The organism is Oscillospiraceae bacterium, from assembly GCA_015067255.1.
Classification (GTDB): Bacteria; Bacillota; Clostridia; order Oscillospirales; family SIG519; genus SIG519.
The window spans coordinates 1-115343 of record SVMS01000002.1 but is presented as its reverse complement, the minus strand read 5'-3'; the positions used below and the strand labels follow the sequence as shown (position 1 = coordinate 115343).

104 protein-coding genes and 5 tRNA genes (1 of these 109 running past the window's edge) are annotated in these 115343 nt (G+C 36.5%); 44 read left to right on the top strand and 65 right to left on the bottom strand.

The genetic code is table 11. From position 1 onward, the window contains the following. Window positions 1-347, top strand: the final stretch of a protein-coding gene (locus E7480_01210; protein ID MBE6903210.1) for a hypothetical protein. 754 nt of this gene lie to the left of the window's left edge; 347 of the gene's 1101 nt are visible here — the last part of the coding sequence; its start codon lies beyond the left edge, outside the window; the stop codon is at window positions 345-347. A 50-nt stretch (window positions 348-397) separates the two neighbouring features. Then, entirely contained in the window at window positions 398-1510 is a 1113-nt protein-coding gene (locus E7480_01205; GenBank protein ID MBE6903209.1) for an anaerobic sulfatase maturase, read from the top strand. A 309-nt stretch (window positions 1511-1819) separates the two neighbouring features. On the opposite strand, the gene E7480_01200 is transcribed toward E7480_01205, so the two are convergent. Next, entirely contained in the window at window positions 1820-3202 is a 1383-nt protein-coding gene (locus E7480_01200; GenBank protein MBE6903208.1) for a sulfatase, read from the bottom strand. Between the two features lie 139 nt (window positions 3203-3341). Further along, complete coding sequence (locus E7480_01195; GenBank protein ID MBE6903207.1) at window positions 3342-4124, bottom strand: TIGR02206 family membrane protein; 783 nt, start codon at window positions 4122-4124, stop codon at window positions 3342-3344. A 535-nt stretch (window positions 4125-4659) separates the two neighbouring features. Here E7480_01195 and E7480_01190 point away from each other — a divergent pair. Both E7480_01190 and E7480_01185 read left to right on the top strand, forming a co-directional pair. Beyond that, window positions 4660-5430 (top strand): DUF1538 domain-containing protein, encoded by a 771-nt coding sequence (locus E7480_01190; protein MBE6903206.1) that lies wholly within the window; start codon window positions 4660-4662, stop codon window positions 5428-5430. Continuing rightward, window positions 5423-6091 (top strand): hypothetical protein, encoded by a 669-nt coding sequence (locus tag E7480_01185; protein ID MBE6903205.1) that lies wholly within the window; start codon window positions 5423-5425, stop codon window positions 6089-6091. The genes E7480_01190 and E7480_01185 overlap by 8 nt, the downstream gene beginning before the upstream one ends. A 194-nt stretch (window positions 6092-6285) precedes the next feature. Here the strand turns inward: E7480_01185 and E7480_01180 are convergent, their stop codons facing one another. The 4 genes from E7480_01180 to E7480_01165 form a co-directional block, all read right to left on the bottom strand. Beyond that, entirely contained in the window at window positions 6286-6804 is a 519-nt protein-coding gene (locus E7480_01180) for a hypothetical protein (protein MBE6903204.1), read from the bottom strand. 134 nt (window positions 6805-6938) lie between these two features. Next, the gene (locus tag E7480_01175; GenBank protein ID MBE6903203.1) at window positions 6939-8183 is read right to left on the bottom strand and encodes a hypothetical protein; all 1245 of its coding nucleotides are present in this window, start codon (window positions 8181-8183) and stop codon (window positions 6939-6941) included. Beyond that, complete coding sequence (locus E7480_01170) at window positions 8180-8944, bottom strand: TIGR00159 family protein (GenBank protein ID MBE6903202.1); 765 nt, start codon at window positions 8942-8944, stop codon at window positions 8180-8182. Before E7480_01170 ends, E7480_01175 begins: the two co-directional genes overlap by 4 nt. 198 nt (window positions 8945-9142) lie before the next feature. Further along, on the bottom strand, window positions 9143-9757 hold the full coding sequence (locus E7480_01165) for a 5'-methylthioadenosine/S-adenosylhomocysteine nucleosidase (protein ID MBE6903201.1): 615 nt from the start codon (window positions 9755-9757) through the stop codon (window positions 9143-9145). Window positions 9758-9896: 139 nt separating this feature from the next. On the opposite strand from E7480_01165, the gene E7480_01160 reads away from it, so the two are divergent. From E7480_01160 to E7480_01130, 7 genes are all read left to right on the top strand, one after another. Beyond that, window positions 9897-9982, top strand: a tRNA-Leu gene (locus tag E7480_01160). Window positions 9983-9986: 4 nt separating this feature from the next. Then, a tRNA-Arg gene (locus tag E7480_01155) sits at window positions 9987-10063 on the top strand. Between the two features lie 5 nt (window positions 10064-10068). Further along, window positions 10069-10145 (top strand) — tRNA-His (locus E7480_01150). A 624-nt stretch (window positions 10146-10769) separates the two neighbouring features. Next, complete coding sequence (locus E7480_01145; protein MBE6903200.1) at window positions 10770-11456, top strand: nicotinamide mononucleotide transporter; 687 nt, start codon at window positions 10770-10772, stop codon at window positions 11454-11456. A gap of 158 nt (window positions 11457-11614) precedes the next feature. Next, on the top strand, window positions 11615-11827 hold the full coding sequence (locus tag E7480_01140) for a ferrous iron transport protein A (GenBank protein ID MBE6903199.1): 213 nt from the start codon (window positions 11615-11617) through the stop codon (window positions 11825-11827). Window positions 11828-11945: 118 nt separating this feature from the next. After that, the gene (locus tag E7480_01135; protein ID MBE6903198.1) at window positions 11946-13970 is read left to right on the top strand and encodes a ferrous iron transporter B; all 2025 of its coding nucleotides are present in this window, start codon (window positions 11946-11948) and stop codon (window positions 13968-13970) included. A 24-nt stretch (window positions 13971-13994) separates the two neighbouring features. Beyond that, entirely contained in the window at window positions 13995-14159 is a 165-nt protein-coding gene (locus tag E7480_01130; protein ID MBE6903197.1) for a FeoB-associated Cys-rich membrane protein, read from the top strand. Window positions 14160-14213: 54 nt separating this feature from the next. On the opposite strand, the gene E7480_01125 is transcribed toward E7480_01130, so the two are convergent. Both E7480_01125 and pgeF read right to left on the bottom strand, forming a co-directional pair. Continuing rightward, a complete protein-coding gene (locus E7480_01125) occupies window positions 14214-15689 on the bottom strand; it encodes an ABC transporter substrate-binding protein (protein ID MBE6903196.1) in 1476 nt (491 codons plus the stop codon). A 12-nt stretch (window positions 15690-15701) separates the two neighbouring features. Beyond that, complete coding sequence (pgeF, locus tag E7480_01120) at window positions 15702-16499, bottom strand: peptidoglycan editing factor PgeF (GenBank protein ID MBE6903195.1); 798 nt, start codon at window positions 16497-16499, stop codon at window positions 15702-15704. A gap of 119 nt (window positions 16500-16618) precedes the next feature. Here pgeF and E7480_01115 point away from each other — a divergent pair, with 119 nt between their 5' ends. From E7480_01115 to E7480_01095, 5 genes are all read left to right on the top strand, one after another. Next, a complete protein-coding gene (locus E7480_01115) occupies window positions 16619-17488 on the top strand; it encodes a UTP--glucose-1-phosphate uridylyltransferase (protein ID MBE6903194.1) in 870 nt (289 codons plus the stop codon). Further along, complete coding sequence (locus tag E7480_01110; protein MBE6903193.1) at window positions 17485-18696, top strand: dihydroorotase; 1212 nt, start codon at window positions 17485-17487, stop codon at window positions 18694-18696. The genes E7480_01115 and E7480_01110 overlap by 4 nt, the downstream gene beginning before the upstream one ends. A 1-nt stretch (window position 18697) precedes the next feature. Next, on the top strand, window positions 18698-19609 hold the full coding sequence (gene pyrF, locus E7480_01105; GenBank protein MBE6903192.1) for an orotidine-5'-phosphate decarboxylase: 912 nt from the start codon (window positions 18698-18700) through the stop codon (window positions 19607-19609). 2 nt (window positions 19610-19611) lie between these two features. Continuing rightward, window positions 19612-20040, top strand: a complete 429-nt coding sequence (gene rimI, locus E7480_01100) for a ribosomal-protein-alanine N-acetyltransferase (protein MBE6903191.1) — start codon at window positions 19612-19614, stop codon at window positions 20038-20040. Window positions 20041-20210: 170 nt separating this feature from the next. Beyond that, entirely contained in the window at window positions 20211-20918 is a 708-nt protein-coding gene (locus E7480_01095) for a hypothetical protein (protein ID MBE6903190.1), read from the top strand. Between the two features lie 97 nt (window positions 20919-21015). Here E7480_01095 and E7480_01090 read toward each other — a convergent pair whose 3' ends face one another. From E7480_01090 to E7480_01060, 7 genes are all read right to left on the bottom strand, one after another. Further along, window positions 21016-21855, bottom strand: a complete 840-nt coding sequence (locus E7480_01090) for a helix-turn-helix domain-containing protein (protein ID MBE6903189.1) — start codon at window positions 21853-21855, stop codon at window positions 21016-21018. Window positions 21856-21881: 26 nt separating this feature from the next. Then, a complete protein-coding gene (locus tag E7480_01085; protein MBE6903188.1) occupies window positions 21882-24008 on the bottom strand; it encodes a hypothetical protein in 2127 nt (708 codons plus the stop codon). A 12-nt stretch (window positions 24009-24020) separates the two neighbouring features. Beyond that, window positions 24021-25604, bottom strand: coding sequence for a right-handed parallel beta-helix repeat-containing protein (locus E7480_01080; GenBank protein ID MBE6903187.1), 1584 nt, complete (start codon window positions 25602-25604; stop codon window positions 24021-24023). A gap of 98 nt (window positions 25605-25702) precedes the next feature. Then, window positions 25703-27271, bottom strand: a complete 1569-nt coding sequence (locus tag E7480_01075) for an extracellular solute-binding protein (protein MBE6903186.1) — start codon at window positions 27269-27271, stop codon at window positions 25703-25705. Between the two features lie 19 nt (window positions 27272-27290). Further along, on the bottom strand, window positions 27291-28814 hold the full coding sequence (locus tag E7480_01070; GenBank protein ID MBE6903185.1) for an ADP-ribosylglycohydrolase family protein: 1524 nt from the start codon (window positions 28812-28814) through the stop codon (window positions 27291-27293). 50 nt (window positions 28815-28864) lie between these two features. Then, window positions 28865-29782: a carbohydrate ABC transporter permease gene (locus tag E7480_01065; protein ID MBE6903184.1), complete on the bottom strand. Its 918-nt coding sequence runs from the start codon at window positions 29780-29782 to the stop codon at window positions 28865-28867. Then, window positions 29776-30732, bottom strand: a complete 957-nt coding sequence (locus E7480_01060) for a sugar ABC transporter permease (protein MBE6903183.1) — start codon at window positions 30730-30732, stop codon at window positions 29776-29778. The genes E7480_01065 and E7480_01060 overlap by 7 nt, the downstream gene beginning before the upstream one ends. A 328-nt stretch (window positions 30733-31060) precedes the next feature. On the opposite strand from E7480_01060, the gene E7480_01055 reads away from it, so the two are divergent. The 12 genes from E7480_01055 to E7480_01000 all read left to right on the top strand — a co-directional run bounded on the left by E7480_01055 (window position 31061) and on the right by E7480_01000 (window position 49286). Next, window positions 31061-32035, top strand: coding sequence for a hypothetical protein (locus E7480_01055; protein ID MBE6903182.1), 975 nt, complete (start codon window positions 31061-31063; stop codon window positions 32033-32035). Between the two features lie 10 nt (window positions 32036-32045). After that, window positions 32046-33554 carry a hypothetical protein gene (locus E7480_01050; protein MBE6903181.1) on the top strand — a complete coding sequence of 503 codons (1509 nt, stop codon included), beginning with the start codon at window positions 32046-32048 and terminating at the stop codon, window positions 33552-33554. A gap of 20 nt (window positions 33555-33574) precedes the next feature. Next, window positions 33575-35095: a hypothetical protein gene (locus E7480_01045; protein MBE6903180.1), complete on the top strand. Its 1521-nt coding sequence runs from the start codon at window positions 33575-33577 to the stop codon at window positions 35093-35095. A gap of 8 nt (window positions 35096-35103) precedes the next feature. Continuing rightward, the gene (locus E7480_01040; protein ID MBE6903179.1) at window positions 35104-36849 is read left to right on the top strand and encodes a DUF4185 domain-containing protein; all 1746 of its coding nucleotides are present in this window, start codon (window positions 35104-35106) and stop codon (window positions 36847-36849) included. Between the two features lie 13 nt (window positions 36850-36862). Beyond that, window positions 36863-38350, top strand: a complete 1488-nt coding sequence (locus tag E7480_01035) for a DUF4185 domain-containing protein (protein MBE6903178.1) — start codon at window positions 36863-36865, stop codon at window positions 38348-38350. A gap of 20 nt (window positions 38351-38370) precedes the next feature. Further along, complete coding sequence (locus E7480_01030; GenBank protein MBE6903177.1) at window positions 38371-42261, top strand: hypothetical protein; 3891 nt, start codon at window positions 38371-38373, stop codon at window positions 42259-42261. A gap of 119 nt (window positions 42262-42380) precedes the next feature. Then, window positions 42381-43529, top strand: a complete 1149-nt coding sequence (locus tag E7480_01025) for a hypothetical protein (GenBank protein ID MBE6903176.1) — start codon at window positions 42381-42383, stop codon at window positions 43527-43529. 81 nt (window positions 43530-43610) lie between these two features. Further along, on the top strand, window positions 43611-44954 hold the full coding sequence (locus E7480_01020) for a hypothetical protein (protein MBE6903175.1): 1344 nt from the start codon (window positions 43611-43613) through the stop codon (window positions 44952-44954). Window positions 44955-45015: 61 nt separating this feature from the next. Then, a complete protein-coding gene (locus E7480_01015; GenBank protein ID MBE6903174.1) occupies window positions 45016-46476 on the top strand; it encodes a hypothetical protein in 1461 nt (486 codons plus the stop codon). A gap of 502 nt (window positions 46477-46978) precedes the next feature. Beyond that, a complete protein-coding gene (locus E7480_01010) occupies window positions 46979-47449 on the top strand; it encodes a DUF2975 domain-containing protein (protein MBE6903173.1) in 471 nt (156 codons plus the stop codon). A gap of 14 nt (window positions 47450-47463) precedes the next feature. Further along, a complete protein-coding gene (locus tag E7480_01005) occupies window positions 47464-47691 on the top strand; it encodes a helix-turn-helix transcriptional regulator (GenBank protein ID MBE6903172.1) in 228 nt (75 codons plus the stop codon). Beyond that, entirely contained in the window at window positions 47688-49286 is a 1599-nt protein-coding gene (locus E7480_01000) for a DUF4173 domain-containing protein (GenBank protein MBE6903171.1), read from the top strand. Before E7480_01005 ends, E7480_01000 begins: the two co-directional genes overlap by 4 nt. A 299-nt stretch (window positions 49287-49585) precedes the next feature. Here E7480_01000 and E7480_00995 read toward each other — a convergent pair whose 3' ends face one another. After that, window positions 49586-50422, bottom strand: a complete 837-nt coding sequence (locus E7480_00995) for an alpha/beta hydrolase (protein MBE6903170.1) — start codon at window positions 50420-50422, stop codon at window positions 49586-49588. 321 nt (window positions 50423-50743) lie between these two features. Continuing rightward, the gene (locus tag E7480_00990) at window positions 50744-51121 is read right to left on the bottom strand and encodes a DUF2752 domain-containing protein (GenBank protein MBE6903169.1); all 378 of its coding nucleotides are present in this window, start codon (window positions 51119-51121) and stop codon (window positions 50744-50746) included. 131 nt (window positions 51122-51252) lie between these two features. Between E7480_00990 and E7480_00985 the strand changes: the two genes are divergently transcribed. Continuing rightward, window positions 51253-51597 (top strand): DUF4234 domain-containing protein, encoded by a 345-nt coding sequence (locus tag E7480_00985; protein MBE6903168.1) that lies wholly within the window; start codon window positions 51253-51255, stop codon window positions 51595-51597. 64 nt (window positions 51598-51661) lie between these two features. On the opposite strand, the gene E7480_00980 is transcribed toward E7480_00985, so the two are convergent. The 6 genes from E7480_00980 to E7480_00955 form a co-directional block, all read right to left on the bottom strand. Next, window positions 51662-53065, bottom strand: coding sequence for a YfcC family protein (locus tag E7480_00980; protein ID MBE6903167.1), 1404 nt, complete (start codon window positions 53063-53065; stop codon window positions 51662-51664). A gap of 1 nt (window position 53066) precedes the next feature. Then, window positions 53067-54386 (bottom strand): M20/M25/M40 family metallo-hydrolase, encoded by a 1320-nt coding sequence (locus E7480_00975; GenBank protein MBE6903166.1) that lies wholly within the window; start codon window positions 54384-54386, stop codon window positions 53067-53069. A gap of 452 nt (window positions 54387-54838) precedes the next feature. Further along, the gene (locus tag E7480_00970; protein MBE6903165.1) at window positions 54839-55630 is read right to left on the bottom strand and encodes a hypothetical protein; all 792 of its coding nucleotides are present in this window, start codon (window positions 55628-55630) and stop codon (window positions 54839-54841) included. Further along, window positions 55624-56322, bottom strand: a complete 699-nt coding sequence (locus tag E7480_00965) for an ABC transporter ATP-binding protein (protein ID MBE6903164.1) — start codon at window positions 56320-56322, stop codon at window positions 55624-55626. The genes E7480_00970 and E7480_00965 overlap by 7 nt, the downstream gene beginning before the upstream one ends. Continuing rightward, a complete protein-coding gene (locus E7480_00960; GenBank protein ID MBE6903163.1) occupies window positions 56319-56678 on the bottom strand; it encodes a GntR family transcriptional regulator in 360 nt (119 codons plus the stop codon). Before E7480_00960 ends, E7480_00965 begins: the two co-directional genes overlap by 4 nt. A gap of 122 nt (window positions 56679-56800) precedes the next feature. Then, complete coding sequence (locus tag E7480_00955; GenBank protein MBE6903162.1) at window positions 56801-58360, bottom strand: Na+/H+ antiporter NhaC family protein; 1560 nt, start codon at window positions 58358-58360, stop codon at window positions 56801-56803. Between the two features lie 216 nt (window positions 58361-58576). Between E7480_00955 and E7480_00950 the strand changes: the two genes are divergently transcribed. The 3 genes from E7480_00950 to E7480_00940 all read left to right on the top strand — a co-directional run bounded on the left by E7480_00950 (window position 58577) and on the right by E7480_00940 (window position 60947). Further along, the gene (locus E7480_00950; protein MBE6903161.1) at window positions 58577-59446 is read left to right on the top strand and encodes a transporter substrate-binding domain-containing protein; all 870 of its coding nucleotides are present in this window, start codon (window positions 58577-58579) and stop codon (window positions 59444-59446) included. A gap of 81 nt (window positions 59447-59527) precedes the next feature. Then, window positions 59528-60235 carry an amino acid ABC transporter permease gene (locus E7480_00945; GenBank protein MBE6903160.1) on the top strand — a complete coding sequence of 236 codons (708 nt, stop codon included), beginning with the start codon at window positions 59528-59530 and terminating at the stop codon, window positions 60233-60235. After that, on the top strand, window positions 60222-60947 hold the full coding sequence (locus E7480_00940; GenBank protein MBE6903159.1) for an amino acid ABC transporter ATP-binding protein: 726 nt from the start codon (window positions 60222-60224) through the stop codon (window positions 60945-60947). Before E7480_00945 ends, E7480_00940 begins: the two co-directional genes overlap by 14 nt. A gap of 39 nt (window positions 60948-60986) precedes the next feature. Here the strand turns inward: E7480_00940 and E7480_00935 are convergent, their stop codons facing one another. From E7480_00935 to E7480_00885, 11 genes are all read right to left on the bottom strand, one after another. Further along, window positions 60987-62120: an acyltransferase gene (locus E7480_00935; GenBank protein MBE6903158.1), complete on the bottom strand. Its 1134-nt coding sequence runs from the start codon at window positions 62118-62120 to the stop codon at window positions 60987-60989. A gap of 30 nt (window positions 62121-62150) precedes the next feature. After that, window positions 62151-62822: an isoprenylcysteine carboxylmethyltransferase family protein gene (locus E7480_00930; protein ID MBE6903157.1), complete on the bottom strand. Its 672-nt coding sequence runs from the start codon at window positions 62820-62822 to the stop codon at window positions 62151-62153. Between the two features lie 533 nt (window positions 62823-63355). After that, window positions 63356-63445 (bottom strand) — tRNA-Ser (locus E7480_00925). A 15-nt stretch (window positions 63446-63460) separates the two neighbouring features. Next, window positions 63461-63547: transfer RNA gene (locus E7480_00920), tRNA-Ser, on the bottom strand. Between the two features lie 287 nt (window positions 63548-63834). Next, on the bottom strand, window positions 63835-64851 hold the full coding sequence (galE, locus tag E7480_00915) for a UDP-glucose 4-epimerase GalE (GenBank protein ID MBE6903156.1): 1017 nt from the start codon (window positions 64849-64851) through the stop codon (window positions 63835-63837). Window positions 64852-64869: 18 nt separating this feature from the next. Next, complete coding sequence (locus tag E7480_00910; protein ID MBE6903155.1) at window positions 64870-66009, bottom strand: bifunctional chorismate mutase/prephenate dehydratase; 1140 nt, start codon at window positions 66007-66009, stop codon at window positions 64870-64872. After that, on the bottom strand, window positions 66002-67078 hold the full coding sequence (gene aroC, locus E7480_00905) for a chorismate synthase (protein ID MBE6903154.1): 1077 nt from the start codon (window positions 67076-67078) through the stop codon (window positions 66002-66004). Before aroC ends, E7480_00910 begins: the two co-directional genes overlap by 8 nt. Next, window positions 67059-68267 carry a 3-phosphoshikimate 1-carboxyvinyltransferase gene (locus tag E7480_00900; GenBank protein ID MBE6903153.1) on the bottom strand — a complete coding sequence of 403 codons (1209 nt, stop codon included), beginning with the start codon at window positions 68265-68267 and terminating at the stop codon, window positions 67059-67061. The genes aroC and E7480_00900 overlap by 20 nt, the downstream gene beginning before the upstream one ends. Next, window positions 68260-69330 carry a 3-dehydroquinate synthase gene (aroB, locus tag E7480_00895; protein ID MBE6903152.1) on the bottom strand — a complete coding sequence of 357 codons (1071 nt, stop codon included), beginning with the start codon at window positions 69328-69330 and terminating at the stop codon, window positions 68260-68262. Before aroB ends, E7480_00900 begins: the two co-directional genes overlap by 8 nt. An 8-nt stretch (window positions 69331-69338) precedes the next feature. Next, window positions 69339-70352: a 3-deoxy-7-phosphoheptulonate synthase gene (gene aroF / locus E7480_00890; GenBank protein ID MBE6903151.1), complete on the bottom strand. Its 1014-nt coding sequence runs from the start codon at window positions 70350-70352 to the stop codon at window positions 69339-69341. A gap of 13 nt (window positions 70353-70365) precedes the next feature. Then, window positions 70366-71670, bottom strand: coding sequence for a hypothetical protein (locus E7480_00885; protein MBE6903150.1), 1305 nt, complete (start codon window positions 71668-71670; stop codon window positions 70366-70368). 176 nt (window positions 71671-71846) lie between these two features. On the opposite strand from E7480_00885, the gene E7480_00880 reads away from it, so the two are divergent. From E7480_00880 to E7480_00840, 9 genes are all read left to right on the top strand, one after another. Next, entirely contained in the window at window positions 71847-73268 is a 1422-nt protein-coding gene (locus tag E7480_00880) for an MBOAT family protein (GenBank protein MBE6903149.1), read from the top strand. An 18-nt stretch (window positions 73269-73286) separates the two neighbouring features. Continuing rightward, window positions 73287-74618: a hypothetical protein gene (locus E7480_00875; protein ID MBE6903148.1), complete on the top strand. Its 1332-nt coding sequence runs from the start codon at window positions 73287-73289 to the stop codon at window positions 74616-74618. After that, a complete protein-coding gene (locus tag E7480_00870; GenBank protein MBE6903147.1) occupies window positions 74619-75830 on the top strand; it encodes a hypothetical protein in 1212 nt (403 codons plus the stop codon). It begins immediately after the preceding gene. Between the two features lie 14 nt (window positions 75831-75844). After that, window positions 75845-77623, top strand: a complete 1779-nt coding sequence (locus tag E7480_00865) for an HAD-IIIC family phosphatase (GenBank protein ID MBE6903146.1) — start codon at window positions 75845-75847, stop codon at window positions 77621-77623. Further along, on the top strand, window positions 77620-77859 hold the full coding sequence (locus tag E7480_00860; protein ID MBE6903145.1) for an acyl carrier protein: 240 nt from the start codon (window positions 77620-77622) through the stop codon (window positions 77857-77859). The genes E7480_00865 and E7480_00860 overlap by 4 nt, the downstream gene beginning before the upstream one ends. A gap of 166 nt (window positions 77860-78025) precedes the next feature. After that, window positions 78026-78715 carry a response regulator transcription factor gene (locus tag E7480_00855; GenBank protein ID MBE6903144.1) on the top strand — a complete coding sequence of 230 codons (690 nt, stop codon included), beginning with the start codon at window positions 78026-78028 and terminating at the stop codon, window positions 78713-78715. 18 nt (window positions 78716-78733) lie between these two features. Further along, the gene (locus tag E7480_00850; GenBank protein MBE6903143.1) at window positions 78734-80164 is read left to right on the top strand and encodes a HAMP domain-containing histidine kinase; all 1431 of its coding nucleotides are present in this window, start codon (window positions 78734-78736) and stop codon (window positions 80162-80164) included. 28 nt (window positions 80165-80192) lie between these two features. Beyond that, window positions 80193-81713, top strand: coding sequence for a trypsin-like serine protease (locus E7480_00845; protein MBE6903142.1), 1521 nt, complete (start codon window positions 80193-80195; stop codon window positions 81711-81713). 108 nt (window positions 81714-81821) lie between these two features. Then, complete coding sequence (locus E7480_00840) at window positions 81822-83102, top strand: phosphopyruvate hydratase (GenBank protein MBE6903141.1); 1281 nt, start codon at window positions 81822-81824, stop codon at window positions 83100-83102. A 181-nt stretch (window positions 83103-83283) separates the two neighbouring features. Here E7480_00840 and E7480_00835 read toward each other — a convergent pair whose 3' ends face one another. The 7 genes from E7480_00835 to E7480_00805 all read right to left on the bottom strand — a co-directional run bounded on the left by E7480_00835 (window position 83284) and on the right by E7480_00805 (window position 90533). After that, entirely contained in the window at window positions 83284-84207 is a 924-nt protein-coding gene (locus tag E7480_00835; GenBank protein ID MBE6903140.1) for a hypothetical protein, read from the bottom strand. Continuing rightward, window positions 84204-85118, bottom strand: a complete 915-nt coding sequence (locus E7480_00830) for a DMT family transporter (GenBank protein MBE6903139.1) — start codon at window positions 85116-85118, stop codon at window positions 84204-84206. The genes E7480_00835 and E7480_00830 overlap by 4 nt, the downstream gene beginning before the upstream one ends. Window positions 85119-85180: 62 nt before the next feature. Next, the gene (locus E7480_00825; GenBank protein ID MBE6903138.1) at window positions 85181-86356 is read right to left on the bottom strand and encodes a sodium ion-translocating decarboxylase subunit beta; all 1176 of its coding nucleotides are present in this window, start codon (window positions 86354-86356) and stop codon (window positions 85181-85183) included. A gap of 13 nt (window positions 86357-86369) precedes the next feature. After that, entirely contained in the window at window positions 86370-86747 is a 378-nt protein-coding gene (locus E7480_00820; GenBank protein MBE6903137.1) for a biotin/lipoyl-binding protein, read from the bottom strand. Window positions 86748-86759: 12 nt separating this feature from the next. Beyond that, window positions 86760-87077: a hypothetical protein gene (locus tag E7480_00815; protein MBE6903136.1), complete on the bottom strand. Its 318-nt coding sequence runs from the start codon at window positions 87075-87077 to the stop codon at window positions 86760-86762. Window positions 87078-87105: 28 nt separating this feature from the next. Continuing rightward, a complete protein-coding gene (locus tag E7480_00810) occupies window positions 87106-88488 on the bottom strand; it encodes a pyruvate carboxylase subunit B (GenBank protein ID MBE6903135.1) in 1383 nt (460 codons plus the stop codon). A gap of 722 nt (window positions 88489-89210) precedes the next feature. After that, window positions 89211-90533 carry an HD domain-containing protein gene (locus E7480_00805; GenBank protein ID MBE6903134.1) on the bottom strand — a complete coding sequence of 441 codons (1323 nt, stop codon included), beginning with the start codon at window positions 90531-90533 and terminating at the stop codon, window positions 89211-89213. 141 nt (window positions 90534-90674) lie between these two features. On the opposite strand from E7480_00805, the gene E7480_00800 reads away from it, so the two are divergent. The 3 genes from E7480_00800 to E7480_00790 are packed head-to-tail and all read left to right on the top strand — an operon-like array spanning window position 90675 to window position 93489. Next, on the top strand, window positions 90675-92030 hold the full coding sequence (locus E7480_00800) for a hypothetical protein (GenBank protein ID MBE6903133.1): 1356 nt from the start codon (window positions 90675-90677) through the stop codon (window positions 92028-92030). Window positions 92031-92070: 40 nt separating this feature from the next. Continuing rightward, window positions 92071-92520, top strand: a complete 450-nt coding sequence (locus E7480_00795; protein MBE6903132.1) for a phage holin family protein — start codon at window positions 92071-92073, stop codon at window positions 92518-92520. Window positions 92521-92523: 3 nt separating this feature from the next. After that, a complete protein-coding gene (locus tag E7480_00790) occupies window positions 92524-93489 on the top strand; it encodes a hypothetical protein (protein ID MBE6903131.1) in 966 nt (321 codons plus the stop codon). A 49-nt stretch (window positions 93490-93538) separates the two neighbouring features. Here E7480_00790 and E7480_00785 read toward each other — a convergent pair whose 3' ends face one another. The 24 genes from E7480_00785 to E7480_00670 form a co-directional block, all read right to left on the bottom strand. Beyond that, on the bottom strand, window positions 93539-94066 hold the full coding sequence (locus E7480_00785; protein ID MBE6903130.1) for a nitroreductase: 528 nt from the start codon (window positions 94064-94066) through the stop codon (window positions 93539-93541). Between the two features lie 63 nt (window positions 94067-94129). Further along, window positions 94130-95104, bottom strand: coding sequence for a choloylglycine hydrolase family protein (locus tag E7480_00780; GenBank protein ID MBE6903129.1), 975 nt, complete (start codon window positions 95102-95104; stop codon window positions 94130-94132). A gap of 354 nt (window positions 95105-95458) precedes the next feature. Then, on the bottom strand, window positions 95459-96730 hold the full coding sequence (locus E7480_00775) for a glycosyltransferase family 1 protein (protein MBE6903128.1): 1272 nt from the start codon (window positions 96728-96730) through the stop codon (window positions 95459-95461). Between the two features lie 18 nt (window positions 96731-96748). Continuing rightward, a complete protein-coding gene (locus tag E7480_00770) occupies window positions 96749-97855 on the bottom strand; it encodes a UDP-N-acetylglucosamine 2-epimerase (non-hydrolyzing) (protein MBE6903127.1) in 1107 nt (368 codons plus the stop codon). 17 nt (window positions 97856-97872) lie between these two features. Next, on the bottom strand, window positions 97873-99147 hold the full coding sequence (locus E7480_00765) for an LPS biosynthesis protein (GenBank protein ID MBE6903126.1): 1275 nt from the start codon (window positions 99145-99147) through the stop codon (window positions 97873-97875). A 30-nt stretch (window positions 99148-99177) separates the two neighbouring features. Further along, window positions 99178-101763: a glycosyltransferase gene (locus E7480_00760; GenBank protein ID MBE6903125.1), complete on the bottom strand. Its 2586-nt coding sequence runs from the start codon at window positions 101761-101763 to the stop codon at window positions 99178-99180. Window positions 101764-101777: 14 nt separating this feature from the next. Further along, window positions 101778-102509: an ABC transporter ATP-binding protein gene (locus E7480_00755; GenBank protein MBE6903124.1), complete on the bottom strand. Its 732-nt coding sequence runs from the start codon at window positions 102507-102509 to the stop codon at window positions 101778-101780. 69 nt (window positions 102510-102578) lie between these two features. Next, window positions 102579-103937, bottom strand: a complete 1359-nt coding sequence (locus tag E7480_00750; GenBank protein ID MBE6903123.1) for a hypothetical protein — start codon at window positions 103935-103937, stop codon at window positions 102579-102581. 29 nt (window positions 103938-103966) lie between these two features. Beyond that, complete coding sequence (locus E7480_00745) at window positions 103967-104755, bottom strand: ABC transporter permease (GenBank protein ID MBE6903122.1); 789 nt, start codon at window positions 104753-104755, stop codon at window positions 103967-103969. Window positions 104756-104878: 123 nt separating this feature from the next. After that, the gene (locus E7480_00740) at window positions 104879-105733 is read right to left on the bottom strand and encodes a sugar phosphate isomerase/epimerase (GenBank protein MBE6903121.1); all 855 of its coding nucleotides are present in this window, start codon (window positions 105731-105733) and stop codon (window positions 104879-104881) included. 10 nt (window positions 105734-105743) lie between these two features. Then, window positions 105744-106871, bottom strand: a complete 1128-nt coding sequence (locus tag E7480_00735) for a citrate transporter (GenBank protein MBE6903120.1) — start codon at window positions 106869-106871, stop codon at window positions 105744-105746. A 37-nt stretch (window positions 106872-106908) separates the two neighbouring features. Next, the gene (locus tag E7480_00730) at window positions 106909-107325 is read right to left on the bottom strand and encodes a hypothetical protein (protein MBE6903119.1); all 417 of its coding nucleotides are present in this window, start codon (window positions 107323-107325) and stop codon (window positions 106909-106911) included. Window positions 107326-107327: 2 nt separating this feature from the next. Then, window positions 107328-107525 (bottom strand): helix-turn-helix transcriptional regulator, encoded by a 198-nt coding sequence (locus E7480_00725; GenBank protein MBE6903118.1) that lies wholly within the window; start codon window positions 107523-107525, stop codon window positions 107328-107330. Between the two features lie 135 nt (window positions 107526-107660). Then, window positions 107661-108392 (bottom strand): DUF4886 domain-containing protein, encoded by a 732-nt coding sequence (locus tag E7480_00720; GenBank protein ID MBE6903117.1) that lies wholly within the window; start codon window positions 108390-108392, stop codon window positions 107661-107663. Further along, window positions 108389-109576 (bottom strand): MFS transporter, encoded by a 1188-nt coding sequence (locus E7480_00715; protein ID MBE6903116.1) that lies wholly within the window; start codon window positions 109574-109576, stop codon window positions 108389-108391. Before E7480_00715 ends, E7480_00720 begins: the two co-directional genes overlap by 4 nt. A gap of 169 nt (window positions 109577-109745) precedes the next feature. Further along, the gene (locus tag E7480_00710; protein ID MBE6903115.1) at window positions 109746-110513 is read right to left on the bottom strand and encodes a hypothetical protein; all 768 of its coding nucleotides are present in this window, start codon (window positions 110511-110513) and stop codon (window positions 109746-109748) included. A 190-nt stretch (window positions 110514-110703) separates the two neighbouring features. Then, window positions 110704-111348, bottom strand: a complete 645-nt coding sequence (locus tag E7480_00705; GenBank protein MBE6903114.1) for a Gfo/Idh/MocA family oxidoreductase — start codon at window positions 111346-111348, stop codon at window positions 110704-110706. An 11-nt stretch (window positions 111349-111359) separates the two neighbouring features. Beyond that, a complete protein-coding gene (locus E7480_00700; GenBank protein MBE6903113.1) occupies window positions 111360-111539 on the bottom strand; it encodes a hypothetical protein in 180 nt (59 codons plus the stop codon). 90 nt (window positions 111540-111629) lie between these two features. After that, complete coding sequence (locus E7480_00695; GenBank protein ID MBE6903112.1) at window positions 111630-111944, bottom strand: hypothetical protein; 315 nt, start codon at window positions 111942-111944, stop codon at window positions 111630-111632. A gap of 61 nt (window positions 111945-112005) precedes the next feature. Continuing rightward, window positions 112006-112413 carry a hypothetical protein gene (locus E7480_00690; protein MBE6903111.1) on the bottom strand — a complete coding sequence of 136 codons (408 nt, stop codon included), beginning with the start codon at window positions 112411-112413 and terminating at the stop codon, window positions 112006-112008. Continuing rightward, window positions 112413-112661, bottom strand: a complete 249-nt coding sequence (locus tag E7480_00685; protein ID MBE6903110.1) for a hypothetical protein — start codon at window positions 112659-112661, stop codon at window positions 112413-112415. Before E7480_00685 ends, E7480_00690 begins: the two co-directional genes overlap by 1 nt. Before the next feature lie 60 nt (window positions 112662-112721). After that, window positions 112722-113132 carry a hypothetical protein gene (locus E7480_00680; protein ID MBE6903109.1) on the bottom strand — a complete coding sequence of 137 codons (411 nt, stop codon included), beginning with the start codon at window positions 113130-113132 and terminating at the stop codon, window positions 112722-112724. A gap of 366 nt (window positions 113133-113498) precedes the next feature. Continuing rightward, a complete protein-coding gene (locus E7480_00675) occupies window positions 113499-114110 on the bottom strand; it encodes a hypothetical protein (GenBank protein MBE6903108.1) in 612 nt (203 codons plus the stop codon). 143 nt (window positions 114111-114253) lie between these two features. Continuing rightward, the gene (locus E7480_00670) at window positions 114254-114412 is read right to left on the bottom strand and encodes a valine--tRNA ligase (protein MBE6903107.1); all 159 of its coding nucleotides are present in this window, start codon (window positions 114410-114412) and stop codon (window positions 114254-114256) included. Between the last annotated feature and the right edge of the window lie 931 nt (window positions 114413-115343).

Genomic DNA, 115343 nt, shown 5'->3' with positions numbered 1-115343 from the left:
AAGAGTTTGTTCAGCCCTATGATGAAAAAATTCTGAAGGCTTTTGATAAAGGAACAATTCATTTTTGCGGCCGAGCAGACCAATGGGTATTGGAAATGGCAAAATCCGAAAGCTTAAGTGCTTTGAATTTCGGATTTGTAGAAAATCAGGATTTTTCAATTAAATATCTTGATTTCTTAATGCCGACTCTTCAAAAGCTCAAAAAGTCAATAGTAATGTATATAGTAAAACACGATGAAATTGATACTTTTGATTTTACGAAATATATTACAGGAATTACATATCACGCAACATTAGCTGATAAAGAACAGGCAATTAAGCTGTTGAAGCGTTTTGATAAAATATAAATGCCGTTCGCAGTTTGCAAACGGCATTTTCAAAATAGAGGGGTGATTTCTTGCCGCCGTTGACATTACTTATAAAGCCTGCATCGGGAAACTGCAATCTGCGATGCAAATATTGCTTTTATGAAGACGTAACAGACAACAGAAAAATGAAATCTCACGGAATGATGAGTGAGAAAACGTTGCTTGAGCTTGTGAAAAAAGCTTTGTCAGAGGCTGAATACAGCGTAAATTTCGCCTTTCAGGGCGGAGAGCCTACGTTGGCAGGAATAGAGTTTTATAAAAGCTTTATAGATTACGTTAACAAATATAATTTCAAAAAATTAAAGGTATATAAATCAATACAAACTAACGGAATAGTAATTGATGATGAGTGGGCATCCTTTTTAGCGCAAAATGATTTTTTAGTGGGACTTTCCCTTGACGGATATAAAGAAATTCACGATATGAACAGGGTAGATGCCTTAAATAAAGGGACACACAGTCAGGTTGTAAAAGCTGCAAAGCTGTTTGACAAATATAAGGTTGACTATAATATTTTATGCGTTGTAACAAGCGGCATAGCAAGACATATTGATAAGGTATACAGCTTTTTTAAAAATAACAATTTTAAGTTTTTGCAGTTTATTCCCTGTCTTGACCCGTTGGGGGAAGAAAGAGGAAAAAATAAATATTCTTTAACACCTGAAAGATACACATATTTTTTAAAAACATTGTTTGACAGATGGTATGAGGATATATTAAACAATAACTATATCAGTATCCGTCAATTTGATAATTATATCAATATGCTGAGAGGTAATGCACCTGAAAGCTGTGGAATGAACGGTATATGTACCTGTTATTTTGTAGTTGAGGCAGACGGAAAGGTATACCCCTGTGATTTTTACGTTATTGATAAATGGTACATAGGAAATATATTTGACAACAGCTTTGAAGAAATGAGAAGCACTGATACAGCAAAAGAGTTTGTAAATGTATCAAAATATGTAGATAATAAATGCAAAAATTGTAAATGGTACAGGCTTTGCAGAGGCGGCTGCCGACGGGACAGAGAGCCTTTTGCAGACGGTAAGCCAACGCTTAATTATTTTTGCCAAAGCTATAATGATTTTTTTGAATACAGTATCCAAAGAATGATGAATATTGCAGGAAATATGAAGTAAAAGGGGATGTAAAAAAAGCGCAGAGCGCATAAAACAAGCAAATAAAAGGATTATCTACTATCATCTTCTGAAAGAAAGAGCAAAATTTAACAGAAAAACATCTTTTTACTAATTATTTTAAGAAATATACGTTTTATACTATCTGCCAATTTCGCCCTCGACGTACCTCTGTACGCCGTCGGGTAACCGCCGACAAGGCATTGTCGGCGCGAAATTGACATATTCTGCACATTTTTTCCTATCCCCTTAATGTTTTAAAAAAAGCTGTAAAAAACTTTCGTTTTTACAGCTCTTTTTTACATTTCCTTTTTAAATGTCCCATTCTTTATTAACTGTTGGATATAAAGCTCCCACTTCGTTTCGCCACTCTATAAGCATATTGTGCATAGCCTTTACAATGTCGGGATTTAAAGAGGCTATGTTTTTATTTTCCTCTATATCCTCCTTTAAATTGTATAGCTCTAATCTTCCGTCCTCAAAAAATTCGATAAGCTTGTAATCGCCCATTCTGACAGAGGATCCGGGTGTTCCACCCTGATTTCCATAGTGGGGATAATGCCAGAATAAAGCTTTTCTGTCAAGGCTTTTTCCACAGAATAAGGGCATAAGACTTACGCCGTCGCAGTGTTGCTCGGGCATTAGCTCAAGCTCGGCAGCTTCTAAAAATGTAGGGTAAAAGTCAGTAGTAATTACAGGCTCAGAGGATACAGAGCCCGCCTTTATTTTACCGGGCCACTTAATAATAAGAGGCTCTCGTACACCGCCTTCATACATCCAGCCCTTTCCTTCGCATAAAGGCAGATTACAGGTAGGACTTGATTCAGAGGTAGCTAAGCCTCCGTTGTCAGAGGTGAATACAACAATAGTGTTATCCTCTTGACCGCATTCCTTTAACGCCTTTAAGAAACGGCCTATATTACAATCAAGATTTTCTATCATAGCCGCATATTCGGGGGAGGATTGAACTACTCTTCGCTGAATAAAGGAGTCTTTGGTATAGCAGGTGGGGAAGGGCTCTCCCTGTATAATTTCCTCTGTTTTATCAAGCCCCAAAGCAATTCTTTTTTTGCGGTATTTTTCAACTAAATGCTCAGGAGCCTGTATGGGAGTGTGGCAGGCATAATGGGATAAAAATAAGAAAAACGGCTTTTCATCTTTATTTTTAAGTAAATTTATGGCTTCATCGGTAATTCTGTCAGTAAGATATTCGCCCTCTTCTCCGTTTGGTAAATTGGGCAAATTGTAAGGACTGAAATATCCGTTGTAGGGGAGTCCGTAATGAGAGCCGCCTATGTTTATGTCAAAGCCGTGCTTTTCGGGATAATATTCTTCATTTCCAAGGTGCCATTTGCCCACGTGCCAGGTTGAATACCCGTTTTCTTTAAGCGTTTTGGCAAGGCTTTTTTCACAAAGAGGCAAATGGTCTATGTAAGGAGCATCTTCAAGCTTTCCTTTTAAATGAGCGCCTATCCAATCTGTTACCCCGACTCTTGCAGGATATTTTCCGCTTAAAAAGCTTGCCCTTGAGGGAGAGCAGACAGGACAGGAGGCATAAGCATCGGTAAATCGCATACCTTCCTGAGCTAAAAAGTCAATGTTAGGTGTTTCATAAAAAGAGCTTCCGTAACAGCCTAAATCCTTATAGCCCATATCGTCTATCAATATGAATACAATATTAGGTTTCTTAATCATTTTTAAACCTTCTTAAAAAGTGTTTTTTTATATATTAACATAAAAATAAAGGCTTAGCAATAAAAATCTCCGCTTACTGACATTAGCAAGCGGAGATAAATATTATATGATATCTTCGTCAACGAGCTCTATTTCTGCATTATGCTTGAAATATAGATTCTTTTACTTTTTTCGGGGCTTTCTTTCTGTCCTTTATGTACCAGGGCAGATATACTAAGAAGAATAAGAAAGTAATTGCGAAAGCCATTATTAACACTCTCAAAGCAAAATTGGGGGGCAGGATATCTAAAATAGAAGGGGTATCCTCAGGTTTAGCCATAAACAAATAGTTTGCGCCGGGTCCAATCAGGCTGTTTGCAATATAAGCAATTATTGCAAGTATAATAAGGCCTACATAGGCTTTTACAATTGACTTAATTGTAGGACGCATTTTGTGAACAAATATCATATAGAAAATTGCGACATAACCGAGAAGGTGTTCTGCCCAGAATTGATAGTAGCGGAAACGGGTAGGACCTGTAAAGGTGATTACAGTCGGAGTAATCAAAGCAAAAACAGACCCCGCCAAAGCCCAAAAATAACAAACATCAAAAAGATTTTTTGATTTTCCAACCAACATATAACTGCTGAATATAGCTACCCATCCGCATACGCTGATAGGCAGATGATCAATAGGGTTAGGACCTAAGGAGGGAATTGCAATCAGCCTCCAATAGTAAGCCATTTCACTGACAATTAAAGCAAAAGCCAGAATATAGCGCAATAAAGGCTCATATTTCATATTGCGAATTTTTTCACGATAGCGGAAAATTAAAAAAATTATTATTGCGGCAATTAAAATAGGAAGAAAATGAGCAAGAGTAAAGTTGGTAAATTCTACTTCTTCACCTTTGCCGAAAAAATATTTTAAAAAGTCAAGCATTTTGCTCCCCCTTATTGTTTTGAATAAGCTGATTTTAAAATTATTATATCACATTCGACAAAAAACGACAAGGGTTACTTTCCAAAATTTCTCAGAAAAAAAACGCCCACTTATATAGTGAACGGAGTGGTCAATATAAAATTATCAACTACAAATCCTCTGTTTTAAAGATTGTGTAATTTTCGTAATAATAGCTGCGGTCAATACCCTTCATAAATATTTTGCGGTCGTTTATGCTGTCAGTTAAAGCATTTTTTCAATATCCTTAATTGGATTGCGCTCCATAGCGAGTAATCCTCTTTATCAACCTTGTAATATACAATCAAGTCAAATTTGAGCAGAACTGCCATTACCCTTAAGAAATGGGTGGGCGATATTTATTTCAACATAAATTTCATATAACTATTATATAATATATCGGTGCATTTTACAATAAATATAGCGTTTTTTAGTCTATAATTAAAAATTTTACAGTTTGTTCAATTGAAAAAAATAATAGAATAATTTTATTAAAGAAAAATGTTGAGGTACTTTAATGAGGCATATTTTTGCATCTATCAAGGAGTCGCTGATATCGGTTTTGCCGATAGCACTAATAGTTTTACTTCTTTCGGTCACCTGCGTTGCTCTTGAAGCAGGTGTTCTTGTGCTGTTTTTATTCGGAACAATTCTGCTTATTCTCGGAATAAGCTTTTTTACGGTCGGCTCGGGAATTTCTATGGAGCCTCTCGGCGACGGTATAGGTAAAACCCTCAACAAAAAAGGTAAGCTTATTCTCCCTCTTTTAATTTGCTTTGTGCTTGGCTTTCTTATTACTGTTTCTGAGCCGGACCTTCAGGTGCTTGCAGAACAGGTTCCCACAATTCCCAATGCTTTTCTTATAGGTTGTGTAGGCATTGGCGTTGGAGCTTTTCTCACCATTACTTTTATAAGAAATAAATGGGAAATTCCTCTCAGAAGATTGCTCGTCATATTCTATGCGTTGATAATAGTGCTTGCTTTTTTTGCTCCAAAGGAATTTATTCCCACAGCCTTTGACTCGGGCGGAGTTGCAAGCGGACCTATGACCTCAACCTTTATGCTTCCCTTTGCAATGGGAGCCTGCGAAGCAATAGGCGGAAATGTAATGACCGATGCTTTCGGTATCGTAGCTATGATTGCTATGGCTCCGCTTATTACAATACAAATTTTAGGCCTCTACGAAAGAAGAAAGCACGCAAGAAAGGTTAAAAAATTGCATACTGAAATCAGTATGATTAAGGATGACATCGTATTCTTTGATACGGAGGGCGGAGTAAATGAGTAAGAAAATAATGGTCCTCTTGTCAATAGTCGAATTAGGCAAGGGTAAAAAGCTTATTAAAGAGCTTAACAATGTAAAGGTCAAAGTTAATTTTCAAATTGTAGGCTTTGGTACTGCCCCTACCGAAATGATGGATATTTTTGGACTCGGTACAAACGATAAGGATATAGTAATCAGTCTTGGCGCCGAAAGAGATATAAGAGATATGATGGCAAAGTTTGGAGAAGTGTTCCAAAGCCACTCAAAATACGGCGGCTTGATGATAATTCTTGACGTTTCAGCGGCAAGTCGAGTGTTGAGTGAGATACTGAATTTTAACAGCAACCAAAATACAGAAAAGGAAGCCTTAAATATGCAAAATGAACATCATAACAACTTGATAGTAATATCTATAAATGAAGGCTATAGTGAGGATGTAATGCACGTTGCAAGAAAAGCAGGCGCAACAGGCGGCACAGTCATAAAGGGAAGATTTGCAGACTTTGAACAGTTTGCCGAGTTCGGAGATAACAAGGCAGACGAAGAACGTGAAATGCTTTTGATTTTAGCACCTTCTAAAGTAAGCAAACAGATAATGGAAGACGTAAATTCTGAATTTGGCTTAACCTCACAGGCTAACGGAATAATCTTCGCTCTCCCCACCGAAAAAGCTTTTAAAATATAATTATAAAAAATCTGCCTTTCATTTTGGAAGGGCAGATTTTTAAATTTGTAAGATAATTAAATTCAGTCGGTTAATTTTGCGTGAGATAATATTTCCCAATAGCAGTCAGGCTCTTTATCGTGCAAATATCATTTATAAGATAAAAAGGTCTTTGCAAAAAAAATCCACCTTCATTGAAGAAAGTGGATTTCATTTTAAAGATATTTTTTAGTTACATGATAGCCGGAATCGGAAAGTGCTCTTCTGTATTCAGAAGAACTAATCATTTGATGTCTGATGACATCGGCATCATCTCTGCCGGGAAGGTCTACTGTCCAAACGTCCAAAACTCCGAAATCAATATAACGGTCTATGCGTGCATCTCCGTAAACGCCGCCTTCAACAACAACGTGATGTCTGCCTGTGGGTATGGTAATTTCAATGGGAGCATCGGTATAAAGTACAGATAAGGATTTTCCGTCAACAGATATTTTACCCATTGTATTTCCCGACGGGGCTCCGCCGTTGATGAATATTTTAGAAGTTCCGCTATAGCTTGAAGAGGTGCTTGTAGTTGTGGTAGTGGAAGTTTCTGTGTGCGACAAGGATACATAATTTGTATCGCTGCCTTTTTTCTTAGCGCCTTTAATTAAGAAAACGATTAAGAAAATAACACCGCCTATAATAGCAACAGGGAGTAAAATTCGAAATAATAAAATAAACGGATTAGACATAGTTGACCTCCTGAAAATTTATTATATACTAATCCTAACAAAACAGTATTATTTTGTCAAGTATAAGCTGAATTTTAATAGTAGCTTGTCCTGAGGTATATAAAAAGCACCGTTGAAACGGTGCTTTTATTTACCTATTTTACTCTTACAAGAGCTGTATATTTACCTTGTACGCTTACGTTAGCCTCGTTTGAAAATTCAAATGTAACAGCCTTTTGAATATTTCCTGAAGAGGTAGAGTCGGTCATATCAATTACTGCGGTTATATCGTCGTCTGTAAGGGCGGTAATATCAGCCGCAAGACCTCTGACAGTAACCTTAATAGAAGATGTTACGGGAGTTATTGTTTTACCCGAGGGCGAGTTTATAACAGAGAATTTCTTAACGGTAAAGGTTTTTGTTACAAGCTCAGGATAGGAAACTTTAACAGTTACCTTTGAAGGAGCATCGAAAGCCTTTGCGCCGTTGGGTAAAGATAAATCAAATTCCTTTTGGATACCATCTGTAGTCAATATTTCAGCCATATCAATAACGCCTAATTCAATAGAGTTAATAGCTGAAAGAATGTCCTCAGCTGCGCCGATTATAATGTTTTGAGGCTCAGTTTCTATAATTGCAAATTTACTGTCATAGCCTCCGCTGCTGTTTATAATACTTACAGAAAGCGGAACAGATTTTGAAAGAAGAACGGGACAGGTAACACTTACTACCTCAACATCGGTAGTGATGTTGGTAGTGTCAATTTCGTTGCCGTCCTTGTCAACAAGAGTAAATTCGTTTTTACGGACAACTGTTTCCTTTGCCCCGCCTATATCTACGTTTACGTTGGCAGATGCGATAGTGTCAATAATATTCTCAGGTCCTGTTACGGAAATGGCAGAGGGGTATGCTCTGGGAGTATCTGCAATATAGTTTTCGCTAACCTTTCCGTTGACTATAACTTTAACGTCAACACTTGCAGTTTTCTTAACAGCAAAGGTAAGCTCAAGGTTTGAAGGGGATACAGAGCTTACTTTGATTTTTTCGGTTGTTAAATCAATAGTTACAGGCATTGTAAAGGTTCCGCTTTTTGTAACGGAATTAAAATCAACCGAAGCCTTAATATTTGAACGGCTGTAGGTAGCTAAATCCGAACGGGAGCCCGATAAAACAACGCTTACTGTTTTGGGGGCGCCCTTCAAAAGCATAAGTCCGTTAGTTTCTGCCTCTGTTCCTGTAATTTCCACATCAAGAGGAATGTCAGAAAAGGTTTTTGTAGTATCAGGGTTTTCCACTCCCGATACATAAAGCCATACTATTATGGCGCATAAAACAGAAATGGCATAAAGAAATTTATTTGTATTAAAAAGAGAATAAACTTTTTCTATAAATCGGTTCATTTTTTACGCCTCCCGATTATATGTTTTTTCTCAGGCTTTTGTTCGCCGTAAAGACCGGTTAAAAGCTCTTCCTTTAATGTATTAAGGGGCAGACCTCTGATAAGCTTACCGCCTTTAGCCAAAGAAATTGTACCTGTTTCCTCAGAAACTACAAGAGCCAAAGCGTCAGAAGCTTCGGAAATACCTATTGCAGCACGGTGGCGGGTACCTAATTCGGTGCTTAAACGCTTGTTATCAGTAAGAGGTAAAAGACAAGCCGCAGCGGCAACTCTGCCGTTTCTTATTATAACAGCGCCGTCGTGTAAAGGAGTATTGACAAAGAAAATATTTTCTAAAAGCTGAGAAGAAATTTTGGAATCGACAGCAACACCGCTTTCGATAATTTCGGAAATTTTAATTTCACGCTCAAATACAATGAGAGCTCCGGTATTTGCGGCGGAAAGATGAGCAGCAGCGTTAATAACCTCGTTAACTGCATTCTGAGATTCAAAGTTATCACGCAGTCTTTCATCGGGATTGAAATATTTTTTCATTCCACCCTTACCGATTTGCTCCAAAACCTTTCTTAATTCAGGCTGGAACATTATAAGTACAGCCAGAATACCTACATCAAAAGCACTCTTAAGCACAAAAGAGGTGGCATTCATATTTAAGAATTGGCTCACAAGCATAATTGCAATATATAGCAAAATGCCCTTTAAAAGCTGAGCTGTGCGGGTGTTTCTGACGAATTTCAAAACCTGATAGATAATAAAAGACATAGCAATAATGTCAAAAATATCCTCAAAACGAATGGTTGATATGCAGTTTTTAATAAATTGGAAAATATCACTACCGAACAATACTGACACCAACCTTTCTCAAAAAATAACAATTTTACAATTATATTTTAACATATAATATTACTGTTTTGCAATAGTTTTTTTGAAAAAAACGCCGAAAATTTCGGCGTTTTTAAACTACTTTAGTATTGCGCAAATATGCTCTGCAAGCTTTAAAGAAACAGCTTCAACATTTTCATTGACTTCACTGCTGTCCACATTTCTTTCCGTAATGTCGGAAACAACCTTATATATTATACATTTTTTGCCGTGCATCTTAGCTGTAAAGGCAATAGAAAAGGCTTCCATTTCCACAACGATATTTCGGGGAATGTCAATATCTCTGCTTGTTATAAAGCGGTCATTTGACATACAGTCAGCAAGAGTGTAATTGCTGTTTGTTTCAAGAGTTAAGAAAACATCGTGCCCCGGAAGCTGATATTTTTCATAACCCATAGGGGTCATATCAACGTCGCCCTTGCATACTCTTTGAACGGAAACTATCTGACCAACTTTAAAAGCTGTTCCCGTAGCGCCGCAGCAACCTACATTGTAAAGAATATCGGCATTGAATTTAACAATAGCATAGTCTGCCGCTAAAGCGGAGTTTAATTCGCCCATACCCGAAATAACCGCAAGGGTATTGTCTTTTTTATAAATAGCAAAAGGCTTGTCAGCAATTTTTTCAAGCTTTAGTATATCAATAAAAGGCTGAGCCTCTTCTTCCATAGCTATAATCAGTGCTTTAATCATTTCAAAAACCCTTTCATAAAATATAGTAACAATATTCTATATTATTTTCTTTCAAAAATCAATAAAAAAATAATAATTACTTTTGCAAAAAAGGTATTGACAAAATTATGTATGTATGGTATTATATTAAGGCTGTTATGCGGATGTGGCGGAACTGGCAGACGCGCTAGACTTAGAATCTAGTGGGTTACCCCCGTGCAGGTTCAATTCCTGTCATCCGCACCAGTATGCGCCTGTAGCTCAGGTGGATAGAGCAACTGCCTTCTAAGCAGTGGGTCAGGAGTTCGAGTCTCTTCAGGCGCGCCAATATGGTGGGTGTAGTTCAGTTGGTTAGAGCGCCAGTTTGTGGCACTGGAAATCGTGGGTTCGAGTCCCATCACCCACCCCATGAAAAAAGCACTTCTTTCGAAGTGCTTTTTTCAATGATGTTTGCCTTCGGCAAATGATGTCGCTTGCGCTAATGATGTCGGCTTCGCCTAATGTTTTGGGGCAAACATCGCATCATTGCGAATGAAATGAGCAACATCATTATGCGAAGCATAACATCATATCGGCGTAGCCGATGCATCATTAAAAACCTCTTTTTCGAACTAAGTGTACCTTGCGGTACGATAAGCACACCTTTGGTGCGTGAAGTATGCCTTTGGCAAGTGAAGTGTCTGCGGGCGTGAGTGGTACACTTAACTTCATGTTGTGCGAAGTACAATACTTCACAGTGGTTTTGCCACTGCTTCACTTGGGCGTAGCCCAAGCTTCACTAAAATCATATCGCATCAGCGATATATCATTGAAAATCCTATACTCTAAACAAGTGATTTAATTGAAAGACATTACCTTTTTATGATATAAGTAAGAAAAAGGTCATAATGTAATGTTGCATTTGTTGTGATACAGTGATATAATATAAAAAAATAAAAGTTAAACTGCCACCGGGTAGTGAAATGCAAAAGCATTCGTTTGCACATCGTTAGGTCTTTGAAGATGTGTATGCGGATGCTTATTTTTCTTAGGGGTGTTTGAGTTGAAAAACTATTTTTCAAAGCTGGAAATTGTTTTGTGGACTTTTTCTGTGTTGCTGATAGTGGGCTCTTTTTGTATATTTGACAAAGAAAACTATCTGACATTAATTGCTTCATTGATTGGAGTAACATCACTTATTTTCAATGCCAAGGGAAATCCTTTTGGTCAGTTGTTAATGGTAATATTCAGTCTTTTGTATGGAATTATATCATATACATTTAATTATTACGGCGAAATGGTTACATACCTCGGTATGACAATGCCTATGGCGATTTTTGCTTTAATATCGTGGCTGAAAAATCCATATAAAAACAATAAGGCAGAGGTAAGGGTTAATGCAATAAGTAAAAAAGAAACGATGTTTATGTGGATTGGTGCAGCAGTAATCACCGTTTTGTTTTATTTCATATTAACATATTTTAATACTGCTAATACTATCCCGAGTACAATATCTGTTACAACGAGCTTTATTGCAGTATATCTTACTTTCAGAAGAAGCCCTTTGTTTGCATTGGCATATGCTTCAAATGACATTGTTTTGATTGTTTTATGGATAATGGCAAGCGTATATGACATTCGTTATATTTCTGTTGTTGTTTGCTTTGTAGCCTTTTTAGTGAATGACATATATGGCTATGTCAATTGGCAAAAAATGAAAATCAGGCAGAGTGAAAGCTAAGTACAAAACAAATATTGAAAAACTTTGAAAATTTTAGAAAAACCCCTTGACAAATTTTTAAAAATATGTATAATAATACGTGGTTAGCGGTAGCTAACTATATTTTAGGACTGATGGTTAGCATCAACTAACCAATACATAATACGGTGGTAATGGGTATGAATTTGAGAGAAGCAGAAGAGGGAAAAGAATATATTATTCAGCAGATTAACACAGATGATGAGGAACTGAATGCTTTCTTGTTTTCTCTGGGCTGCTACAGCGGGGAAAGCATCACTGTAATTGCACACCGTAAGGGTGGCTGTACTGTTTCGATTAAAGACGGTCGCTATAATATTGATACCCAGTTGGCAGAAGCCATCATTGTTTAATTAAAAAGAATAAGCTTCGGCTTATTTTTTTTGAGTTATCAGTTAGCAATAGCTAACCGACGCTTGTAGCTTTATCCGATAGGATTTATATAAAGTTAAGAAATAGGAGGAGAAAAATATGAGAATTGCTTTAACAGGAAACCCAAATTCAGGTAAGACCACAATGTATAATGCTCTGACCGGCCGTAATGAAAAGGTAGGCAACTGGGCGGGTGTTACGGTAGACAAGAAAGAGCACCCAATTAAGAAGGTGTATGCAGGCAGTGAACAAATTACTGCGGTTGACCTTCCCGGCGCATACTCTATGTCACCCTTTACAAGTGAGGAAAGTATTACAAGCTCTTATGTAAAGAATGAAAATCCCGATGTTATTATCAATATCGTAGATGCAGACAATCTTAGTCGCAGTCTTTTCTTTACCACACAGCTTTTGGAGCTTGGCATTCCTGTTGTTGTTGCGCTTAATAAGAGTGATATAGGTAAGAAGAAAGGAAACAAAATTGATGCTGATTTACTTTCAACAAAGCTTGAATGTCCCGTTATTAAGACAGTTTCCACATCGACAGAGGGACTAAAAGCTCTTATTGAAACGGCTATCGCACAGGTTGGAAAGACTCAAACTGCAACTTACATACAAGAAGATATTGACCTTACCGATAAGGCACAGGTCGAAGAAGCAGACCGTAAGCGTTTTAGCTTCGTTAATAATATTGTAAAGGACGTTGAAACCCGTAAGGTTTTAACCAAGGATAAGAATATCGGTGATAAAATCGATGCCGTTATCACAAATAAGTGGCTTGGTATTCCGATTTTTGCTGCAGTTATGTTCCTTGTGTTTTATATTTCGCAGACTACACTGGGTGCTTGGATTGCCGATGGGGTGGAGATTGGTGAAACATTTATTCCGGGACTTGTACCTCTTCTTGAAATGTTCCAAGGCTTTATTGGCGGACTCCTTGAAAATGCTAATCCTCTGATTTCCGCTATCCTTGTTGACGGCGTTATCGGCGGTGTGGTTGCCGTTGTCGGATTTTTACCTCTTGTTATGGTGATGTATTTCCTTATTGCTCTTTTAGAGGATTGCGGATATATGTCCCGTGCCGCTGTTGTGCTTGACCCTATTTTCAAAAAGGTAGGCCTTTCAGGTAAATCGGTTATTCCTTTTGTAATTACTGTAGGCTGTGCAGTTCCCGGTATTATGGCAAGCCGTACTATTCGTAACGAGCGTGAACGCAGAGCAACTGCAATGCTTGCTCCCTTTATGCCTTGCGGCGCAAAGATTCCTGTTATTTCCCTGTTTGCAGGCGCATTTTTTGAAAATGCTTGGTGGGTTAGTGCGTTGATGTACTTTGCAGGTATTGTCCTTATCTTCCTTGGTGCGTTGCTTATCAATCTTATTACAGGTTACAAAGCAAGAAAATCCTTCTTTATTATAGAGCTTCCCGAATATAAAGCTCCTTCTCTGTGGGGCGCATTTAAGTCTATGTGCAGTCGTGGTTGGGCTTATATAGTAAAAGCTGCTACAATTATTCTTTTGTGTAATATGGCGGTACAGTTGATGCAGACTTTTACCTGGAGCTTTACAGTTGCAGAAAATGCAGATACTTCTATTCTTGCTTCTATTGCATCACCCTTTGCTTATTTGCTTGTTCCGATTGTGGGCGTTTTATCCTGGCAATTGGCGGCGGCAGCTATCACAGGCTTTATCGCAAAGGAAAACGTTGTTGGTACTCTTGCTGTTTGCTTTGTCGGTCTTGAAAATCTTATTGACACCGAAGAGCTTGCTCTTATAGAAGGCGCAGGGGCAGAGGTTGCAGGCATTATGGCAATTACCAAGGTTGCGGCTTTAGCTTATTTGATGTTCAATCTCTATACACCGCCTTGCTTTGCGGCTATCGGTGCTATGAATGCTGAAATGAAGAGTGCAAAATGGCTTTGGGGCGGCATAGGACTTCAGCTTGCAGTAGGTTATACTGTAGCATATCTTGTTTATACTATCGGCACTCTTATCGTAGGCGGTGCTCTTAACATCGGTGCGGCTATCGGCGGACTTGTTGCTGTAATTGCGATGATAGCAGTTGTTGTTAGTCTTATTATGAATACTAACAAGAAGATGAAAACCGAGTATGCTCTCAAAGCATAAAATATTTTAGTTAGGATTTTGATTATGGAAAATATTATTGTTATTTTAATATTGATTGCAATTGCGACAGGAATTATATTCTATCTTATCCGTGCCAAAAGAAAGGGAGAAAAATGCGTGGGCTGTCCTTATGCCAAGAAGTGCAACGGCTGTTCAAGCAAATCGGGCAATAAAAATTTTCATAATTAAATTGACACAAATAAAAGGTCTGTCTCACTTTTTAGTAAGACAGACCTTTTTTGTCTATTCAAGCTTTGCGTTTTCAATTGAATAAAATATACTGCTGTCAGAGGGGTTTACGTCATCTGTTAAGCTTTTGGTAGCGGCAAGGGCTGCTTTTTTAAAGCAAATAGGAATAAAAGGAGAGTTTTCAAAGAAAACAGTTACTGCCGTATCATAGGAATATTCACTGCTGTTTAAAGAGCTTTGAATATTTTGAAAAACTGTATTATCCCAACCGAAAACATTTATCTGAGGGCTTGAAAAAATGCTGATATCCATATTTGCGGGAAGCCTAACCTCACCTAAAAACAAATCAAAATTTAAAGAAGAAAGACTTAAATCATAATCCTGCCCCGTTAATGCTATAACGTTTACGGGTATTCCGATGCCTGATAAATCCTCTTTAATTCTTTTTGCGCAATTCAATTTATATGAATTGTTTGAATTTACTAACAAATTAAGAGGCTGACACCTTGTTTCGCCGTTTAAAACAAGCTCTGTTTCATCTAAAGTTACAAGCGCTGTCTGCAAAGAATAGATGTCAGAGGGAATATCTGTACCTGAAAGCTCAAAATAAGAAGGATTGAAGGGATGCCATACCGGTACAGCATAGCTGAGCAGAGTTTCGGAAGCAATTTTCTGACGGTTTATTGACATTGAAATTGCCTGGCGTACTTTTGCATTTGCAAAAATCGGATTATACATATTAAAGCTCAGAAAGAACATATTGTTGGTGGTAAATGTATTTAGATTTATAGTTCCTAAATATGACTTTGAAACGTTGAGCAAATCGGCATAACAGGCAGTTATCTGTCCTGAATTGAAGCTGTGGAACATTGTATCGTAATCAGGTACCTCTACAATTTTAATCTGATTTATATAAGACTTTGTACCGTAATAAGAGGAGTTGGCATTAAGAATATAATTTCCGTCATCGTTTTGAGAAAAAGTGTATTTTCCACAGCCGATGGGAATAGCTTCGTTTTGAGTTCCTGATTTTATTATCGGAATATCCAAAAGATTCAGATTGCTCAAGGCAGAGCTTATAAAGGTTATTTCAACCTTTGAATTTTTAGCAATTGCTGAGGTTATATAATTAAATCTTTGTAAATAGGGAGAGTCTTGAGCTTTTGCAAGGTTGTAAGAAAAAACTACGTCTGCGGCGGTGACGGGGGAGTTATCCGAAAAAACAGCATCAGATTTCAAGGTTATAATGAATTTGTTGTTGTCTACAGTATAGCTTTCAGCTATTGCATTGGTAGCCTTAAAGCTTGAATTTACAGAAAAAAGGCCGTCAAAGCAAAGGCTTAAAAGATGCTTATTTGTATTTGTAGTAACCTTATAGGGATTAAGACTGTCAGAGGTGATTTTAGGAATTATAAGGCTGTCAGAAAGCTCTGATATTTCAGAAGAGGTAGTATCCAAATCCTTTTTATTACTGTTACAGCCCACTAAAAAAATGCATATACAAATTAAAAAAATAACTGTTTTTTTCATTTTTTAGCCCTTTCAATTAAGTATGACAAAGGAGGCATTAGTGCCTCTTTTTGTGCCCATAACACGATGGGAAAAATATTTGTCGCTGTTGCAGTAAGTACATTCATCACTGCACTGTATATTCTCCTGCATAACTCCTGCACGTATTAGCTGATAGTTATTTATGGCGGCTAAATCCGCTGTGAATTTTTCGCCAAAAGGATAGACAAAATCTTTGCAAAATTCATTTTCTTTAAGAACATCGGCAACATCACTGCCTATTTCAAAGTGGCATTTTTTAATGCAGGGACCTATGGCACAATGAATATCCTTTACATTACAGGAATAGTCAGTTACCATTTTTGAAATTACCTTTGAAGCAATATTCAAAACAGTACCTCTCCAGCCTGCGTGAGCAGCGGCAATTACTTTCTTTTTGGTATCGCAAAAAAGAATGGGAACACAGTCAGCCGTAACAATAACAAGAGCAATCCCTTTTTGATTTGTTATAAGAGCATCTGCGCTTTCAAAGCCCTCTTTGAAAATACCGACTCCCTTATGGCTTAAGTCGACATCTGCTATATCGTCCTTATGAATTTGAGAAGAAAGAACAAAATCTTCTATTGAGCAATTAAGCACATCTGCAATAATATTAAAATTTTGCTTGACGTTTTCAATATTATCTCCACGGTTAAAGCCTAAATTCATTGTGGCAAATTCGTTTGAGCTTACACCGCCGAGACGTGTTGAAAAAACGCCCATTGCGCCACATTCTTCAAAATCGGGAACACTTATATATACAAGATTTTTCTTTTTGTTTTCTTTAAGCAAAGGAAAATCCTCCGTTTCAACTAATTATACTAATTATATCATACGCAAAATCAATTGTAAACTTGATTTTATAAGTATAATATAGTATAATGTTAAAAAAAGCCAAAGGAGAAAAAACAATGAAGATTAAAAAAGCGGTTATTCCTGCAGCGGGCTACGGAACACGTATGCTTCCTGCTTCAAAGGCTATTCCCAAAGAGCTTTTACCTATCGTTGATAAGCCTGCAATTCAATATATTGTTGAAGAGGCAGTAAAATCGGGAATAGAAGATATAGTTATTATTTTATCCAGAGGTAAAAGTGCGGTTGAGGACCATTTTGACCGTTGCCCCGACTTAGAGGGTAAGCTTATTTCCGGAAATAAAGCAAAGGAATTAGAGGCTTGTCTTAACGTGGCAAACCTTGCAAATATTTGCTTTATACGTCAAAAGGAAATCAAGGGCTTAGGCCACGCTGTATGGTGCACAAAATCTGCAATAGGTGATAATCCTTTTGCTGTAATGTACGGCGACGATGTTATTATGGGTGATATTCCTGCTACAAAGGAGCTTTGCGATGCATACGAGGAGTATGGCTTGGGAGTTGCAGGAATTAAAGAGGTTTCCCGTGAAGCTATCGTTAAGTACAGTTCTTTGAAGGTTGAGCCTCTTAAGGATAAGATATATAAAGTTACTGATATGATAGAAAAGCCCAAGCCCGGACAAGAATACTCTCTGTTTTCAATTTTGGGAAGAGTTGTATTACCCAGTGAAATCTTTTCAATAATTGAAAATACACCCCCCGGAGCAGGTAATGAAATCCAGCTTACCGACGCTATGAAAACCCTTGCAAAAACAAAGGGAATGACAGGCGTTGACTTTTCGGGTACAAGATATGATATGGGCAATAAGCTTGGAGTTATGCAGGCTTGCGTTGAAACTGCATTAAAGCACGAGGAAATAGGCGCAGATTTCAGAAAATATTTACTTGAGTTGATGAAAACACTATGAGAATTCTCTTAAAAAACTGTCCCGATGATATACTTATTGAGGATAGAATAATTTCTAAGATAGGTAAAGATATAAATACCGATGCAGATAAGGTAATAGACTGTAAGGGACTTTATGTTTCTTCGGGCTTTGTGGATTTGCACTGTCATTTGAGAGAGCCGGGCTTTGAATATAAGGAAAAGATAAGCACAGGCACTCACGCAGCGGCGGCAGGCGGTTTTACTGCTGTTGTAGCTATGGCAAATACAAAGCCTGTATGTGACAATGTTGATACGGTAAGCTTTATTTTAAATGAGGCAAATCAAAACGGTTATTGCAAGGTTTATCCTGTTGCCGCTGTTACAAAAGGCTTTAAGGGTGAAGAGCTTACAAATTTTGAAGAGCTTAAGAGAGCAGGTGTAAGGGTATTTTCTGATGACGGAGTACCTGTTGAAAATGCTCTTATGATGAAAAATGCTATTATAGAAGCCAATAAGCAAGGCGTAATAGTAGTATCTCACTGCGAAGAGCCTGTAAGAGCTGAAAATGAATGGAAAAATCCAAAAAGCTCCGAAATAATTATGGTGGCAAGAGAGTGTATACTTGCTAAGGAAACAAACTGCCATATACATATAGCGCACGTCAGCTGTAAGGAAAGCGTGGAAATTATAAGAAGCTATAAAAAAATGGGCGCAAAGATAACTGCAGAAACCTGTCCCCATTATTTTTCACTTACTGCTAAGGATGTTGAAAAGTACGGTACAAATGCAAAAATGAATCCGCCTCTTTGTGATGAAGAGGACCGTATGGCTATTATCGAAGGGCTTGTTGACGGCACTATTGATGCTATTTCAACAGACCACGCACCTCACAGTGAAGCTGAAAAGCAAAAGGGCTTATTCGATGCTCCTAACGGAATTACAGGCTTGGAAACAGCATTGGGAGTGAGCATTACCTATCTTTATAAAACGGGATATCTTTCCCTTGAAGAAATTTGCAGGAAGCTAAGCGCTAATCCTTGCAGTATATTAGGAATTGATCACTCAATAAAAGAGGGTAATATTGCAAATATTACGGTGTTTGATGCTCATAAAAAATATACATTTGATAAAAGCAAATCCCTCTCCCTTGGAAGAAATACTCCTTATGACAGCTTTGAGCTTTACGGTAAAAATATGCTTACAATATCTGACGGCATAATAACTTATAATGAAATAATCGGAGGATAAGATGGACAGACTTATTGAAAAAATACTTGAAAAGAAAAACCCCACAGTAGCAGGACTTGACCCGTTGTTAGACTATATTCCTTCATATATAAAGGAAGCTTCTTACAAAAAGTTTGGCAAAACCTTAGAGGGTGCGGCGAATGCTGTATGGGAGTTTAACAAAAGCTTAATTGATGCTCTTGCTCCTATAGTTCCCGCAATTAAGCCTCAGTCTGCATATTATGAGCTTTACGGCTATGAGGGCGTTAAGGTTCTTGCAAAAACTATTGAATACGCTCAAAGCAAGGGAATGTATGTAATAACAGACGTTAAAAGAAACGATATAGGCTCAACAGCAGGAGCTTATGCAGATGCATATCTTGGAAAAACCAAGGTCGGCGATGTTGAGCTTTCCGCTTTTGGCTCTGACGGACTTACTGTAAACGGCTATTTGGGAAGTGACGGACTTGTTCCTTTTGTAAGCTATTGTAACGAGAGTGATAAGAGCATTTTTGTCCTTGTAAAAACCTCAAATCCTTCATCGGGCGAGCTTCAGAATTTAAAATATGAATCAGGAAAAACTCTTTTTGAAACTATGGGAGAGCTTATAGAAAAATTAGGTGCTGATTCCATAGGAAAATACGGCTACAGTAACGTGGGTGCAGTGGTTGGAGCAACATATCCTCAGGAGTTAACAGAGCTTCGCAAAAAGTTTAAAAATATGTTTTTCCTTATTCCAGGATACGGCGCACAGGGCGGCGGTGCAAAGGATATTATCGGTGCCTTTGACGAAAACGGCATAGGCGGAATAGTAAATTCATCAAGAGCAATTATGTGTGCATACAAAAAAGAGGGCTGCGACGAAAAGGATTTCGCGGCAGCAGCGGCAAGAGAAGCTATACGTATGCGTGATGAAATAACTGCGCTGTTATAAAAATGAATATAAAAAAACTTGACATATCTCATCTGGAAGAGGTTTCGCAAATTGAAAATAAATGCTTCAACGACCCGTGGAGTATAGAAATGTTAGAGGAAAGCTTTGAAAACGGATTGTTTTTCGGCTACTTTTCTCAGGATCTTCTTTGCGGTTATATTCTGATATATTTTGTATTGGACGAAGCAAATATAATGAATGTAGCAGTTTTACCCGAATTTCGTAAAAACGGCTATGGGGACGCTCTTGTAAAATACGCTTTAAAAATTGCCAAGGAAAAAGAATGTGTCAGAGCGTTTCTTGAGGTAAGGCAGAGCAACATAGCAGCACAAACGCTTTATCAAAAAAATAGCTTTGTAATTGACGGAATACGGAAAAACTACTACTCAAATCCAACAGAAAACGCAATTTTAATGCATTGTGAGATATAATAGAAAATGTTAAAAGCTGTCTTGCTCAATAAAAGTAAGACAGCTTCATTTTTGAATATAAATGCATATTTAATTAAAAAATTGTTGACAAATTTTGTTAATTATAATAATATATGAATATAAATTAGGTAGATATCAATGCTTTGCTTGATGAAAAGGAGGAAATAAAAATGAAAAAAGCAAAATTTTCTGTTTTAGCTTTTGTTTTGTTAATAGCTGTTTTGTTAAGTGCTTGCAATGGAAAAGCCGATGATGATTCAACAAGCAGGGAAGCTGTAGACAGTATGGCAGAACAAACAAATACAGAGGATATATCTAATGGGAATGACAATGCATCAACAGGCTCAACAGCAATAGTAACAGAAACAGAAGAGGATTTAAAAAGATGGATAAAGACAGGAGCAGTTGAATGGCATTTGAAGAATGAGGATCCCAACAAAAATGAAATTTACTATCCGACGCTTATTCTTGACGAAAAAGCATATTTATTTCCGTATAAGTTAATGGAGGAGAAAGAAGAAAAATTTCATATTGAGCCTATGGGAAATCATACGCTAACTTACAGTAGCAGAGTAAAAATCGGGGATGATTTGATAGGATTTTGGTTTTTAATAAACGCTTATAAAACAGATACATCTAAAGGAAGCAATGAAGGCTTAAAAGCGTTTTTGAGTATTGATTTATATAATAAGTATAATTTCAAAAAATACACTGTTAAAAATACTGATTATTATGTAGATGAAGAAAAAAAACAATTATATTTCTTTTATGAATCATATCTTTGTAAGGTTTATTATTATGATATAGAATCAAAAGGAACCTCGATTGAGAAAATTCTTGACTACTGTGTTTTAGAAAAAAGATATGTAGATAAATAATTTTATCTTATATTTTAATGCATTGTGATTTATAATATAACAGCTCTGCTTAATTTTGAAGCAGAGCTGTTGTTTTGTTATGAGAGAAACAAGTCTTTTATTTTTTCACTTGCTTATGATGCAGCTTATACAAAGCAGGAGTAACACCCATTTGTGCTTTAAATGCAGAGAAAAAGCTTTTTACATCACTAAAGCCCACCTCTTCGGAAATCTCCTGTATGGTTTTTTCGGTGGTCATAAGAACAAGTATAGCTTTGTCAACTCTTACCTTGCGCAAATATTGGATTGCGCCCATTTTCATTTCTTCCTTAAAAAGCTTGCAAAGGTAAACCTGGCTTATAGTCAGATGATTGGCAATGTCATTAAGATTTATTTGCTCTTTATAGTGTTCATTTATATAATTTATTGCCATTTTTATAAGAGATTTACGGTGGCGCTCGGAATAAGAGATTGTGTTATCCTCTCCCGCTAAGCGCTTGAGCTTTAAAAGAAGGGCATAAAGCTGATATTTAATAATTTCAACGTGTTGACTTTGCTTGAGATTGTATTCATTGAGCATTTCAATAAGATTGTTGGAAATGCTGAGAGTGAATTTATCGTTATATTTTTTTGTTTTGAGAAGTATAGGGTCAGTAACAGTAATAAAAGCAGGAGTCCATATGCAGTTTAGCCATCGGAAACTGTCATCGTCCTTATCAGGAGTGAAAAAATGCTTATCTCCGTAGTTTATGAGAAATATGTCTCCGGGCATAACTCTGAAGGTCACACCGTTAATAGTGTGAGTTCCTGTTCCGTTAATTACCGCTATAAGCTCATAAAAATCGTGAGAATGTTCAACGGAAGCATCGTTATTTTTACTTATATCAAGATAGATATCCTGATGAGGCGGATAAAGGTCATTTAAAGCATAATGCTCTAACATTTTATATGGTGGCATATATTTTTACCTCCCATTATCAAAAATCAGATTTTGTGTAAATAAACAAGTTCTGCGGAGAAATTATAAGGAAGATTAAACTCAATACCGCTTTGGGCTAATTGACTGCTACTGATAATTTCTTGCTTTCCGCTTGGGAAAAATTCAAGCTTATAGTCGCCGTTTTTAAGTCCGCGGGGTTTTATTGTGAGCTTATCTTTGCCGTTTTCGGGTCTTTGAACACAAATAATAGAAGAAGTTTTGTCACAGTTTCTTATTTCTAATGCTCTGTCGATATTATTTTTATAGTATTTGAAATCCTTGGTATAATGGATTGTGTAGCAGGAGTAGAAAAGCTTCCTGTATTTTTTATAAAGCTTTACAGCTTGAAGCAATATCTTTTTCTTGCTTTCAGACTGCTTAACAAGATTTCCGCTTAAATGCATTCTGCCCATCATTGAGTTAGTTAATGCAAAAATATAGTCTTCTTCTGTAAATTGGTCTTCAAGATAGGACCAGATACCGCACTGTGATGGGTGTATAAGCTTGGAAACGTTGTAGTAAAGAGCGCCCATAAGCTTGTGGCTTGCCTGGTCGGTTATAGATGCCATATCAGTACGTGAAAGCATACCGTATTCAAGACGCATTCCGCCGCTGGAGCAGTTTTCTATTATAAGCTGAGGATATTTTTCACGAATACTGTCAATCCAAGCGTAATAGTCCATTCTGTTTTTGTGAAGTCCCTGTCCTACATCGCCGTCGTCAGTGTCGCAACCGGGGGCAGAGTCCATATTATAATCTATTTTTACGTAGTCAAAGCCCCATTCAACTATTTTGTCAAAGGTTTTGGTTGCATAATCACGGCCCTTTTGGCTTGAAAAATTCAGAAAATGTCTTTTAGCATCGCAAACAGGACGGCCGTCTCTCATAAGAATCATATCGTAATCGTTGTAAATGTCAGCCATAGGTCCTATAGCCTCTATTTCACACCAGATTCCCGATTTCATACCCTTTTCTTTGATGCGGTCTGTTATGTATTTAAGTCCGTGGGGAAAACGGTTTTTGTCATATTCCCATTGACCTGCCATAACCCACCAGTCATTTTTTGGGGGAGTTTGCTCGCAAAACCAGCCTGCATCGGTAACGTAAATGTCTACAGAACAGTCCTTAAGAGTGTCAAGCTGTTCAAGGATTTTTTCTTCTGTAACGTCAGCCTGCATATAGGGCCAATCGTTATAGATAACGGGTAAATCCTTATCAGTTTCAGAACGGTGAATAAGAACATTTTGCTGATGCAGATGCATATGATTAAAGGCTTTTTCAAGATTTCCGTAAGCTGTAGTAATAGAAGCACGAGGGGAGCAGAAGCTTTCCTTATTTTTGAGAATTTTGTTCCAATGAGCGTGTAAATCGTTGCCCATTCCGCCCTGAGTATAAAACCAGCCCTGATTGTCAAGGTCTGATGTGCCGATTTCAAAACGCCACGCAGAAGAATATTCATAGGAAACAGCAGTAAATATTTTGGAGTTTTTCTGTTCTATAACAAAATAGGGGAAATATTGCTGACAAACCCAGGTTCCTGTGCTTTCTATTGCATAACCGTTTCTGCAATAGTGGTCAAGAACACCCAAATCAGCAAAGCTGTTGCGGTTTGGTGTGCCCTCGTAGCTCCATTGAGAACTGAAGGAATGTAAATATAAATCCTGACAGGTTTCGTTTGAATAGGGGAAATTTGAAAGGGTAAAGCTTGAAATGTGGTTTAAAAGTATATCATTACCCGATTTGTTTTCAACCTCTGTATATCTGCGTATAGCAGGGGAGTTTTGATAAACCTCGTAATGAAGCTTTATCAAAAGATTTTTTTCGGGACATTCAAGAGTAACTATATTGTCTGTGCCGCCGGGAATACGTTTTCTTTTTAAGGAGCGGAAAACGGAATTTTTTGAAGTTTCGGTATAAAAGGCTCTTACTCCGTGAGAAATAACAAAGGGCTCGTGGTCAACCTTTAAAACAAATTCAAAGGAATAATGTGTGCGGTATTTCTCGAAAAGCTCCTGAGCACTCATTCCTTTAAAGCAGCAAGAGGGTATAAAACAGCCGTGGAACAAATGGCCCTCGTCGTCTGTACCTATTATGTATCTGTAATATTTATTTTTAAATTCAAAAGCTTTCATAATTTTACCTCTTTAGTTTACATTTATATTTTCACATTTTGAAATTTTAAAGGTTTTTTCAGTTACTCCCGAGTCAATAAAATTATCCTTTACTGTGATATTTGAGCCGTGCTCAAGTATCATAACGGGGTCAGAACAATTTTTAAAAGTATTATTGTAAATTTCAATATTTCTGAAAGGAGCATAGTCGGAGGTTTTATCGGGGATATTGGATATCATATCAAGACAAGATGTCCAATCTCCGCAGTTTACGTCGGTAAAGGTGTTATTCCTTATAACAAGTCCGTCAACTCCGCTTCCCTCATACCAAAGGCCTACAAGAGCTTCAAGCATTATAAATATTGCAGCCCCTTCAGTACGGTAAAAACGGTTGTTTTCCACAAGACCGTTACTGCACTGTAAAAGTAAGCCCCTTGCTCTGTTTTCGTGGAAATAGTTGTTTCTGATAATGTAGTAATTACTTCCGAAGCTTTTGTTTACAAGCATATAGCCTTCTTTAATTTCTTCGGGTATTTTTTCATTGAAATATACTATGGTGCGGTGGTTTTCCAAGGGCTCTATTTTATCTATTGTTAATTTTTCTGAAAGGGGAGAAAAATCGCACCTGTGAATTTTAATTATATCGCCCTTTTGTCCGTAAGCCTCGTTTTTAAAAAGTATGCTTTTTTCGTCAAGCTTTTTATCTACAAAGAAATGGCAATCGTGAATGTTTACATCATCGTCGCCCATAGCTGAAAAATCACAGTTTTCAATAATTATATAGCCGTTGGACTGAATTATATGTATACCGTCGCCGTCAGTTGAAATATAACGGTTGGAGTTGGGACGTACACATATCTTTTCACCGTCAAAACGGATATGGTGGCTCTGACCGCTTACCATATGGGTCATTCCTCTGCTGCCGTAAATGGTGTTGTCCTTAACGGTGATATGGGTACAGTTGTTTATATGTATAACACATCCGCTTCTGAGAGTCATATTGCGGAGAAGATAAATTTCGTCTTTTTTAATTGGCTTCATATCCTCCTGAGTATAATGAAGCTCAAAAATGTGGTTGCCTTTATATATTCTTTTGGGAAGAGAATCGGGATATACCCAGATTTCCTTTCCGTCAGGCGCACCGGGAGTCATATATTTAGGGTCAAATTGATTGAAGGAGTTTACTATAAAATCGGTATCCTCGCTGTCATTGTTTAAAAACTCAACTGTCATTACAGAGCTTTGAGTATCGTTTTCTATTATTCTTACTACTGTTGCATAGCGCATAGTATCCCAGTCAATGTCCATAATACAGTTTTTAAATAAAACTCTTTGAGAGTTTTCTATTAAGAACATTTCGGGCTCGTGGAAGATAAATTCGGAATTTTGTCCGTCAAAGGTAAAGTCGGACATTTCCGCAAATGTTATAAAGCTTTTATTTTTAAAGTGATATATACCTTTTTCAAAATAAAGCGTAGAAATATCATTTTGCTTGCAGTATTCAATAGCTTGTATAAGCTCTTTATCATTACTGTCCTTTTCGGGACATACGCCAAAAAATGAAGCACATATGGATTTATTGCTTTTAGGATTGGGAAGCTCTACTGTAAATTCCATATAAATTCCCCTTTAAGATTAAAAAGCAGGAGTGTTTAGTGCAAAAGCATATTTGAAATTTAAAATGCTGCTGCAAAACACTCCTGCATAAAGTTTAATTATTTGCTAAGAAAGCTTAAAGTAGCTTTGTTTTCGTTGTAAAGCTTTGTGTAGTGCTCGTAAACTTGTTTACCGCCGAGATTTTCCCATTCTTTTCTTAGCTTATCCCACTCAGCATCGGTGGAAGCAACCTTACCTGTAATCATATCAAGAGTTCTTGAGTAAAGAACGTTTCTTGAATCGGCAGATTTAGTTGCGATATCAACGGGAAGAGTAGTCTGGAAATATCTTGTTACGTCAAGATGACAGTTGTTAAGAATTTCGTCGGTGTTACAGCTGTCGTATGCCTTTGCAGACTCAGCAGGTCTTGAGTTATAAGTGTATAAAAGCTGAAGCCTTGTAAATACGTTAGCACCGTGGAAGCCCTTAAGGTCATTAAAGGTTTTTACTGTATCGCTAAGTTTATCAGCGGGAACAGAAAGCTTTTCTTTACCTGTTTCAGGGTCCTGACTTCTTTCGTAGGTTACGCCCTCAAGGCCGTAAAGTACGAGGTCAGAGTTTTCCTGATTGTTGTAGTACCAATTCATATATTGGAAAGCTTTTTCTGTGTTCTTACCGGTTACAGGGAAGGAGATAATATCGCTTCCGAAGCCGGAGGAGTAGTATTTCTTAGTGTCAGCCTTGAAAGGAATAATCCATTTCATATCAAGGTTTTTCTGTGCGTTGTAGGAGTTAAGTGTTGAATATTCAAGCTGGTATACGTTTGCAACGTGAATACCTACCATATCCTTTGAAATAAGGCTGTTGATAGTATTTTCGTCACCATTTGTTACAAGGTCATCAATGTAGCCCTTCTTGTACCACTCAGCAAGCTTTTCAACAAACTTTCTGTATCCGGGGTCAAGATATTTAGGCTGAACGTTGCCGTTTTCGTCAACATAGTCGCCGGGATGGTCTGTAAACATTCCAAGGAAAACAAACTCCATAATGTCTCTGTTACCTGCCATAGGAATAACTTTTCCGTTGGGGTTGATTTCTTTATTGGTCTTTATAGCTTCGCAAAGTGCTTCAAGCTCTGCAAGGCTTGTGGGAAGCTCTTTGTTAAGCTTCTTAAGCCAGTCGCCTCTGATCCAAAGGCCGTAGCTTATGGGGAAGGAACAGGTGGGAATACCGTAAACCTTGCCGTTGATTGTACACTCAGCCCAAGCATTTTCGGGGATAAGATCCCAAAGATCAGGAGCATATTGGTCAATAAGAGGCTTAATATCAACAAAAATGTCTTTTTCTGCATAGCCTGCTGCTGTGCCGTTGGTGGTACGGATAAAGTCGTAGCTCATTTTGTTTGCAAGGTCAAGAGCAAGCATTGTCTCATACTGGTCAACATAGGAGTTGCAAACAACGTTTACTTTAAATCCAAGGTCATTGTAAAGCTTTTCGTTGATGGCATCCTGTACTTGTTTTTGATATTCGTAGGATTGTTCAAGAGCATATCCGGGGAAAAGTATGGATATGTTGTAGGTGTCTTTGTCAAGCGTTTCGTCGGTTTTGTCGCCGCAGGATGAAAGAGTAGCAACCATAAAGCTTAACATCATAATAACTGCAAGAAATAGACTAAGTTTTCTTTTCATGATTTTTCTCCTTTTTCAATTAATTATCTTTATTTCCCAGAAGGAATACAACGGGAACATAGATACAAGTGGTTCTTCCGTCAATTGTCAGCTCAAGAACAAAACGCTCTGTCTGCTGAGGCTCTGTAACGGTAAATTCAAAAGAAAGTGTTTTTTCGGAATGCTTTCTTGAACCCTTGAACATAAGGAAGAATCTTCCGTTCTGTGCAGGGGATACAGTAGCTCTGTCGGGCAATAACCAACGATAGTTGATAATATCACCTGTTTTGTATTCGCTGATTACAGTAACGTTTATTTTTCTGGGTGTGTTTTCAACAATGTAGCAGTCGTCAGAAAGATAGTCAACTGTAACAGTATAGAAATCTGTGTGATAATCCTGAGAGCTGAATCTCTTTTTAGCATTGTTTATAAATTCATCGGAAGCCTTGAAATCAAGAGCATTTTCATATTTTGAGGTATCAATTCCGTCCTTGGCATTGGGCAGACTGTATTGTGTAGACATTATAATATGCTGCTTGTAGATTCTTTCAGCCAATTCGTCAACAGTCTGGGGAAGAATGTCACCGTAAACGCCAAGTTCGCCAAGATTAAGAGTACCAACGGAAATCTTGTTTCCGATAGGCTCGCTCCATTTCTTGTCTATTTTACTCATACCGTGAATAATACCGAAGGTTGCACCTGCAGTACCAACTGTACAGTCTGTATCCTCGCCAAAGAAGAATGCGCTTTTTACAGTCTTGTCAAAATCGCCTTCACCGTAAAGAATACCTGCAATAACTATTGCAACGTTGAGAGGACAGTCATATCCCACAGGACCGTCAGCAAAGCCTTTTGCCTTATCTTCGGGAGCTACTATCTTCCAAGCGTATCCACGGTATTTCTCGAGAAGAGCATCTCTTACTTCGTCAAGAGTTGCCTTATTTTTATACATTGTTACAACATCGGTAATCGCATTGTAAAGTCCTGTTGTTTCGGGAATGTATGTAAGAGCTGTTTCAATAAGAGAATCTATATCACTGTTTACAAAAGCAAGGCTCTGAAGAGCAGCAAGGAATACCTCGCCCCAAGTGCCTTCGCCGTTACCGTGGTCAATAACTGCATCGCAAAGAGCATTTGACGCTGCAATTTCAGGGTTACCGGGAGTCAGACAAGCCCAGATTTCAGAACGAATCCAAGCACCGTTAGAGTGCTTGAAATCTTCATTGTTGACAGTTCCGCTCATAGGAGGTCTTATTCCGGCACGCATATTTATTTTTGAAATGCCGTACTCTGCCCAGTGGGGAGTGATATATCTCTGCCAGTATTCACCTAAACGCTCGCAGTCAAAGTTAATTCCTTTTTCTTCAAGCATAATAAGCCAGAGAAGCTGAATATCTAAATCGTCATTAGGCATGGGAAGAGTAAGTCTTTTGTCATAGCCGTCAGCGAAGTTTTTCTGACGGTGTCCCTCTTCAAGAGCACCCAAAGTGCCGCCTATGTTTTTACCGGTAAAACAGCCCATAAGCTTGTCATAAAAAATTTTCTCGTTAATAATCATTTTCAAATTGGCAATACGTGTGTATTTGCCAACCTCCTTTTATGTATTTTAAAAAATTAACCTTTTACCGAACCAATCATAATACCTTTTACAAAATAACGCTGTAAGAAGGGATAAGAAGCGAGTATGGGAGCAGTACAAACAACAACTGCCGCCATTTTCAGACATTCTGTGGGAGGGAACGCACCCGAAACGGGCATACCCATTGTTGTTGACGGGTTGGTTGACTCCAGAACTGTCTTAAGGAACATCATTATAGGCCATAGGTCTTTCTGATTTGAAAGGTAAAGTAATGCTGAATACCAGTTGTTCCAGGAGCCTACCAATACAAAGAGTGTCAAGGTTGCAAGAATAGGCTTGGAGAGGGGGATAATAATACGGAAAAGAATTTTCATATATCCCGCACCGTCAATAAAGGCGGATTCTTCAAGCTCTGCAGGAAGTGCTGAGAAATAGTTTCTTACAAGAATCATATTCCAAGCTGAAAAACAACCGGGTAATATCATACAAAGCCACGAGTCAGCAAAGCCGTATTCATTCATAAGAATATATGTAGGAACCATACCTCCGCCGAACAGCATTGAGAAAAGAACATATCCTAAAATTGCTGTTCTTCCGGGGAAATCTTTTTTCGCAAGAGGATAAGCAAACATCGAGGTAACAATTATCATTAAAACCGATGTTGAAACAGCAATAATAACAGTGTTTATTGAAGACCTTATTATATCCTCGGAATATTTGAAAAGGAATTTATAAGCCGCTGATGAAAATTCTTTCGGGATAAGGGTTACACCGTAATTTGCAAGGGCAGCTTCACTGGTAAAGGAAGCTGAGATAACGTAAAGAAAAGGAACAAGGAAGCAAGCGGAAAGAAGAATTATTGCAATATAAACAATAGTCATTCCGATTTTTTCTGAGGTGCTCAGCCTGATACGATTTCTGATTTTTGTTTTTGTTGCCATATTTATCACCATATCCCTTCATAACCGAGCTTTTTGCTTATCTTATTTGTAAGAAGGATAAGTCCTGCTCCGAATACAGACTGGAATATTCCAACCGCTGCAGCAGAGGAGAAAGCACCTGAAGCGATACCGTTTCTGTAAACCCAGGTATCAAAGGTCTCGGAAACTGCTGTGAGTGCAGGAATGTATCTTTGACCGCCTGTGAAGAGATATATCTGCTCAAAGTCGGAGCCGAGAAGAGAGCCCATTGTAAGTATAAGCTGAATTGCTATCATAGTGGAAATTCCGGGAAGTGTTATATGTATAAGACGTTGCCATCTTCCCGCACCGTCAATATATGAAGCTTCATATATTTCCTGGTCAATTCCCGCAAGGGCTGCAAGATAGATAATGGAGCCCCAGCCTACACTCTTCCAAACGTGAGAGCTTACGATAAAGGTGATAAAGGTTGAAGGATTTTTTGTAGGATCGGAATACTGAAGGCCTAAAGCTTCAAAAACGCCCTTGAAAACGCCTGTATAATCTGAAAAAACAATTTGACAGATACCCATTACTATAACCCAAGATAAGAAATAGGGGAGATAGGAAATGGTCTGAGTGATTTTCTTGAATTTCACTGCTTTGATTTCATTTAAGCAAAGCGCAAATACTATAGGAAGAGGAAATCCGAAAAGGATTTTCAATGCGCTTATTTTTACAGTGTTTCCTAAAATTTTAGTAAAAGATGCGGATAGAACGAAGGATTTGAAATTGTCAAGTCCTACAAAACGGCTACCGGTAATACCTTTAATTACGTTAAAGTCCTGAAAGGCAATTGTTATTCCGTAAAGAGGGAGTATATGGAATAGGATAAACCATAAAGCGCCCGGAATAAGCATAAGGTAAAGTACTCTGTACTTTTTAAGCCTTATCTTTAACGGAGTAACACCGGTATCTAAGGTTTTAGTTTGAGCTTTTGCCACCTTAAAAGGCCTCCTTTTGATGTTTTTCGCAGCGCTTCAAGGTGTTATGACAAAAATCGAAAATTAATATACAAACACCTATTCACAATGCATATACACGAATATTATATCACAATCGACTTAATTGACAATACCATTTTTTATCCTGGATATCCATTTTTTTATAAACAATATTGATTATTAATCCAAAAAAACTCAAAACAATGTGAAATTTAACATAGATAATATAAAAATTCACCGATTGAATATAATTTTTGGGATTGAAGATTTTTTGATATGTGGTAAAATCAAAATGTAATATAGTATGAAGATTGGGGAGGAGTATATTATGGTAAATTGGGAGAGAATACCAAGCCCTTATATTTCAAGTCCTTATACCAATATTTACTGTCCGTCGGGACAGATTTACAAAGGTGTTGACACCACACATTTTAAAAATAATACTTATTACGAAAAATGGAATATAAATGACTTTTGTGTCCTTAAAGCGAGAGACGGTAAGTGGCACGTATTTGGTATAATACATCCCGAGCCCCCTGATTTTTATGATAGCTTTAATTTTGATGAAATGTATGTACACGAAGCTGAAAATCAGCTTTTCCATATTAGCTTTGATACAATAGAGGGCTTGCTCAACGGCGAAAAGGTTACTGAGCACGATATTGTAATGTATCCTCAGATGAGACCCGGAGAGCCTGAAGAGTGTTGGGCGCCTGCTGTAATAGATGACGGAAAGCAGTACCGTATGTTTTATACACCTTATACAATGCGTACTGCAGTTTCAGACGACCTTTTTAACTGGAAGGCAACGGGAAGCGTGTTTGACGATAATATGACTGCTTCGAGAGACCCTTTTATATATAAGGAAGATAACATTTATTATATGATATATAATTATGACGAGGAGCTGTATGTAAGGCAGTCAGAGGACCTTGTCAACTGGAGCGAAAAGGAGCTCTTTTATAAAAACACCTTTGCCTTCGGAAGCCAGAAGCTTTATATGGATGTTACAGCTAAAAATGTAAGCACTGAAAGTCCTTGCTTCTTTAAGAGAGGCGACTGGTACTATCTTATGTGGTGTATTTTTGATTCAACCAACGGTGGATATGATAATCGTACTCTTGTTTATGCTTCCAAAAATATCAAGGGCTTTGTGGAGGGACTTACCCCTATTGCGATGCTTCACGGGCATGCACCCGAAATAATTTGCGAAAACGGAAAATATTATATATTCAGCGTTTTCCAACCGGAAAACGGCTTAAATCTTGCAAGAATAGATTTTGATTGTGTCGCTAAAAAATAAGGAGAGTTCCATGAAAAGAATATTTGTCCTTTTATTATGTATAGCTATTTTAATTCCATTGTGTTCTTGCGCTGTTTCTGAAAATACGGATGCAATAATGTTTTCAAAACAGAAAAAGCAGATTGAAGGAACGGCGGTTATATCTTCAAAAGGAGTAGTGTTTGACAGCTCTGCAAGAACTCCGACTTTTACATATACACCTGAAGCTCCTATCGGGATTTATAAAAAAGGAATATTTGAGCTTTGTTTAAAGAATACCACCGATAAAACGAGCGTTGAAGTCAGCTTTATTACAACACAGGACCCGGAATGGACAGCTTTTAAAAAGTTTGATTTGCCAATTGAGCCCTGCGAAGATTTTAAAAGCTTCAGTATTGACCTTTCAAAAACTTACGGATGGCTTACAGAAATTACAGGCTTAAGATTTAAGGTGAAGGATATTTCTCAGGGCGAAATAGTTATCCGTTCCTTTGAGATTAAGGACGGCGGAGAGTATTATCTTGAAAATATTGAATACTCGCCTCAAGAGGTATATCTTTCAAGAACAGAGAGAATGAGAAAAGGAATTATCGGACCTGACGGAATACTTGGTATCTGGAAAAACAAAAACGGTCAGCTTTCCTTCCTTGCTTGCTCTGACGGTAAACCTATGGTAACTCACGGTACTCCTGAGTCACCCTTCGAAAAAGTTATATCTTCAAACGGTTATATAGAAAATATGGACTGGGTTGAATACAGATACTGTTCACCCAATCAGATAGTTAAAAATCCCAATAACGATGAGCTGATCGGAATAACACATCTTGAAAGAAATTTGCTTGGAGGCTGTTATGTTGCTACCATAGGCTTAAGCGTTTCAGAGGATGACGGAGAAGCCTGGACATTTTTGGGAGAAATAATCTGTCAGGACGTACCTATAGATCAGCATCCCAACGTTTCAAGGGATATCGGTAACGGAACAATACTTATGGATGACGAATATCTTTACATATTTATAGCTGACGTTGAGGAAGAAACTTTGGCTCACGGCCTTGCAGTGTGCAGAGTAAATCTTAAAGAGCTTTATGAAACAACAGCTAAAAAAGAGCTTCCAAAGGCTTATAAGTATAAAGATGGGAAATGGGACGAGCCCGGCTGGGAAGGCAAGTTTGACAATATTCTTCCCGAAGGAATAGTACCTAATTTCCATTATCTTACTTATAATACTGAGCTTGAAAAATATATAATGGTTTTATGCTGTTCTCCTTACTATACTTCCAATGACGGCGATATAATGATGCTTGTCAGCGATACCCTTTACGATTTCAGAAATGCAAAATATAATTATCTTTCAACTGCAAAGGCAGGAGAACAATATCCTACAATTGTATCTCTTGAAGGTGACCAATTAAAAACAGGTAAAGAATTTTATGTATATTTCTGCAGTTGGAACGCATTTGATGAAAACGGAGTATCTAATTGGCAGCTGCTTTGGGGCTCAGCGCAGTATGTAAGACATAAAATAACAATTTCAAAATAATAAAAGCAGAGGTAAATAAAATGAAAAAGACAATAGCTTTAATACTTGTTTTGTGTACCGTAATCGTTCTTTTCTCAGGCTGCGGTAAATCAGCGGAAGATGTGATAAAGGACTATTCAAACGGAATAATTGATTTGAAATATGCAACCGAAAATTTAACAGGAACATTTAATCAGACAAAAGACGGTGTTGTGCTTGACAGTACACAGCGTACCCCTTCTGTTACAGTGTCGGGATTTGAAGCTGACATTGTAAATAAAGGAATTCTTAAAATCACTTTAAAGAATACCTCTGACAGTAAAAATTTAAAGGTTGAATTTATAACAAAATTAGATAATAAATTCGGCGCAAACAAAGAAAAAACAATTGAATTAAAATCCGGCGATAAATTTGAAGAATATACCGTTGATATGTCAGATACATACGGATATCTATACAATCTTACAGGTATAAGATTAACAAGTGATTCCATTTCTTCCGGAAGCATAGTTGTTAAGAAAATTGAAGTTTGCGAAGGCGGAGAAGGATATCCCGAAAAGCTTTCCTTCGGAGCTCCCGAAGTTTATATGGACTTTAGAGCGAGAGCGGCAAAAGGAATAGGCTATTCCCCCGACGGAGAATTGGGCTTCTGGAAGGATGAAAACGGAAATCTTAAGGTTATGTCCTCTCTTATGGGCAAGCTTGTTCTTTCCACAGGTACATATGACGACCCCTTTAAAAAGGTTGAATATTACAGGGGAGAAATAGAAGGCGTAAACACAGACTTATACAGCTATGCATCTCTTGCACAGATAATCAAAGTTCCCGACAGCAATATTCTTTTGGGAATGACACATCTTGAAAATCACGTAGGTTCTTCCGGTAGCGGTGTTCTTGGAATTTCCAAATCTGTTGACGGAGGACAAACCTGGACATTTATAGGCGAAATAATAAGTCATAATCTCGGTCTTGATGTACAGTCAGGCTATTGGAGAGATATCGGAAACGGTATTACATATATGGACGATGAATATCTCTATGTATATGCAATAGACTGGGCAACAGGCAAGAACGGACTTTCAATTTCAAGAGCTCCTTTAACAGAGCTTTATGCGGCAGTAAAAGAAGATAAGGTTCCCTTATTCTATAAGAAATTTAACGGAAAATGGGAAGAGCCCGGTCTCGGCGGTAATTTTGACTCAGTGCTTCCTCAGAAATTAGGTGCAAATTTCTGTCAGGTTGTTTACAACACAGCTATTAAAAAATATATGATGTTTACAACAGCAGGATTTTCTTCGGCTAACAACAGTGATATTGCGCTTCTTATTTCCGACAGCTTTGACGATTTCACAAAATCCGAACCCTTTGCAATAGTTCCTGATATGTACGGTCAGCAGTATCCCACAGTTATAGGTGTTGAAGGCAGTCAAACTCAGGTAGGCGAAGAATTCTATCTGTACTATTGCCATATAACTCAAGGCTATCAAGGCTCAATAGATTGGCAGCTTTTCTGGGGTAGCTGTGAATATAGAAGAATAAAAATTACTTGTAATACAAAATAGGTGTAAATATGTTCAAAAAGAAAATTGCTTTATTAGTGCTTGCGGCAATACTTGTTTTAGTATCCTGTAAAGCAAAAACAGATGACACAGACAGCAGGATTCCTTTGGATAATGGAAGAGTTCCCGTTGAAAATGACAGTTCTTCAAACGGACAAAGCTCATCTTCAACACAAAGTAACGATTCTTCAAGTATTGTGATTACTCCCTCTTCTTCAACTCCTTCGTCATCGACTCCTACTTCAAGCAGTAAGCCGTCTACTGACCAAAAGCCTAAATATGACATTATAAAAACTTATAACGTAAACAAAAGCTCTAAAGATAAGCTTTCTCACGAAATAAATGTAGACAGAGCAGCAAAGGGTTTGGGCTACGTAGGAGTAACAATTAAGAATACTTCAGCGGCAACAAAGCTTACAGTATCTTTTATAACCGATCAGGACCAAAGATACAGTATGAATAAAAGTGTTACAATAGATGTAGATTTCAAGAGTAACACCGAAAAAACTTATGTTGTTGATTTGTCTGACTGTTACGGCTTTTATTCCACAATTAAAAAAATTAAAATAGAAAGCAGTACGGTATTTGACGGAGAGTTTAAGCTTACAAAAGTGGAGCTTTATAAAGGCGGCTCTTTAACACCGCCATTCTCTATCAGCAATAAAAAAATACTGTATACAAGAGATCAGATAAACAGCAAGGTGCCGGGAAATGTTTCTTGGTTTCCCGACGGTATGATAGGAATAACAAGCAATAATAACGGAACCTTTAATTTCTTCTCGTCTTCACCTTTGGACTCAATGAAGCCTACCGCAATATTTAAAGGTACGGTTGATAATCCTATACAAGAATATGTGGCAGAAGGAATAGGCTTTCACAATATAAAGAAGGGCTATGGCCCTGATGAATATAACTATATATCATTAGGTCAGATTTACAGCTTTGGAAACAATGAGTGTCTTTCCTTGGTACATCTTGAACAGCATTTTGATTCAAGTGCAAAATTTGATGAAAATACCTTGGAACGCAGCCACGAAAACAATGCACACTATGTTGCAAGTCTTGGTCTTGCCTATTCCGATGACGGCGGTATGACCTGGTATTACTGCGGTAAAATAGCTACTCACGCTGTAAGCGCTCTTCATCCCTATTACGGAATGGGTAAATATCTTGTAAATGATAAGCCTTATTCAAGAGATATCGGTAACGGTCCGTTTATTGTAAAGGATGGATATATATACGCTTATATTATCGACTTCGATGAAAGAGTGTTTATATCACTTTCGGTAATGAGAGCACCTCTTGAGGATGTTATAGCGGCGGCAAGAGCAAAATCAACCGCTGATAAGCCCACGCTTTTCAAAAAATACTATAACGGAAAATGGAATGAAAACGGCATCAACGGAAAATCAACAAGTGTAATTGATGACGAGTGCCCTGCAAATTTCACCACTGTTATTTACAGCGATTATCTTAAAAAATATATACTTGCACGTTGCTCATCAGTTCTTTTTTCATCCAATGACGGAGATATAGTATTAAATATTTCTGATGATCCCACCAATTTCAAAGGAAAAAATTATTATATAGATGCTTCTCCCAGTATTCAGCAATATCCTACTCTTGTGGGAGATTCCTCTAATCCGGGCTTTGTTACGGGTAAAAAGGTATATCTGTACTATATAGATGCAGAAGTAAACGATACTTTCCTTTGGCATAAAGCAAATCTTGCCCAAAGAGTAATTACCTTTGACTAAAGAGGTGATTTGAATGAATGTAAAAGAAACTGTAAAAAGCTTTGATATATCAAAAAGCTTTTCTGACAAGCTTATCTATGAAACAGAGAATATAGATATAAGCACTAAGGGGCTTGGATATATCGGAGTAACGCTTGAAAATGATACGGATATATCTGAAATTTGTGTCTATTTCATAACGGAAGAGGACCAAAGATATAACGAAGTTAAAAGCGTAAAGGTTGAGATTGCTCCCAACTGTAAAGAGGAAAAAACTTATATTTTGGATATTTCCCGCAGCTATGGCTTTTGCGGAAAGCTTAAGAGAATTAAGATAGAATGCAATTCTTTTGCAGGCGGGGAAATTAAGCTTATAAAAGCAGAGCTTTATAAAGGCGGCTCGCTTATAGCTCCCTTTACTTTAAGCGAAAAAAAGATATCGGCAACAAGACAGGAAATAGTTTCAAAAACTCCCTGTGGACAGTCGTGGTTTCCCGATGGCATAATGGGGATAATGAACAACGGCGACGGTACATTAAATTTCATTTCTTCATCGCCGATAGATAAAATGAAAACAGGAACCATATTCAGAGGAACAGCAGATAAGCCTGTGCAAACCTTTATAAAAGACGGGATAGGCTTTGAAAATGTAAAGCAAGGCTATGGTATAGATGAATTTAACTACGTTTCGTTAGGTCAAATTTACAGATTTGGAAATGACGAATGTCTTTCAATAATTCATCTTGAACAGCATTTTGATAATGAAGCTACGTGGGATGAAAATTTGATCCGTACTCACACTTGTCAGGCTTGTGGTTTTTGTACCCTTGGACTTGGCTATTCTCCCGATAACGGAGAAACCTGGTATTTTTGCGGAGAGGTTGCAACTCATTCGGCGCAGAGAGTACACAGGTACTACGGAATGGGAGAATATAAGATAAACGGAAACAACTTTACAAGAGATATCGGCAACGGCGCTTTTGTTATAAAAGACGGATATATGTATATGTATATAATGGATGCCGAAACGGATTGTAAGTTTTCCTTTGCCGTATTGAGAGCATCTCTTGATGAGGTTATAGCGGCGGCAAGAGAAAAATTGGCGACAGATAAGCCCGAGCTTTTCAAAAAGTATTATAACGGAAGCTTTTCTGAGCCCGGTATTAACGGCAAATCTACATCAATAGTTGACGATGTATGTCCTGCAAATTTCTGTACAATAGTTTACAGCGATTATCTTGATAAATACATACTTGCACGCTGTGCTTCGGTAGTCGGCTCACCTAATGACGGAGATATTGTACTGAATATTTCTTCTGACCCGACGAATTTCAAGGGAGATAACTATTTTATAGATGCTTCTCCCGGTCTTCAGCAGTATCCTACACTTGTTGGAGATTCTGATAATCCAGGCTTTATTACCGGTAAAAAGGTATATCTATATTATATTGACGCAGTGGAAGATGATGACTTTTTATGGAATAAGGCAAATCTTGCGCAAAGGGTAATCACTTTTGATTAAAATAGAAAGAAGGAGAAAAAATGAAAAAAATTCTGGCATGCGCATTAACCCTTTCCCTTTTGGCAACTCTTTTTGTCGGTATCGTTCCGACAACAGCGTCAGCAGAAACTGCTTATGTTGATGCAACAGAGTACAAAGCGCTGTTTTATTATCCTAACTGGACTCCGGTCTATATGACTAATAATTCAGCAAGAAACGTTGCAAATGTTTCAACCCACGAGATAGTGGACTACTGGATGCGTACTCCTGCATTTGCAAACGGAGTAGAAGATCCCAATTATTATGCAGCTATGTATGTAAATGCAGGGGATCCCAACAGGCAAATACAGCCCGGTGGAACAACAGATATGGGATTTTGTTTCACTGCTCCTAAAACAGCTCTTTACAGAGTGGATTTTAAAGGTAAAAACCTTTATACAGATGGCAGTGACGGTATGATAGTTTATGTTGCTGACTCTAATATGCAGCAGATAGCTTCTGTTGATGTAACAGAAAAAGGCGCTTCACTTTCAAAGACAGTAGCTCTTAAAGCAGGCGAAGAAATCTATGTTATGGTAAACTGCAGATGGAATAATTCCTGCGACTTGTTAGGACTTGAAAAACTCAGTATTTTTGAGCAGGTTGAAGAAGTAGTTGTAGACGAGAGCCAATATGTAGAAAGCAACTCATATAAAGCTTTATGGGGCGCTGCTAATTACAGAGGCATTTATATTCCTCACGCTAATTATACAGTTTCTGGCGTAGCTGATTTGGAATACGGTGCAGATTATTATGCAAGAATCCCGGGCGGAGATGCTCATATGTATGTTAATGCAGGAGATACTAACAGATATTCTGCAACATCAGCATCAAACGATATCGGTTTTGAATTTACAGCTCCTGCTGAAGGAATTTATAAAGTAAAATATACAGGCTATTACAATGCATACAATCAGGGCGCTGACGGCTTTGTGTTCAAGGTTTTGAACAGCAACGCTGAAATGATAGGACAAAAAGCTTATACCGCATATCAGCAAACAGAAACATACGAAAAATATGTTGAGCTTAAAGCAGGCGAAAAGATTTATTTGGTATTTAACCAAAACGGACAGAACTGGTTTGACAGCTGTTGGATAACAGACCTTTCTGTTAACGAAATGGTAGAGGAAATAAATCTAAGCGCTGATGATTATAAAGAAGGAACTGTTTATACAGGTTTCTGGGGCAAGCCCAATTTCAAAGGCGTTTATATTCCTCATTCCAACTACACAGCTTCCGGCGTAGCTGATTTGGTGTTGAACGAATACTATCAAGCTTGTATTCCCGGTGGTGACGCTTTTACATATATAAACGAAGGCGATCCCACAAGATTTGCTCCCACATCAGCAACAAACGACATCGGCTTTGAATTTACAGCTCCCGCAAAGGCTTACTATAAAATAAACTACACAGGCTATTACAATGCAGATGCAAGCAATCCCAATCAAGCAGGTGCAGACGGCTTTATTTTCAAGGTTTTGAATAACAATGCTGAAGTAATAGGACAAAAAGCGTATACAGTTTATCTGCAAGCAGAAACATATGAAAAATATGTTCTTCTTGAAGAGGGCGAGAAAATTTACTTGCTCTTTAACCAAAACGCAAACAATTGGCATGACAGATGTGAGGTTGTAAATCTTTCTGTTACTGAAATGGTAGCAATTCCTCAGGTTACAGAAAAGGATGTTTACACCCTTACCAATGATTCTGCAAACTGCACACCTGTTTATGTACCCAACACTAATTACAATGTATCCGCAGCAGGAAACCTTGAGATGCGTCTTAACAATGGAATGATTTATTATTGGATTCCTACAGACGTAGCAACAGGTGATAACATTTACGGTAATACATATCTCAATGCAGGAGATGCTAACAGAATAGTAGCGCCTGCCGCTGATTATGATTTGGGAATTAAGTTTACAGCTCCTGAAACAAGTGATTACCGTTTTGACCTTACAGGCTACAATGCAACATATCCCAGCTCAGACGGTGTAACTCTTGTTCTTATGAACAGCAGCTCTGAGATTATAAAGAGATTTGATATTCTTACTACCGATCCTGTTACAACAGAAGAATATGTATCTCTTGAGCAGGGAGAAGACCTTTACATTCTCTTTAATAAGTACGGACATTATTATTCTGAGTACACAGTGCTTACAAACTTTACAATGACAAGCGTTGATGTTAAATATCCCGGACAAGATGAGGAAGCTCCCGAAGAGAAAGTTTCCGAAGTTCCCGGAGACGCAGACGGTGACGGAATTGTAAATGTTTTAGACGTTATCGTACTTCGCAATCATCTTTTAGGTAAAGCTCTTGTTAAATCAGAGTTGTTTGTAAATGTTGATAATAACTTTGATGATAAAATAACAATTCTTGATCTTCTTGATATTAAGAACTATATAGTTACAGGAACCCTTACTTCTTACTCTCATATGAAGCTGAATCCCAGTGCTGAAAGCACATTAGGACTTATGTATATTTCAAATGTTCTTAATATTGATACCAAGAATGCAGGAAAAGTAAGATTTAATATTACTAATACAGCAGGCGCAATAAATGCATATGTTAGCTTTATAACTGACAATGTTGATTATTATAACAATGCACTTGTTCGTTCTGTAACATTGGAAAACGGCACTAAAACCTATACTGTTGACCTTGCAGATTCTTATGGATTTGACGGCAATATTATCGGAATTAAAATAACAACTGATAACATCGCTTCCGGAAAGATTGTTCTCAACGAAATTAATTTCGTTAAAGGAAATACTTCTCCCATAGCTTTTACATTATCAGATAAAATTGTTGCAGCAACAAGAGATGAAATAAAGGCAACAACATCAAACGGAATTTCATTCTTCCCTGACGGACATATGAGCGTTATGAAAAATAGCGACGGTACTCTTACATTTATGAGCTCTTCACCTAAAAATAATGTTGAGTACGGTGCTATGGCTCCTATGACAGCTTATAAGGGAACTCTTGAAAACCCCATTGGAGAGCTTCTTTATGAAAACAAAGGATATGTTAACTCTCCTAACGGAACAGGCGAAGAACAGTATAACTATGGTTCAATAGGTAAGGTTTATAACTACGAGGGAACAAAGTGCTTTGCAACAGTACACCTTGAGCAGTACTTTGATGCAGAGGGCAACAGAACATCTGCTTTCGCTCCTGCATGTATGGTTTCTACTCTTGCTCTTGCATATTCACCTGATATGGGAGAAACATGGTACTTTGCAGGCGAGATAATCAGCCATGAGTGCGAATCAATCGATCCCTACTACGGAATTAAGCCTCACTCTGAATTCGGAACAGCATCCCGTGATATCGGAACAGGCGCATTTATAGTAAAAGACGGCGAAGTTTACGTTTACTTTACCGATTATGCTGAAGAGTACAAGATGTCTCTTGCAGTTGCAAAGGCTTCTTTAGAAGACGTTATCTACGCAGCTGAAAATGTTCGCGGCGGAAAGAACGAAGGTCTATTCACTAAGTTCTATAACGGAAGCTTCTCAGAGCCCGGCTTAGCAGGTAAGTCTTCATCAATAGTTGATGAAAGCTGTGCTGCAAACCACTTGAGCATCATTTACAATGAGTCTATCGACAAGTATATTCTTGCTCGTTGCTCATCACCTCTTTACAATACTAATGACGGCGATATCATAATGAATATCTCCGACGATCCCACAAACTTCTTTACAAGAAATTATACAATTGACGCATCTGTAAGAGGACAGCAATATCCTACACTTGTAGGTACAGGCGATAACCCCTCATTTGTTTGCGGCGATACAGTATATCTCTATTACATCGATGCTCCTTTCCATTCTACAAGCCTTTGGGATGAAGCAAATCTTGTTTACAGAGTTATAAATTTTGATTAATAAATAAAAGTATCGAAATAATGGCGCTTTGCCATTATTTCGATACTGAAATCAGATTGTTTTAATTATTACAAGCATTTTGCTTGCGATGATAAAATTTTTTGAAAGGATTTACTCTAATGAAAAAAGCACTAACTATCACTATCATTCTTGCATTGGCAATTTTAATGTTGCCTCTATCTGCCTTGGCAGTAAATGTTAATAACGGCGTTTATGTTCCTATGTGGACACCCGAATGGGTTAACGATGAAACAAGAGGTATGTGGCAAGGCTTCTATATCAAAGATGCTGACAATACTCTTAAAATCGACTTAGTTAAAAAATCCTCTGCTGAATGGGGAATTCCTGGAGTTCAATTTGGTGTTATCTGGGAAGGCGAAGTAAATGCTTGTGCTCCTGCTGACGAAGCTGACGTTGGATATATGTTTACCGCTGTTGAAGGCGGTAAGGTTGAATTTACCGTTAAATGTCTTCTTGAGGTTCCCGGCTGTACAGATGTTGAATTTGCAATTTATAAAGGCAACTTCTCAAATAAAATCTGGCCTCAGGATAGCGCAGTTCACACAATGACATCAGGTCAGGATGTAAATGTTAACTTTGCTATTGATCTTAAAAAGGATGAAAAAGTATTCTTCCGTTTCCACTCTCCTGTTGAAGTAGCAGACAGCCCTCTTGTTCGTTTTAGAGAATTCCGTGCAGTTTGGAGAAGCGTTGATGGCGGCGGAGTTACATCTCCCGACGTTTCTATAGATGTAGATACTCCTTCAACTCCCAACAACGATACTACTCCTTCAACTCCCAACAACGATACAACAAGCTCAACTCCTTCCGGCGAAGGCGATATAATCATTGATACAGATAACAGCTTCTATTTAACACCTAAATATCAGGATGTTAAAGTTGATGAAGAATCTAATACTATAACTCTTGAAAAGAAGCTTACTTATAAAGATTTTATGGAGAGCTTCGTAATTAAATCAGGCTATACAATAACAGTTAAAGACAGCGAAACAACAAAAGAAGTAACTGATAACGATACAGTTATTACTGATAAAATGCTGGTAACAGTATTTAATTCAGGTACACCTATCAACTCTATGAAGATAGTTACAAAGTATGCTGCAGACGCTGGAACAAGCAACGACGCAGGCTCATCTTCAAATGCTCTTGTTATCGTTCTTATAGTTGTTTTAGCAGTTGTAGTTCTTGCATTAGCGGCAGTTCTTGTTTATTTTCTTGTTATTAAAAAGAAAAACAACGTAGAATAATTAATATTATATGTCGAGAAAGTGTAATTTTACGCTTTCTCGACAAAGCATAATTAAAATTAATTGCAAAGGAGAATTTTTATGAAAAAGATATTTGCTCTTACCCTTGCTATCTTAATGATATTTGCTTTAATGGTTCCCGCATTTGCGGCTGAGCTTAGTGATGCAAAGGTTTATACAGCATATGTAAATCCTCCTCAGGCTCCCGAATGGTCAACTGTATATATAACCAACAGCGATTATGCACTTAACAATATCGCTGCAGCACCGATGGGTACAGACTATTATGCAAGAATTCCCGGAGCTACAGGCGAAGATGCTTATGCAAACCTTTATTTCCATCCAGGTCAAAATAAAATAGTAGGAACAGGTTCAACAGCAGATATAGGCTTTAAGTTTACAGCTCCTGTAGAAGCTTCCTATAAAATAGACCTTGCAGGTGCTGTGCCTACTTATGTTGGTGACGCTTCTTCTGACGGTGTAATTTTAAAGGTTTTCGATAAGGATTTAACACTTATAACAGAGATTAGCTTTACTAAGGAAACAGATAGCTTTACAAAAGTTGTTGAATTAGCTAAAGACGAAAATGTTTATTTCTTCTTTAACAAAAACGGCACTACTTATAGTGACTATCTTGTTATGGAAAAATTAGATATGATTCTTCAGGCGGCTGCTCTTGATCAGGCTGAATTCCCTGCACCCGACCTTAGCAATTTACAGGCAGAAAAAGGACAGAAATTTGATCAGTTCTTCAATATTGCTGATGATGCAACAGCAGTAGCTCTTTGGAAGCCCTTCTATGTAGGACCTACCAACAATATATTACCTCTTGAAAAACACGCAACTGATTTGAGATACGTTCTTCCTTCAGCAGTAGCAACAGGCGACAATGCTTGGGCAACTATCTGGGAAGGTATAGGAAATATAGTAATGCCTACTTACGATATTATGATAGGTGATTATTTTGTAGCTCCTTCAAAAGGAACAGTTAAAGTAGTTGCTAATTTAAAGTATCCTACAGACTATCGTGCAACAAGCAATCCTATTGTTGATTCAGCAGATGGTATAAATGTTACTGTTTATAAAAATGCTATTTCCGATGAAAACGTTCTTATCGAAAAAACACTTGTAGATTACGATAATTCAGGAGTAAACGGAAAAATATTATCCGCTGAAAACGTCAGTGTTGAAAAGGGCGACGTAATCATATTTGTATATGATAAAAACAATACAATTTGGAATGACTCAACCCAAGTTTTAGAAAAATACGTTGAGTATACAGATGTAGAGACAACCGGTGGTTCAACAACAACTAAGCCTGAAAAAGTACCGGAGACCTCTGACAATATGTTTGTATACGTTGCACTTATTGTTATGACAGCATTATCAGCAGTTGTAATTTTAAGAAAAAAGGCAACAAAATAATTTAATTTAATCAAATCGGGTAGCCGAAAGGTTACCCGATTCTTTTAAAACAGGTGAAACTATGATAAAAGCATTTGTAAAATTCGATACTGAAAATACAGAGCTTAAAGAATTATTTGAGCTTGCAGAAAAAACAGCAAAAGAAAATATAGTTGATTTCGGCGGTAGAAAAGTACTTGTCGAGGGCGGCGGATATCCTAATATATGGACTGAAACACAGCCGATGGGCGGAGAAATGTATGCAAAGAGAGATCCTGAAATAGCTCTTAATAATCAGCTTTTTTTCTTTGATTATCAAAGGGAAGACGGAAGAATTCCCGGAATGATAGTGTATAAAGACGGTGAATTTGACCCTTGGTTTTCTCATTATCAAGGCTTTTATCTTGCACATCACGCCCTGAATATGTACTATCTTTCAGAAAAAAGAAAGGATTATCTTGAATATATTTATCAGGGAATAGAGCGCTTTGATAAGCATTTGTGGGCTACCCGCGACTCTGACAATGACGGCTGTCTTGAAACCTGGTGCGTATGGGATACAGGTGAGGACGGTTGCTCAAGATTTGAAGATGCGACGGATGCTTGGAAAAGCGAAAAAGCCCCCGAAGGCTTTAAAAGAGTGCCCTTTGAGTCAATGGATTTTATGGGCTTTTCCTATGAATGCAGACAGACTTTAAGTGAAATATCACATCTTCTCAATAACGGAAAAGAAGCTTTCTGGGCAACACAGGCGAAAAAAGTCAAGGACAAAATGAGAGATTATTTGTGGTGGAAAGAAAAAGGCGCCTTTTATGACAGAGATAATTCAAATAAATTTATGGATGTTCTGTATCAAGGCAATATAAAGGTAATGTATAACGGGTGCTTTTATCCCGATATGGCAGATGAATTTATAGAAAGGCATCTCCTTAATCCCGATGAATTCTGGACCCCCATTCCTTTAGTATCTATAGCAAGAAATAATCCATATTATAACGGCGCAGACTTTAATAACTGGAGCGGTCAGCCCCAGTCTTTGACATATCAGCGTTCAATCAGAGCTCTTGAAAATTACGGAAGATATAACGAAATAACAAGACTTGCACAGATTTTCCTTAAAACAGTTGCTAAAAATAAAGTGTTTACGCAACAGTTTGACCCTTATACAGGAGTATCCTCTCTCGGCGAAGGAAAAGGGGATTACGGCCCTTGTATACTTGCGGTGCTTGAATTTATTTCAAGGCTTTACGGAGTTCATCTTTACAGAGATGAAATATATTTCGGTTGCTTTGACAGCGGCTTTGAAAGCACTTATACACAGTTTTTCAAGGATAGCGAATATACAGTCAATATAGGTAAGAAAAGCGCAAAAGGCTATATTGACGGCAAGGAAATATTCGAGGTCTCTTTGGGAACAAGAGTATTTACCGATACCAAAGGTAATGTAAAAAGAATAGCAAATACATCACAAGAAAGAAAAATAGTTCGTTTTAATAATCAGGAAAAAGAGCTTGATAAAAACCAAGTGTGGACAATAATGTAAAGAAAAGCAGACGAAAATTAGCGTGTTATCCTTAACGGAGAACACGCTAAAACTAAGTTTGCCCTTTGGGCAAGTGAAGCTATCTACGATAGTGAAGTTCACTTTATGAGTGAAGTTTCGCCTGACGGCGAAGTTATGGGCAAACTTAACTTCACTTGTGTATTGCACAAACTTCACTGCACAGCAACTTCACTTTCGCAATAGCGAAAACTTCACGAATAAAAAAAGAGAGAGCTTGGCAAACAACTGCCTTGTTCTCTCTTTCTGTTTGTATAAGAGCTTTGGCTTAGTCCATAATGCGTTTGTCCGGACAAATGTGATAATTGCACTTAGTGAATTTTTCAAATTTTCCGCTAAAAATATCGCCAGTTTCCGCCTGCTTTTTTTGTTTCTTACATAAATTTATCGTTTTTCAATAAATTTATATTGACAAACAACATAATGTGGTGTATTATAGAAATACAATATTGAAAATATTACCACATTTATCGGAGGTTTTGTTATGCTTAAAATACCCAGTAAGCTTTCAATTTTACTTTCTCTTGTAATTTCCGTTACATTTTTTATTGTTTGTATCGGAGGTGCATTTTTTATGCCGCCTTTGGTTGAAAATTTAATAAATGCACGGGAATATATAGGTAACAATTTAGATTTTACAATAAACCAAGCTTTTACACTAACCTTGGCATATATAATTCTTGCTGTTGCTATGCTTGCTGATGTTCTTTTGTTTTTTCTTTTATTGCGGGTACGTGCAAATAAAATTTTTACTTATCAGAGCGTATCGCTTATCAGAGGCGTATCCTGGTGTTGCTTTTTAATAAGCGCAGTTTTTGGTATATTGGGAATATATTTTTATATATCATTTATCGTTTTCTTTGTAGGAGTATTTTTAGGTCTGTGCTTACGAATTGTAAAGAACGTTATTGAAGAAGCAACACAAATTAAAGAAGAAAATGATTTTACTGTCTGAACGGAGATAAATTTATGATAATAATAAATCTTGATGTAGTTATGGCAAAACGGAAAATGTCATTAAACGAGCTTTCCGAAAAAGTGGGAATTACTCTTGCCAATCTATCAATACTTAAAAACAATAAAGCAAAGGCAATACGCTTCTCAACCTTAGATGCAATTTGTCAGGTGCTTGAATGTAAAGTAGAGGATATAATAGAGTTTATTCCTTCGGAAAAAGAAAGGAGTATAGAAAAATGAGTGATATGTTAACTAATCAAAATGACAGTTCTGAAAATGAGTACACCTTTACAAACGAGGAAGCTAAGGTGGAGTGTAAGAAGGAGTCTCGTACATTTTGTGCATCAGAGAGCTTTTTTGCTTGGGTTAGCTTAATTGCAGGATATCTTTTCTGCCGTGTGTTTCCCGTAACAATTAACCCTATGGGCGGTTTTATATTTACCTTTTTAATGTTTGCAGTAACAATAGTTGTTTTAAAAATAAAAAAGGTAAAAATAGGTGTATTGCCGTTACTGTCAGCTTTATCAGCTCTTATAATTTCCTTGAGTCTGATATTCAGCGGGAATGAGTTTTTGAACTTTTTTGCTTATCTATACGCTATAACAATATATTGTTATTTCATTTATTCTGCTACGGGAAATGTTATAAAAAGAGGCTTCTCGAATTTAATTTTAGCTGATTTTTTAAAAGCTTTATTTATATTACCATTCAGCTCAATTCATCAGCTGTTCAGAGTAGTTTTAACAAAAAAAGCCGGCAGAAAATTTTCGTTGAAATTGATTGCGGGTATTATAATTGCAATAATTCCTACAGCATTTGTTGTACTTTTGCTGTCATATGATAAGAGCTTTTTCAATTTGTGGACATCTATTTTTGATTTTAGCTTTACAGAAATTTTTTCTCATATTTTCAGTGCCTTGTTCGGAATTCCTATAGGAATGTATATTTTTGGACTGTTTATTTCTTCTGTTGATAATAAATGTCAAGAAATTTTAAATGTACAAAGCTGTGAAAAAGTGTCGCAGGAGTTTAAAATAGCACCGGCTGTAACAGCTTTGGCTGCGACGATACCTATACTTTTTGTGTATGTAATTTTTTTCATTTCACAATGGCAATATTATATTTCAGGCTTTACGGGAATTTTGCCAAAGGGCTTTAGCTATTCTCAGTATGCCAGAGAAGGCTTTTTCCAGCTTTGCGCAGTATCTGTAATTAATCTTATAATAATTATCGCTGTTATGGTATTTATGAAACGTAAGACAAAGCTTTCAAGGATAGCTCTTAAAATACTTTCTATAACATATTCGGTTTTCACTCTTATACTTATAAGTACAGCTGTTGCAAAGATGGTTATGTATATTGACTGCTACGGTCTTACTCAAAAAAGAATATATGCCACCTGGTTTATGTTGGTAATAGCTGTAATATTTATATTTATTTTAATTAAGCAAATTATATCTAAATTCAGAGTAATAGCGACATCGTTTTGTGCTTGTGTAGTGCTTTTTGCGGCACTGTCGTTGTCAAATGTAGATGTAATTATAGCTAAATATAATGTAAATAGATATATTACAGGTACTCTTCAAAATGCAGACATATACGCAATAAGTGAGCTTGGAGATGCGGCAGTTCCGGAGCTTATACGCTTGGCAGAGGCGCTTGAGGAGAAAAATGCTAAAAATAAAATTACAAAAGCAGAAAGAGAAACTTATTCTCAGTTAACTGACGAATTGAATAATATATCAAAACGTTTCAAGAAAGATGATAAGGGCGTTTTTTCTGTTACAGTACCGTATCTGAAAGCTAAAGACGCCATTGAAAAATGGGAAAAATAAATAATCTAAAAAGAGGATGTAAAAAACTTTCGTTTTTTACGTCCTCTTTTGGTTAGGGGATAGGAAAAAAGGTGCAGAATCTGTCAATTTCGCACCGACAAATTTTTGTCGGTGGTTACCCGACGGTGTACAGAGGTACTCCGAGGGCGAAATTGGCAGATAGCATAAAACGTATATTCATTTAAAAAATTATTTGAAAGATGTTTTTCTGTTAACTTTTGCTCTTTTTTCAAAAGATGACAGTATATAATCCTTTTATTTACTTGTTTTATGCGCTCTGTGCTTTTTTTACATCCCCTTTATGGCTGAGGGGCAAAATAGTGCTCTGTTGCATATAGGTACTGTTTTTCAAATTCGCTGATTGCTTGTTTGCTTATTTTTCTGAAAGGGGTAAACATATCAAAGGAATGAAATTTAGTGGGATATACATCAACACAAGCTTTAATTCCGGCATTGTTAAGATTTTTTATATAATTCAATGTTTCGCTGTAAAAAATCTCTTTATCGCCCACAAAGGTATAAGCAGGGGGTAAGTTTGAGTAATCGGTCTGACGGGCTGCGGCGGCATATGGGGGGACTTTTTTGCCGTAAAGCTTGCCCAAATATATTTTCCAACCTAAATGAATTGTTTTTGTATTTAAAATAAAGTTATGATTATCTATTGAAGAATTAGTATAGCGGTCGTCCATCATAGGATAAAGAGGCATCTGAAAGGCAATATTTATTTCTCCTTTGTCTCGGGCATACATACAAAGTGCGGCTGTAAGTCCGCCGCCTGCACTTTCGCCGCCTATCATAAGCTGACTGCTGTTAACACCTAATTGGTCGCTATGCTCTTTGAGATAACGAAGAGCCGTATAGCAATCTTCAAGGGCGGCAGGGTATGGAGCTTCTTTGGAAAGACGGTACTCGGGAGTGATTACCACAGCGCCGTATTTTTTAACTAAATCAATGGCACGGGATATATAAATCATTTCCGCCATACCTGTTATATATCCGCCTCCGTGAATCCATAAAATCCCCGTTGCTTTGTTTTTTGGTTTTGTGTTTACAGTAGGGCGGATAATAAGTATTTTCATATCTTTATTTGCTGATTTTATAAGCTTTTTTTCAACGTAAAATTTTCTTTTAGTCATAATTTCACCTTGTTATTAGATTTCTCAATAAAAAGGCTTTTATATGAAGAAAAAAATGCCGTTAAAAAAGGGTGCTTATCATTTACAACAGAAAGAAAAATGAGTGATATTCTGTGCTAACGCACAGAGTGATATTTTCACTTCGTGAAAGCGATATTACTCCCTCTGGTCGTAGTGATATTTTATTCGCCATAAAACTCGGCGTAGCCGAATATCACTATGCAAAAGCATAATATAACTGCGAAGCAATATAACTTGCCTTTAGGCGAATAAAACTGCGAGACTTCCTTATGAGAAGTCTCGCAAAACAACGGCATTTTTTTAAATAAAATTTCTCACAATTCCCCAAATGAAAAAAGCTGCAAGCATCAGGCAATCAAAAAGCTTGGAGGGGGAATGGTATGAAAAACGCTTATTTTTTATATAGTTTATTACGGAAAAAATATAAACCCATACTATATAGAAAAATTCAAAAAAGAAAAACGCATTGTAAGAAAAAGCTTTGGGAAAATCAAAGCTTAAAAGTGCTATTGCCGCCCTTGTGTTTCCGCAGCCGGGACAGTAAAGCCCCGTAAGCTTATAAAAAACGCAGGGAAAGGATATTACATATTTAGCTGTTAAAGTAAGAATAATTGCAATTAAAATAACAATCAAAGTAAACAATATTGCCTTTTTTCGTCGACGCTTTATATCCTGCATAGCTTTCAATACTTTCTGAAATTTTTATATATGTATTTTAATATAAATTAAAATAAAAATCAATACAATAAAAATATTGACATTTTATGTAAAATGATGTTATAATAAGTAAAAAAAGGAGGCTTTTTAGTATGAACATTAAATCACGTAACATTGTAACAGCAATCATTCTTACAGTCATCACTTGCGGAATCTATGGCATTTATTGGACAGTATGCCTTGCTCGTGAAGCAGTATCCGTTAAAGATCCTGCAGATAGCGGTATTCTTGAAATAGTTCTTATGCTTTTTATTTCTCCTGTAGGCTTCTTCCTTGCAGAGCAGAAATTTGCTGCAGGCTGTGCTGCAAAGGGAATTGAACATAAAGATAACTCAATTCTTTATCTTATCCTTGGCTTTGTAGGTCTTGGAATTGTTAACTTCTGCCTTATGCAGAATGACCTTAACAAAATTGCAGGCGCTAATTCTGTTCAATAATTATTTTGCAATAAAGATGCTGAAAGCCGATAGGTCAATGACCTATCGGCTTTTGTGTTGTATTTTAATATCCAATAACAATACCGAGCAGTAAAATAAGGCTTGTTAGAAGAAGATTAGTTAGCTGAAATTTCCAGCTGAATTTAAACCATTTGCTGTAGCCTACATCGGCTAAGCCCAAGCTTATAAGCAAGGCGGGATTTGTGGGGTAAAGCATATTTGAAAAACCGTCGCCAAAGGCAAAAGCTACGATGCAAAGCTGTGGGGATATGCCGAAAATTTGCGCCATAGGAATAATTAAAGGGATAAGCATAAATGCTTTAGCCGAGCCCGACGGAATAAAGAAATTCATAACAAGAACAATTAAGTAAATAAATAAAATTACTGCAAAGTTTGGCATATTTTGAGCAACGCTGATAGCGCCGTGAAGAATGGAGTCCAACACTTTTGCTTCTTCTAAAGTGAATTTAATGGAAGAAGCCATCAAAATCATAATAACAGCGGGGAAGATGCTCACAATACCGTTTAAAAAGATAGAAAAAAGAGTTTTTACAGTCATACCCGAAACAAGAGTGGAAGCTAATCCTGCCGCTAAAAACATAACAGCTACAATAATCATAGTGTAGTCCTGAAGGGTTTTAATAAAGCCGGAGCAGAGAATAACGGCAATACCTGTACCGAGAATTACAACAAAGCAGATAACACCACGCTCTGTTTTGATATTTGGAACAAAGCTTCCTTTAATTGAAATTTCATTTAAAGGCTTTGCGATTTTTTTAGAATAAAGGAAAAGAAAGAAAAATAACAGCAAATAAATCAACAGGAAGGATAAAATTCGCATCCATGCGCCCGAAAACATAGGAAGTCCTGCAAGCTGTTGTGCCACACCGACTGTAAAAGGATTACAAATGCCCGAAGCAAAACCGCAACCAACAGCAAGTAAGCTCATACCTACACCTGTCAAAGCATCCCATCCAAGATTGATTGATAGAGCTACCACGATGGGAACTAACGGAACACACTCTTCAAAAGAGCCAATCATAGCACCTAATGCCATAAAAAACAGAAGAATAACAGCCATAAGGCGATAACGGACTTTGCCAAATCTACAAACTATTTTATCGAGCATATATTTTATAATGCCGGATTTATCTAAGCTGTTAAATACACCGCCGATAACTAATAAGAAAATAATGACAGCAATTAAAGTTGAGTTGCCGGAAGCACCTAATACTAAAATAGGGGAAAGAAGCCATTTCCAGAAGGAAATACCGCCTTCTATGTAAGAAAAGCTTCCGTTAGTATCAATAATAAGATTTCCGTTGCTGTCAGTAATTCTTTGATATTCTCCGCCCGGTACTATAAACGTAAGAATATAGGTTGCTACCATAAGAATAAAAATTACAACTATAGCAGTAATAAAGGATTTAATGCTTATATTAAGTCCTTTTTCTTTTTGACTACTCATATTATGCCTCCTGCATTATGTGTCTGTAAAAATCCACTGCAGTTGAAAGAGAGGAAATATTAACGTTTTCATTGATTGCGTGAACACTTTTAAGCTGTTCGTTATCAATAATAAAGGGAGAAAACCGCAGACAGTTTTCACATACTCGGCTCATAAATCTGCTGTCGCTGGCGCCTGTAGGCAGATAAGGGGAAACCTTTACATTGGGATAAATTTCGTTAATGGCTTTTTCGATAAGCTTAAAGGCTTTACTGTTATAGTCTGACATAGGAGAACTGAAGCCATCACTAAGTATAACTGTTTCGATATCGAATTTTTTTGCAAGCTTTGTAATTGCCTCAATGCTTGCTTTTTTACCCTGATGATGAGAATAACGCATATTTCCTATTACATATGCTTCTTGCGGCATAACATTTGTACCCTCAGAGCCGCAAGCCATTGTAAAAGCTATTGTAGTTTTAAGCATAGCAGCGGCAGTGCTTGATATAATCGGGATTGCCTTTACAAGCAAAAAACCAAATAAACGTGGATGTCCGAGAAATAATTTTACAGGTCCCTTCATAGAAGAGGAAACAGCTTTAAACATAGCGCAAACAGTAGGTGAAAGCTCAGCTTTGAATATGTTGATTTTTTCAACAGCAGCCATAAATTTACCAAGACGTACAAGAGGAGAGTTTTTTTGCGGCGCAGAAGCGTGTCCGCCCGAAGAACGTGCAATAAACTTAATATCAGCACAGCCCTTTTCGCCCAAGCCTACCATAGCAAAAAGCCCCTTTGCATTTGCTATAGGCTCGTCTACAATCATACCGCCTTCGTCTAAAACCATAGAAAAATGAATATTGCGCTTTAAAAGCTCATTAGAAATAGAGTCGGCTCCGCTACCACTGGTTTCTTCATTACAAGTGGACACAAAAAAGATATCGTGCTTTGGAACAAAGCCGTCAGCTGCTAATTCGTCTGCCGCTTGAAGCATAGCCCAAAGGCCGCCTTTATTATCTAAAGTGCCACGTCCCCAAATTTTATTTTCAGAAATTTCACCTGAAAAAGCAGGGTGCTTCCATTTTCCCGGAGCTTCTACTACATCGTGATGATTCATCAGCATAACAGGCTCTGAGGAGTCAACGCCCTTCCAACGCATTAAAAAGCTACCGTCGAAATCTTCATAGTCGCAAAGGCTGAAAATGTTCGGAAACATTTCTCTGAGTATTTCCTGAAGTTTATAAAACTTTGTTTTATCAGTCTGATTATCAATTGAAACTGTTTCTGCCTGAATTAAGCGTGAAAGCCTTTGAGCATAAAAATTTGTTCGTGAGTCTGACATATATTTTCTCTTTTCTAAAGTTTTAAAACAATTATACCTAAATTTAACATTATAGTCAACAAAAAAGACAGGCTAAGTTTAGCGTGATACTCTTAAAGGAGTATCACGCAGCGATATAAATCCCTTGTGGGATTTGTTATATATTACTACGCAATGCGATATACGCTTCGCGTGCGAGATGTTTGCTCCGCAAACGAGGGATTTATATCATATCGCACCGAGCTTAGCGAGGTATATCGCAACCGAGTGAAACGAGATTATATCGCATTCGCTGCGCGAATATATCGTCTAATAGAAAAAAAGAGCAGACACGGCTTGTGTTTGCTCTTTCTGCTTGTATAAGGATTTGTAGCTCATAGTGCATTTGTCCAGACAAATGCGATGCTTGCACTTAGTGGATATTTAAAATTCTCCGCTAAGAACATCACCCGTTTTTAGCTCGTCTTCTCTAATCAGTCTACGTTTACGCCATCTTTGAATAGCTTTGTATTTATAAAAAATATACCAATAACTATTGCTGAGTATATAAAAATACACATATATATAATAGTTTTTAAAATGTCTATATTTACCATTTCATTTGTAATAAATAAATTCATAAAATCCTTATTAAACAGGGCAACGGCAAATACGCATATCAGAACAAGAGTTTGAGTTGCCATATAAGCAATAAATCCGAATAAAACGGAAAAGGGTAATTTTGAGCTGTTCATTCTATGTCCCAATATTATTCCTGTAAAACCCACCTGAACAGCATTTAAAAGCTGTAAAAAGAAAACAAATAAAAAGGATATTAAAATTGCGCTGATAGATGTATCGTAAGCATTTGCAATAGGTAACAGCATATTTTTAAGAAACTGTATATTTTCTTTTGAATAGTATGCTACAAATAAAGTAAGTCCTATCACAGCAACGCTTATAAACATAGAAATAACTGCGGAAAGTATTTTCGAAAGATATAAAGACTCTTTTTTAACAGGTAAAGTGTGTGTTAAATATGCTTCATCGCCGTATAAATTGTTTTTAAATCTTACCCATAAACGCATAAGGTTGTTAATGAGTATATTGAATATCATTGATATAGTAACACCGCTGCATATTTTAGCTATAATATCCATAATAAATGAATTTTCAATATTAAAAAATATCCTTGTAAGGATTGCAAAAAACAAAGCTAATATATAAAAAACTGTCAGAAATTTCAATTTGCTTTGTATATCATATTTTAATAATTTGCTCAGCATTTAAACATCCTCCTGAAAATATCGTCAATAGAGCCGTTTTCTTTTGTTCTTAATTCGTCGCAATCAGAGGTAAGAATTATTTTTCCGTCATCTATAAATATTACCTCGTCTAATATTCTTTCTATATCGCTTATTAAGTGAGTGGAAATAATAACGCTTGCGCCGTCGTTGAAATTTGAAAGTATAGTATCTAAAATATAGTCCCTTGTTGCAGGGTCAACTCCGCCTAAAGGCTCGTCTAAAATATAAAGTTCGGCTTTTCGGCTCATAACAAGAACAAGCTGTACCTTTTCCTGCATACCCTTGCTCATTTTTGAAAGCTTCTGAGAGGTATCAAGCTTTAAATCCTTGAGAAGCTTTCTTGCTTTTTGAGAATCGAAATTGTCGTAAAAATCTTCAAAAAATTTAATAACCTTATCAACAGTCATAGACTTGTCAAGATATGTTCTCTCAGGTAGATAGGAAATGATATTTTTGCTCTCTGTTCCTATTTCTTTTCCGTTTACTAATACTTCTCCCGAAGAAGCTGTCAATAAATCGTTTATAATTTTAATAAGAGTTGTTTTGCCTGTTCCGTTTTTGCCAAGAAGCCCTATGATTTTTCCTCTTGAAACAGTCAGATTTATATCGCTGAGTACTTTCTTATTTCCAAAGCTTTTTTCTAAATTGATACATTGTAATAATTCCACTATTTCTTTCCTCCTGATTGACTTAAATACTTAATTGCTTCTTCTTTGTCAAAGCCTATATTTTGCATATTGGCAAAGTATTTTTTTGATAACTCGTCGGCATATTCTTCTTTGTATTTTAAAATTAAGGCTTTATCCTCTGTTACAAATTTTCCGTTTGTTCTTTCTGTATATATCAGCTTTAAATCTTCTAATTCGGTTAAGGCTTTTTGCATTGTGTTGGGATTGACCTTAGTCTGCAAAGCTAAATCTCTTACAGAAGGCAAACGTTCTCCCGACTTTATTTTCCCTGATATAATATCTATTTTTAATTGTTGAACAAGCTGAATATATATAGGAATATTATTATCAAATTCCATATAGTTTACTCCTCATTGTATTACTGAGTTAATACAATAATACAATATAAATTCTTATTTGTCAAGCAAAAAAATGACGGATTGAGTTAATCTCAATCCGTCAAGCTTTTTTTAAAATATTCTTATTTAGCAGCTTTCTTTTTCTTTGCCATAAGTAAAACAACAAGTGCTGCAAAGAGTATAAGTGCAACAGCCCACATAACAACACCGGCAATAACGGCATTTGAAGTGGAAAGTAAGCCGATAACTACATAAGAAACAAAGGAGATGCCTGCAACAATTGAAGCATAGGGAAGCTGTGTTTTTACGTGGTCAACGTGGTTGCAGTTTCCGCCTGTTGAAGAGAGAATTGTAGTATCGGAAATGGGGGAGACATGGTCGCCGAATACTGCGCCGCCGAGAGTTGCCGAAACAGTAAGAAGTATAGAAGTACCGCTTCCGCCGAGGATAGCAACTGCAACGGGAATAAGTACACCGAAGGTTCCCCAAGAAGTACCTGTAGCAAATGCAATACCTGATGCAAGAAGGAAGAAGATGGCTGGGAAGAAGGCTTGAATGGTTGCAGGGATATTAGCCATATATGTCTGAACAAAGCCCTGTGCATCGAGGTAGCCGCCCTTAGCGCCCATAATACCTGCAATACTCCAAGCAAATGTAAGAATTAGAATTGCAGGAACCATAGTTTTAAAGCCTTGAGTAAAGCTGTTTGTTATTTCTTTGAAAGAAACAGTTTTTGTAATCATATAGTAAATACCAACGATAACCAAAGCAATAGTAGAACCAATAGCAAGAGCAGAGCCTGCATCGCAGTTAGCAAAAGCTTCGATAACGTTTGCAGACTGTAATTCAGTACCGTAAACACCGGTGTCCCAATTGTAGAAGAAGCCGGAGTAAATCATACCGCCGATACAGCAAGCAATCAATATAAGTACGGGAACAACAAGGTGATGTACTCTGCCTTTGGGATTTGCAACTATTGTAGAATCCTCATCTGTAGGAAGGTCTGTTTCGCCTGCATTAAGGTCACCTGTTGTAGCAGCAATTTCTTCATTTTTCTTCATCTTTCCAAGGTCAAGATTGAAAATGCAGAAGGCAAACACCATAATAAGAGTAAGAATAGCATAGATATTGAAGGGAATAGTCTTGATAAACATTACAAAACTATTTCCTTCAAGTTGGCCCGATACAGCCGCTGCCCAGGAAGAAATAGGAGCAATAATACAAACAGGAGCAGCAGTACAGTCAATAATCCAGGCAAGCTTAGCGTGAGAAACTCTGAATTTATCGGTTACAGGTCTCATAACAGAGCCGACGGTAAGACAGTTGAAATAGTCATCAACAAAGATTAAACAGCCAAGTCCTGCTGTTGCAGCAAGGGCACCGCTTTTTGATTTAATTTTCTTTTCAGCCCAGTTTCCGTAAGCTCTTGAACCACCGGATTTTTGCATTAGAATTACAAAAATACCAAGCACTACAAGAAAAACAATAATAGGAACATTAGCTCCCACTTTTTCACTCATAACAGTATAAAGTGTGCCCAATGCCTGTAAGGGATTGCCACCGGTATACATAAATGCACCGGTAAGAATTCCGAGGAAAAGGGAAACGTACACTTGCTTTGTTATAAGTGCCAGAACAATAGCAACAATTGCCGGCGTAAACGCCCAAAAAGTAGCTTCCATAATCAAAATCCTTTACGTTTTTTGTTTGATTATACTATAAATGTCGAAAAATGTAAAGAAATTTTTAAAAAATTCTTAAAATTTTCTTTTTTAGTGAATAAATATACAAATATACAAGCCAAATTGACCTTGTGGGAATATTTATTCAAAAACAGTTGACAATATTGAGTTACAGTAATATAATAAAGCTATCATTAAGAAAGAGGTAATTATATTATGAAAAAGTCATATTTGAAAATTGCAGCTGCTTTTATGGCTCTTGTACTTATGCTTGGCTGTTTTGCAGGCTGCGGCGCAGCAAAAGAAAAGTTTAAGGTTATTGACCTTCCATTAAGTGAAGAGGAGTATGCATTTGCAGTATCTAAGGACAATGCTGATTTCCTTAAGCAAGTTAATGATTTCTTAAAGAAAATTAAAGACAATGGCAAGTTCGATGAAATTTGCAATAACTATTTCGGCGACGGAACACCACTTACATTTAAGTCTGCAACTCTTGATACTTCCAAGGACCAGCTCGTTGTTGCTACAAGCACAGGCTTTGAGCCCTTCGAAATGGTAGACCAAGAGGGTAAATATTCAGGCGTTGACCTTGAAATTGCTTACTATCTTGCTCAAGAACTCAATCTCGAGCTTGTTATACAGGATATGGACTTTACCGCAGTTGTTAACGCTGTTCAGACAGGTATTTGCGATATTGCTATGGCAGGTCTTACAATTACTCCCGACCGTGAAAAAGTTGTAACCTTCTCAGACAGCTATTACAATGCTTCTCAGGTAGTTATCACTAAGGCTGATGATACAACCTTTGATAACTGCAAAACAGGTGAAGACGTTGCTGCTATCCTTGCAGAGCTTGGAGCAGATAAGAAGGTTGGCTGCCAAGAAGGCACAACAGGCGAGCTTTATATTAAAGGTGACGCAGATAAGGGTGACGAGGGCTACGGCTTTGAAGGACTTAAGGCGCAAGCTGCTGCTTATAAATATGTTGCTCTTGCTATAACTGCTATGGAGCAGGGACAGGTTGCTTACGTTATTGCTGATAACGGACCTGCAAAGGCTATTACATCAAAGCTTAACGGCAAATAATTAGACTTTTTTATCAAATAGCCTCTGCAAAGCGAGGACTTTGCAGAGGCTATTGAACTTTTGATACGAAAGGAAATTCCTATGGATTTTGTTGCAAAATTTGAGGTTTTCTGGGATTTGTTTATATTGCGCGGAGGTTGGAAAAGAGTTGTTACGGTAGGCCTTGTAAATACTTTGCTTATTGCAATTTTAGGTCTTTTAATAGGTGTACTGTTAGGTACTGTTATCTCAGCCATTAAGGTTATGCCTAAATATAAGCTTTTGCCAAGAATTCTCGATAAAGTATGTACCGTTTATATAGGCTTTTTCAGAGGAACTCCTCTTGTTGTTCAGTTGCTTATTGCCTATTATGTTCTATGGCCTCTTTTAGGCGTTTCAATTCCTTCTCTTTCAACTGCCATTATCGTTTTCGGCTTAAACAGTGCCGCATACGTTGCAGAAATTATGAGAGGCGGTCTTTTGTCTGTTGATATAGGACAAATGGAGGCAGGAAGAGCCCTTGGACTAAGCTATTGGACTACTATGATAAAAATCGTTATTCCTCAGGCTGTTAAAAACATTTTGCCTGCATTGGGCAACGAATTTATAGCTCTTATTAAGGATACATCAGTTGTAAGCTTTATAGCGGCTACTGACCTTTATAAAACCTTTACTGAAATTGGTAATGTTCGCTATGAGTATTTCGTTCCTTATCTTGCTATGGCAGTAGTTTATATTATTCTTGTTCTGCTTATTAGCTGGGGCATTAAAATTATGGAAAGGAGCCTTAGAAAAAGTGATAGAAATTAAAAATCTTTGTAAAAGCTTTGGCGATAATCAGGTTCTTTCCGACATTACCGAAACAATAAACGAGGGTGATAAGGTCGTTGTAATCGGTCCCTCAGGCGGCGGAAAAAGTACATTCCTACGCTGTATAAACTGTATGGAGGATCCTACCTCAGGCTCTATTATTTTTGAGGGTGAAGACCTTGCTGATATGAAGGTCGATATAAATAAGCACCGTCAGTCTATCGGTATGGTATTTCAGCAGTTCAACCTTTTCAATAATAAAACTGTTCTTGAAAATATCACTCTTGCCCCTGTGATTTTAAAGAAAATGACTAAAAAAGAGGCGGAGGAAAAAGCTTACGAGCTATTAAAAAGAGTAGGTCTTGAGGAAAAGGCAAACGTTTACCCATCAACTCTTTCAGGCGGACAAAAGCAGAGAGTTGCAATAGTAAGAGCACTTGCCATGAATCCCAAGGTTATACTTTTTGACGAGCCTACAAGCGCCCTCGATCCCGAAATGGTCGGTGAAGTTCTTGATGTTATGAAACAGCTTGCAGACGAAGGAATGACAATGGTTGTCGTTACTCACGAAATGGGCTTTGCCCGTGAAGTAGGAAACCGTATTTTCTTTATGGATGCAGGAAGAGTAACGGAGCAGGGAACTCCCGACGAAATTTTCAATCACCCAAAAAATCCCCGTCTTAAAGAATTTTTAAGTAAGGTTATAATGTAAAACTAAAAGACAGCCGTTTGTAAGCGGCTGTCTTTTAAATTAAAACTTTTTAAATTTTTCAAAAAGATTATTTTCAAGGAAGGTAAATTTTTCTGCAATACAATGCCAATATTTATCCCAAAGCTTGAAAAAAGGCTTTTCAATTAAGTGAATTCTCGCTAAGTCCAAAAGCGAACACACAACAAAAACAATGATTACACTTGAAATGGCGTGAATTGGCATTATTGAAGAACCATACATTCCAACATTATTAAAAAGATCCTTCCACAACCACTGGCGCATAGCATCACTGTTAGCATGAATTAACAGAATACCAAATGTCGTTGCTGAAACGGTATTTATAAATTTATTATATTTTATCTTGATATTTTTAAATAGCATAAAGGAACTTAAACCTGTTAAAACAGCGAGAAAAGTATTTGAATCAGTAACAAAGAGGAAGGGGATATTTGTGCCAAGCTTTGCTCCTAACCAAGAGCAAGCCACTACAGAGATTGCAGATAATGAAACAGAAATAAAAGTCATAATTCCCCAGAAACGCTTACTGTCAAATATTTTCTTAGGATATAAACGGATATAGGAGGCAATAAAATATAAAACCATATACCAGGAAACATAATTCATTGTTACTGATAAAAACGGCACTGTTCCAAAAAGTACATATGTAGAAAAAGATAGCAAAAGAAGTCTGATATGCTGTTTTTGATTTAGATTATTAACCAATACATTTAAAAAGGGTATACATAAAAAGAAAATAAGATAGGTTCCGGTGAAATTCTTTGATATTGACGTAAAAGGAACTAAAACCTTTAAAAAAGATTTAAGCGTAAAGGGTGCATATCCGAATATCCAAAATATAATATTTATAACAAATTGATAAAACATCACTTCTAAAAATAGCTTAGCAAATTTTTTAGGTGTTATTTGTGATTTACACATAAAATATCCGGTAATTAAAACAAAGCAGTTAATACCAATTTTACCCCATGCGCCAAACAAAAGTAAGAATAGGGATGGGAAAGAAAAAGTATTTGAATAGATAGGCCCGTTTGCAGCAGTCAATCCTGAATTAACCACATAATGATGTGCAACAATTAAGAGCATTGAGATAATACGGTATAATTCTATATTAGAATCTCTTAACGCTTGAGATTTTGAAACTTTTAACGTCATATAAATAACCCCTTATATACAGTAGCTTATTTACCAAATAAACGGGATTAACCTGTATTTAACCTTTTTCTTATATTCAATATATCCGTTTAGCTCTTTTTCAAGAAGCTTTTCTTCGTTTTTTATTCTCTTTGCTATTAAAAAAGGATATATAAGAAAAATAAAGAATGAGTATATAGAGCCTAATACAAGCGGCATTGATAAAAATAAAAGTAATGTAACGCTATACATTGGATGCCGTACTATACTGTATAAGCCTGTGTCTATAACCTTTTGGTTTTCCTGCACTTTAATGGTACGGCTGAGATATGTGTTTTCTCTTAGCACCTCTGCATAAAGGATATATGATAAAATAAATACTATCGCAGCGCCTATAGCTACTCCTTTAGGCAAAGAATACCACTTAAAACGAAATCCAAGTCCGCAAACAATAAACCCTGCCAAAAACATAAGAGCACTGAGCTTAACTACAAGGCTTTGCTCTTTTTGTTTTTCTTTGGCATCAAGTCGACTTTTTAATAATTCGGGATTTTTGAATATCATTACAAGTCCTGCAAAAAACATAGGTACAAATAATATAATCATAAACAGCCAACCGTTAAAAAAGAAAAGAGTACCTGCAGGTAAAAAGATTGATAAGCCGACTAAAACAATGCCTAATAAAAATTTAGTTATTGCACTAATAAATAATTTTACACTCATAATAATTCTTCCAAAAATAAATTTTAAAAAGGAAATTGAATCTGTAAGTAAGGATTTGGCTGAAAAAAGCACTTGCTTTTGCAAGCCGTTAGCTCAAGCTCAAATTCATCATATCATAAAACTTAACAGATTTCAATAATTAATGAAGTTTGGGCTTTGCCCAAGTGAATCAGCGGCATTGCCGTATGATATATTTACTCTGCAAATAAGTGATAAGTGATGTAGCTATGCTGTGATAGGTGATGCGATGCGTTTGCTCATGCGCCGTAGGCGTGCATCACAGGTAAAGCCTGCATCACGCACAAAGTGCGAATGTAATCAATGCAAGGCATTGTATGTAATTGCAACGAATGTTGCGTATGTAATCATTTCAAAGAAATGTATGTAATCAAGTCGAAGAGGGAAGATACAAGGCTAACGCCTTGATGACATACAGTTCGCCAAGCGAACTGATTACATTCCGCTAACGCGGATTACATACAAGCCTGCGGCTTGGATAAAAAATAAGACAGTCCAAAGACTGTCTTATTTTTTGGCGGAGAAGGAGGGATTTGAACCCTCGCGCCAGTTGCCCGACCTACTCCCTTAGCAGGGGAGCCTCTTCACCACTTGAGTACTTCTCCAAAAACAATATTAAATGGCGGAGAGAGGGAGATTCGAACTCCCGGCTCTTGCGAGTCACTGGTTTTCAAGACCAGCTCCTTAAACCACTCGGACATCTCTCCTGATTTACACGCGTAGTGAAAACGTGCTACATTAGTATAGCAAGTTTAATTTGTTTTGTCAAGATGTTTTTACTAAAATTTATTTTCTTATTTTTAAAAACAAGAGGATTGATGCATAGCCAATTTTTAAAATGACAGCTTAGCTTTGCATCAATCCCCAAATCTATATAAAAGCATGCATCCCGGGAAGAATGCTGCCAATAATATCTTATGCTTAAATGAAAATTTTGCTAAGATTTTTTATAAAAAATACAGCCTCTGTTTAAAACAGAAGCTGTAAATATCAATTAATCTTCGTATCCTTTAGGATTGTTTTTTTGCCAGTTCCACGCATCTTTACACATTTCTTCAATTCCGTATTCTGCTTCCCATAAAAGCTCGTTTTTTGCTTTTGCGGTATCAGCGTAGCAGGTGTCTATATCTCCTGCACGGCGAGGAGCTATAGCATAGGGAATTTTTATATTATTTGCTTTTTCAAAGGCTGCAACTATCTCAAGAACGCTGTAGCCGTTGCCTGTGCCTAAATTATGAGTAAATACTCCGCTTCCTGTTTTTTTAATATATTCCAAAGCTTTTATGTGGCCCTTTGCCAAATCAACTACGTGGATATAATCACGCACTCCTGAGCCGTCTTTAGTGTCATAATCATTTCCGAATACGTTTAATTGAGATAGCTTGCCTGATGCGACCTGAGTTATAAAGGGCATAAGATTGTTGGGAATACCTGTCGGATCCTCTCCTATAAGACCGGATTTATGAGCGCCTACGGGATTGAAATATCTCAAAAGAGAAATGCTCCATTCGTTGTCGGAAACATAGATATCCTTAAGAATATCCTCTAAAAACAGCTTTGTTCTGCCGTAAGGATTTGTAGCTGAGGTTGGCATATCCTCAGTAATGGGAACTCGTTCAGGCTTTCCGTAAACAGTTGCAGAGCTTGAAAAAACAATTTTCTTTACATTGTGGCGCTTCATAGCTTCACAAAGGACAAGCGTTCCCGTGATGTTATTGTGATAATATCTCATTGGAATCTGAACGCTTTCTCCCACTGCCTTAAGGCCTGCAAAATGAATTACTGCATAAATGTTGTTTTCGGTGAAAATTTTTTCCAAAGCTTCGCCGTCCAACATATCGTTGTGATAAAATTTGATTTTCTTACCTGTGATTTTTTCAACTCTTTTTAAAGACTCAGCTTTACTGTTTGAAAGATTATCAAGTACAACTACTTCATAGCCCGCCTCTAAAAGCTCAACGCAGGTATGACTGCCTATATAGCCGGCACCGCCTGTTACTAAAATTTTCATAATAATTTCCTTTCTTTATTAGTTTTCGCTGTATATACCTAAAAACTTACAAAAGGGAAGTTCTTTTTCTAAAAGATACAGAGCCACAAGCGCATTTTCAGGATTGTCTTCCGGCACTGAAAAATCAAGATAGAAGAAATACTCCCAAGGCTTATTTTTGTCAGGACGCGACTGAATTTTAAGTAAATTTAAACCCAAAGCATTGAAAACGGATAAAACAGAGGATAAGGAGCCGCTTTCGTGGGGCAAAGAGAAAATAATACTTATAATGTTTGCTTTTGAACAGATAACAGGTTCTTTGGCAAGAACTATAAATCTGGTAGTATTTACGTTTTTTGAAATCTTATCATTTAAAATTTCAAGGTCGTATATTTGTGCTGCGAATTTTGAAGCTATTGCAGCTGTGGATTTATCATTCTTTTTGCTGACATATTCGGCGGCAAAGGCAGTATTTGCAAACTGTTCCTTTTGAATATCTAATGTGTTTAAATATTCACTGCACTGATTGAGCGCCTGAGGGTGAGAGCATACCGTTTTAATTTCAGATATGCTTGTTCCTTTAACTCCTAAAAGACAGTGTGAAATCGGAATAGTAGCTGCTTTCACAATAAAAAGATTGTATTTTATAAGGCAGTCATAAACCTCGTCAACCGTTCCTGCTGTTGTGTTGTCAATAGGCAGCACTCCGTAGTCAGCATTCCCATCATAAACTGCTTTACAGACATTTTCAAAGCTATCGGTACCGAAATTTTTACAATCAGGCAAAAGTACGCTTGCTGCCATTTGCGAATAAGCGCCTTCAGAGCCGCAAAAACAAGCATTACCTGAGGGAAGCCTTGGCACTTTTTGAGAATTAAGAGTTTCATTTAACTTAAATTCTTTATCAAAGGGGAGAAGCTCTCCGTACTGTAAAATTCGGGATTCACGCATAATCTCTGCCATAATGGGAGCAATATATTGACCGAAATTGCCGCTTTCAAGAGCTTTTTTCAAAATTTCACTTTCTCGTTCTTTACGGTATACGGGAGAGAAGCTTTTGATTTTTTCCTGTGCCACATCTTTGGAAAGTCCAAAACGGCAAGTGAGTAAATCAAAAAGAAGCTCATCTGTTTTATCTATTTGTTCTCTTATTGAGTTTAAATCCTTCAAATTAAGCATCTCCAAACAAGTTTATAAGTGCAATAGCGGTAACAGCTTCTATTACGGGAACTGCACGGAAAACGATACAGGGGTCGTGGCGTCCTTTAATTTCAAGAATTTCATTACAGCCTTTTTCAAGATTTATGCTGTTTTGCGGCTGTGCTATTGACGGAGTAGGCTTTAAAGCAACCTTGAAAACCAAAGGCATACCGTTTGTAATGCCTCCGTTTATTCCGCCGTTATTGTTGGTTTTGGTTTTAACCTTGTTATCTTCAAAGAAAAATTCATCGTTGCATAGGCTTCCTCTCATTTTGGAAACCTCAAAGCCTGCGCCAAATTCAACTCCCTTTACGGCGGGAACTGAAAACAAAATAGAGGAAAGCACGCTTTCAACGCTTTCAAACATAGGACTTCCCAAGCCTGCGGGAACATTTATTGCGCCGCATTCAATTATTCCGCCCACGGAGTCTGAATTTGAAAAAGCTGAATCTATTTGCTCTTGCATTTTCAAAAGAGCCTCATTATTTAAAACGGGATATTCACTTTCCTTTGTTTTTAATAAAGTATCAGAAGAAAGAGAAGTATAGTCATAGCTGTCATCATAAATTCCTGCAATACTTAATGCATGGGCACCGATTTCGATGTTTTTCTTTTTAAGGGCAAGAGAGCATAAAGCGCCTGCAAAAACTAAAGGTGCAGTAAGTCTCCCCGAAAAATGACCGCCGCCACGCATATCTGCAAAACCGTTGTATTTGATATATGCAGTGTAGTCTGCGTGTCCCGGACGGGGTACAAGAAGACGGGAATAATCGCCCGAATGTTGATTTGTATTTTTTATAATTGCAGTAATAGGAAAGCCTGTGGTAACTCCGTTTAAAACTCCGCTTATAATTTCGGGAAAATCGCTTTCTTTTCGCTGTGTTGAAAATCTGTTTTTACCCGGTGCACGCCGTTTAATGTATGAGTCTATATATTCAAAATCAAGCTCAAGCCCTGCTTCAATACCGTCAACAGTAACGCCGATAGCCTGACCGTGAGATTCACCGAAAACAGTAACGGTAACTTTTTTACCCCAACTGCTGCTCATTTGTTTTACCTCCTGATTTTATAAAATGCTCAAAAAATTGCGGATATGATTTATCAACACAGTTATAGTCATTTATAATTACTTCATCTTGACAAATAACAGAAGCTATAGCTGCTGACATAGCAATTCTATGGTCATTAAAGCTGTCAATTTCTCCGCCTTTTAAAAGGGCTTTTCCTAAGATTGTTATGCTTTTATTATCGCCATAAGCTTCTCCGCCCAACGCCTTTATTGTTTGAACTGTGCTTTCTATACGGTCGCTTTCTTTATATTTAAGACGTTCACAGCCGTAAATATATGTCTTTTTTTCAAAGGCACAAGCACATACTGCCAAAATAGGAACAAGGTCAGGAATTTGAGAAGCATCTATTGATTCACAAGAGTCTATTTCTTTAAGAATATCAATTATTTTGCTGTCCCCTTGAGTGCTGTTTTCCTTGAGGCCGTCAACTGTAATATCACAGCCCATTTTGTTGGCGCATAGCCAAAAAGCAGCGGCAGAATAGTCGCCCTCACAAAAATAATCAGTGGGCCTATACTGCTGATTTTTTATAATATATCCGTTATCGGTCTTGTTAACACAGACACCGAAAGCCTTCATTACCTCTATTGTTATGTTCACATAAGGCTCAGATAAAAGCTGAGTTTTAAGAATAATTGAAAAATCTTTTTTCAAAAGAGGAGCGCAAAGAAGCATTCCGCTTATGTATTGAGAGCTGATATCACCGTTCATATAAACAGTATTGTCTGTATATTTGCCCGAAATTTCAAGAGGGAGATGTCCATCAGTCAAAGAAAATTTTATTTTATTTTCAAAGATGCGCTGATACTCGTCCAAAGGACGCAAGGGAAGTCTTCCTTTTCCGTTAAATACGGCATTTATTTCCAGTGCAGCGGCAATAGGAATAAGCAAGCGCAAGGTTGTACCCGATTCAAAAGCGTCGATAACAGCATCTTTAGGCGGATTAAAGCCTTTGAATGAAACAGAGCTTCCCGAAATTTCAAAATCGGAGCCCATAGCTTTAAGCCCGTTAAGAGTAGCTTCGATATCCTTTGAAAAGGTTACGTTTTTAACGGTGCAGTTCTGACTTAGTGATGCGCATATAAGAGCTCTGTGAGTAACGCTTTTTGATGAGGGAACACAAATATTACCCTTAAGTTTTTGAGGAGTTAAGGTTATTTTATTCATATTTATCACCAAAAACTTTAATATAAGCCTCTTTAAGAGCAGTTAATTCTATTTTTTCAATTACAGGAGCTCCCGGAGTTTTTACAAAAATAAAATTTATAAAGCTGTCCTGCTTTTTCTTGTCCCCCGAAGCTGCGTTAAAAAGCAAATCAGCAGATATATCTGTATATGGATTTAAGCCTTGGACATTACACAGAGAAAGATATTTTTCAATTTCAGCTTTTTCGGTAATACCTAAATATTGACCTACCTTCAAGGAAATATACATACCCTTGCAGACAGCTTCACCGTGTCCGATACCTGTAAAATTCATACATTTTTCAATAGCGTGGCCTAAAGTGTGTCCAAAGTTTAAAAGCATTCTTAAACCACTTTCACGCTCGTCTTTTTCTACAATATCTGATTTTATTTTAATGCATTTTTCAATTACACTTATATCATCAGGCTTGTCAAGAATAGAGCTGTCACTTATATAGCCGTATTTTATAATTTCACATAAGCCGTCGGTATAATATTTTTTGGGAAGAGTTTTTAAAAAATCAGGATCTGTAATAATAGCTAAGGGCTGATATATTGCACCTATAAGATTTTTGCCTTGGGGAAGGTCTACTCCTGTCTTACCGCCTATTGAAGAGTCCACCATAGCAAGAAGGGAAGTGGGCACTTGAATATAATCAATTCCACGCATATAGGTTGCTGCGGCAAAGCCTGTCATATCTCCTACAACGCCGCCGCCTAACGCAAGAAGCATATCTTTTCTTGTCATAGAAAAAGCTATAAGTGCATCGTAAATTTTTTCAATAGTTGACAGCTTTTTGCTTTGCTCTCCGTGAGAAAAAGTATATGAGCTTACATCAAAGCCGTAAGCTTTAAGACTTTGAGAAATTTTCTCAAGGTATAGGGGAGCTACATTGTCATCAGTGACAATAAATATTTTTTTGCATTTTTTTATCTGAGAGCAAATCTCTCCGATTTTATCGGAAATTGACGGCTGATAAAAAATATCAACTTTTCTTGAAAGCTCTATTGTATGATAAGGCTTCATAGCAATTAAATCTCCCATTATAACCGTTATATTTCTCTGCCAATAGCTCTTGCAACCTTTTTCAGCTTGGGAACAAGAGCTTCAAATTCCTCGGGAGTGATAGACTGGTTGCCGTCGGAAAGAGCGTGCTTGGGGTCATTATGTACTTCAATTATAATTCCGTCAGCACCCGCTGCAATAGCCGATTTTGCCAAAGGCTCCACAAGCCAGTTAATACCTGCGGCGTGACTTGGATCAACAAAAACAGGAAGGTGAGAGAGCTTTTTAAGCAGCGGTACAGCTGAAATGTCAAGAGTGTTTCTTGTTGCTGTTTCAAAGGTTCTTATGCCGCGTTCACATAAAATTACGTTGGTATTTCCGTTGCTCATAATATATTCTGCAGACATAAGAAATTCTTCGATTGTATTTGAAAAGCCTCTTTTTAAAAGAATAGGCTTTTTAAGCTTTCCTAACTCTTTTAAAAGCTCAAAATTTTGCATATTTCTTGCGCCTACTTGAATAATGTCAACGTATTCGTTGAACATTTCAATATGAAAAGGATTTGTGATTTCTGAAACAATAGGCAAATCGGTTGCTTTTTTAGCCTCTTCCAAATAGACAAGACCCTCTGCCTTTAAGCCTTGGAAGGAATAGGGAGAGGTTCTGGGCTTAAAAGCGCCGCCGCGCAAAAATTCTGCGCCCGAGTTTTTAACGCTTTGCGCAATAAGAGTAATCTGCTCTTCAGTTTCAACAGAGCAGGGGCCTGCAATAATCTGAATTTTTTTGCCGCCTATTTTTTGACCGTTTATATTTATAACAGTATCTTTGGGGTGAAATTTTCTGTTAGCTCTTTTAAAGGGCTCCTGTACCTTCATAACCTTTTCTACATAAGGAAGAAGCTCAAAACGTGAAGAGTCAACAGCTGATGTATCGCCGACAAGACCTACAACGGTGGTATGGCTTCCTACTATTGGGTTTGCTGTAATGCCCATTGAAGAAGCTATGGAACAAACCTCATCTATATTAGCTTTTTTTACATTTTCTTTTAAAATTATAATCATTTTTTAAACCTTCTTAAATTAAAATATTGAGTATATCGTTGACGCACTCCTGAGGAGATTTTGATGCATCTATTATAAAATCTGCGGCAACCTCGTAATTGGGCAACCTTTTGTTGTAAAGGCTTTCAGCTTCACATACATCTCTGAAAAGAGGACGGGAACTGTCACCTCCGACACGGTTTGCCAATATATCAAAATCAGCCTTTAAATAAAAAGTGATGCAAGGGCTTTGTTTTAAAAGCTTTAAATTTTCTTCAAAGCATACTGTGCCGCCGCCCAGTGATAAAACCTGAGGACGAATATCCAAAGCTTTTTTGAGATACTCTCCCTCAAGCTGTCTAAATCGATACTCACCGCTTTTGAAAATTTCTGCTGTTTTACAGCCCTCTCCACATTCAATTATGTTGTCAAGGTCATTAAAATTGAGCTTTAAAGACTCTGCTAAAAGCTTTCCTGTTGTTGTCTTGCCACAGCCCATAAAGCCTGTAAGCACAATAGTTTGTGGGAATTTATTATTTATATATTTTTCAAGGTTTTGATAAGCAGATAAAATAACTTCGGAAGGAATTTTGATATTTTTCCAATGCTGCCTTGCAAGAGCAGCCTGAGCTGTAAGCATAAGAGCCCCGTTCATAGTTTCTATGCCTGACAGCTTTGCCTTTTTTAACAGAATGGAAGAAACGGGATTATATATGGCATCGAATACAAACTCAGCTCTGTCAAGGTTTACACCTATACAGCCAGAAAGCTTGGGCCACATTCCCAAAGGCGTTGTGTTAAGAATAATCTGAGGGTAAAAATCCTCATCGCTTTCCAAAGCTCTGACATTCAGCTTTTCAGCAAGAAGCTGAGTTTTTGAAAAGGTTCTTGACTGTATATAAACATTGGCTCCTAACTCTTTTGAAGAGGTTGCTAAAGCATATGCGGCACCGCCTGCGCCGCAGACAAGCACGTCTTTGTTTTTAAAATCAATATTTTGACTTTTAACAGAAAAGATAAAGCCTTCTATATCTGTGTTATATCCGATAAGCTTTCCGTCATTTACACAGACAGTGTTTACAGCAGGGTAAAAGCTTTTATCAAGATATTTTACAACGCTTTCTTTATGGGGTATAGTAACATTAAAGCCGCTCATTCTCTGTTTTAAAACAGGAACAGCAGCTTCTAATTCACAAGGCTCTATATTTATAAGTACATAAGAAGAGTCTTTCTCCAAAAGGGCATGGATGTAGGGAGAAACGCTGTGCTCAACAGGACATCCGATAAGACCATAAGAGCCCATAGGAATATCTGTTAAATTCTTGACGGTGTAAATCACTAAAACCCCTTCTTCAGTACAAAAATACTGTTTTAATGATATCACTTAAGTTTATATTTGTCAAGTAAAGCAATATATAGATAAATATATATTTATATTAAAATACTATTGCAAATAATTTTAAATATGCTATAATTATTTAATGGTTAAAGTTATAGAATTGTAGGTGTGGATTTATGCTTTTTGCAGACTTGTTATTTTTATTTTTGTTTTTGCCTCTCTGCGTAGCATCATATTTCTTTACTAAGAAAGTACAGTACAGAAATATAGTGCTTATCGTATTTTCAATGATTTTCTACGCTTGGGGAGAGCCTACACGTATTATATTGTTGCTTGCAAGTGTTGTTGTAAACTATTTCTTGGCATTAGTAATAGAGAACAACAACAAAAAAGGAAATGCAAAGGTTGCTAAAATAGCATTTATTGCTACTCTTATCTACAATATCGGTATGCTTGGCATTTTCAAATATACCGACTTTATGATAAATAATATCAACGGACTTTTCAGAACGTCAATACCTCTTGCAAATATCGCTTTGCCCTTGGGTATAAGCTTCTATACCTTCCAGATACTTTCTTATGTTATTGACGTATATTGGGAAAAGGTTGATGCACAGCGCAGCTTCCATAAGCTTTTAATGTATATATCTCTTTTCCCGCAGCTTGTGGCAGGACCTATTGTAAGATATTCAACTATTGCAGAAGAGATTGATAACCGCCGCAGTACTCTTGCAGATATCAGCGAAGGCGCAACAAGAATGATAATGGGTCTTTCCAAAAAAGTACTTATAGCTAACAATCTTAATCTTATGGTAGGCGAGTGCTTTGGAGCAGACATAACGGGTGCCAGTGTAGTCGGAACGTGGTTAGGTGTAATTGCTTACTCGATGCAGGTTTATTTTGACTTTTCGGGTTATTCAGATATTGCCATAGGAATAGGCAGAATGTTCGGCTTCCATTTTGACGAAAACTTTAATTATCCTTTTATTTGCCGCAGTATTTCGGAGTTCTGGCAGAGATGGCATATATCCTTAAGCACATTTTTCAGAGATTATTTGTTCTGCGTGCCGATTTTTGGAAAAAGAAGACCTATAGCATCTCTTTTCCTTGTTTGGTTTACAACAGGCTTGTGGCACGGCGCATCGTGGAACTATGTACTTTGGGGCCTCTATTTTGGCGTATTTCTGTTTATTGAGGTTAAAATCGGCAAAAAACGTCTAAAAAAAGCACCTACCGCACTTATGCAGTTATACAGTAAGCTTGTAATAATTTTAGGCTTTGGTATTTTCCGTTTTGAAAATATGGGTGATTTGGGCAATTTCTTTAAAAATCTTATAGGCGCAAACGGAAATTCCTTTATAAACGAACAGACACAGTCGGCATTTTTATCATACGTATTTTTGTTTATAGTAGCAGTAGTTGCCTGCTTGCCTGTGGCACAAAGCCTTAAAAAGCTTATAAAAACCTGTTCTTATAACGTGCAGGCTGTAATGCAGATTATTCTTACTGTTTATACAGTTGCTTTGCTTTTTGCTTGTACTGCTGTTTTGGTAGATACATTTGCAACAAACAATCCGTTTTTGTATTGGATATTCTGATAGAAAGGAGAGCTTAAAATGAAAAACAATAAAAAAATAAAAATATTGGCACAGCTTTTGAATGTTGTCATTATTTTCGGCGTATTTATCTTTATGTTTATTTTCGGTCTCTTTTTTACCAGAACGCAAAGGTCGGATTATGATAAGGATTTAAAAAAATTCCCTACATTCACTATATCAACCTTTCTTTCGGGTGATTATACAGCGGATATAGCTTCCTGGTATACCGATACAATTCACAACCGTGACCGTTTTAAAGATATGGCGGCAAAAATTAAGTATTATTACGGTGTAAAAAAGGATGAAGAGGTATTTGGCACTGTTGATATTCCCGATGAGGAAACGGAATCAAGTGATATAGTATCAAGCGATATAATTTCAAGTGATATAGTATCGAGTGAAAGCTCTTCTTCTGAGGTAAGCTCAGAGCCTCCCGTTAATCAGGACGAAGAGATTGCCAAGGGTATTTTGATATTAGGCACAAGAGCAATGGAGCTTGACTACGGAAGTATAAAATACGGAACAAGATATGCACAAGCTCTCAATGAGTATGCAAAGCAATTAGAGGGCAAAAGTAAAGTATATTCAATGGTTATTCCTAAATCCTGTGCATACTATATGCAGGAATCTAAAAATGAAGAGTATCGCAGAGTTGCATCGCTTACTCCGAAAAATCTCAATAATATAAGAGATAATTTAGACGGAGTAATTGAGGTTGACGTATACAACACCTTACTCAAGCATACAAAAGAGGAAATATACTGCCGTACAGACCACCATTGGACAGGTCTTGGAGCATATTATGCGGCGCAGGAATTAGCTAAGGTTGCAGGTGTTGACTTTGCTGATATTTCCACCTATGAGAAAAATGTAAGACCCGGCTATGTGGGTACAATGTATAAGTTTACCGGCAACAGCGCAAAGCTTCTCAATAACCCCGAGGACTTTGTAACGTATATTCCAAGCACTCCCTATACCGCAAGCTATTATACTACAAGCTTTGAGTATAAGGGTGATAACAGCATTTTCTATCCTATGTCCGACGCTCAGCGCAGCAGCTGGTACAGCACCTATATAGGCGGCGATAATAATGTTGTTAAGATAACCTCGGGTACTTGTAAAAACGGCAGAAAGCTTCTTATTTTGAAGGATAGCTACGGAAATGCACTTTCTCCGTATTTTTTGAACTCCTTTGAAGAGGTTTATATGGCAGATATCCGCCATTTCCAGAAGAATGTTATTTCATTTGTTGAAGAACAAGGAATAACAGATACTGTTTTTGCTATGTGTACTTTCTCTGCTATGAGTAAGGACAGAATAAATGATATAGAAAAACTCAGAACAAGATAATTGTCAGTTTCTTTGGGGGTAATTGAAATAAAACGCAATAAATTTTTGTCAGCTTTTGTTGTATTAAGCTTAGCACTTTGCATTGTATTGACATCCTGTTCAAATAAAGGCGCAAATCAGCAGAATGAGTCATCTCAGGTAATCAGCTCTGAAGCAATACAAAGCCAAGAGGTATCTGAAATAATCAGCTCTGAGATAACAATAGAATCAGAGCCTGAGTCCACCTCTGCTGTTCAAAGTGAGTCTAAGCCTACTACATCTCAGCCAACATCTTCGACAGTTTCCTCTACGCCTGCAGGCCCTGCACCGACACAGGAAAAAATGGTAAACGGTATTCTTATAATGGGTACAAGAGCATTAGAGCTTGTGGGCAGAAATGCAACTCAGGAGAAAAAATATGCTGAGTATGTAAATAAGTTTGCAGACGATTTATCGGGTACTGCAAAGGTTTATTCGATGGTAATTCCAAAGGCATCGGTTATTTATACGGCGGATTCAATAGGCTATAAAAACGTTGCCAAAAACGGAGCTGCTTCTTTAGAAAATATTAAAAACAATTTAACATCGGCAATAAATGTAGATGCTTATACAGCTCTTAATGCTCATAAGGGCGAAGAGATATATGCAAGAACAGACCACCATTGGACAGCTTACGGAGCCTTTTATGCGGCGCAGGAATTTGCAAAAGTAGCTAATACAAGCTTTGACGATATTTCCACATATACCGTTGAAAGAAGAGCAAATTATGTAGGTACAATGAGAAAATATACAAACGGTTATTATGCTATTGTAAACTATCCCGAGGATTTTATTAAGCTTGTACCTTCAACACCATATACTGCGGAAAGATACAGCAGTTATTTTACAAATCCTCAGGCAAGAGATATTTTTTATCATATTTCCGATAGTAACGTTTCTTCGTGGTATCTGACCTTTATCGGCGGAGATTCAAACTTTTTCAAGATAAAATCCCAAAGCTGTACAAACGGCAGAAAGCTATTTATTATTAAAGATAGCTACGGAAATGCTCTTGCACCGTTTTTTATGGGCTCCTTTGAAGAGATTTATATAGTTGATTTAAGAGAGCTGAGTATAAATGCAATCAATTTTGTAAAAGAGCAGGGAATAACTGATGTTCTCTTTGCAATGTGTTCGTATTCAGCCCTTGGCTCAAGTATAAACAGTCGTATCAATACAATAAGAACAATGTAATTATGGGGGAAAAAATGAATTTATCCTATCCTTTTGACAGCGCTGAGCTTATTAAAAATAAAAAGAAAATAAAAAGAGAACTTTTGAATGACAATACAGTCAGAATAAAGAAGAATATTGCTTTTTTAGGCGGTTCAACAACTAACGATATTGTTAATATGACAGAGCTGTTTTTGCTCAGTAACGGTATAGAGCCGAGCTTTTATCAGTCGGAATATGCTATGTATTGGCAGGAAGCGATGTTTGAAAATAAAGAGCTTAAGGAATTTAAGCCCGATATAATTTTCATTCATACTACTCTTCGCAATATTGAAGAGCTTCCCGCTATGAACGACAGTGAGCAAAGAGTAGAAGAAATGCTTGAGGGTGCTTACAAAAAGTTTGAAGCTATGTGGGAGCATCTCAAAAGTGAATACGGCTGTACGATAATACAGAATAACTTTGAATATCCCTTTTACCGTCTTTTAGGTAACAGAGATGCCTGGGATATTCACGGAACAGTTAATTTTGTAAATAGGCTTAATGACAAGTTTTATGCATACGCAAGAAGCAATAACGGATTTTATATAAACGATATCAATTATCTTTCGGCAAGTATGGGTCTTGATAATTGGTGCGACCTTTCCTTCTGGTATATGTATAAATACGCTATGTCTATGAACGGTGTTGTAAATCTTGCCTTTAATCTCAGCAATATAATAAAATCGGTTTTCGGAAAAAATAAAAAGACATTGGTAATGGATTTGGACAACACTCTTTGGGGCGGCGTAGTCGGTGATGACGGAGTTGAAAACATAGAGATAGGTCAGGAAGCGGCAGACGGTCAGTGCTTCTACGATTTCCAGAAGTATATAAAGGCTCATAAGCAATTGGGTATATTGCTTACAGTAAACTCCAAAAACGATGAGGAAAATGCCCTTGCAGGTATTTCCCATCCCGACGGAGCATTGAATAAAGACGATTTTACAGTAATAAAAGCCAACTGGGAGAATAAGGACAGAAATATTATTCAGACAGCGGCACAGCTTAATTTAGGAGCAGACTCCTTTGTATTTTGCGACGATAATCCCGTTGAAAGAGATATAGTTGCAAGCTCTGTAGAGGGTATAGCAGTACCGAAATTTGATGACCCTTTAAACTATATACGCACTCTTGACAAAAACGCATATTTTGAAATTACAGCCTTTTCGGATGATGACCTTAAAAGAAATGAAATGTATAAGGCAAACGCTCAAAGGCAGAGCCTGCTTTATGAGTGTGCAGATTTCGGAGAATATCTTAAGGGTCTTGAAATGACAGCGGTAATAGAGGGCTTTATTCCGATGTACTATCAGAGAATATCCCATCTTGCCAATAAATCAAATCAGTTCAATTTAACAACTAAAAGATATACCGTAGACGAAATTCAGAATGTTGCTGAAGATAAAAGCTATATAACTCTTTACGGTAAGCTGAGTGATAAATTCGGGGACAACGGAGTAGTTTCTCTCGTAATAGGAAGAAAGGACGGCAAAAGGCTTCATATAGACCTGTGGCTTATGAGCTGCAGAGTTTTAAAAAGAGATATGGAATTTGCCATGCTTGATTCCTTGGTGCAAAAGTGCAGAGAAAACGGAATAGAAGAGATTATAGGCTATTATTATAAAACAGCCAAAAACTCAATGGTAAGTGAGCTATATAAAACCTTTGGCTTTGAAAAGACAGAGGGCTTTGAAAATGGCGACAGCGAGTGGAAGCTCAATATAGAAAATTATGAAAATAAAAATAAAGTGATTAAGGTGGAATTAAAATGACAGAGCAAGAAATAATGCCGGTATTAACACAAATTTTCAGAGAGATTTTTGATGATGACAGTCTTGTAATCTCCCGCAACACAACTGCTGATGACATTGACGATTGGGACAGCCTTGAGCATATAAATCTTATTGCGGCTGTAGAAACACAGTTTAAAATCCGCTTTAAGATGAAAGAAGTTTCCTCAATGAAAAATGTGGGAGAAATGATAGATATAATAGCCCAGAGAGCATAAAAAGATTTCTAAAAAGCAATATAAGTTTTATATTGCTTTTTTGCTATTCTTAAAAATCCCTATATATGCTTTTTGCGTAAATTTTCAACAGTTTAACTGCTCGTTAATAATTTGGTAAATAATATATACTATATTAACTGTATAAAGCAAGAAGAGGAGAAAAGTGATGACTAACAAAAAAATTCTTGTAGTTGATGATGATAATAATATTTGCGAGCTGCTTCGTCTTTATCTTGAAAAGGACGGGTACAGAGTTAAAATAGCGAATGACGGTGCCGCTGCGCTTGAAAGCTTTACAGCTTATTCTCCCGATATTATATTGCTTGATATTATGCTTCCTAAAATGGACGGCTGGCAGGTCTGCAGGGAAATAAGAAAAAAATCAGATGTTCCGATTATAATGATAACTGCCAAAGGAGAAACCTTTGATAAGGTTTTAGGCTTAGAGTTAGGAGCAGATGACTATATCACAAAGCCCTTTGATACAAAAGAGGTAGTTGCAAGAATAAAGGCTGTATTGCGCCGTATGTCTCACGGTGAGAAGAAAGACTCTGAAAAAGAGGTAAACTACGAAAATCTTTGCCTTAATCTTTCCAATTATGTTTTGAAGATAAAAGGAAAAGTAGTGGAAGCTCCGCCAAAGGAGCTTGAGCTTTTATATCATTTAGCAAGCAATCCCAACCGTGTTTTTACCAGAGACCAGCTCTTAGATGAGGTATGGGGCTTTGAATATTTCGGGGACTCAAGAACGGTTGACGTTCATATAAAGCGTTTGCGTTCAAAGGTTGAAAATGTTTCTGACAAATGGTCTTTAAAAACAGTATGGGGCGTAGGCTATAAATTTGAAGTACTGTAAAAGGAGAAGCGTAGAGTTATGAAAAAGCAAAGAGTAAAGCTGTTTTCTAAGCTTTTTTTGAAATTTTATTTGAGAATAGCTGTTATTTTGCTTTGTTCCTTTGCTTTTATCAGCGTTATGATTTTCATACTTCTTTTTAAACAAAATTATGAGATTAAGCAAAAAGAGCTTGTGCAGGTGTCAAAACGTGTGGCGGATACTGTGTCCTCATTTTATGAGTTTCCAAGCTCATTGGATGAACGGGCTTTTAAAAATACATTAAGCTTTTTCTCAGACAGTACCGATTGTATGATTTTTATCACCGATGTAACGGGGGATATATGGGCATACGTAGGGTCAAGCACTCCGCCGAAACAAATTTCCCACAATTTGATTGAACAGACGTACAAAGACGGGATATTGACACATATGGGTAAGCTTGATAATCTTCTTCAAAGAAAAAGCTTTTGTGTGGCTATTCCTTATTATTCCCGAGGCGGAAGTGTTTTAGGCGTTGTTGTAATGGCGTATCCTTTTATAAATTTCTACGAGCCATTTAAAGAAATAACTCTTATATCGGTTTTAGCCGTTCTTGCAGCTTTGTTTGTGTCATATGTTGTAATGTACGTTGTTGTTGAAAGAATGTTAAGACCTATAAAAGCTATGAGTATGGCAGTAAAGGAAATGGCAAACGGCGATTTTTCAAGAACAATTCCCGTAATAGGTACTGACGAAATTTCAGAGCTTTCTGAATCTTTTAATGAAATGGCACATTCCTTGGGTGAATTAGAGGAAATGAGATATTCCTTTATATCAAATGTAAGCCACGAGCTTAAAACTCCTATGACCACTATTTCAGGCTTTGTTGACGGTATGCTTGACGGCACTATTCCTCTTGAAAACCACGGACATTATCTTGAAATAGTTTCTAATGAGTCTAAAAGACTTACAAGACTTGTAAACACCTTGCTTGATGCTACGAGAATAAGCGAGGGTAAGGTTAAGTTTAATATGATAGAGTTTGACGTTTGCTCTATGATTACCGATATTGCAGAAACCTTGCAAATGGAATTTGATAAAAAAGATATAAAAGTATTTGTAAACGTTGCAAAAAATCCTCTTGTAACTGTTGCAGATGAGGATGCAATTTACAGAGTTGTTTATAATATTGCTGAAAATGCAATTAAATTTACACAGCCCGGCGGTAAAATTTCTTTTTCCGTAGCAACGGACAATAAAAAGATTTTTGTAGGAATAAAAAATACGGGTGAGGGAATAAAACAAACAGATATCCCATACGTGTTTGACAGGTTTTTCAAAGCCGATAAATCAAGAGGGGTAGACGCTAAGGGTGTCGGCTTGGGACTGTATATGGCAAAACAGATAATAAAGGCTCACAAAGAAAATATATGGGTAAATTCAGTTTACAAGGAGTATGCGGAATTTGTCTTTACTTTGCCTTTAAAATAAATTATAGCACTAATTTGGAGGAAGAATTATGCAAGAGTTTGATAATAACGAAAAAAATATTCCGACTGAAGATTTGAATATGACTGAAAGCACACAGGATATTGCGCCTATACCCGAGGAGCAGGAAGCTGTGGGAAAGGTTGATTTCAGTATAACCGAAGAAACTTCTCATGAAATTCCCGAAAGCGATAACTCGGAAGAGGAATACGTTGTTGATACAAATCAAGTAATTTATACTGAGGATTTCAAACAGCAAGAGGAAGCTCCTTCCGAGCAAACTCCTGCTGAGCAGGGAGAACAGTATACCTATACTCAATTTTATCAAAATAAAAACCAATACGAAAATTACTCTGAAAACGGCGCACAACAGCAAGTGCCTTATACAACAAGCTACGGCGGTCAGGTAAATGACCAGGCGTACAGAAACGCAATTAAAAAGACTAACAGAAAGTCTGTTAAAGCTATTGTTGCGGTGGCAGTTGTTATTGCTCTTTTATGTGTAGGCGGAATTATAACTACAGGAATATACGGTATAAGAGATTATCTTGGTTATGACAATAATAATCCCTCTGACACCACCGAGCAAAGCGACAATTCTTCTCAAAGCTCAAACTTGCCTTCTATTATTAAGCCTGCAAAAACACCTGAAGGCGCATTGACAATTCCTGAGATTATAGTGAAATTAAAGCCCAGCGTTGTAGGTGTTACAGCAGAAAACGTGGGAAGCGGAACAGGAATTGTAATGACTAAGGAAGGCTATGTTCTGACTAATGCTCACGTTGTAGAAGGCGCTAAAACTATTACAATAGTTTCCTATGACGGAAAACAATATTCAGCGAAGCTTCAAGGTCTTGATTCAATTTCCGATATAGCAGTGCTTAAAGTTGATAATGCAGAGCTTACCCCTGCAGAATTCGGAAATTCTTCCGAAGCAATAGAGGGTGAAACAGTTGTAGCTATGGGTAATCCTTACGGACTTGACCTTGCAAATACAACGACAGCGGGAATAATTTCAGCTATAAGAAACGGAATAACTCTCGGTGATACAACAATGGACCTTATTCAGACCGATGCTTCTATAAATCCCGGAAATTCCGGAGGTCCTCTTGTAAATCAGTTTGGACAGGTTATAGGTATTACCTCACTTAAAATAATGTCTTCTTCAGGAACAATCTCAGAAGGCTTAGGCTTTGCAATTCCCATAGATACTGCAAAACCTATAATAAACGAAATAGTTCAGTATGGATATATCAAGAGTCGTCCTATGGTTGGAATTATGGGACAATATCTCAATGAACAATATGCTACAGCTTTGGGACTTCCTGCAGGTATTCTTGTTCAGTCAACCACACAGGGAACAGATGCTGCAAGAAAACTACAGAAATTTGACCTTATTACTAAAATTGAAGGAAAAACCTTCTCTTCAATGGATGAATTTAATTCCATTAAGAATAAATACAAAGCGGGAGATACAATAGAGCTTACTGTTTACAGAGACGATAAAGAAATAAGTGTAAAGCTTATTCTTTCTGAAAATTACAGTAACTAATAAAAAAACAGCTGAAATTTGATTTCAGCTGTTTTTTAATGCTTTACCTTTGAATTTTAAAATAAAAGAAACATATAATATATTTAAATGAATCGGAGGTAAAGAAGAATGAAACGATTTGCACAGATAACAGATGTGTTTGCAAGGGAGATACTTGATTCCAGAGGAAATCCAACAGTAGAGGCACAGGTGTTGGTTGATGACAGTGTTATAGGAATAGCAAGTGTGCCGTCAGGTGCTTCGACAGGTATTTATGAGGCTTGCGAATTAAGAGACAATGACAAAAAAAGATATTTCGGAAAAGGCGTTGAAACTGCTGTCGAAAAAGTAATTACTGATATAGCTGAAGAATTAAAAGGGTTAAATGTAATAGACCAACGCACAATTGATATGACAATGATAGAGCTTGACGGCACTAAAAACAAAAGCTTTTTAGGTGCAAACGCTATGCTTGCCGTATCTTTAGCAACGGCAAGAGCAGCCGCAAAGACGTTAGAGCTTCCTTTGTATCAATATTTGCAGGGCCCTTTTGCAAATACTTTACCTGTACCTATGTTGAATATTTTAAACGGCGGTGCTCACGCTACCAACAATCTCGATATACAGGAATTTATGATTGCTCCCGTAGGTGCAAACAGCTTTAGTGAAGGACTGAGAAAAAGCGTAGAGGTTTTTCACACTCTTAAACAGCTTTTAAATGAAAAAGGCTTATCAACTGCCGTAGGAGATGAGGGTGGCTTTGCTCCTGATTTGGAAAGCGACGAAAAAGCTCTTGAGCTAATTACAGATGCTATAGAAATGGCAGGATATAAAGCAGGATATGATTTTAAAATAGCACTTGATATTGCATCAAGCGAATGGACACAGACAAGCGGAATTTACAGACTTAGCAAAAGAGATATCGAATACAGCGGAAAAGAGCTGACAGAGTATTTAAAAAAGCTTTGTCAAAGCTATCCTATTTATTCAATAGAGGACAGCGCTTCGGAAGAGGATATAGCAACCTGGAAAGAACAAACTAAAGAATTAGGCGAGAATATTCAACTTGTGGGCGATGATTTCTTTGTTACAAATAAAGCAAGAATAGAAAACGGAATAAAGGAAAAAATTGCAAATGCAGTGTTGATAAAGCCAAACCAAATAGGAACATTGACAGAAACAATAGATGCAATTTATACGGCTAAAAATGCAGGCTACAGAACAGTTATATCTCACCGTTCGGGAGAAACAGAGGACACCTTTATTGCAGATTTAGCTGTGGCTGTAAATTCAGGACAAATAAAGACAGGAGCTCCCTCACGTGCTGAAAGAACAGCGAAATATAACAGACTTTTACAAATTGAAATGCAGCTTGATGAATATGCCAAATACGGCTTTAACAGATATTAAAAACTCTTTAACTAATTTCAAAAAAGTGATATTTTGCCTTGTAGCAAAGTGATATTAAAACCTATTGTTTTAGTGATATTTTATTCGCCTTAAAACTGCCAAAGGCAATATAACTCGCCTTTGGCGAATAAAACTGGCCAAGTATCCTTACGGGTACTTGGCCTTTTCGAGAGCAATTTTTTTAAAACGGTAAGATTTTATATATCCATATAACGATAGGCAGAGTAATTATGCTTGAAAGAGTTGATAAGGTGTATAGTTTTACGGCTAAAGAGCTGTCAGCTCCGAATTTTTCGGAAAAGAGAATAGTCGTTGTAGCGGTGGGACAAGCAGTCGCAATAAGAGAGGTTACTGCAATAGTTTCCGGCACCTTAAATAAATGCATAATTACAGCCATAATAAGCGGGATAATAAAGAGCTTTAACAAGGCTGATTTATAAACCTTCAAGGTTTTAAACGCACTTAAAATGTCACTTTTTATAACAAAAATTCCTGCAATAATCATAGCAAGGGGAGTGTTGATTTGAGCTACATAATCTATTGAAACATATATAGGATTCCAGATAGGTATTTTAAAAAAGAAAATAGGAAGTCCTATTATAATAGAAATAATAACAGGATTTATGCAGTTCTTAAGCGATTGCTTTATGCTTTGCTTTTTGTTTATCAACGAAATACCGTGTGTCCAGGAAAAAAGATTAAAAATAACAAGATAAGCGCTTGAAAAGAAAACACCTGTATTTCCGTAAACTCCCGATATAAGAGGAATTGCCATAAAGCCTGCGTTGGAATACATAGAGGCAAATCTCAGCACACCTACGCTTTCTTTTTTAGAGCTCCAAAAGACAGCGTTTATAAGTATTCCCACAATATGAGCTACAATAGCAAGAGCAAAGGCTATAAGAAGACCTTTTAAAAGCTCGGGGGTAAAATCTGTTATAAAGGCTTTTAATAAAATTGCAGGGTTTACAACATATAAAAGAATATTTGTAAGTTGCTTAACTCCGTTATCATCAACAAGCTTTGTCTTATAAGAAATAATTCCAACAAGCAAAAGCAAAAACATAATGAAAACTCGAATAAAAACGGTAAATGCTAATGTCATTCGGAAGCCTCCGTATGTTCAATTTTATTTTTAGAAAAGATAAGAGGTATCTGAGAAATAATTATTGCAGAAAAAATAAGAATACAGCCTAAAATATTTGAAAAGGTCATACGCTCATTGAGAATAATAATACCTCCGATAGCGCCAAAAACAGATTCGGTGCTGAGCAAAAAAGCGGCGTGAGTAGGATTTGCGTTTTTCTGTCCTACGGTTTGTAAAGTATAGGCTATTCCTACCGACATAAGACCGCCGTATAAAATCGGTATAACAGATGCTTTAATCATTTCAAAATTAGGTTGTTCTAAAATAAAGCTTAAAATAAAGCAGAAAATTCCGCAAAAAGCAAACTGAATACAAGATAATTTTAAAGGGTTTATTTTTTTGGAAAACCTATCTATAACTAAAATATGTAAAGCGTAAAAAACAGTGCTTGATAACACTATAAGGTCGCCTTTTGAAAAAGTGAAGCTTTCATTTACACAAAGCAGATAAAGTCCCGAAACACCGGGGATAATCGCAATCCATGAAAATAAGCCCGATTTGTTCTTGAAAAAAATGCTTAGAATAGGAACAAGAACAAGATAAAGACCTGTTATAAAGCTTGTTTTTCCTGCAGTAGAGTCTTTAATTCCGATTTGCTGTAACGAAGAGGCGATTGCCAGTATAAGTCCACTGATAAATCCAAATAGGATATAATAATAAAACTTTGTTTTTGCTGCTTTGTTTTTGTTTATTATATCAATAATAAGAATAACAGGAATTAAAGATATACTGCCCAAAAGAAACCGCACAGCGTTAAAATAAAATGGGCTCATAGTTTCTGACACTGTTTTCTGTGCAACAAAGGCAAAGCCCCAAATTGCAGCGGCAAGAAGAAATTCGATATTTGCTATTATGTTTTTACTTTTCATTTTTTCAGCCTTTTATGTCTTAAATAATCGGACGGAAAAATTCCGCCCGATTGTTTTTAAATTTACTTACCAAATACAGCTAACAGGAAGCCTGCAGCAACAGCAGAGCCTATAACGCCTGCAACATTGGGTCCCATAGCGTGCATAAGCAAAAAGTTTTTCGGATTTGCTTTTTGTCCTTCTCTGTGAGCAACACGTGCTGCCATAGGTACAGCAGATACACCTGCGGCACCGATAAGAGGATTGATTTTTCCTTTTGTTATAAAGCACATAAGCTTTCCGAATAATACACCGCCTACAGTTGAGAAGGCAAAAGCCACCAAGCCCAAAACAATAATAAGGATAGTATCAAGAGCTAAGAACTTTTCACCAACAGCGGTAGCACCTACAGAAACACCGAGGAATATCGTAACAATATTCATAAGGGCATTTTGCGCTGTATCAGAAAGTCTGTCTGTAACACCGCACTCTTTGAAAAGGTTACCCAGCATAAGCATACCGATAAGAGGGGCTACAGAAGGAAGTAAAAATACGCAGAAAATAGTTATAACAATAGGGAATATGATTTTTTCGGTTTTTGAAACCTTTCGTCCCTCTGTCATAACAATTTCTCTTTCCTTTTTTGTAGTAAGAAGTCGCATAATGGGGGGCTGAATAATAGGGATAAGAGCCATATAAGAATATGCGGCTATTGCAATAGCAGGCAGTATTTCGGGCTTAAGCTTTGATGTGAGATAAATAGCAGTAGGACCGTCAGCACCTCCGATAATTGCAATAGATGCAGCCGCTAAATTGTCAAACCCGAATAGTGTTGCCAATAAAAGAGCTGTGTAAATACCAAGCTGTGCCGCACCGCCTAAAAGCAGACTTGAAGGGCGGGAAAGCAACGGTCCGAAATCAGTCATAGCGCCGACACCCATAAATATAAGCGACGGATAAATTCCCAATTTAACACCTAAATAAAGGAAATCCAACAGTCCGCCTTCGGACAAAATTCTTGAATAATTTATATGTCCTTCCACAGCTTGGAAAAGCTCGGGATGGTAAACGCCCGAGATAGGAAGATTAGCTAAAAGCATACCAAAAGCAATAGGCAAAAGCAGTAACGGCTCAAATTTTTTAACAATGGCAAGATAAATAAGAACAAGAGAAATGATAATCATAGCTCCCGCTTGCCACGTAAGACTTGCAAAACCGGAATCTATCCATAGCTTAGAGAGAACTTCTAAAATAGACATTTTAAATCCTCCCTTAACCTATAACTACGAGAAGGTCGTCTGTATTTACCTGAGCACCTTTAGTAACAGCAATCTGAGTAACTGTACCGTCAACAGGAGCAACGATTTCATTTTCCATTTTCATAGCTTCTATTATAAGAAGCAAATCTCCTGCTTTAACCTTTGCGCCGTTTGAAACAGCAATATTAAGTACAGAGCCTGTCAGAGGAGCAAGTACAGGAGTACCGCTGCCTACATTTACAGGAGCAACAGGTGCTGCGGCAGGTGCAGAGGGAACAGGAGCAGCAGGAGCAACAGCTGCAGGCGCATCTGAAACGCTTAGAAGAGTAGCGCTGCCTTCTTCAACCTCTACTTCATATTTTTTTCCGTTTAAATTAACTATATATTTCATATCTATTACTCCTTAATCTTTTAAAAGCTTAATTGATTTAAATACAAGGCGTGATAGGGGAATACCTGTCTGATCGCTTACTATTGCCATTATAATAGCAGCAGTTTTTTCATCGGTATCCAGAAGCTTAAGCTGACCTGCTGACAAGCCGGTATCAACAACGGGCTGAGAATCCACCGGCTTAATGGGTTTGGCTTCTTCTTTTTGAAAAAGCTGTATAAGCTTAGAAATTGCCATTACAACAAGTGCTATTACAGCAAGAACAACTATAACAAGCAAAAAGCCTATAAGACTTATTAAAAGAATTTGACTGATATCCAAAGCGTTCATTCCTTTACTGTTTGAATTTGAACAGATACTAATCTATTCGTTTTATTGTATAGTTTACTTTGATTTGACGTTTGTTTTCTCTGTTTTCAAAGAATTTCATAGCAACCTCGGGGAATGCAATATAAGAGAGAACATCTTCATCATTCTGAGCGATTCCTTTAAGCTTTTCCTTGGTTTCTTCAAAAGCAGGGGGAAGGGTTTTAGCAAATCTTTCTTCAATAGGCTTTTCGTCGCCTAAAACAAGCTTTATAAGCTCGGGGTTGATTTCTCCGGGAGCTTTGCCGTATTCACCCTTGATATATGCTTTGACCTCTTTACCTACGTTTTTATATCTCTGACCTACAAGTACGTTTGTAGCGGCTTGAACGCCTACCATCTGAGACATAGGAGTTACAAGGGGAGGATATCCCAAATCCTTACGGACTCTGGGGGTTTCTTCAAGAACAAGAGGAAGCTTATCCATAGCGTTCTGAGCTTTAAGCTGAGCAATAAGGTTTGAAAGCATACCTCCTGGAATCTGATAGCTGAGAGCATCGGAATCGGTAGTAAGAACCAACGGGTCTAACTTGCCCTCTTCAAGAAATGCATTTCTTACAGGCTTAACCTTATCGTTAATGCTCTTCAAAACAGCTGTATCAAGACCTGTTTCAAAGCCCATCTGACGTAAAACATAATCAAGAGTTTCGGTACCGGGCTGACTTGTGCCGCCACTCATAGAACAGATAGCAGTATCTATAACATCTACGCCTGCCTCGGCAGCTTTAAGGTATGTCATAGAAGCAAGACCTGTTGTTGAATGAGTGTGAAGAACGATTGGTAATTTTATTGTTTCTTTAAGGGCACTGACAAGGTCATAGGCTTCCTGAGGGCTCATAATTCCTGCCATATCTTTGATGCAGACAGAGGAAACCCCCATATTTTCAAGGTCTTTACCCAATTTAACATATGCTTCAAGATTGTGAATAGGACTTAAGGTATAAACGATAGTACCTTGAGCGTGACCGCCTCTTTTTATTGTTTCATCAACGGAAATTTCAATATTGCGAAGGTCGTTCAACGCATCGAAAATTCTTATAATATCAATACCGTTTTCAATTGCCTTAGCAACAAACATTCTTACCACGTCATCGGGATAATGCTTGTAACCTAAAAGATTTTGACCTCTGAGAAGCATCTGAAGCTTAGGAGTTTTAAGATGTGATTTTATTTTGCGAAGTCTCTCCCAAGGGTCTTCATCAAGATAGCGCAAGCAGGAATCGAAAGTTGCACCGCCCCAACACTCAACAGAATAATAACCTGCTTTTTCAATATCGTCAAGCATCGCTTCGAAATCAGAAAAGGGCATACGGGTTGCAATAAGGGATTGGTTTGCATCTCTTAAAAGAGTTTCAGTAAATTTTATCTGTTTCATTTTTTCGATTTTATCCTCTCTTGAAAAAATACCAAAATTTCAATATATAGTATACCAAAAAATAATAAAATAGTCAATAAATTCAAAAAAACAGCATTAAATTTTTTTATTTTTCTTGACAGAAACGATAAACTATGTATAATCAAAAGTAATAATTTAATAAATATTAGGAGAAAAATATGAATAAAGCATTTAAATTTATTGTTATGATAGGAAGTATCGCAAGCATTATAGCTGCTATTGTTTTGTGCTGTGTTTATATTGAAAAAATTACTGCAGCTGCTTCACTTATTAAAGATAAAATTTTTGAGAAAATATCAAGAAAAAAACTGTCGCAATAGAGTGTTGTTCTTGACGGAGAATTTAAAAATTGTTTGGATTCTTGTTAAGAACCAGCATCGTATTTGTGCGTACAAATGCAGATGGGCAGTAGCCCAAACCCACTAACAGCAGAAAAGAGAAGATTCGTTTATCTGAAATCTTCTCTTTCTTTTTGTCTGTTAAGTGATATGCTGACTGCCGTCAGCGTGATATTTTCACATTGTGAAAGTGATATTAAACCCTATGGGTTTAGTGATATTCTATTCGCCAACAAAACTTGCGAAGCAAATATCACTCGGCTGTAAGCCGAATATCACTGCATAGCAATATCACTCGCCGTAGGCGAATAGAGTTGGCGTAATGTCCATTAAGGACATTACGCCATAGCTTGCGGCAGTTTTTTAGCTATTGAGTTGTTTTGCTTTGTTTAAAAGTGCTTCTTTTTCGTTTTCTATTTCTTTGTCTATAACAAGCTTTAAAAGAAGATTAAGAGTTTGTCCGATTTTTTTGCCTTTGATATTGTTTTCAATAAGGTCATGTCCGTTTATCTTCAGAGCTTTAAGATTTAAACAGTCCTCTTGAGCTACTATTTTTTCAATTAAAGCCTCAATAGTGTCTACATATTTTGACCTATCATCATCTAAAACAGCTTTTGAAAAGCTTTCTGCTCTTTTTAAAGCTAAAATACGCATTGACTGTTCATAGTTATTTTTAGCTAAAAATCGGCGTACATATTTTTCTTCGGGAATAATCTGATAATCGTGGTTTTCTACTATCTGACAAACCAAAGCTTTTGTTTTATTATCTGCTTTAAGCGCATTTAAAGCTTTATTGCAAAGCTCCTTGCTTATTTTGGCGTGGCCGTGAAAATGTCCCGTACCGATTTGGTCCTCTGTGTAGCAAAAGGGCTTTCCTATATCGTGAAAAAAAGCGCTTAGCCTTGAGATTTCATCGGGCGGTGAGTTTTCCACTACGTAAGCGCTGTGTGTGTAAACATCGTAAATATGATGGGGATTATTTTGTAAAAAGCCTATGCTTTCCTTTACCTGAGGGATAATCTCAGCAAATACATCTGAAAATTGTAATAGAATATTTTTAACATTTTTCCCGCATAGAATTTTTTTGAACTCGCTAAAAATTCTTTCGGCAGAAATATTTTTAAGCAGTGGATAGTTTTTTAAAATACTGTCCGCTGTTTTTTTATCTGTTTCAAAACCGAGAGTGCTTGCAAAACGAAGGGCTCTTAAAATTCGCAAAGCATCTTCTTCAAAGCGTTTATCGGGCTCTCCGACACATTTTATAATTTTATTTTCAATGTCCTGTTTTCCGCCGAATAAATCAATAAGCTTTCCGTCAAGACTGTATGCCATAGCATTTATTGTAAAATCCCTGCGACATAAATCGTCCTTTAAATCCAAGGTAAACTCAACGTTTTCGGGACGTCTGTTATTAAGATACTTTCCGTCTATCCGATAGGTAGTTATTTCTACGGGCTTGTTTTCCCATAAAAGAGTAACAGTTCCGTGCTTTATTCCTGTTTCTATAACGGGAACATCGAAAAAAAGCTCTTTGATTTGTTGTGGAAGCGCCTGTGTAGTTATATCGTAATCGTTTGGCTCTTTGCCCATAATCATATCACGAACACAGCCGCCAACTGCATATGCAGGTATATTGTTTTTTTCAAATCTTTGAAGAATAAGCTTTATATATTCAGGAAGATTCATATTGAAAGCTCCTTTAAGGTGTGTTTATTACAGAATATCATAAAAATAGAATAATAACAAGAGTCGTAAAGGTTTTTTAAAACATTGCACTAAATTGCACTTTTGAGAGATAAATTTAGAGTAAAAGAAAGGATGATAAATATGTTAAACAGGCTTTTGATGGCAAAAAAAGCAGTTTGCACAGCAAATCAAAATAAGTTTCGCAGTTATTTTGGAAGTGATATAAAGGCTGAAAACACTCTTGAGGGAGGCTTGAGAAATTATTTTATATTCGGCTCTACTACGCAGGAGCAGGCACCGACTCTTGACAATCCCGCACAGCAAATAGGAGTCAATGACTTTGAAAGTATAATTACAAGCAAAAATTTGCTTCCAAAAGAAGAAATGTACACTAAGGCTTATAATGCCTCACCGACTGTGGTGGAAAAAGTCGAAAAAGACGGCAGAGAGTGTGTATACTTCAAATCAGGCGTAAACTCACCGGTTAACTCATTTACAATTAAATTTAAAGAAAATACACGTTATACCGTAAAAACGACACTTTATTATGAAACGGAAAGGACAAGCGGTTATGGGGTGGTGATGAGAGTCGATTATACAGACGGTACAACAAAATATGTTTCTCCGTCTCTTGCCCGTTACAACACTTGGAATAGCTATACTTTTACGACTCCGCAGAATAAAACTGTCAAAAGAATTTATTATTCATATAATGTAAGTATACCTACGTATATGGATATGAATTCCTGCGCAATATACGAGGGTGTCTATACAAATGATACAATACCTGAATTTACCGAGGGTAAAATCCCCTATATTACAAATATAGATTTAGCAAAAATAGGGCTGTCAGGCATAACAGCTTTACACGGAATTAAGCTTCCGCAGGAGTCACAATTAGTTCCAAGCTATACCGATAATAACAACAATAGATATATTGCTGACTATATAGCTAAACTCGATCAAAGTGTCAGCTTGGTAAGGAATATAGGAATGACAACATATACTGAGTCGTTATTGGAAAACAGACCTCCGCAGTTTGAAAATTTATCACAGTATAATAACGAGGAAAGCTGTGTTTGTTATTTGGTTTCTAATAATCAATGTATTGCAGGGGGAGCAAACACTGTTATTACAAATTATTTTTCTTATACTCCTGTATTTGACAGCACACAGACGCAAACGGGAATATACCCTTTAGATGAACCATATGGATTAAATAGAGATTATATAAGGCTCAGATATGATTTAGGAATAATTTCAAGCACAGATACAAATTTGCAAAAACAGCAAAAATTTCAGCAGTGGCTGATAGAAAAAGCACAGCAGGGAAATCCTCTTACCGTTATGTATGCTGCTAAAAACGCTTATAGTATAGACATAACAGATTCTCAATTAGGACAAGAGCTTGCTAAAATAGATGTTTTTCCAAATTATACAAATATTTATAATACAAATAAGCTTTGGCAATTCGCCTTAATAAAAGTAAAGGAGTAATAAAAAATGAGATATATAATAACACAGGAGGTGTCGGCAAGTGAAACAAATGCTTGTTAAGATAGCAGTTGTCGGTATAGGAGGCACAATAACAGCATATTTCAATGCTCTGCTTGTTCCTGTTGTATTGCTGGCGGCGGTTATGGTAATGGATTACATATCAGGTATTATATCCGCCTGGAAGGATGGTTGCTTGAACAGCCGCATAGGAGTTGTGGGAATAGTAAAAAAGGTTTGTTATCTTTTGGCTATAGGAGTAGCGATTGTTACTGATTTGGTAATATCACAGGCACTTGCAAAAATAGGGGTTGATTTTACAAGCTCGTATTTATTCGGAATAATAGTTACTATATGGTTTGTGGTAAATGAGCTTATTTCAATTCTTGAAAATGTAAATAAAATCGGTGTACCTCTTCCGCCGTTTCTTATAAAGGTGATAAAAAAGCTTAAGGATACGGTGGAAAATACAAATATACAAGAGGAGAAATAGAAAATGGCAAAAAGCGTATATTTATATCCAACAAATCAATTTGGAAATCTTTATGCTTACGGCAATACCAACGAGGGCGAGCAGTGCAATCTGATTGCAGATGTAATTGAGGAAAAGCTTAAAAAATATGATGTAAAGGTATTAAGAACGAAAAAAGAATGGACATCGTATCAAATAGGATGTGAAAAGGTCAATGAGGCAGGAGCCGATTTGTGTATTTGTATTCATACAAACGCAAGCGGTGCAAAAATTCCCACCGCAACCGGTACGGAAACCTATTATAACCCCAATATAGTCGGAGCAAAGGAATGGGCAGCCTTGGTTCAAAATAAAATAAAAGCTCTCAGACCTTCTGTTGACAGAGGTATAAAAGACGGCTCATATCCTACAGGCGCAAATATAGGCTACATAAACAGGATTAAATGTATAAACTGTTTGGTAGAAATGGAATTTCACGATGTTTATGAAACTGCAAAATGGATATATGAGAATAATCAAAAGCTTGCGCAGGCAATTACCGAAGCAATAGTAGAGCAGTTAAAGCTTGAAGCTAAACAGGAAAACACCTTTAAAGAAGGGGACAAAGTGAAAATAAAAAAGAACAGTAAATACGTTACGGGAGAAACGCCTTCTTCCTGGGTTTTTGATGAAACCTTTAAAATATCAAAAGCATTTGAAGATTATGCGGCATTAAGCGGTTTGGACAGCGATATAATAATCGGACTTATGTTTTATGAAAATTTAATGAAAACAAATGATACTGAAACCCAAAAAACATATCTGACAGTCAGCACGCTTCTTTTACCTTTATGGCTTTGCGGAGGCTGGAACGGAAGTAAGCCCACTAAAAATATTGTGAAAATGCCAAAAGGCTCAAGGGTTGAATTGATAGAAAAAACAAACACTAAATGGTATAAAGTAAAGTATAGCGGGATTATAGGCTATGCAAGTGCAAAATATCTTAAATGATAAAAACACAGCTGTAAAAAACATTTCGTTTTTTACAGCTGTTTTAAAACTATATAACAGTTATAAGCTCAGATTTATCTTTTCTTTTTTTATCACGCAATACATCATCTTCTGCGGCATATCCTAATGTAATAACCAATCGTACAGGATTATCAATATCGCAAAACTTACGGATTTTCTTATCGTCAAACCACCCTAAAATACAGGTGCTTAAGCCTTGAGCAGTTGCTTCTGCTGTTAAATATGCAGTGGCAATACCAATATCAATGGAGCGATAATCATTACCTGTAACTTTAGAGCTTAGTGCGGCAGTTCTGACATAGGGCATTTCTGAAATAACAATAAGCACAGGCGCTTTATCGGCAAATTTATTCATACCCATATCCATAGTAGCAGCAGCTACCTGTTTAGCAATCTGACCTTGACAAACAGTAAAATGATACGGTTGACCGTTGCAGGCAGAGGGAGCAAGCCTTCCTGCCTCAAGAATGGCATCAAGCTTTTCCTGTTCCACAGGCTTAGAGCTGTCATAGCTGCGGCAGGATTGACGTAATTTAGCTATTTCAGAAAAATTCATATAAAATCCTCCTTAATCTAATTTAATTATACATTACTATATGCTTTAATTCAACTGTGATATTCAATTTTGTTCTTTTATTTGCTCTTTTTTTATAAGGGGATATCGCACTAAAGAAAATCCGTCTAAATTTTCTTTATGCATATTTACTGCCGTAATCTGATGGTTTTCGTAGGTTGTATAATAATAAATTCCTTTGTCGGCATTGCAGCAGGAGGTGTAAATGGTTATTTCAAAATTTGAATTGCCAACATCACAACAGCCTCTTTGCTGTTGTACAGAGGATAAAATATGAAAAAATTGATTTACACTGTCCTCTTCCGAGTTGTCGGAAACTGAATTCATTTTAACAAAAGAGGCTCTGACAAAACGGGATTGAGAAGATAAATCACCGGGAAGTCCCAATGCACCCATACCACGACTGTACTGCTGTAATGACAGCTTATGAGAAAAATTGTTTTGAGGGTCTTTTGGCGATAAATGCATATAATTGTTTAATTGGAACAGCTGTTCGTTAAAAGGGGGATTGTTTGTCAATACACCTACAGGGTTTTGATAAATTTTTATACCTTCTTTTACAGCTTCAACAGTTATAGCTTCGTTTTTATCGGATATAAGCCAATGAAGCTGTGCCAAAGGCAGTTTGTTACTGAAAGGTGTATTTACAAGATTTATTTTTTCTAATAAGGCTTTAACTTCATTTATACAGGAACACTGTGAGAGAATAAAAGGAATAAATTCAAAAGGGGCAATATTATCTCTGTTTTCCTTTTCAGAAGGATAAAAGGCGCTTCCTACAAAATTTAGTCCCGCCATAGCAAGTCCTTTTTCATTGATGGCATCGTAATAAAGGGGATAAGAGTCCTTAACATAGGCAACTCCTATCAATGCATAGTGATTTTTAATAGTCTGTATATGCTTAAATTTAAAGGGATAATTGCGAGGTGTTATTGTAATTTCTTCAAAATAGGAAAAGTCGTAATCTAAAGTTCTTCCAAAATAAAAGTCCTTTGTTTTATAATTTATTGCCGTACACATATTTTTTTCTCCTGAAAAATAAAGTTTTTTATTTTATATTTTTCACAGGAGAAAAATTTATTATTCAAAGAGGCTGTAAAAAACGAAAGTTTTTTACAGCCTCTTTTGGTTAGGGGATAGGAAAAAATGTGCAGAATCTGTCAATTTCGCGACGACAAAGCCTTGTCGTCGGTTACCCGACGGTGTACAGAGGTACTCCGAGGGCGAAATTGGCAGATAGCATGAAACGTATATTTATTAAAAGTATTAGCAAAAAGATGTTTTTCTATTAATTTTGCTCTTTCTTTCATTAAATGATGGTATACGGTTACTTTATTTACTTGTTTTATGCGCTCTGCGCTTTTTTTACAGCCCCTAATTTTCGTATTTTGAAATGTGGTCAGTTATAGCTTTTGCTTTCATAGACCAATCGTTTTCAAGAGCCTCTTTATCAAGCAGAGCAATATACTCTTCGTTGTTTTTAAGGCTTAAAGCCTCTTCAAGCTTATTCATAAAATCGTCGTGATTTTCGCCTATGAGAATGCTTTTGTATTTGTAGCATTCGTTCATAGCAGTTGTAACAATAGGCTTGTTAAGAGCCATATATTCAAACACCTTAACAGGACTTGTAGCTCTTGTTATACTGTTGATTTTAAAAGGAATGGTAAGAACATCGCAACGTCTTGCGTAGTTTTTAAGAACCTTATAATCTCTTGGACCTAAGAAATAAATATTGCTTTCGTCATTTAAATTTTCATCATAGGACTCGTCATATTTAATTCCGAAAAGAATAATTGAATATTTATCAGTAGCAGCTATTTTTTTAATAAGGTCATAATCAAACCATTTTGCCAAAGCGCCGTAGTAGCAAATTACGGGCTTGCCTTTGTTTATAATTTCTTCAAATTCGTTTTCAAATACGTAATCCTCGTCAAAACTTTGGAAAAATGAATAGTCAACTCCGTTTGAAGAGAAAATAAGGTTTTCTTCGCCTCTGTGAGCAATAACATCTTGCTTTAAAAGCTCGGCAGTTACTACAACGTAAACATTCTTGTTTTCCATAGCATAATTGTATTTATCAATTATATTCTGAGGGATTTCTTTTGTGCCTGCAAGCTCGGGAGAAATATCGTCAATATACTCATAAATAAAGCTAAAGCCTTCTTTTATGTAGTTTTCAATGCTCTCAACTGTAAGCTTCCAGTCGGTTGAATAAAGCTGAATATATTTTGGCTTATTTATTTTTTTCAGCTCATCCATCAAAATACGGTTTAACAGAATATTGTTGTAATTTATGAGATAAAGATTATCCTTAAACTTTTTAACAGTCTTAACCTTGTCGGTCATAGTGGTAACCTCGTAAAGCACCAGACAACCGTTTTTTACAAGATTATTTGCAATATGCTGAGGTCTTTGAAAAAGGGGAACATTATATCCAAAGCTGCTTCTCCAAAGAACAATTCGCTCAATATCCGAAGAGTTGAGTATCTCACGAAGCATCACACGGTATTTCTTAGGGTTGAAGAACACCGCAAAGCTGATTTTATTGAGATAGTTAGCTACTATATAAGCGTATAATTTTTTCATAAAGCCTATAAATCCGTATTTCTTATAGACATTTACAAGCTTGGAAATTTTCTCTTTCATATAGTAGTAGCTCCTTAATTATTTGCTGAATTTTTCTATAATGGCATCAACTATTCGTTCGCTTGCATGTCCGTCGCCGTAAGGGTTTGAAGCCTTGCTCATACGGTCATATTCTGCTGTGTCGGTAAGCAAACGAATTGTTTCGTTGTAAATAACATCGCTGTTTGTACCTACAAGCTTTAAAGTACCTGCAGCAATACCTTCGGGACGTTCGGTGGTATCACGAAGGACTAAAACGGGCTTACCTAAAGAGGGAGCCTCTTCCTGAATTCCACCGCTGTCGGTAAGTATAATATGCGCTTGGTTTTGGAAGTTGTGGAAATCAAATACCTCTAAAGGCTCGATAAGCTTAACACGGTCGCAGTCACCGAAAATTTCATCTGCAGCGGCACGTACTAAGGGGTTTTTATGAATGGGGTATATTACCTTATATCCCGGCACCTCGTCAAGAACTCTACGGATACCGCGGAATATATTTCTCATAGGCTCACCTAAGTTCTCTCTGCGGTGCGCTGTGAGAAGTATCATTTTATCCCCGTCAAGCCATTCAAGCTCGGGATGAGAGTAGTTTTCATCTACAGTTGTACTCATAGCATCTATAACAGTGTTACCTGTAACATAGATTTTCTCTTCGGGAATGTTTTCTTTTAAAAGGTTGTCACGGCTTAAATCTGTAGGAGCAAAGAACATATCAGTCATACAGTCAACCATCTGACGATTCATTTCCTCGGGATAGGGAGAATACTTGTCATAGGTACGAAGACCTGCTTCAACGTGTCCTATAGCTACCTGATTGTAGAAAGCGGCAAGACCGCCCGCAAAGGTTGTAGAGGTGTCCCCGTGAACAAGCACAATATCAGGCTTAGCTTCTTTAATGACAGCATCTACGCCCGATAATGCGCCTATAGTGATATCCGAAAGTGTCTGACCCTGTTTCATCATATTAAGGTCATAATCAGGGGTTATTTTAAAGGTTTCAAGAACCTGGTCAAGCATTTCTCTGTGCTGTGCGGTAACACAAACGATGCTTTCAATCTCTTCTCTTTTTTCAAGTTCTTTAACAAGAGGCGCCATTTTGATAGCCTCAGGACGAGTGCCAAAAATACTCATTACTTTTATTTTCATAATTTTCTCCTTTGTTATTAGCCGATTTTTTCAGCTAATTCCTTTGCCTTAAGCATTGAATCTTCCATTGAATTATAAATCCAAGCACCGTATCTGCCTATTGTATAAACATTATTTTCAGCAAAATCGGCTTTAAGGGTATCAAGCTTTTTGTTAGTTTTAGTATTAATGTGAACATAAGCTGGGTCCATAATTATTGAGCAATATTCAACTAATTCTGTTAAATCGTCGGTTATGCCGATTTTCTTAAGGTTTTCTAAGGTAAGTTTCAGTTGCTTTTCAATATCTGAGCTTGTGATTTCTGCGTGCTTGTTATATCCGATTTCAATATACATACTTAGATTTTCATTTCCGAGTATATTATTATAAAATCCGCAACGGTAGAAATTACAGCTTTTATCTGCGACATACAGCCAATGCTCTTTAGTGCAAAGAGCAGAAGGCTTATTAAATCCGAGATTAAATACCAATACCTTGTTATAGGACATTTCTTCTATAAGTTCGTTGTATCCACCGGGTAATTCTAAAAACTTATTAAGAGGTATAGTATTGATAAGATATTCATATTCTACAATTTCCCCATTAGAAAGTGTAGCTGTTTTATTTTCAAAATCAATAGATGTTACCTCAGTATTGAGCAAAACTCTTTTGCTGTCAAGCTCATTATAAAGAATATCAATAAAGCTTCCTGCACCGTTTTTAGGATAGAGGAAAGATGCATTGTAAGAATTAACCTCGTGCTTTTTCATATTGCGGATAATAGCTTCTTTATCTGCATATGGGAAAAATCTACCCATAGCATCAACATCAAGCTCTTTAAGGTCAATAGCATAAAGCTTTTCATTATAAGGCTTTAAGAATTTTTCAACAATGGATTTTCCAAACTTGCCGTAAAGCATATCAAGGAAATTATCGTAGTTGTCCTTTTCTTCTTTATTGAATAAATCATAAAGACAGTCGATAAATTCTTCTTTATTTAGCTGATGAATATTTGTCTGGAAGGGAAAATCAATAAATTTGTCATCGTGCACTATTTTTGTGCATTTCTCGTTATAGATAATATCCTCAGCAGGCATTTTATCCAAGAATTTTCTTTTAAACTCTTCGGTATTGAAGTGGAAAAAATGACCCGCATAGTCCCAGACATATTCACCTTTTTTTATAGTACGGCAATAACCGCCAACCTCATTTTCCTTTTCGACAATGAGATAATCACCTTTACAGTAATTTGCAAAGGTAAGGCCAGAGATACCGGCACCGATTATAAGATGTTTAACATATCTGTTTTCCATAAAGTTTCTCCTTTGAGAATAATGTTGCAGTTATTTTTTAAATATTAAAGATGCCACAAATTTAATAAAACGATCACTTTTAACTAATAAACCGTGAGTTTTTCTATGAAGCTTCTTCATTCGTGTTGCAATTAAGGGATTGTTGTAAATTTCAGGATATTTGGAAAGCATTTTTTCAAAAGTATAATATGCCTTGCCGGATTCTAAAAATTGAATCAGAACAACATAATGCGCCACTATCATAGGTAAAATCAGTTTATTCAATACATATGATTTTTTGTATTTTGAAATATCGGAATTATAATAAAAATTGATAAGATTAAATATTACATTTTCATGCTGTTTATAATTGCGCTTGTATGAGTTTTCACTGATAGACTGATCTACTCTGCCTATAAAGTATCTGTAAATATTAAATGGATAGTATGCAATAGTCTTTGCTTTTGCAATTGAGAAAGCATCAAATTCCATATCAATATAAAAACTTTTTTCAGTTAATTTAAAGCTATCTTGAAGAATTTCTTTTCTGAAATTAGCTGTAGCAAGAATAGGTCCCCATTCAACAAAACCATAACCTTCATAACACAAATCGTCAAAGCTATAGTGTTTGGAAGGAATCATAAAAGGATATTGATTTCTTACTATGTGCATATTTTCTACAGCTCTGTCTTCTGAATAATCAGTTACAATAATATCTGCAGATTCTTTTGATAAAATATCAATAAGCTTACATAATTCTTCACTTTCTACCCAATCGTCACCGTCAATAATTCTGATGTATTTACCTTTGCATAGTTTTAAGCCTTCATTGATAGTAGAGCCGTGCCCGCCGTTTTCTTTGTCAAGAATGATAATATTGTTTTTTGAATAACGCTTTTCGAGTTCTTTGGCAACTTCGATTGTATTATCCTTTGAACCGTCGTTTACTATTATTACCTCTATTTTATTTCCGTTTTTATGTTCGAGCATAGTAAATACGCCGTGATACAAATAATCAGAAACATTATATGAAGGGATAATGATACTTAAGATTTTATCTGTTGCAATTTCTTCGGGCTTTTTAGAAACCGCTTCATAATCTGATACAGATTGAATCATTTTTATTTCTTTTGCTATAGTTTGTTCGAAGCAGCATGAATTATAAACTTTATTATGGCACGCTTCAGCAACCTCAGCAAAATAGTCGGGATTGCGATACATTTTTTCTATGAGATCTGCATAAGCAACATAATCCTCAGTATCACACAGAATTCCTTTTTCAGAAGGCAAAAATTCTGCAATAGCATCATTTTGAGATGAAATTATTGCTAAGCCGGACATAGCCGCTTCGCACATGGAAACACCTTGAGCGTCATATCTGGTAGCAAACAGACCAATACCGTTTTCTTTATGCACATTTGAAATTTGCTCATGAGTAAGAAAATGTTGGTGTAATTTTACATTTGAAAAATTCTTTATAGGATCGACAAGAACATCATAGTATTCACCGGTGCCGTAAATGTTGAATTCTAATTCATTGAAAAAATCTCTACGGCTTAATTCAAGAATAGTTCTTATATTTATATCAATAGCGTATTTATTTATATTTTCGAAACGTCTGACAAAAAATATCTTTTTACGCAATTCGGGATCTTTTTTTACAAAATTAAAATTATTTTCATCAACAAAATTCGGGATAACAACGCTGTTGTTAAATTTAATTCCAATCAGTTTTTCGCTATGATTTTTTATCCATTCAGAAACAAATACCCAATGTACATTTGGATAGTTATTATATCTTTCTATAAGCTTATCATTGTCTTTAAATTTGCTAACAAAATTCTCAGTAAGTTTAGTTTCGGGAACAAAATATTGATCTGTCATTTTTGGCCAATCCCAGTATAATGTTTCAGGACCGTGTATCCAAAAATACAGATTGGTTTTTGACATATCGCAAGCATCTAAAACTCGCGCATATTTATCGTCAAAAAAGTGTAATAATATAGTTTTGTATTTCTTTTTTGTCAAAAGCTGACGCAGATAAAAAAAGTTAGTTCTTGTAACATCAATACCTTCAAAATTATAACTGCAGGTGTTGGGGTAATCATGAGCACAAATTAAGTCAAAGCTAATACCTGACTGTTTATATGCTTTTACACGTGAATGAACAAAACCGCCAAAATATTTATTTTCTTCTGTGGGATAACTGGGGGTAATAATTAATGTTTCATTGTTGCTGTTTAATATGTTTTCAAATAAATTGCTGAAATTATCAATAGGAGATTTGGATAAAGTAATATCGGCTTTTTTTATAACAACTTCAGAATTGCGATTGATTTTAATAGAAAACAACATATTTTTTGAATTAACAACATATGTGGAAGAAGAATTAAATGATGTTTCTGATAAAATATTGCGGTCAGTGTTCAATATTTGAAGAATTGCGCCGTTTCCTTTTAATATTTCTCCATGAAAATTAACAAGAATATGCTTATATTTTTTTCTGCTAAATAACTTAGGATAAACTAAAAATCCATGAGTATCTGTAGGATTGATTAGTCTAATTGAATCCTTTTCATGTATAATTTTAATTTTATTGTTTTTAAATTTGATAAGTTTTTTATTTAATAAGTTCAAGAATAACTACCCCTTTATAATCCTAAATATTTTTTATATTCATCACAAACTTCTTTGCCACCGATTTTTTGTACAACGCCGTGTTCAATCCAAACAACAGTATCGCACATCTTTTTGACCTGCTCAAGAGAATGAGATACGAAAAGTACAGTTGTACCTCCGCCTATCATTGAAAGCATTTTAGCTTCACTTTTTGCCTGGAAGGCAATATCCCCGACAGACAGAATTTCGTCAACAATTAAAATCTCAGGCTCTACAATTGTTGCGACACTGAAAGCAAGTCTTGCGACCATACCGGAAGAAAAATTTTGAACCGGAACATCAAGAAAATCGTGAAGCTCTGAAAAATCAACTATTTCTTGAAACTTTGAATCTATAAGGCTTCTCGGATAGCCCATTATTGAGCCGTTAAGATATATATTTTCTCTGGCAGTAAGCTGAGGATCAAAGCCGGCACCAAGCTCTATCATAGGGCAGATGTTGCCATAAGCTTTAACCTCACCCTTAGTTGGCTTCATAACACCTGCAACAACCTTTAAAAGCGTTGATTTTCCTGCGCCGTTTGAGCCGATAAAGCCTATAACTTCGCCTTTTTTTACTTTAAAGCTAATATCTGATAAAGCCCAGAAATCTTTTTTGGGAGGTTTCTCTCTTTTGCTGAAAATATCAACAAACCATTGTTTAAAGGAAAACCCTTTTTCTATACCGAGATTAAAGCGCATAGAGACATTGTCAACTTCAATCATATTTTCAATATTATCCATTTTTGTCTCCTTATCCCTGAAAATAATTTATTTTAATTATAAAAATATTATTTAATCTTTTAAAATACCGTCAATAATATTTTTGAATTCTTCCTCTTTAAAGCTCGGATTTTTAAGGGGAGAAGAAAAGCTGATTTCGGTATTTTCTGTAATTTCTGATAATAATACAGTATTATAGCTTTCGAAAATATCATTCAAATACTTGATTTTATTGTGATAGTGCGGATGGCAATCATAGCATATGTTAAAAGCTTTTTTATTTAATATTCCGCTTATAAGCATACCGTGATAGCGCATATTAATTATAAAATCCAGTTGATTTATTGTATTGACGAGCATATTCAGATCGTTAGTATAGTCGCAAATTGAAACAACGTTATTATAGCTATTGCTTTGTGTTAAAGTCTTAAAATAATTTTTATCTAAATTAACATAGTTGTAAAAGGGGATAAGTACGATTTCTAATTTTGACTTATCTGAAAACTTTTCGCAAAGCTTTGATATAATTATGTTAAAGATGTTTTCGGTATTAGGGTAGCATATCCAAATAATACCCACTTTAACGGTGTCATTGTTATTTTGTTGCGGCGCAGGTAATGATGACCAAATTTTATTATAGAAAACAGGATCATTTAATAGGATTATATTGGTGATACCAAGAGATTTGAGCTTTTCTAAGGAATAAATGTCACGTATGGTAAAAGCAACACTTTTTTCGCAAACGGTTTTTAATTTGTTTATATAGTTAGCGTTAGTAAGCTCTTTATTTGAGCTGAGGCCTAAAGCGAATACTCTTTTTTCGCAAGCAATAAAACGCAAGCTTAAATCAACAAGCATATTATTTAAAGCAGTTGATTTATCATCGTAGAATCCGTCGTCAATTAATGCGCCGCCGCCCCAAACCAATGTATCAAACTCCTGAGCTAATATGTTGTAATCGAATTTAGATTTAGGATAGTGCAAAATATTAACTGCGGGCAAATGAGAATAGTCATATCCTTCGTTATCACACAATAGCACAGTAACATCGGACAATCTTTCTTTCGGAAAATAAGATAAAATAGTCTGAAGCATAAGCTCATCGCCTAAATTATCAGCACCGTAAAAACCAACTAATAATATTCGCTTGGATTTTAGTTTACTAAGCTCTAAATACATTAATTCATGATTGACATATTGGTTTTCTTTCTTAAGACTGTTAGCCGTATTAATAATTGTATTAATATTTGCATTAGCAATATTTAAATTTTCTTCTAATCTTTTAGTTTTTTCAATATTTTCATTAAGTCTGGCGGTAAGCTCAGCAATAGTTGCTTGTTGCTGATTGAATAATTGATTTTGGTTTTCGGTTATTATATTAACACGGCCATCGAAAAAAGATTTAATTTTTTTCTTTATCAGAAAAATCACTCACCTGTTCTTTTTGATTAAATGGGAGATTATACATAATAAATAAATTTATCCTGTTTTTTCTTGAAAATAAACACGCCTAAGAATAAGAATACCAATGCGAATGCCATACAGTAAATCCAGGCATTAATTCCAGGAACGGTATGATAAAGCATAATTTGTCTTGCAAAATAAGTAAACCAATACATAGGATTAAGCTTAAAGAAGAAAAGTAAAACGGGATTATCAATTATTGCAATATCGTACATAATAGGAGTAAGGTATGTCCAAAGAGAGATAACTATACCGTAAATATAGAACATATCACGCAAAAATACCGAAACGGTAGCAAGAATCATACTGAAGCCTAAAGTGAATAAAAACAGGCATACGTATACGTAGGGGAGTAAAAGATGATACCAGTTGATGCCTGTGCCTGTTGCCAATAAAATGATGTAAAGAGGAATTTGACTTAACAAAAAGTTAATTCCGACAAAAATACATTTTGAAAGAGGGAAGATGTATTTAGGCATATAAACCTTGTTGATAAGACTAAAGTTTGCAACTACACTGCTCATAGAGAGGTTTGAAGCTTCACTGAAATAGTTGAATATAACAAGACCGCTCATAAGATATGCAAGATAGTTGACACCGGGAGTTGTAAATTTAAAAACGTTTGTAAAAACAAGTGCCATAACCGCCATTGTGAGAAGAGGGTACAAAAGACTCCACAAAACGCCTAAAACACTTCTTTTATATTTAACTTTAAAATCACGGGAAACCAACTGCTTAAGCAAGAAGTTGTATTTTTTCCAAACATATTTGATATTATTAAACACTTATTAAAACCACCTTTTTGACTAAGGTATTTATATATTATTAAAGTATACCATAAATATCCTGTTATATCAAGTCAAATTTACAAAAACAGCAGTGTGAAGGCGTACACCTTCACACTGCTGTTAAAATATATTTACAAGTTTTTTTGACGCACAGGCTAAATTTTTAATGCCGTCAAATACGTTTTCTTTTGTATAAGCTTTTAAATAACCGTAGGCTTCAAGAGTTAAATAGCCTTTATAACCGATTTTTTTAAGGCTGTTTACCATAGCAATAAAGTCGATATCCATAGAAAAAGGAATTTGATGACAATCGTGCCATTTGTCATTATCGTGAATATGCAGTGCTTCAAGACGGGAGCCTAAAGCTTCAATCATCTCTGTACAGGAGGTGTTAAGACCTCGCATTTCAGAATGTCCGATATCAAGGCAGGCAACAAAAGAGCTGTCATTTACTATCTCTAAAAGAGAATTAAAGCTGTCAGGAGTGGCGCAAGCGGCAAAGGAAGCTTGGTCTTTTTCGTTGTCCCATTTCCACATATTTTCAGTGGCAATTTTGACATTATGCTCCTTTGCAAAGGGGAGAAGCTCGAGATACATCTCTGCGCTTTCTTCAATAGGGGAATGGTTTTTAGGGTGTATAACGCAAATTTTCGCCCCCGCCTCCGCAGTACATTCAATAGCACGTTTTAGATATGAGCAAATTTGATTTACATAAGTGGGATAAGGGGCGTGGGCCTGATTGCAGACAATGCCGTTGTCAAGTCCGATTTGTTTCAGCTTTCTTGCAAAAGCTAAATAATTATCACTTGCCAAAGGGTGATTGCTTTCTAAAAGAAGCTTTGATGAGGAGTCGTATCGGCACATATCAAACATAGAGAAATCCCATGCATCAAAGCCTGCTTTAGCAATATATTCAATAGCTTTTTCTTCGCCGACAATTTTAGAGGCAGAATTTATTTCAGTTGAAATTTTCATAGTAACACCTTTAAATAAAAAATAGCTTTGCCGCAAAAGTCATAATTAAAAGAAAGATAATATTAATAACAGTAAACATAATAAAATAGTGTTTGCTGTGTCCGGGATATAAAATACGGTATTCGCTGAAAGTGATAAGACTGGCAAGAGATGCAATAATAGTACCCGTACCGCCTATGTTAACGCCTAAAAGTAAAGAGGGATAATCTGTAGTGAAACGGGAGAGCAATATAGCCGACGGAACGTTGCTGATAAACTGACAGGATAGAATTGATACCAATAGAGTATCTTTTTGCAAAAGTGAAGAAATGAAAATATCAACTGCTTCAATTCGGGATAAATTACCTGCAAAAATAAAGAAAAAGAAAAAAGTACCAAGCAGCGAATAATCCACCATCAACAATGATTCCCGGTCAACAAAAAACAGTATAACAGGAATTATAATAAGACCGAGTAAAAAAGGAATAACACGAAATACAATGAGAATTGAAATTAAAAACAAAACTAAATACAATACGGTTTTTTTAATATTCAGCTTTTCGGAAAAAGTGTCATTAATACTGAATTTTATGGGCTTTATGGGAATACAAGCAAGTAAAAGCAGGAAAATAGCCAATAAAAAGGGGAACAGCATAATTTTACAAAATTCGCCGGTAGGGATATGAAAATAGGAATACAAATATAAATTTTGAGGATTTCCAAAGGGCGTCAGCATTCCTCCGAGGTTGGCGGATATATTTTGCAAAATAAAAAGATATGCCATATATTTTGTCTTATTTGTAACGGACAAGGCAAAATAACCTAAGGGCAAAAAGGTAATAAGAGCCATATCGTTGGCAATAACCATAGAGCCTATAAAGGTTATGACAATAAGCAAAATAAATAAGGAACGCAAATTGCCTGCAAAAGCAACAAGCTTGCGGGCAAGTATAGTGAAAAATTTAATATTGCGAAGCGCACACACTACAGCTAAAGTCAGAAAAAGACATGCAAGAGTTTTCCAATCAAAATAGGACAGATATTGTGCGTCGGGTGTAACAAAAAAAGAAGTTACAAGCGCCGCCAAAGCTGAAATTAAAAAAACAAAATTGCTTTTTATAAATTTAATTGTTTTATTTTTTATCTTTATTTTATCCATAAATCATCGCCTGAAAGAAATTTGTTGAGTTTAAATGTCAGGATTTCTTACGTATTATGAAATAGCTTATCCAATACACTACCAGAATGAAGCAAACGTTAGCACCGAGAATAGAAGCAAGCTCGGATTTGTTTAAAATTTGTAAAATTATAATAGCAATACAAGCTACCATTACGTATATCATAAAGGAGATGCTTTTAGCTTTGTTTGCAATTGCGATATTACGCTCATCGTTTTCTGCAATTTGTTGCTTTTTAATTGTTTCTTCATTTTTGGTAATTAAAAAATAATTTCTCATACGAACAATGCCGATAACAACAAGAGCAAAGCCAAAAGAGGAGAGAAAATCATTTTGAGTATTGATTATATTGAAAACAATAATCATACATAAGCCTAAAACAATATAGCTTATAGCAATAAATAATCTGATTTTTAATTTTTTTCTGAAATCCATAATTAATCCTCCGTAAAAATAAATACATCTTCTATTTTCATAGAAAAGTATTTTGAAATTTTAAAAGCAAGCTGTAAAGATGCGTTGTATTTGCCGTTTTCTAAAGAAATAATGGTCTGTCGGGTAACACCAACAGCACTTGCCAAATCGTCTTGAGTAACATTTTTATTTTTTCGCAATTCTTTTATTTTGTTATCCAAGAAATCACCTCCGTAAAAAGTAAAGTATACTTTACTTTAGCATTATATATGAAAAATAATTAAATGTCAAGTATATTTTACATTTTGATATGAGAAAAGGGATGTATAAAACTTTTTTACATCCCTTTGTATATTTTAGTTGCAAACGGAGTTTACAGCATCAATGATTTTTGATGTTTTTTCAAAATCAAAATCCATAAAAGGTATCGCTAAAACAGGCACTCCGGTAAGAACTCTCAACCAGGTGGCTGCTGCCGCATATCTGCCGTAATCTAATGATAAATGAAAGCCGTCACGGCATAAAGACAAAGCACCGTTTTGATAGTCAAATTCAGGAAGATTTTCTCTTATATGCTGAATTACTTTGCCAACGGGAATTATTTCAGCATTAATACTGTCAGCCATTTGAGTAGCTGTAGCTGTTATTTTATCAAACATTATTTTCTGATTGCTTTCATAGCTGACAAAACCGCCGTGGTCTGAATCTGTTTCATAAGCCCAGGTCTGATGAAATAAAATTTTTGTAAAAGGGCAAAGCTCTCTGATGTAAGATGATAAATTCTTAAGATACGGCTTATAAGTTTCAGGAATACCGCTGAAATGACTTGCCTGTTGTAAGGTAATAACATCCCAATTTTCCAATTTGATAGCCTGTAAAATGCTTATTTTTTCTCCTGTTTGATTGCCGTTTTTCTCTAAATCATAAAAAGCGTTGTTGTTAACTGCATTGTTCCAATGAGTTTCGAGGTCACAGCCGCCGATATAAAGATTTACTGTTTCTATTTCAAAGCCTTGTTGCTTTGCTAATTGATGAAGCCATTGATGAGCATCCTGCGAAAAACTGTTTCCTATAGATAATATTTTCATATTTTCACCGTATTAAATTGATTCTTTTTATTTTTAACTACAATTTCATGGGCAACAAACATTGTTATCAGAAGCATAAGCTGATATATAGGGAGAAGTGAAATAGAAATATAATCAGCTATCACACCGAATATAGGAGGCATTATTAAAAATCCTGTATAGGCAAATGCCATTTCCACACCAATTATTGCCTGAGATTTGTCTTTGCCGAATACATCAGGTGTCATATGTATAATACAAGGATATATAGGTGCGCAGCCAAACCCGATAACGATAAAGCCTATTAGTGCAAACAGCGAGTTGAAGGGAATAAGAAGAAGTATAATTCCTGCGGTTATAATTACAATTCCCGTTCTGATTAAAGTTTTATCTTGAAATTTCATAGCAAGAAAACCGTTAATCAATCTGCCGACTGTAAGCCCGATATATGACATACTTGCAAGCCACGCCGCCGTTTCAGGTAAAATTGACCATTTCTGAACAAGATAGCTGCTTGTCCAAAGAGATGTGGTGAGCTCTAATGAGCAGGAGCAAAAGAAAGTCAAAAAACAAGGAATAGTACTTTTCATAGTAAATATTTCTTTAAATGAAAGAGCTTTTGATGCTAAAGCATTTTCATTATTTTCTTTGCTTTCTGTACCTTTTTTCCATATAGGTAAACTCGTAAAAACAAAAACTGACAGTATTGCCTGAATGACAGCAACAATCAAATAGCCATAGTTCCAGCTGTTTAATTTCACAAGGGAAAAACTCATAATATAGGGACTTATTGAAGCGCCTAAGCCCCACATACAGTGAAGCCAACTCATATGCTGAGCTTTGTAGTGTAAAGCTACATAGTTGTTTAATATGGAATCAACACCGCCCGCACCGAGACCGTAAGGTATAGCCCACAAAATCAGCATACAAAATTGATTGCTTATGGAAAATCCGAATAGGCCAAGCGCTGTTAAAGCTATACTTACAGCGGTAACATTTCCTGCGCCGAATTTATGTAACAGTTTACCGCTGTAAAGACTTGACAGTATTGTTCCAATAAAAATAACCATTGATATAATACCTGCAAAGGATACAGGAACATTTATTTCTAAATGTAATACAGGCCAGGCTGAACCCAATAGTGAATCGGGCAAACCAAGACTTATAAAACAAACATATATAAGCGCTAACAATAAGCTTCCCATAGATTATTAACCTCAGTTTCTTCACATTTTAATATCAAAGCTCTGATTTGCTGTTTCAACAAAAAAGAGCTAATTGGTTATTGATGAAGTCAGGGGTCCAATACCCCAGCCAACTCAATGACCTAAGCTCTGTATTATTGTACGAAAAATAAATAAAAATGTCAATATATTAAATATTCAATTCAATATGCAGTCCGAAATGGTCAGAGGGATATTTCCCGTCAATTGTATCGGTAATTATTGTTTGATTAACAGGTATTATATTTTCGTCAATAAAGCAATAATCAATATGCTCAGATTCAACTGTATCAGGATCATAGCCGTGATAGGTAGTACGTAAATCGTTTGCAGTCAATGCATTTACATCTCTGAAATTTTTAATCATTTGTGTATATCCTGCACTGTCGGGAGTCATATTGAAATCTCCGACAATAAGGGTTTGAAGGTCTGATATTTTTTTAGCGTAATCAAAAATTAAATTTGCACTTTTAATTTGACCACTATCGCCAAAGCCGAAATGAGTATTCATAAAGGTAAACTCTTTACCGCTTTTTTTATCCTTTAAAATAACGTATACGCACATACGGTAACAATTATATAATTCATCCCATCCACGTGATTCTACCTCAGGCGTATCGGAAAGCCAGAAATATCCCGTTTTTAATAGAGAGAATTTGTCCTTGCGCCATAATATAGGAGAAGCTTCGATATCTGTTGTAAGATTACGATATTTTAAAAACATATCGTATTCGTTACCGTAATATTTCTTTATATAAGGTTCCCAAGCGGGTCTGTACTCCTGAAAACCAATTATATCTGCACTATAACGTGAAGTGACCTCCAAAAGCCTTGGAGCACGTTCAGCAATAGAGTTTTGATTTATATCGTCACAGCATCGAATATTAAAGCTTATAACATCAAGTTTCATAAATATCATTCCTTTTAAGATTATTTTAAAGAAAATAAACAAAAAGGTCAAGTTCTTTTGTTGTTAAAAGTTTTTTATATATTGAATTTTGTTTTAAAAAAGATATAATAGAAAAAACGTACTGATTGTACGTTTTTTTGTTGTGATAACAATAAAGCTATTAAATATTCTTCGTGTCAGGCGAGGCAGGATTTCATTTTTAAATAGCAGTGGTTGTATTGTTTGTTTTTTTCTGTTTTCCGCTACCCATAAATCCTACAATTGTAATCGGAAGTCCAAAGAACAGATATACAGGAAAAGAAATTGTACCAATCAAATAGAGTATAGCAGCAAGCTTGGATGTACTGCTTTTTTTGCCTGCATAGGCAATCCAATCGATTAAGCATCCAATAATAAATGCAATAATATGTATACAGAGCAATACCAAGATTACATAAAGAACTGTTGCTACGGTAGAATTCATACCAAGAATGTTAAATGCTAATTCAAAGTATGCGCCAATGGCATCTATAAAATCAGCACCGCCTGCAAGGGCAGGATTCATTAGTCTTGACTCAGGGTATTGGTCGCACTTAAAGGCAATCACGCCCGATAAAGCCTGTATTTTACCTATTTTGCCATCCTTTATCCAGCTGAGCGCCTTTTGCATTGAGGGGACAAAACGGGTCCACATAGCCTCCATAAGAAACAAACCTTGACTTTTGGCTAATTCAAAAAGCTCACAGGCATCTTTCTGTGTCAATACCATCGGCTTTTCGCATAATACGTTTTTACCGTTTTCAAGACAAGCCTTTATATTTTCATAGTGAAAATTGTGAGTTGTAGCAATATATACTATATCAATATCATCACTTGCTAAAAGACTTTCATAGCTGCAAAAGCGGGGATGTTATTTTTCAGCGCAAAACTTTCTGCCTTTTCTATCGTTTTACTTGCTACAGCTACTGTTTCAGCAGTGTCTGTAAGCTTTACTGCACGTGCAAAATGCTCCGCAATTGCGCCTGCACCCATTATTCCAAATCTGATTTTAGACATTTTTATTCTCCTGAAAATTATTAAAGGGATATAATCTTATCTGTATGAGGATTAGCGTCGTTTACCACAGTAAACACTATTTATGCGAAGTTATAGATTTTTAATTTCTTCTTCTGACATTTCAATATATCTATTATCTACAAACATAGTTTCGGTTGTATCTTGTAGCTTTGATATAAGTTTTCTTGTATCAATATCAAATTGCAAGTGTTCATTTTCGCCATAGCTATTTCTTGCCACACAAATAAATTCTCCGGTGTCCCAATTTATATCAAAGCATGTGACAATTTTCGTACCGTCAGTAACATCAAAAAAACATTCTTGATTATCAATAATTGATTCATATATAAATTGAAACAAAGCGTCCTTGCTGATTTTTATAATTCTGTATTTTCCTTCGGGAATGTTTTTTTCTTTTTTCTTGAAAATTGACATTATTTCACCGCCTTTTAAGCCTTACACAGATTTAGCTCTTGTGTTTCCAACCACACTCATTATTGATAAAATCAGGTAACGATTCTATATAATCCAGGTCATCATCATAAAACACCATATACACAATTTCGTTTTCTTCATCATTTGTGGCTATTAAAATAACTCTTTTTGGATAATAAAGTTCATATTCCTCTATGGATAAAGCACGGAAAAGGTAACCGTTTATTTTTGCTGTGGGTTCACAAGTATATTCGTCAACACTCATTGGATCGTTTTGAAAAGTATACGTTGTATCTAATAAGGCTTTCTGCGACATATACATATTCTCATCATATTTGCAAATTAAAGTGTAAACATCACAGGAGAAAATCATCTGGGAGGAAAAATAGTTATAATAATCAATTTTAATGGGTTGAGCTATTTCGGATAATGATGGCATTACAGTATCTTTATCTTTAACATAAGCGAAATAACCTTGATAGAACGTTTTAGGTTGGAAAAGGTCGCAAGAGCAGATAGAAAGATTGCAGAAAGCAGCATTATAATAAATGCCAATGCGAAATAGGCGTTAAATAAAAAGTTAGCAAATAACAATTTGACACCAAAGGCAATAACAACAAATGGAACAACCACCGAAAAGACAAACGCTAAAATTCGTGATTTTGTGAAACGTTTTGCTGTATCCATAGTGCTCCTCCATTTTTAAATTTTATTGTATTATAAAATGACTAAATTTTGGAAATGCCACTAATCAAAATCAATATCTAAATTGTATATTCCGTACCCATTATCGTTTTTTACAATTTCAATTTCCGCTTCGATAATTTTATCGGAAACCGCTATTTTCATTTTCAAACTGTATGTAGAACCACCAACCGAACTATCATACCATGACGATTTAAATCCGGTATATTTTTCAATATTTATGCTTGCAAAATCAACATCGTTTTCATTTTCCAAGGCTTCAAAAAACTCTTGGAGGTCTGCAGGGCGTTTGGGATGCAAAAATTCTTCTGCCGCCTCATAATCTTCAGCCTCTATTTTTTCAAAAAATCCATTTATATGAGATTTTGCTTCATCGCCTGAAATGCCGCCGGAACAAGCAGAAAGCACAAAAACACACATAAAGGCTAAAAATATACTCATAAGTTTTTTCATCTTATCACCGCCTTTGATTAATTATAGCATAAAACAATAGATTAAACAAGATAGATTACTCTTTCGGTCGGTCGAATCCATCTTGACGGAGATTTTGGTGATATTTCGCCGTTGGCGGAATAAAAAAATCACACCACAGGTGTGGATGTAATCAATGCGAAGCATTGTATGTAATTGCAACGAAAAGTTGCGTATGTAATCAAGCCGAAGAGGGAACAATATACAAGGCTAACACCTTGATGACATACAGTTTGCAAAGCAAACTGATTACATTCCGCTATCGCGGATTACATACCAATCCTTCGGCTTGGATAAATAAAAACAGCACCCGATTTGGTGCTGTTTTTATTTGGCTGTTCCGAACCATTATGATGCCACATATGCAAAATCAGAAATTAATTCATCGGTTTTTTTATTATATAATTTTCCGTCTTTTGAATAAAAGTTTTTATTCTCATCGGAACAGTTTATATTTACAACCGAATGATAAAATGTGATACTGCCGTCATCATTGATGTGCGGATAATATTTATCCATAACAACATATTCAATTATCTCAATATTTTCTCCGATATTTAAATTGAATACAATATCTTCTACCACATAATCCTCAGAAATATCAAATTCATCGATATTGCCACCAAATACAGCATTGTATTCACTTTCTTCCGGTGCGTTCATATATAAATCAGCAAGATTAATAGAAAAAGGTGTAGGAACTCCGCGCCCATAATATCCACCCATTCGTTTAATAGGTATGCCGTTATAATCATCGGGAATTGTAATTTCTAAGTTTTCAGTATATTCCGTACAGTTATATCCGCCAACAAAGCAACAGTTTGCAGTTTTATTTACGGCAATATAAAACCCGTCTATTTCTGTATAATCAGAGTAAAGCAAGGAAGTTTCTTCCAAAACGCAACCCGAAAAACAAAGCGTTAAACAAATCGTTAATATCATAGCTAAAATTTTTCTCACTGTCATTAACCTCCTTTGTCTTTAATTATAGCATAAACCCAAGAATTAAGCAAGATATCATATGTTTCGGTCGTTCGAATCCACCTTGACGGAGGTTTTATATTCGTCTGCGTAGCAGACGCCGAAGCATTTAGATGTCAAGTTTATTTCAAATCAAAATCACCGTTTTTTAACCGTCTTTTTAAATCTTCAAAAATTTTTTCATCCTCTTTCGTTTTTGGTAATTCTGATTTCCCGTATTTTTTAACATATTCTTCTTCTGCTGTATCGTCTAAAACCATATATAATATTTCTTCGTTCAATTACTTTTCTCCTTTAATTTTATAGTTTTTAGTGAAGCGCAAGGCTTTGCCTTGTGTGAAGTTATGGCTTACGCCATAGTGAAGTATTGTGCTACGCACAAAATGAAGTTAAGTGTGCCACCCACGCCCGCAGGCACTTCACTTGCCGAAGGTATACTTCACGCACCGAAGGTGTGCTTATCGTGCCGCAAGGCACACTTAGTTCCACCAAACAAAAAAGACACCCTGAAGGTGTCTTTTTTGTTTGGCTGTTGCGAACCATTTAGATGCCACTTTCTTTTTTGAAAAAACAAGCCGAAATCATCGTAATTTTATTATTTTTTCAAAAAATTTTTTCTCTTGGTCATTAAAAACTAATTCTTGTTTTGGTTCTTCGCCTTTGACTTCAAGACTTGTGTAAAATCGCAGAAATTTTCGATAGTCATCCTGTGACATTTCAATTTCCGTAGCTCTGCGAAATCGTTGTACCACAAGGTAATCTTCGGTTGCTTTTTTAAATGATTTCCATTCGTTTTCTTCTTCCAATTCTGGATGGCGATATAAGTGTTTATAAAATTGTTTCGCTAAATGATAGAAGTCAAATCTTTTTAATATGAGGTGTTGAGATGCTCACATATTTCTCGCATTGATAGCCAGCGTTCCACTGCCATTATTGCATCCCTGCCTTTCAATTATTTTTTATTTGATTTCCTCATATTTGATGTTTTTTCTTTCATTCCAAACATAGTCAACGAAGAGTTCCCAATTCATTTTGATTTGGTCAAAAACATCGATTTTAATATCTTGTTCGCTCTCCTTTGGCGGCCAAGGCGAGAGGATGATCTCCCACTCACACTTATGTCTTCCATAAATCTTTCGAAGGCAGTCCAGCCTTCAAGGTCACTAAATTCCCGAGGTATTCCGCCTACAAGAAATTCAACCTTTTTGTCAT

Excerpts from the sequence above, each read along its gene's own strand:
- E7480_01200 (MBE6903208.1), bottom strand. The coding sequence starts at position 3,202 with ATGATTAAGAAACCTAATATTGTATTCATATTGATAGACGATATGGGC.
- E7480_01195 (MBE6903207.1), bottom strand. The coding sequence starts at position 4,124 with ATGCTTGACTTTTTAAAATATTTTTTCGGCAAAGGTGAAGAAGTAGAA.
- E7480_01190 (MBE6903206.1), top strand. The coding sequence starts at position 4,660 with ATGAGGCATATTTTTGCATCTATCAAGGAGTCGCTGATATCGGTTTTG.
- E7480_01185 (MBE6903205.1), top strand. The coding sequence starts at position 5,423 with ATGAGTAAGAAAATAATGGTCCTCTTGTCAATAGTCGAATTAGGCAAG.
- E7480_01180 (MBE6903204.1), bottom strand. The coding sequence starts at position 6,804 with ATGTCTAATCCGTTTATTTTATTATTTCGAATTTTACTCCCTGTTGCT.
- E7480_01175 (MBE6903203.1), bottom strand. The coding sequence starts at position 8,183 with ATGAACCGATTTATAGAAAAAGTTTATTCTCTTTTTAATACAAATAAA.
- E7480_01170 (MBE6903202.1), bottom strand. The coding sequence starts at position 8,944 with ATGTCTTTTATTATCTATCAGGTTTTGAAATTCGTCAGAAACACCCGC.
- E7480_01165 (MBE6903201.1), bottom strand. The coding sequence starts at position 9,757 with ATGATTAAAGCACTGATTATAGCTATGGAAGAAGAGGCTCAGCCTTTT.
- E7480_01140 (MBE6903199.1), top strand. The coding sequence starts at position 11,615 with ATGAATTTGAGAGAAGCAGAAGAGGGAAAAGAATATATTATTCAGCAG.
- E7480_01135 (MBE6903198.1), top strand. The coding sequence starts at position 11,946 with ATGAGAATTGCTTTAACAGGAAACCCAAATTCAGGTAAGACCACAATG.
- E7480_01130 (MBE6903197.1), top strand. The coding sequence starts at position 13,995 with ATGGAAAATATTATTGTTATTTTAATATTGATTGCAATTGCGACAGGA.
- E7480_01125 (MBE6903196.1), bottom strand. The coding sequence starts at position 15,689 with ATGAAAAAAACAGTTATTTTTTTAATTTGTATATGCATTTTTTTAGTG.
- E7480_01115 (MBE6903194.1), top strand. The coding sequence starts at position 16,619 with ATGAAGATTAAAAAAGCGGTTATTCCTGCAGCGGGCTACGGAACACGT.
- E7480_01110 (MBE6903193.1), top strand. The coding sequence starts at position 17,485 with ATGAGAATTCTCTTAAAAAACTGTCCCGATGATATACTTATTGAGGAT.
- pyrF (MBE6903192.1), top strand. The coding sequence starts at position 18,698 with ATGGACAGACTTATTGAAAAAATACTTGAAAAGAAAAACCCCACAGTA.
- rimI (MBE6903191.1), top strand. The coding sequence starts at position 19,612 with ATGAATATAAAAAAACTTGACATATCTCATCTGGAAGAGGTTTCGCAA.
- E7480_01095 (MBE6903190.1), top strand. The coding sequence starts at position 20,211 with ATGAAAAAAGCAAAATTTTCTGTTTTAGCTTTTGTTTTGTTAATAGCT.
- E7480_01090 (MBE6903189.1), bottom strand. The coding sequence starts at position 21,855 with ATGCCACCATATAAAATGTTAGAGCATTATGCTTTAAATGACCTTTAT.
- E7480_01085 (MBE6903188.1), bottom strand. The coding sequence starts at position 24,008 with ATGAAAGCTTTTGAATTTAAAAATAAATATTACAGATACATAATAGGT.
- E7480_01080 (MBE6903187.1), bottom strand. The coding sequence starts at position 25,604 with ATGGAATTTACAGTAGAGCTTCCCAATCCTAAAAGCAATAAATCCATA.
- E7480_01075 (MBE6903186.1), bottom strand. The coding sequence starts at position 27,271 with ATGAAAAGAAAACTTAGTCTATTTCTTGCAGTTATTATGATGTTAAGC.
- E7480_01065 (MBE6903184.1), bottom strand. The coding sequence starts at position 29,782 with ATGGTGATAAATATGGCAACAAAAACAAAAATCAGAAATCGTATCAGG.
- E7480_01055 (MBE6903182.1), top strand. The coding sequence starts at position 31,061 with ATGGTAAATTGGGAGAGAATACCAAGCCCTTATATTTCAAGTCCTTAT.
- E7480_01050 (MBE6903181.1), top strand. The coding sequence starts at position 32,046 with ATGAAAAGAATATTTGTCCTTTTATTATGTATAGCTATTTTAATTCCA.
- E7480_01045 (MBE6903180.1), top strand. The coding sequence starts at position 33,575 with ATGAAAAAGACAATAGCTTTAATACTTGTTTTGTGTACCGTAATCGTT.
- E7480_01040 (MBE6903179.1), top strand. The coding sequence starts at position 35,104 with ATGTTCAAAAAGAAAATTGCTTTATTAGTGCTTGCGGCAATACTTGTT.
- E7480_01035 (MBE6903178.1), top strand. The coding sequence starts at position 36,863 with ATGAATGTAAAAGAAACTGTAAAAAGCTTTGATATATCAAAAAGCTTT.
- E7480_01030 (MBE6903177.1), top strand. The coding sequence starts at position 38,371 with ATGAAAAAAATTCTGGCATGCGCATTAACCCTTTCCCTTTTGGCAACT.
- E7480_01025 (MBE6903176.1), top strand. The coding sequence starts at position 42,381 with ATGAAAAAAGCACTAACTATCACTATCATTCTTGCATTGGCAATTTTA.
- E7480_01020 (MBE6903175.1), top strand. The coding sequence starts at position 43,611 with ATGAAAAAGATATTTGCTCTTACCCTTGCTATCTTAATGATATTTGCT.
- E7480_01015 (MBE6903174.1), top strand. The coding sequence starts at position 45,016 with ATGATAAAAGCATTTGTAAAATTCGATACTGAAAATACAGAGCTTAAA.
- E7480_01010 (MBE6903173.1), top strand. The coding sequence starts at position 46,979 with ATGCTTAAAATACCCAGTAAGCTTTCAATTTTACTTTCTCTTGTAATT.
- E7480_01005 (MBE6903172.1), top strand. The coding sequence starts at position 47,464 with ATGATAATAATAAATCTTGATGTAGTTATGGCAAAACGGAAAATGTCA.
- E7480_01000 (MBE6903171.1), top strand. The coding sequence starts at position 47,688 with ATGAGTGATATGTTAACTAATCAAAATGACAGTTCTGAAAATGAGTAC.
- E7480_00995 (MBE6903170.1), bottom strand. The coding sequence starts at position 50,422 with ATGACTAAAAGAAAATTTTACGTTGAAAAAAAGCTTATAAAATCAGCA.
- E7480_00990 (MBE6903169.1), bottom strand. The coding sequence starts at position 51,121 with ATGCAGGATATAAAGCGTCGACGAAAAAAGGCAATATTGTTTACTTTG.
- E7480_00985 (MBE6903168.1), top strand. The coding sequence starts at position 51,253 with ATGAACATTAAATCACGTAACATTGTAACAGCAATCATTCTTACAGTC.
- E7480_00980 (MBE6903167.1), bottom strand. The coding sequence starts at position 53,065 with ATGAGTAGTCAAAAAGAAAAAGGACTTAATATAAGCATTAAATCCTTT.
- E7480_00975 (MBE6903166.1), bottom strand. The coding sequence starts at position 54,386 with ATGTCAGACTCACGAACAAATTTTTATGCTCAAAGGCTTTCACGCTTA.
- E7480_00970 (MBE6903165.1), bottom strand. The coding sequence starts at position 55,630 with ATGCTGAGCAAATTATTAAAATATGATATACAAAGCAAATTGAAATTT.
- E7480_00960 (MBE6903163.1), bottom strand. The coding sequence starts at position 56,678 with ATGGAATTTGATAATAATATTCCTATATATATTCAGCTTGTTCAACAA.
- E7480_00955 (MBE6903162.1), bottom strand. The coding sequence starts at position 58,360 with ATGGAAGCTACTTTTTGGGCGTTTACGCCGGCAATTGTTGCTATTGTT.
- E7480_00950 (MBE6903161.1), top strand. The coding sequence starts at position 58,577 with ATGAAAAAGTCATATTTGAAAATTGCAGCTGCTTTTATGGCTCTTGTA.
- E7480_00945 (MBE6903160.1), top strand. The coding sequence starts at position 59,528 with ATGGATTTTGTTGCAAAATTTGAGGTTTTCTGGGATTTGTTTATATTG.
- E7480_00935 (MBE6903158.1), bottom strand. The coding sequence starts at position 62,120 with ATGACGTTAAAAGTTTCAAAATCTCAAGCGTTAAGAGATTCTAATATA.
- E7480_00930 (MBE6903157.1), bottom strand. The coding sequence starts at position 62,822 with ATGAGTGTAAAATTATTTATTAGTGCAATAACTAAATTTTTATTAGGC.
- galE (MBE6903156.1), bottom strand. The coding sequence starts at position 64,851 with ATGAAAATTTTAGTAACAGGCGGTGCCGGCTATATAGGCAGTCATACC.
- E7480_00910 (MBE6903155.1), bottom strand. The coding sequence starts at position 66,009 with ATGCTTAATTTGAAGGATTTAAACTCAATAAGAGAACAAATAGATAAA.
- aroC (MBE6903154.1), bottom strand. The coding sequence starts at position 67,078 with ATGAGCAGCAGTTGGGGTAAAAAAGTTACCGTTACTGTTTTCGGTGAA.
- E7480_00900 (MBE6903153.1), bottom strand. The coding sequence starts at position 68,267 with ATGAATAAAATAACCTTAACTCCTCAAAAACTTAAGGGTAATATTTGT.
- aroB (MBE6903152.1), bottom strand. The coding sequence starts at position 69,330 with ATGGGAGATTTAATTGCTATGAAGCCTTATCATACAATAGAGCTTTCA.
- aroF (MBE6903151.1), bottom strand. The coding sequence starts at position 70,352 with ATGATTATAATTTTAAAAGAAAATGTAAAAAAAGCTAATATAGATGAG.
- E7480_00880 (MBE6903149.1), top strand. The coding sequence starts at position 71,847 with ATGCTTTTTGCAGACTTGTTATTTTTATTTTTGTTTTTGCCTCTCTGC.
- E7480_00875 (MBE6903148.1), top strand. The coding sequence starts at position 73,287 with ATGAAAAACAATAAAAAAATAAAAATATTGGCACAGCTTTTGAATGTT.
- E7480_00865 (MBE6903146.1), top strand. The coding sequence starts at position 75,845 with ATGAATTTATCCTATCCTTTTGACAGCGCTGAGCTTATTAAAAATAAA.
- E7480_00860 (MBE6903145.1), top strand. The coding sequence starts at position 77,620 with ATGACAGAGCAAGAAATAATGCCGGTATTAACACAAATTTTCAGAGAG.
- E7480_00855 (MBE6903144.1), top strand. The coding sequence starts at position 78,026 with ATGACTAACAAAAAAATTCTTGTAGTTGATGATGATAATAATATTTGC.
- E7480_00850 (MBE6903143.1), top strand. The coding sequence starts at position 78,734 with ATGAAAAAGCAAAGAGTAAAGCTGTTTTCTAAGCTTTTTTTGAAATTT.
- E7480_00845 (MBE6903142.1), top strand. The coding sequence starts at position 80,193 with ATGCAAGAGTTTGATAATAACGAAAAAAATATTCCGACTGAAGATTTG.
- E7480_00840 (MBE6903141.1), top strand. The coding sequence starts at position 81,822 with ATGAAACGATTTGCACAGATAACAGATGTGTTTGCAAGGGAGATACTT.
- E7480_00835 (MBE6903140.1), bottom strand. The coding sequence starts at position 84,207 with ATGACATTAGCATTTACCGTTTTTATTCGAGTTTTCATTATGTTTTTG.
- E7480_00830 (MBE6903139.1), bottom strand. The coding sequence starts at position 85,118 with ATGAAAAGTAAAAACATAATAGCAAATATCGAATTTCTTCTTGCCGCT.
- E7480_00825 (MBE6903138.1), bottom strand. The coding sequence starts at position 86,356 with ATGTCTATTTTAGAAGTTCTCTCTAAGCTATGGATAGATTCCGGTTTT.
- E7480_00820 (MBE6903137.1), bottom strand. The coding sequence starts at position 86,747 with ATGAAATATATAGTTAATTTAAACGGAAAAAAATATGAAGTAGAGGTT.
- E7480_00815 (MBE6903136.1), bottom strand. The coding sequence starts at position 87,077 with ATGAACGCTTTGGATATCAGTCAAATTCTTTTAATAAGTCTTATAGGC.
- E7480_00810 (MBE6903135.1), bottom strand. The coding sequence starts at position 88,488 with ATGAAACAGATAAAATTTACTGAAACTCTTTTAAGAGATGCAAACCAA.
- E7480_00805 (MBE6903134.1), bottom strand. The coding sequence starts at position 90,533 with ATGAATCTTCCTGAATATATAAAGCTTATTCTTCAAAGATTTGAAAAA.
- E7480_00800 (MBE6903133.1), top strand. The coding sequence starts at position 90,675 with ATGTTAAACAGGCTTTTGATGGCAAAAAAAGCAGTTTGCACAGCAAAT.
- E7480_00790 (MBE6903131.1), top strand. The coding sequence starts at position 92,524 with ATGGCAAAAAGCGTATATTTATATCCAACAAATCAATTTGGAAATCTT.
- E7480_00785 (MBE6903130.1), bottom strand. The coding sequence starts at position 94,066 with ATGAATTTTTCTGAAATAGCTAAATTACGTCAATCCTGCCGCAGCTAT.
- E7480_00780 (MBE6903129.1), bottom strand. The coding sequence starts at position 95,104 with ATGTGTACGGCAATAAATTATAAAACAAAGGACTTTTATTTTGGAAGA.
- E7480_00775 (MBE6903128.1), bottom strand. The coding sequence starts at position 96,730 with ATGAAAGAGAAAATTTCCAAGCTTGTAAATGTCTATAAGAAATACGGA.
- E7480_00770 (MBE6903127.1), bottom strand. The coding sequence starts at position 97,855 with ATGAAAATAAAAGTAATGAGTATTTTTGGCACTCGTCCTGAGGCTATC.
- E7480_00765 (MBE6903126.1), bottom strand. The coding sequence starts at position 99,147 with ATGGAAAACAGATATGTTAAACATCTTATAATCGGTGCCGGTATCTCT.
- E7480_00755 (MBE6903124.1), bottom strand. The coding sequence starts at position 102,509 with ATGATTGAAGTTGACAATGTCTCTATGCGCTTTAATCTCGGTATAGAA.
- E7480_00740 (MBE6903121.1), bottom strand. The coding sequence starts at position 105,733 with ATGAAAATTTCAACTGAAATAAATTCTGCCTCTAAAATTGTCGGCGAA.
- E7480_00735 (MBE6903120.1), bottom strand. The coding sequence starts at position 106,871 with ATGGATAAAATAAAGATAAAAAATAAAACAATTAAATTTATAAAAAGC.
- E7480_00730 (MBE6903119.1), bottom strand. The coding sequence starts at position 107,325 with ATGGATTTCAGAAAAAAATTAAAAATCAGATTATTTATTGCTATAAGC.
- E7480_00720 (MBE6903117.1), bottom strand. The coding sequence starts at position 108,392 with ATGAAAATATTATCTATAGGAAACAGTTTTTCGCAGGATGCTCATCAA.
- E7480_00715 (MBE6903116.1), bottom strand. The coding sequence starts at position 109,576 with ATGGGAAGCTTATTGTTAGCGCTTATATATGTTTGTTTTATAAGTCTT.
- E7480_00710 (MBE6903115.1), bottom strand. The coding sequence starts at position 110,513 with ATGATATTTATGAAACTTGATGTTATAAGCTTTAATATTCGATGCTGT.
- E7480_00700 (MBE6903113.1), bottom strand. The coding sequence starts at position 111,539 with ATGTCTAAAATCAGATTTGGAATAATGGGTGCAGGCGCAATTGCGGAG.
- E7480_00690 (MBE6903111.1), bottom strand. The coding sequence starts at position 112,413 with ATGCCATCATTATCCGAAATAGCTCAACCCATTAAAATTGATTATTAT.
- E7480_00685 (MBE6903110.1), bottom strand. The coding sequence starts at position 112,661 with ATGGATACAGCAAAACGTTTCACAAAATCACGAATTTTAGCGTTTGTC.
- E7480_00680 (MBE6903109.1), bottom strand. The coding sequence starts at position 113,132 with ATGAAAAAACTTATGAGTATATTTTTAGCCTTTATGTGTGTTTTTGTG.